Consider the following 115,343-nt stretch of genomic DNA (forward strand, 5'->3'; position numbering starts at 1 on the left):
TTCCAATATAACAAAACGGACATTGATAATCCGACCAAATTTCCACCTTCATGTTAAGACCCTCCTTGAATTAAATGCAATTACTTTAAGCACATTATATAGGGCAGAATATCCTTCTGCAAGGATATTAGCCTAGGTACGCACTTTCGGAAAAATCAATTTTGTCCATGAACTGTTCTAGCGTGTACCCTTTCAAGAGCTTCAGGGTTTCCTGTTCTGCCTCATTCATGATTTCTTCCAAAGCATGATCAAGCTGTTTCCCGACTTCCCCGCATTCACTCGTATCCAGGAAATCAAGACATTCCGGTCGCACTGCCAGATATACATCTGCCAAGGTCAGGATATCGGCGGGTACATGAAGACTATATCCACCTTCACGCCCTTCCTTGGTCTCGACGATTCCAGCTACCGCAAGTTGGGACATCACCCTCCGTAAAAACGTAGCATGTGAATGGACCTTTGATGCAATCACGGAACTCGTCAGCAGCTTCCCACTTTGCGCCAGCCAAACCAGAGAGTGAATAGCAATGGCAAACCGAGCGGGACCGATTTGATTATTTTTAGTACTTGATGACATCACTATTTCCTCCTATATCTTCTATGAACTACTGTGAGACTAGTATACTATGTTCCTATCTCCCGAACAAATGGCCTTTCTCTTCGATTTTCGCTCAAATAGTATGGTAAAATTATCAGAATAATGAATCTATACTAATAGGAGAGAGTAAATGAGGGATAAGTCTGGGTATCTGTTCATCATCATGGGTGCCATGCTGTGGGGAACGACGGGTACCGCCCAATCATTCGCCCCGGATGGCGCCCATCCCTTTGTAATTGGTGCGGTCCGCCTCGCTTTCGGAGGAATTGTTCTCGTACTTATCGCTTTCTTGCAAAGGAAAGTAACGGTCCATAATTGGCCAGTAAAGAAAACACTCTTGGCCACGCTAGGCATGGCTTGTTATCAACCGCTTTTTTTCATGGGTGTCAGCCTCACCGGAATCGCCATTGGTACCATCATTACACTGAGCAGCGCTCCGATCATTGCCGGTTTCCTTGAATGGGTGATTGAAAAAAAACAGCCTTCCATGATTTGGTGGCTGGCGACAGGTTTATCGATTGCGGGATGCTTACTTCTGTTTGCCAATGAAGGGCAAGGACCAATTGACCCAATCGGTATCCTACTTGCACTTGGTGCCGGGGCGTCCTTTAGCGTGTATACACTCGTAAGCAAGAAAATTCTGGACAAGCAGCCTCCAGAAGCAACGGCTGCGGTCATCTTTACTTTAAGCGCCTTGCTATTGTCGCCTATGCTATTCATCTTTGATAGTAGCTGGATCATCTCCACTAATGGATTGGCCGTCAGCCTTCACCTTGGCCTTTTTGCGACAGCTTTGGCTTACTTGCTTTTTAACAAAGGCCTTCTATCCGTCCCATCATCAACTGCCGTATCGCTGTCACTGGCGGAACCACTGGTAGCGGCACTTCTTGGTGTCTTTCTTGTCGGCGAGAGCCTGAGCTTGCTTAACTGGTTTGGTGTTGGGCTGCTTTTATGTGGAATTGTTTCACTGACCTTTTCACCGAAGGCACCTGCTCCAATCGAGAAGACCTTCCTATCATAAATAGAAAGAGCACCGCTTTCGGCGCTGTTTCTATTTATTTTTCACTATATAATACAAAAACCAGACAGCATGGTTTTGCTCATCTGCGGCAGCACGGCGAAATGCCTTTCTTATCGACCGGTCTGCTGCACCATCTGCCGTTCCCAAATAAAAATCCACGGTTTTCTGTTCATCCACAAGGGCAAACTCCAAGCCTGATTTATATGAATCCGGGCATGTTTCCGTCACTTTCGGTGTTGGCTGGTATCCTGTCAGATTGATGTAGATTTGTGAAAACACCTGAAAATGTTTCATCTCATCTTCCCTGATCTCAAGGATTTGCTTCCGCTCTGTTTCGTTAGGAGCCATCCTAGCTAGTTTCTCGTAACACAAGATGGCGCTATACTCCCCATTAATCGCCTGTTCTAACTTGTGTATCAAGTCCTGCTGACGATTCTCTTCCTGATCATTCGCTATATAATCATACATCTAAAAAGACCTCCCCATTCCATATACCCTTATCTTATGACAAGTGACGGAACACGTGCCTAGTATATTGACGACCAATCTCGCATTTGTACGGCTGGTAAAAAGGATTCTTCTATAAAATTAGCTTTTCCATCCCTTTTTCACCGATTACCCGGACTATCATTAGCTGTGCAAATGTTAAACGCATTTATATATGAATAAAAAAGGCAGAAACGTTGACTCACCAACGTCTCTGCCTCATGACAACTTCCCACTCTAATCAACCAGCACCATCTGGTTTTTCGGAAAGACCAGAACGATTTCTTGACCTACATGATATGGTTCTGTCATCTCCCCATTCACGATAAAATCCCCGAATGGTGTCCCCACACTATATTGATAACTTCTTCCTAGATATGTACGAACCTTAATTCTTCCCGGTAAACAATTATGTTGCAGATTTCCCGAAGGACTTTTTGCTTGCATCATTAAAGCATCCGGCCTGATTGTACTTGTTTTCCCAGTCAAGTTAGACATATGCGCATCCTTTTGGAGAACAAATACGTACCCTGATTTAATCAGTACGATATGGTCTCCGTCATCATGTCGCTCATCGAAGGAAATGAAATTCTTATACCCGATAAAGTCTGCGACAAATTTGGTTCGAGGATAATTGTAAATCGCCGCCGGACTATTAAACTGCTCGATGGCACCTTGATTCATGATCGCCACCTGATCGGATATCGCTAAACATTCTTCCTGATCATGAGATACGTACACAGTGGTAATCCCTAACTTTTGTTGAATCCGCCGTATTTCCGTCCTCATGTTCACCCGTAAGTTTGCATCGAGGTTACTCAATGGTTCGTCAAATAAAAGGATATCCGGTTCGATGACGATGGCCCTTGCAATCGCAATACGTTGCTTTTGTCCACCGGAAAGCTCATGCGGATACCTCATTTCAAACCCTGACATATTTACGATTTCCAGCACATCCATGACACGTTTTTCTATCTCCATCTTGGAACATTTCCTAAGCCTCAGTCCGAATGCAATATTATGAAAGATCGTCATATGCGGAAATAAGACATAGTTCTGAAACACAAAGCCAACATTCCGCTTCGTAACAGGGACTTTCGTATAATCTTTCTCGTTATATAGAATCTTCCCTTCACTAGCTTGTACAAGCCCCGCAATTAAACGCAATGTCGTTGTCTTCCCACATCCACTTGGACCCAGTAGGGAAACCAGCTGTCCTTCTTCAACTTCAAGTGTGAGATCTTTTAAAACCCTTTGTTTGTTATATGCTACCGCTATCTCTTGCAAAGCAAGTAAAGCCATCAGCTCTTCTCCTTTTTATCGTTACCCGAAATTAACCTATCATCCCGAACGTAACAGCCATCCGACTATGTAGTAGTATGGACTTTTTTAATGAAACGTATGTAAAAAAAACCCATTTTACACTAACCACTTATTCGATTAGTGATTGTGACCAATAATAAAAAGAAATTTCAGACAATTCATCTAAAGAATTTCCAATGGATCCATGATAATCTAATAGTATGTTATATAAACTTACATGAAAAGTTACTTAACAAAACATATATTGATAAAAATCGTCCATGAAAGGAATGAATAGATCATGAGCATAGAAACATTAACCAAACAAGTTAGAACTGATTTGTCCTACCTTTCGATTGGTAGCAACGATCGAGTGGATCCATCCAAGCAACCGGCAGGACATATCTATGATGCAATCATTGTCGGGGGCGGACAAAGTGGGTTAGGTACGGCTTTTGGACTTTTCCGTGAGAAAATATCCAACATCCTTGTCATCGATGAAAATGGCGAAGGGTTGGAAGGGCCATGGAGAACCTATGCGCGCATGGTGACATTGCGGACACCCAAGCATTTGACGACCATCGATCTTGGCATCCCTTCCTTGACTTTCCGCGCATGGTGGGAAGCGCAATTCGGTCAAGAAAGCTGGGAAGCGATGGATAAGATACCCCGACAGGAATGGATGAATTATCTTCAGTGGTATCGGGAAGTCCTCAACCTGCCTGTCATCAATAAGGTGAAATTAAAGCTGGTCGAGCCTACCGAAGAAGGAATCCACAAATTGCATATCGAAGGCCAAGGAGCCCACACGCCCCTACTGCTTGCTCGTAAGGTCATTTTAGCCACCGGAATTCAAGGTGGGGGCGAATGGCATATTCCACCCATGATAACAGAGAACTTGCCTCGCCACCTCTATGCACATACCTCGGAACCGATTGACTTTTCCACCCTCAAAGGGAAAAGGGTCGCTATTTTGGGCGGCGGAGCCTCTGCTTTTGATAATGCCCATTTTGCCCTCTCTGAAGGCGTCGCAAAAGCCCATGTCTTCATCAGGCGCAAAGAGATTCCCCGCATCAATCCGATCCGGCATATGGAGGCTTCCGGCATAATCGAGCGTTTCCATACCCTACCCGATACTGATAAGTATGCCGTGATGAGCCATTTCTTTAAGCATAATCAACCACCGACCACCGATATGTTTCAACGTGCCTCCTCATGGCCCGGATTCGACATGCACCTGGGCTCCCCATGGCTTCAAGTAAAGAACGTAAATGATCAAGCTGTCGTGACAACACCTAAGGGGACATTCACTTTTGATTTCTTGATCATCAGTACCGGCCTTGTCACAGATCCTTCTTTACGGCCTGAATTACGGCTTGTGGAAAAGCACATTGTCCGCTGGAGCGACCGCTATCACGCCCCGGAAAATCTGGCTAATCCTACGATTGATGCACATCCTTACTTAAGCCCCGGCTTTGCTTTCCAAAGCCGTGATGATAAAGGAAAAGGGCGACTGCACGGAATTTTCGCCTTTAACTATTCCGCCTTGATCAGTTGCGGCATTTCAGCTTCAGCACTTTCGGGATTGAAGTTCAGCATACCAAAACTCGTAGCGGCGGTAGCTGAACAGCTCTTCACCGACAATCGAACAGACATCCTCACAACATTCTTTGACTATGACCAAGTAGAATTCACCGAAGAATGGCCAAGAAAAGAACAAAGGACGGACTCCACACCCCAATCGTTCATACACTCGATACCCAGTTGACGATTTGGATAGCCCACCTAATATTCTCAAATAAATGGCTTGCTGGCACATCTAAGGCAGCAAGCCTTTTATCATCCTGGAGAAAAAGCCAAAGGCATTTCATCCATTATTCATTTCTTTCAACACTAGATTCCCACCCTGTTGTACAATGAAGGTAACGCTTACATTCCATTTACTTTCCTTACATCATCTGAACACAGGAGGTTCTCATGGGTTTTCTAGAGATTAGTCTATTATTTGAAACAAGGAATCAATTAATCGAGGAAATTTCAGGATTGAACAGTCCCATGATGGATTACAAGGCTTCACCTGAAAGCTGGAGTATCGCCCAAATTTGTCATCATCTATTCCTTTCTGAAACTGTTTTTACCCAGGCCATTGTCCGTGGTTTAAAAGACAGGGACTATAAACAGATCATCCAAAAAGACATCTACTTAACTTCGGATCTGACAAAAAAATTCAAAGCCCCTAAGATGGTGGTACCTTCTCAAGAGCGTTTGGAATTACCAAAGTTACTGGATCGGCTGTTTGAATCAAGGAATCATTTATTGAATGTAATTTTTGAACAGGAAGATCGGAGCATTTTTCGGAGAAAAAAAGCAAAGCATCCACTATTCGGCCATCTTTCTTTAGATCAATGGATCGAATTATTATCCTTACATGAGCAACGGCATATTGAACAAATAAAAAGCATGAAACTCCAATTCGGGTAACCCCGATAGTATCCTAAAAACATCCAGGCCATCAAATAAAAAAACCGCCCCTCATCATCCGGTGCGGTTTTCCTTATTAGTTCACTCTTATTCTTTCTCCAACAAACTCTATGGCATTCATGAATTCGGAGACAAAACCTTCCCGGTCGACACCGTGCAGCACATGGACATTTGGCGTTTTGCCACTGCGCCTTGCATAATCCACGACGGTTGTCCCTGCCGTTAAACGACCTTCCAATTCAACTTGCACATAATAGTCCTGTCCCATGAAAAGCTCTGGCTTTATTACATACATCATGGCACAAAGGTCGTGAAAACGTAACACTTCTGCAAAATGGTCTTCGTTAAATGGCGTTTGTTCCGCAACATTCAGGTAGAATGTTAGCATTTGGTACACTTTTTCCGAAAAGTCCGTCCCCATATCCAAAATGAGATGGGCTTCTTCCAACGTTACATAGGCTTTATGCGTTACATCCAATCCGCTCATTACGATAGGGACACCTGAACGGAGAACAATTTCGGCAGCATGCGGGTCGACATACGCATTGAACTCAGCGGTCGGTGACATATTGCCGCCAACTGCCGCACCTCCCATCCAGGAAACACACTTGATTTTCTGTTTTACTTCAGGATGTGCCAACAAAAGGGCTGCCACATTCGTCAACGGGCCTGTAGCAACGATTGTCACTTTTTCCTCACTCGCCATAATGGTCTTTAGCATCGCGAATATGGCTGGACGCTCACTGACCGGCAATGTCGGCTCCGGAAACACAACATTCGCAAAACCACTTTCACCATGAACATCCTCAGCTACTTCTAGCTCACGGAATATCGGGTGCTCCAGTCCCCTGGCTATTTCCACGTCCGCACCAATGTAGCTGAGGAAGGTCCGTGCATTGTAATTCGTTTTATCCTGAGAAATATTCCCTGAACAGGTTGTGACTAAACGTACGTCTATCGCCTCACGTGCAAAGGCAAGTGTCAGCATCATGGCATCATCAATTCCAGGATCTGTATCGATGATGACGGGCATTTTACTCATATAAGAAACCACCTTTTTAATAGTTCACATACTTCTCCCATCAAGGGGCTCATCACCTTTGTGATGCTGCTTTATCTTTTGGGCAACCTTAGAAAAAAGACGTATGTGAACCTGTGTTAGACCTTTTTTACAAATTGGGATTTTAACTTCATCGCACCAAAACCATCTATTTTGCAATCGATGTCATGATCGCCTTCCACCAATCGGATACTTTTCACTTTTGTCCCCATTTTCAAGACGGATGAACTTCCCTTGACTTTAAGGTCCTTGATGACCGTTACGGAGTCACCATCGTTCAAGACATTGCCGTTGGCATCTTTAATGGTCTTGATCTCTTCCGTTTCTGATTCTATGGACCACTCATGTGCACACACCGGGCAAACATAGAGGCTTCCATCTTCATATGTATATTCTGAATGACAGGTTGGACAATTAGGTAAATCGGACATTATTTTCATTCCTCCATTCAACATTGCTCATTCTAATATAACAGCATCTTCCAGGCAATAGGCATTGGAGAAGGGAACCATGCACATATGGTTCCCTTCTTTGGCATTTTGGCCTTATTTAAATTCACCTTTAAGTAAATACACCACATCGAAATCCTTTAACTCATCCATATTGCTTTTTGGATCTTCATAAAAATCACTGGATAGGGAAGTTGCACCTTCCTCATCAAGTGTATAACAAATACTCGCTAGCACCATTTCATCCTTTATGGGAAGGGTTTCTGATATTTTTTCCGTTGTAATCGAAGCCTTTTCAAGATCCCTCTGCTCTGTCACTAAACTGCTAAAACTCGAATGATCACTTTCATCATCACCCTCCGTTTTTATTCCAGTCATGAAGGTAAACTGGTTCTCATTGTCCGGATTTTGGGTTCTGGCGAACATCAATGAACCATTTCCGTAAACCGGAGCAGTAGCATCATTGATCTTTTTACCAACCAATTTACCAGATTCATATTTTTCAATCCAAAAAGAAACTTCTTGATATGTATCATCGATATTGAAATCGAATAAGAATGCGTCACTCGTGGTCAGGGAAAGAATATCCTCTTCCCTATCCGTCAAATCCGCCACCGAGATGGTATTTGTTTGATTACCGGTACATGCCCCCAAAACGATGGCCAGCATGGTCAATAGTGCCGTGTATAAAATCTTCTTCATGCGTTTCCCTACTCCTTTATCAACTAAAATTCACAAAATCTTACACATTATATCATTGACTGAATAATTATGCATTATCTTTCAGAATAGGTACTTTTCCATATGGAACAGGGAGCTGGTTCGTCATCCCTTCCGTAAAAAAAGCAGCACAGTGTCAACTGTACTGCTTTATACCATAGGCTCGATGATGATTGATCAGATGAATAGTTTAATGGTAAGAATCACTCCGATCGTTATAAAGATCGGTCCCCAAAATTGCATCGGAATGAAGAATAGACTATGGCGGGTTCCCATTTTATAGGCCGTTCCTGTTTCTTGATCGACAAGAACCTTTTCAGAACCCCCATTTAGTTTTCTACCCAGAAACCAGACAATGATCCCGGCCACAAACAAACCGATTATTAATGAAGTATCTTCGGGCAGCGACCGGTCAACCGTCATCTCCAAGATCCAACCGAATAAGAACACCAATGGCACCATAATGACAAAAACTAAAAAACCTAGTCCTCTCCATATAATCATGCCTGAGCCTCCCTTTCACCTCCAAGTCGTTTATTATATTCACCTCCCAATCAATTTATGGATGGGTTTAACCCTTTATCTTAGATAGGAGTTCCCCAGCAGAACAAATATGTCCCCGCTTTATGGGCATAAAAAAACTCCCTATAAGAAAACAAACGATACATAAGTCGTTTATTAGTACGGGAGATATTCTATAACTATGCTAAATCTCACACTTTTCTCAATTTCATTGAATATCAGTCCCTAGGAGAATCAAGGGCTTGATAGGCCTTCTGGTACTTTCCGCCATCAGCAACCTCTGCATGATATAAAGCCTTAAGGGCAAAATTCTTCTCTAGATTGTGTTCTTTCATCAACACTTTCAATTGCGTTTGTAGTTCCGAGTGTTCTTTCATTAACTGTTTCATTTGCGTCTTGAAGTACTTCATTATTATCGTTACTTCCTTTCAGGTGCTAAAAACTCACCCATCAAGTATACCATTTACGCATTTTTTCACCAGCAACCCTAAAGTTTTCTCAAAAGGGAAAAGTAGTTTCATACTATTGATAACATCACAAAGTTCAATCGTAGTGGCTTTTCTAAAAGAAAATCCAGTAAATGCTATGTTATAATGGATAATAAAAATCACATGAATTCGCATACGATCAAAAGGGGCTGTGTTACATATGAATAATGAACTTATTATGCCAGTTGAAATTTCCATCAAAGAAAAAAAGAAACTCTCACAAGGGAAAGTGATGCAAGTCGTCGTATTCTCACGATGTACGATGATTGAAGTAGAATCATCATTAAATGAAAATTATTATCTCATTTACTATAAGAATAATCTTGTATATGGTGAAAAGGTAGAAAAGATAGAGAAACATTCATTTATCGATAAAATACGGAAAATGGGTATCGTCTTACACTCAGACCATCCGTTCCTCTCCGCAATAATCCCCAGCCAAACCGCCACTATTCCAAATAAGAATAAGCTTTTCTCCCAACTTCAAAATCAATATTCCCTCCAGGAAGTAGCCTACATCGCTACGACGCTCGACTCATTTTTCACAAAGAAACAACTGAGCAATGTCATATACAAAATCTTTTACCACTATAGAAGAAACGGCAACTTCATGCAGGCCTTTCAAATCATTAAGATCTTGGCAAACTTCGCTCCCGACCTGAATTCTGCGAGAGAGATTAAAAACTCATTGGAGTTCCATTCCTATATGGAATTTTACACATCCTCGTCACTATCTACCATCCAGGAGAAAGATTCGCTTTTTGTTGAATGGCATTGCTTCAAATATCGCTTACAACCTGATGAAGGAAAAATGCTAGAAGGTTTATTGAGGAAACAGGACTCTTTCTTGACCCTTCTCTTACTCTGGATGGAGAAAGTCGAAAAGTATTCGAAGGTGACTTCCATTGAAGCGTATACCACGATGGCCTTGCAATTCGTATCCATGGAAAAGTGGATCGTAACCTTAGACTATTTACACATCAACCCATTTCAGGTGCTACCACAAACCAAATCCATGATTGAAGAGATGCTTCAGGAGGAACACTATGAAACAGCCGCTCTCTATTTAATGAATTTCCTTAATGCCCTACCGGATACCTATGAGGAGATCTTGCATACATTATGGGAACATTTAGATCCGACGTTTATTGCCACCCATATAGATACCTTCATGGTTATGATTCAACAGCTCGTCCTAGAAGATGGCGAGAAGCAATCCGAACAAAGGTTACTACAACTTATTGGTAAATTGCTTGAGACCTATGATCTTAAAGAGGTACATGAAAAGCTGCTGCCCATCCAAAAATCAGCTCCCCATTCTCCGGTGTTCCGGAAAATAAACAAAATGATGACCTTGCTGGATGATCCCGATCAAATGATGGAACTCGGACAATATTATGCAGAGTTTAAGCAATACGATGAAGCCATCGAATGTTTCTCATGGGAGATGGAATTGTACCCGGATGACCCCGCTCCCGTATCGCAGCTGTCCAAAATGTATCAAAACAAAGGGATGGTTAAAGAGGCCTTTGCTTACCATCAAATATTAGATCAAATGAAATAACGTGCAACGAAATATAAAAAGGATTAGAACTCACCCTTCTAATCCTTTTTTATACGGTTTAAGAATTTATTTAAGAAATAAAGCTCATTTCATATGGCTCGCTTAATTGATCCGAAATATGGAATACTATCCATGTGAGGCTTTGAAGATTTAAAAAACGTACACATAATTCGACAAAAAATGCACTATATCGACAAATCTATTTGACATTTAATCCGTTAATGTTTAGAATCTTTATGATATTCAAAAAAAGAATTGAGTGTTTAAAATGAAAACGAACTTATTTCGAAAAAAATCCGTGAATCAACTTTTACAAAATCATGGAAAAGTACAATTACAAAAGACACTAGGAGCGTTTGATTTAATCCTACTCGGTGTCGGTGCCATTGTGGGTACAGGAATTTTCATCCTTCCAGGTACCGTTGCAGCCCAGCATGCAGGACCTGGGATTGTGTTCTCTTTTATCATTGCCGCCTTTGTTTGTGCATTTGCCGCAATGTGCTACTCTGAATTTTCTTCATCCGTTCCAGTTACAGGGAGTGCTTACACATACTCCTACATTGTCTTTGGGGAGATCATTGCTTGGCTAGTCGGCTGGTCCCTATTACTTGAATACGGCTTAGCTGTTGCTGCCGTTGCTACAGGCTGGTCATCCTATTTTAGCTCGCTACTTGCCGGGTTTAATATTTTGCTTCCTCACGAAATATCCGGTTCATTTGATCCAGATAACGGCACATACATTAACCTGCCAGCTATATTGATCATTTTCCTTATTGCCGCCTTGTTGACATTAGGCATTAAAGAATCGACAAAATTCAATACGATTATGGTATGTGTAAAAGTGGCCGTTATTTTACTATTTATTATAGTCGGCGCATTCTACGTTGAACCGACAAACTGGAAGCCATTCACCCCATTTGGTACAAGCGGGGTTCTAAGTGCCGCGGCCTTAGTATTTTTCGCCTATCTTGGCTTCGATGCAGTATCATCTGCAGCCGAAGAAGTTAAAAATCCACAGCGTAACATGCCAATCGGTATTATTGGTTCGCTCTTTATCTGTACCTTATTGTATGTTGCTGTATCCCTTGTATTGACGGGTATGGTTTCTTACACACAGTTAAATGTAAGTGACCCTGTAAGCTTTGCCATGAAAGTGGTTAACCAAGATTGGGTGGCCGGTATTATCTCCATAGGTGCCGTCGTTGGGATGATGACCGTAATCCTTGTTATGCTTTACGGTGGTACTCGCCTAGTATTCGCATTCGGTCGTGACGGCTTACTACCAAAATTATTATGCGAAGTTCATCCGAAACGTAAAACACCAGTAAAAAACACATGGATTTTTGCGACTCTCATTGCCTTATGCGCAGGCTTCGTCCCATTGGATAAGTTAACAGAGCTTGTAAACATGGGTACTCTTTTAGCCTTCACTGTTGTATCAATCGGCGTCATTTACTTACGCAAAAACAAAGACATTCCGAATGATGGATTTAAGGTACCTTTCTTCCCAGCCATTCCAGTCATTTCATTTATTTTATGCATATTCCTGATGACCCAACTATCCGCACACACCTGGATTGCGTGCCTTATTTGGATGATCATCGGTATAATCATTTACTTTACTTACGGTAAAAAGCACAGTATTTTGAACAAATAACAAATATGGCTGTTGCAGTGTGGACGTTCACATCTGCAGCAGCCATTTATTTTTGGAATCATACATGACCAATCAACTACGCACTTTCGCACACGGCAATTGATGGAATTGCTACCAATTTGCGAAGAGCGCCTACAAGCGCAAAAAAACTAGACACCCTGTGTGCCTAGCTTTTCCATCATTTATTGAAAGTAATGTTCTCTGTACCTTGTCCCAGATTAATGGTCGTTTCCCTTGGCTTTGTTTCGGCTATCACGTTCCCGTTTCTGAAGGAATAGCGTACCATGGCCTGTTTACGGACTGCTTCGTATTCATTTTCTGCCGCTAAAACAATGAAGTTGGCAGGTTTTCCCGCCTCGATTCCATAGTGGTCCTCGATTTGCAAGGTTTTTGCACTATTGGCGGTAATTAAATCGATGGAATTGACGATTTGCTCGTAACCCATTAGTTGAGAAGCATGAATGCCCATATGCAGCACTTGCAGCATGTTTCCCGTTCCTAGTGGATACCATGGGTCGAATATGTCATCGTGACCAAAGCATACGTTTAGTCCTGCCTCCTGTAATTCTTTGACACGTGTTAAGCCTCTTCGTTTCGGATATGTATCGAATCTTCCTTGAAGATGAATATTCACCAATGGATTGGATACGAAGTTAATGGACGAAAGCTTCAATAAGCGAAACAACTTATAGGTATAGGCATCATTATACGAACCCATTGCCGTCGTATGGCTGGCTGTCGTTCGTGTACCTAGTCCCCTCTCGTAAGCTTCTTTAGCGACGACTTCGACAAAACGTGATTGCTCGTCATCGATTTCATCACAATGTATATCCACGAGGCGATCGTATTTTTCCGCTAAATCAAACGCAATCTTCATCGATTCCACGCCATATTCGCGAGTGAACTCAAAGTGGGGGATGCCCCCTACAACATCGGCCCCCATTTTTAGCGCTTCTTCCAGTAATCCCGTTCCATTCGGATAAGAGAGAATTCCTTCCTGTGGAAAAGCCACTAACTGCAAATCAACGAAATCCGACATTTCTTCTTTTACTTCGAGCATGGCTTTTAGTGCCGTAAGTTCCGGATCGGTCACATCGATATGTGTACGGACATGCTGGATTCCTTGAGCGATTTGCCATTTTAAAGCCGTTTTCGCCCTGGTTTTCACATCTTCATTCGTCAAAGACTCTTTTCGTTGGGACCACCGCTGGATTCCTTCAAATAACGTCCCACTTTGGTTCCACTCTGGCTCTCCTGCCGTCAACGTCGTGTCAAGGTGGATATGCGGTTCAATAAAGGGAGGGAGAACAAGTGACCCCTCCACATCATAAATCGGCTGATTCAACTCGTTCTCAACGTTCTCATTAAGGCTCTGCGTAACCGATTCTATCATTCCTTCTCTGACGACAATATTCCAAAGACCTTCTTTTCCTCTTAATTTAGCATGTTTAATAAGCATCTGACTGTACACCTCTTCTTAGTATTTTGTTGATAGGTACATATTTCATCAAGGCAACATACAGGATGATGGTCCCGATTAGAGCATTAATTGGCACGATGCCAGGTGCGAACTGGGCCAAAGCGACGCCTCCTGCCCAAGCAATCATCGATAACCAATTGACCTTTTTGAAAGACATCTCTTCGAATTTCCCATATTTTCTACGTTTCACGATAAAGTAGTCTGCTAAAATGATGGCCCCAATGGACGGGACTGCTGCTCCTAGTACATTCAAAAAACCGACGAAATTAGTATACAGCCACATTGCTAGCAATGTGCCGATGATTCCATTAACCACGACAAGTTTCTTCTTGGAAATTTTCGTAACATTGGCAAATCCCAATCCCGAAGCGTATAGCGCATTATCATTCGTTGTCCAAATATTCAGTCCCAATACAATGATTGCCGGCAAAATCAGCTCTTGCAAGAACATGACTTCAGAAATATCCGAAACACCGTACGTCATTGCCCCAATCGCCCCGAATATGAACATAAGTGAATTGCCTAGAAAAAAGGCAATCACCGTTGCGACAACGGCTGACCGGGTCGTCTTGGCAAAGCGGGCAAAGTCTGGCGTCAAGGTACCCCCGCTGATGAATGAACCAATGCAGATGGTTAAGGCAGCGCCCACTCCCATCATTTCAGTAGGCTGATAATCTAATAACCCCTGAAACCCACCGATTGTTTCGGTTGCCTCAAATACCGAGTAGCTACCCAGAATGGCAATGGCCGGCACAGCAACGAACCCTAACAGCACGAGTGCCTTAATACCATAGATGGCAGATATCGTCATCATCACTCCAAAACTTATAATCAATAGATAGATATTAATCCCTGTTGCCTTTTCAACCGGAACCGCGAACATCGCTACCCCCACTCCAAACCAACCTACTTGCGTTAACCCCAGCAATAAGGAGGGCACATAAGAGCCTTTATCACCAAAGGCATACTTTGCAAGCAGATGTGTAGAAAGGCCGGTCTTCGCGGCAATATGGGCCAACGCCCCCGTATACAGGCCCAGCACACAATTGCCCGCCAATACGATGAGAAGGAATTGAACCAATGTTAATCCCGTTCCCAATTCCCCTCCCGACCACATGCTTGCCGAGAAGAAAGTGAACCCCAGCATAATGGATAGAATCTTCCAAAAATTATTACGATTTCCTTGCGGTACAGCTTGCCATGAAAACTCTGCATCTACTTTTCCCATAACGTTTCCTCCATTTTTAAACTGATACCCACAAAGAAAAAAGAGGTCTATTGTCATCAACCGACAATAAACCTCTTCTGCATTATGACGAGTAGTAGTAGCCAGGCAAAAAATGCATGGACGTCTCCCACATCATAAAAATCCGTTGTCCTTGTCAGCCTCACGGGACTGAATTAAAGATACCAATATTTGATTATTAACATTATTCCAAAAAAGAGACGGTAAGTCAATACTAATTTTCTATGCGATTCCTTTACAAACCAAAAAGGACTACATACAGAGACTCAGATGAAATTCAAACATGGGTGTTTTTTTCAGGAATGGATGTCACCTTTTGTAACTAGATCCCACCCTAAATCTCTTTCTCCTCTAGAACCTTAAATGAATTTACTATATACTTTCATTAAATTGATGAAAAGCGTGGTGACCCTTACTTGTTTAAACTATTGTTAATTGAAGATGATACCACATTATTCAATGAGATTAAAGATAGATTGGCACAATGGTCCTATGATGTATATGGAATCAACGATTTCAGTAAGGTGATGCAGGAATTCACTGCCATTAAACCCGACTTGGTCCTCATTGATATCCAATTGCCAAAATTCGACGGGTTCCATTGGTGCAGGATGATTCGCACCCACTCGAACGTACCCATTCTCTTTTTATCTTCACGCGATCACCCGACCGACATCGTGATGTCCATGCAGTTTGGGGCAGATGATTTCATCCAGAAACCCTTTCATTTTGATGTACTGATTGCCAAGATACAAGCGACGCTTCGTCGTGTCTATAATTACAATACAGAAAAGATCGAACTAAAAACCTGGTGCGGCGCCACCTTGGACTATGAGAAGAATACAGTTGTAACCGAGACAGGAACAATCGAGCTGACAAAGAATGAAGTGTTCATCCTAAAAAGGCTGATTGAGCAGAAGAATAAAATAGTGAGCCGCGATGATTTAATCAATAGTTTATGGAATGATAAGCGCTTTATCAGCGATAATACCTTGACGGTCAATGTAAATCGATTGAGGAAAAGGCTCGATGAGGTGGGGTTGGGACAGTATATCGAAACAAAAGTGGGACAAGGTTACATTGCGGTCGAAGAGGATCATGTATGATTAAGAAATTTATATGGGAAAGGTTTAGCTGGATTACTTTCTACATCCTCTTTCACTTATTCATCATATTCGTCGCCTATCTTGATTCGGCCATTCCTTTATCCCCCATTCTCTACATGGTCTTTTTATCATTCATCATGTTCATCATCTTTTTGGTGGTCCGCTACCACAAGGAAACGAAATTCTATCGAAGTTTAGTGGAACGGGAAGATAATTTGGATGTAAGTCAATTAGCGGAACCGGGAAGCCCTTTTGAAGAGATCATCGAACGTAGCATCAGCAATCAAATCGAATATCTGAAACGGACGGCTTCATACGGACAAATGACATTGGAGCAGGAAAAGGACGAACTATTATCTTGGATTCATGAAGTGAAGACGCCTTTGACGGCCCTACGTTTAATGATTGATCGCATACAAGATGAAGAACTCAAATCCCATATGACGTATGAATGGCTCCGCATCCACCTTTTGCTTGATCAACAGTTGCATCAACGGCGGCTACCCTTCATGGAAAATGATCTATATATCGGTAACGCCGATTTGGAAGGGATTATTTTCGACGAGATTAAGACGTTACAATCTTGGTGCATGCAAAAAGGGATTGGATTCGATATCCAATTGGAAAAAGCCGAGTGCTTAAGCGATAGTAAATGGGTCGCATTCATTATTCGGCAACTATTGACCAATAGCATCAAATATAGTGAAGGATCCGATATTTTGATACAGAGCCACGAATCCAATGGACAAACGATCCTTGAAGTGAAGGATGCTGGCCGCGGCATCGACCCAAGGGACCTTCCCCGCATTTTTGATAAAGGATTCACATCAACGACCAATCATCAAGACCACGGGGCGACGGGAATGGGGTTATACTTAACCAAGAAGGTGGCCGATTCCTTATTCATCGAGATAACCGTCCGTTCCACCCCCGGAATTGGGACCACTTTCATCCTGACTTTCCCGCAAAAAAATCAATTCGTTAAATTCCTTAGCATGTGACAAAGATGTCACATGCTTTTGTTCTTTGTTCGGCCAATCGAAGGAAAAGAAAGGGAAAGGCTTTTATAATGAAGATATCGAAATAAAGGGAGTGTATGGGAATGAATATACTAGAAGCGAAAAAGATCCATAAAAGCTACGGCAATAAATTCAATAAACAAGAAGTCTTGAAAGGCTTGGATATCAACATACACGAAGGGGAATTCGTCAGTATAATGGGAGCGTCCGGTTCAGGAAAAACCACGCTTCTGAATGTCCTTTCCTCGATTGATAAGATCAGTAATGGAACCATCATCATCGAAGGAAAAGAAATTTCCGGCATGAAAGAAAAGAAGCTGGCTGAATTTCGTAAGAATCACCTAGGATTCATCTTCCAGGATTATAACTTATTGGACACTCTGACGGTCAAGGAAAATATTCTATTACCATTATCAATCACCAAAACGCCGAAAAAAGAAGCCGAGCAAAAGTTCGAAACACTCGCAAATGAACTTGGCATATATGAAATCAAGGACAAATATCCGAATGAAATTTCCGGCGGCCAAAAACAGCGTACCTCTGCGGCACGGGCCTTCATCCATGAACCAAGCATCATTTTTGCCGATGAGCCGACAGGCGCCCTTGATTCAAAAGCCGCTTCCGATTTATTGAACAAGATGAGCGAATTGAACAAAAAGCGTAATGCCACCATCATCATGGTTACGCATGACTCAGTGGCAGCCAGTTACTGTAGCCGCGTCATCTTCATCAAAGATGGACAGATCTATTCTCAATTGAATAAAGGGGAAGAAACGAGACAATCCTTCTTCAGAGATATCATGAAAACACAAGGTGTACTAGGAGGGGTGCATAATGAGCATTAATCAACTCATCTTTCGCAGTCTGAAAAAGAACCTGAAGAATTATTATCTATACGTTTTCGCTTTGGTCTTCAGTGCCTCCCTTTATTATGCCTTTGTTACCTTGCAATACGATCCGTCAATGGATCAAGTAAGTGGGGGGATTAAAGGGGGAGCTGCCATTCAAGCAGCCTCCGTCCTGTTGATTGCCATCGTTTCCATCTTTCTTTTATATGCGAATAGCATTTTCATTAAACGTCGCAGCAAGGAAATTGGCTTATTTCAATTAATAGGCATGACCAAAAACAGGATTTTCCGCATCCTGAGCGTCGAAAATTTAATCCTGTATTTCTGTTCCGTATTCCTGGGGATATTCGTAGGGTTTGCGGCTTCAAAATTGATCATCATGATATTATTCAAGCTTACGGGAGTCCAGGCGATCGCCGCCCTTCACTTTACCATGCAACCATTCATTCAGACACTTATCGTATTCAGTATCATCTATCTATTCATCATGTTGATGAACTTTGGTTTCATCAAAAGACAGACCATCTTATCACTTTTTAGGGTGACTTCGAACACGGAAGGAAAAGTGAAGAGGGTTTCGATTTTTGAAATGATCCTTGGGATAGCTGGAATCATTCTGATCATTGCTGGCTATTATGTTTCAACGAAGTTATTTGATGGTTCTTTCTCTCAGGCGAATTCCCTTTTAATAGCCATGCTATTCATTCTGGGGTCCGTCATCATCGGAACCTACCTATTTTATAAGGGATCGGTGTCTTTCCTCTTTAATATAGTCCGCAAGAGGAAGAATGGATACCTGAACATCAATGAAGTGCTTTCGCTTTCATCCATCATGTTCCGGATGAAATCCAATTCCGTTTTACTGACCATCATCACGACCGTTTCCGCTCTTGCAATCGGATTATTATCCTTGACCTATATCTCCTATTACTCATCGGAGAAAATGGCCACATCCTATGTACCTACTGACTTTTCCCTGTCCAATGGCGAGGATTCAAACAAGTTAAAAGAGGCATTGGCAGCAAAATCAATCGGATATAACGAAAATAAGATAGAGGTCATTCGGGCAAAGGTCAATATAAAAGATATACTGGATAGCACCATAGAAGAAGCGGGCTTTGACCCGAATATCATGAATCTTGCCATTGTCAGTGATCGGTCGGTGAAGAGGATCGATGTCACACCGAAAGAGACCATCTTCAGCGGGTATAGTCCAACGCTACAGAGTTTAACATCTCTTAAAGATTCCGGGAAAATCGAATTGAAGGGAAAAAACATGAGCATTCCCCAAAACTATTTAGGGCCAGAAGATGACTCCATCCTTCCCTATTATTTAACGAATGGCGGAATGCCAGTAGCCATTGTGGATCAAGCAGTTTTTGACCGTCTGAAAAAGGATTTGGACCCTGAACTCCAACTGGATTCTCCCGTTTATTATGGGATTGACTTAAAGAATAAGGGTGATATCGAAAAGGCGAATGAGATTTTCGATACGATTTCCTTCCAGGATAAAGAATATAGTGGTTCACAATACCAAGAACTGCAAAGTATAAAAATAAACATGGGTCTTACGATGTTCATCGTCGGCTTTTTAGGATTAACGTTCTTGATCACATCAGGGTGCATCCTTTATTTCAAACAGATGGATGAGAGCGAAAATGAAAAAGCGAACTATACCATTTTACGAAAACTTGGGTTCACACAAGGTGATTTGTTAAAAGGGATTCAGGCCAAACAGGTCTTCAACTTTGGGATTCCTCTAGTCGTTGGGTTATTCCATAGCTATTTTGCCGTTAAATCCGGCTGGTTCTTCTTTGGTACGGAAGTCTGGACACCCATGATCATTGTCATGGTCCTCTATACGATACTGTACTCGATCTTCGGTATCCTTTCCGTTTTCCATTACAAAAAGGTGATTAAGGAATCCCTTTAAATACACGCAAAAAGCTCCAGCCCATAAGGGGACTGGAGCTTTCTGCATGTCTTATCGCGTCATCATCTGTTGAACGATTTCCCTATTACGTCTTTTGAATATTTCATTATGTGAAGAAACCATTCCCACCTTGTGCGCATCAGGCTGGATGAACTGTTTTGCTTGATTGACTGCATTTGCGGCATCCTGGAAGGTACCCGCTATTAAGTTCACTTTCCCATCATACTGAAGAATATCCCCTGCGGCATACATCCCTTCTACTGAGGATTCACTGGTTGCATTGCCTGCAATATAATAATGATCGGCCATATCCACCTTCACTTCACTGTTTTCAAGTAGCGAGGCATCACGCTCATACCCATGGTTGATGATCACTTCATCGATTGATAAATGGGAAACCTCCCCTGTTTCATGACTCGTTAGTTCTACACGTTCAATGACTTCATGATTGGTACAAGCGACCAGTTTTGTAATGGACGTATTGAACAGGCATTCTGCAGAACTTTTCATCAATTGGCTTATCTGTGATTCATGACCCGCCAATGCATTTTTTCTATAGACCACATAGACCTTTTTGGCGATAGGCTCCAATTCATTCGCCCAATCGATAGCAGAATTCCCGCCACCTGAAATGATTACCGTTTTATCCTTGAATCGTTCTAAGGGCTTTACCGTGTAATTCAGATTGGACACTTCATAACGCTCTGCCCCATCGATTTCCAGCTTTTGTGGATTCAATATCCCGCCACCGACGGCCACGATGATCGTTTTCGAATAGTGCAGGCCGCCGGAAGACGTAAGCAAGACAAACATCCCCTCTTCATCCCGCTTGATCGACTCCACCTTTTCATTCAATACTACCGTTGGATTAAAGGTTAATCCCTGTTCCACAAGTTGATCAATTAACTTAGCTCCCGTAATAGGTGTCTGTCCCCCAACATCCCAAATCATCTTCTCAGGATATACATGGATCTTCCCACCTAATTGTGGCTGATATTCAATGATCTTTGTCTTCATTTCTCTTAACCCACTATAAAAAGCGGAATAAAGGCCAGCAGGCCCTCCCCCAATTACGGTTACATCATAGACATCGTACTGTTTCACTCATGACCACTCCTCGGAAACCAAATGTAATTGATTCTCATTCTCATAAATTAAATGTACACTCTTTTCTTCTTTTTTACAATTTTTTCTACTGAAGTTCTTTTCTCTTTTTTTATGTGGGTCGCTTACACCTGTTGTACCTGGGGCTTAGATTGTACGTGATAAGGAGATTCATAGGATGCAGAACCGCTTCTTTTTATAATTTTTTGATTTATTTAAAAATAAAAGCTTTGACTTAATGATGAAAATGATGTAAATTACCAATGGGCGAACAATTTCATAAAAAAATATTACAACATTCGTATATAGAGGTGTAAACAATGGAAAATGTGTTTGATTACGAAGATATTCAATTAATTCCCGCTAAATGTATAGTTAATAGTCGTTCGGAATGTGATACTACTGTAAAGTTAGGTAAACATACCTTCAAGTTACCTGTGGTACCTGCGAATATGCAGACCATTATAGATGAGAAAGTCGCTACATCCTTGGCTAAGAATGGGTACTTCTATATCATGCATCGTTTTGAACCAGAAAAGCGCAAAGCTTTTATTCAAGATATGCATGCGTGTGAGTGTATCGCTTCCATCAGTGTCGGAGTCAAAGAAGAAGAATATGGGTTCATACAAGAATTGGCTGAAGAGCGTATTGTACCGGACTACATTACGATAGATATCGCGCATGGCCATTCCAATGCTGTAATCAATATGATCCAACATATCAAACATCACTTACCTGATAGTTTCGTAATTGCAGGTAACGTCGGTACTCCAGAAGCCGTAAGAGAATTGGAAAATGCCGGGGCGGATGCAACAAAAGTTGGAATTGGACCAGGTAAGGTTTGCATCACGAAAATCAAGACAGGATTTGGTACGGGTGGCTGGCAGTTAGCAGCCGTACGTCTATGTGCAAGGGCCGCAAGTAAACCGATTATTGCGGACGGTGGCATTCGTACACATGGGGATATTGCGAAATCTATTAGATTTGGTGCCACTATGGTGATGATTGGTTCATTATTTGCAGGCCATGATGAATCTCCAGGCGAATTGGTTGAGAAAGATGGAAAGATCTATAAAGAGTACTTTGGTTCAGCTTCAGAGTTTCAAAAAGGTGAAAAGAAGAATGTAGAAGGCAAGAAAATGTTCGTCGAGCACAAAGGTGCGTTAAAAGACACATTAAAAGAAATGGAACAAGATCTTCAATCCTCCATTTCTTATGCTGGTGGAACGAAATTAGAAGCGATTCGAACTGTAGATTATGTCATCGTGAAAAATTCAATTTTTAATGGTGATAAAGTTTATTGATCATTCAACCCATACAAAAAACGGTGCAGCGGCTAGGCGTTGCACCGTTTTTTCTTATTCAATTCACAAATAGATACAACTTCTTATCATGATCATCAAACGTTCGCTGGCTCTTTTCCGTAAAATCCAGCCATTTTACTTTTTTACATCGTTCTTCTAGCCGTGCGTTCAACTCTTCTTCAATCTCACACATGAACCGAATGATTTCTTCATAAGGCATATTAAAATGTCGGGCCGCGAGTCGCGGCGGAGAATGCTTCACTAATAATCTCATAAATTGATCGACCGTTTCCGCTTTTGAAGCCAGGTAATCTTCTTCATACACGATAAATTCATATACTTGCCGCTTCATGCCCGTAAGTCTGGACACTTCGTCCCGCAATAGAAACTCCATTAATCTTTCGTTCATATGCTCTACCTCGTATATGGTTATATTTCAATTCTAAAGAATCCTCTTGATTAGGTGTACTTCCTTAACAAACCATCAAGTTCATCTCATACTCTATGATAATGGTACTGTAAATATCATAGTATATGTTGGTGGCTGATGAAAGGTTATCTTCACAAAAGGACACAATCGTTTAGAAGTGGAGTGGATTTTTCCGTTGCCCATGAATATTCCTTGGAATTTTTGACAAAATAAAGGCATGCTTTCATTCTACCCTGAAATTCATTTATTTTTGAATGTAAATGAATATTTTGGTTAAAAAAACTATATAATAGATGTAATATTTAGTTAATTCTAAAATTTGGTATGGAATTTAGATATGTATAGGGGTAAAATAAAGCAAATGGCATCTTGTTTTTTCTTAATGTTTCCGAGGAGTTAAAGGGTGGGTATAGTACGTACATAGTGGCAGCTGAAATGCTGTCCGACATATCGGTTGTTTTCATTTGTTCACAATAACAATGAAAAGAATAGGAGTGATTTTGTTTGAAACCTTCAACAAATCGCATGTTAACCCGTATTAAATCCGTTTATATGTTCATTAGTAACAACGGTACGGTTTCTACTCAAGAGCTTGTAGAAGAATTTGGCATCACTCCTCGAACAGTGCAACGCGATTTAAATGTCCTAGAGTACAATGACCTTGTTCAAAGCCCAAGCCGTGGTGTTTGGACAACAACAAGCAAAAAAGTGAAGATGTCATCTTAAAAAAAGAATAACCACCCGAACAAAATCGATATGTAAAAAGTAATTTGAGGCGGACTACTAGTCCGCCTCATTTTTTGTTATTATTCAGCAGGCTGACCTGCCTTCAGCTGTTCAATTTCTTCTGCCGTTAACTCCCGGTATTCCCCAAGCTCAAGATCCTCGTCCAGTTGCAGGCTTCCCATCGAAAGACGCTTCAGATATACGACTTTCTTTCCGACAGATTCAAACATCCGCTTCACTTGATGGAACTTTCCTTCCATTATCGTCAGCTCGATATCGGAAGTCAGGCCCGATTTTAAAATGTTCAATTCGCCTGGTTTGGTTTCATACCCATCGTCCAGGGTGACACCGTTACGGAATGCTTCAATATCCCGTTCCGTGACTTCACCATCAATGACCGCAAAATATGTTTTCGGCACATGTTTTTTCGGGGATAGCAGCTGGTGTGCAAGCTTGCCGTCATTCGTGATCAGCAATAGCCCTTCTGTATCCTTATCCAATCTGCCCACCGGGAATGGTTCAAAGACCGCGTCCTCCGGCTCAAGGATGTCGATGACCGTCTCTTGGTGTTTGTCTTCCGTTGCCGACAATACGCCCGGAGGCTTATTCATCATTAGGTAAATGAATTCTCTATATTCAACCCGTTCGTCATGAACTGTTACGATTTCAACATCAGGGTTCACCTGTTCCTTCGCGTCCTTCAATATCCGGTCGTTGACCTTCACGGCTCCGGACTTCAGGAGCTTCTTCACTTCTTTCCTGCTTCCGTACCCAATATTGGATAAAATCTTATCAATTCTCATTGTTTCCTCCTAAAGCCTTTTCAGTAAAAAGCCTTGCCCATTTTCAAGACAGGCAAGGCCAATATATTTAAATCAGGGGATAATATAACATTACCCTTTTTCTTACATTTAAAACACAATCTTTTTATAATCCCAACTTCTTCTTCAACCTATCAATCCTCGTACCGAATAGGCGATGGGCAAGTTTGCTCTTCAAGGAGAGCGCCGCGTAGATCAGTGCCCCAAAAATCGCACATACGGCGGAAATCAAGATTGCCTGGAATCGGCCTTCAGAAGTTAACCAAAGGGATAACAAGCTGTGCAGACCCCAAACGGCAAGTCCCATTATCGCGGAAAAAGTCGCCATCAAGACGGTCCTTCTTATCGTAAGGCTGTAACGATAGCCCGTAAAGTAGGAGATGACGTACAAATTCAATAGGACTGCGGCCAGATAGCCCAGTGCCGTCGCATATACGGAACCTTCCGTTTCAAATAATTTGATCATCGGAATGTTCAAGCTCAACTTCACCAAAAATCCGACTAGCAAACTGAGCACCGTGTATTTTTGCTGATTGATACCTTGTAATACAGCAGCAGAAATCGAAAAGAGCGCAAATAGAACCGACACGGGCGCATAAGCCTTAAGCACACTAATCCCAAGCAAATCGTGACTGTAAAAGGCACTATAAATCGGATCAGCAAGCACCGACATCCCAACGACCGCCGGAATGGTTATGAATAATAAGATTTGAAAAGCCTGATCAAGCTGGCGGGTGAACTCGGTTTGATCCTCGCTTACAAAAGCTTTCGTCACCGTTGGCAATAACGCCATCGAAAATCCGGTAGCAAGTGTCATCGGAATCACGACAAGCTTTTGGGCATATACGTTGAGAACCCCTAGTGCCTCCTCGGCCACATGCAGTAAGCCAATCGAAGACATTGCCCTGTTGAAGGTCATCAAGTCCGCGAATTGGAACAGAGGCATCGCGATCCCGACAAAGATGAATGGAATCGATGATAAGAAAATCTCTTTATAAATCTGGATCAAAGAGATGGACATCGTCCCCCGGTCTCTCTCCTTCAAGCTGTCCAAATACGGTTTTTGTTTCTTCCAATACCAAAACAAAACGACTAAACCGCCGAGTGCTCCGACAGTCGCCGCAAATGTTGCGATCTGGATGGCTCTCACCAATTCACCGTCAAGGACATGCAGGACAATATACACACCGGCCAGTAGAAATACGATTCGGACGATTTGTTCGACGACCTGGGAAATCGCCGTTGGCTCCATGGCTTCATGCCCTTGGAAGTACCCGCGGATGATGCTCATGAATGGCACAAGGATCAAAGCGAAGCTGATCGCCCGTATGACAGAGGTGATATCGCTCACGCTGTTCTTATTGACGCCAAGCATGGTAGTGAAAACCGGTGCCATTGTAAAAAGCACCACAAAGGCGAGGAACCCGGTGATCATCATTAACTTCAAGCTCGATTTGAATAGCTTCTCCCCCACTGCATATTCCTCGAGCGCATTATACTTCGATATAAATTTAGAAACGGCAAGCGGCATGCCAGCCGTGGCGAAACTAATGAATATCGTATAGGGAACATATCCATATTGATAGAGTGTGGCCCCTTTATTTCCAACCATATGTTCAAATGGGATGACGTAAAATAAACCAAGAACCTTGGAAATAATCGCTCCCAGGGTTAATATAAAAGCCCCTTTTAAAAACTTAGACGACATTTTATCCCTTCCTGCCTCTTTCAGTTACGTTTCACACGCTCTTTATCTTAACATAATAAAGGATTTTTTCTATAGAAAACTACACTCAAGTTTATCGTTTTCACGGATTTTATACAAACAAATCATTCCTTTTTATTGTAGTTCGCATTCTGACAGGGTCTTGCTATATAATGAAGAGACTGAAAAAAATAAAGGCGTGATCATTTTGAAATATGATGTAATAGTAATTGGCGGTGGCCCTTCCGGATTGATGGCAGCCATTGCGGCTGGCGAAAAAGGTGCCCACGTATTATTAGTGGATAAAGGCGAGAAATTAGGCAGGAAACTAGCGATATCAGGTGGCGGGCGCTGCAACGTGACGAACAGGCTCTCCATCGATGAAATCATTCAGCATATCCCTGGAAACGGGCGATTTTTATATAGTGCGTTTTCTGAATTCAACAATGAAGACATCATACAGTTCTTCGAAAAGTTAGGCGTGGCCCTAAAGGAAGAAGATCATGGCAGGATGTTCCCCGTCAACGATAAAGCACAAAGCGTTGTCGATGCCCTATTGACGCGCCTGGCCGATTTGAAGGTGAAGATCTATAAGAATTCCCCTGTCGCTGAGGTTCTCTATGATAATGGGAAAACGAGCGGCGTTCGCTTGAAAGATGGTCAAATCTTCGAAACGGATGCGGTCGTGATTGCCGTCGGGGGGAAATCAGTCCCGCAAACAGGCTCAACCGGTGACGGCTATGCTTGGGCACGTAAGGCCGGACATACAATCACCGAGCTGTTCCCGACGGAAGTCCCGGTCCTAAGTAATGAAACATTCATTAAAGAAAAGACGCTACAAGGGCTCGCACTTCGAGATGTTTCATTAAGCGTACTGAACCCAAAAGGCAAAACGTTGATTACGCATAAAATGGACATGCTCTTTACGCACTTCGGAGTATCCGGACCAGCCGTTCTTCGGTGCAGCCAATTCGTCGTCAAGGCAATGAAAAAGTGGAACCTCGCTGAAGTGACGATGAAAATCGATGCCCTTCCGGATCGGAACAAAGAAGAAGTCTTCCAAGATATCGCAAAGAAAATCAAGTCCGAACCGAAAAAGGCAATTAAAAACACATTAAAAGGACTTGTACCGGAACGGTATCTCCACTTCTTGCTGGAACGGAGTGGAATCGACCTTCAAGAACAAGGTGCGACAATCTCCAATGAAAAAATCCGCCGCTTCGCCGAACTATGTAAGGATTTCCAATTCGGTGTCCATGGAACCCAGTCGATTGAAAAGGCCTTCGTAACGGGTGGCGGCGTATCCGTCAAAGAAATCCAACCTAAGGAAATGGCCTCCAAACTAATGGACGGGCTGTATTTCTGTGGCGAGATTTTGGACATCCACGGATACACGGGTGGCTATAACATCACTTCTGCATTAGTGACCGGTCGACTTGCCGGCATGAATGCTGCATTATATGCTCGTTCATAGAATGTAAAGAGGCTGATCCCGTTCGTTACGGGATCAGCCTCTTTTGTGTAGCTATGATTTGTCCTTGATAGGAATTCAACCACAAATGGCCATTATTCAACCACAACGCCGATTTATTCGACCACGCCTACCCTTAATTCAACCACGATTTGCGTTTTTTCAACCACGATCCATATTCCATCCCTCGGCTTCCTCAGGGTGATGGCGGTACACCTCAAGGTCGACCTTGCCATGTTCTGTGATGTGGATTCCTTCACTCTCTAGTAAGAAGATTTGTTGGGAAGCCAGCCCTTCCTGTTTTAAGCCAATTTCACCCTTCGCATTGATCACCCGATGCCAAGGAAGGTTATATTTCTTGCTGCTTGAATGAAGAATGCGGACGACTTGCCTTGCACCGCGCGGGTGTCCAGCCAGTTGGCCGATTTGCCCATACGTCATGACTTTCCCCGGGGGAATATGTTGTATGATACCGATTACCTCTTCAGTAAAGCGCTCCAACTATCTCACCTCTGCCTGGTTTAGTTAGCTATGATTGTGCACGTTTCATCCGTCATGAACACGCCATGGTGCTTCATTAACATGGATTTCAGTGTCGGGGTCAGCCTACATTCATCATAGGCACAAACAGAAACCATGCCCTTTTTTGCAATGATTTGATTGACGCCCTTTTCATATTCGCTAATGCTCTCGAACACGACTTCCTCACTTCCCCCCCATTCAACGTGGCCCCAGGTTTGCAGGGAAACATCATTCGCCATGTATCCCTCCACATTCCTTAAAAAATACTCGACCATCGTGTTAGGATGAAAGTCTCCTTCAAAGCAGTAAAAATCAAAATTATTGATATGGTGCACTTTCTTCAGCTGTTCGTCATTTAATTGTCCTTGTAATTTCTTATATACGAAAGGAAAGATCCGATCATTTTCGACGACCATTATATCGTTTCCCTGTTCAACACCGGAAATAATGAATAGGGTTTCGTTATGAATATAAGTCTCCAGTTCATCGAAACAGTAGAACACATGGCCTCCGTTTGATTTCTTTAGTTCTTTCATGAGTTGCTTCATATTGTTATCCAAAATGGATCTCCCCTTTTAATACACCATCACACTGTATTACGTCTAACTTTACCTATTCTCTTCGCAGAAGACAAATCCCTTGAACAGTATGGCCTGTTTTTTACATGTAAAAAAAACCGACACCAAGTCATATGGGTCGGATTTCACCTTTTTTTATAAATGATCATCGCACTAAAACAATAAATCTGTTCATGTTCCTCTTCACCGGTCGTGGCGACATTGTATTTAATATCGACGATTTGACTATCACGGATATCGACGAGAAAGTCATTCATCTCCTCTTCCAAATCCTTTTCATGCTCATAATCAAACAACTTCACTTGAATCATTGGCTTTCCCCTGCCTTTTTAACGTTTGATGGTTATTGAGCAGGGTGCCCATTTTATTCATGGATTATACGTGTTACTTATAAATCCGATAGTAAAGCCACCGCTTCATTGCCGACTTCTTCAGTAGAACTATTTCCTCCCATATCAGGAGTGAGCACCTTTTTATCGACCATCACTTGTTCAATGACACCCAGTACCTTCTTGCCCCAATCTTCATGACCGAAGAAATCAAGCATCTGGCTCGCAGACCAAATGGCGGCAAGCGGATTGGCGATGCCTCGCTGCGCTATATCCGGTGCAGAACCATGGATGGGTTCGAACATGGACGGATACGCTCGTTCAGGATTTAAATTGGCCCCGGCAGCCAGCCCCATCCCTCCAGCAATGGCGGCGCCTAAATCGGTGATGATGTCACCGAACAAATTGGAGGTGACGACGATTTGAAACCTTTCAGGCTGTTTGACAAAGAACATGCTCGCCGCATCAACCAGGTAAGAATGCGTTTCCACTTCCGGATATTCCTGTCCAATTTCCTCGAACACCTCATCCCAAAAAACCATCGAATAATTCAAGGCATTCGCTTTACTGATGCTCGTTAGCGTTCTTCCCGACTTCCGTGCCAATTCATAGGCGTAACGGATAATCCGTTCCGTACCTTTACGGGAAAAGACACCTGTCTGTAACACCACTTCCTCTGGCTTTCCTTTAAATAGCCAATCCCCTGCACCGGCATATTCTCCCTCGCTGTTTTCGCGGATGACCACCATATCGATTTGGTCGTGAGTCACATCCTTCAGTGGACAAGGCGCACCCTTCAGCAACTTAATGGGACGGACATTCACGTATTGATCGAATTGCTTCCTTATTTTCAATAACAGTTCCCGTAAGGAAATATGATCTGGAACACCAGGATAACCGACTGCCCCAAGATAGACGGCCTCGAATTCCTTCAACCGTTCCAGCCCATCATCAGGAAGCATCTTCCCATGCTCCAGGTAATATTCGCACCCCCATGGAAAATAGGTGAATTCAAACGAAAAGTCGCCCGCTAATTCAGCTACTTTATTCAATACTTTTATACCTTCATCAATTACTTCAGGACCAATTCCATCTCCCGAGATGACCGCTACTTTATGTACATGCACTTGACAGATTCCCCTTTGTCTATATATTCTGACTTAAACATCCTTATTTTAACATATCCCCAGAAAAAAGAGCCCTCCGAAAGAAGGGCCCCACTCATTTAGCTCGGAAATATGCACGTCTTTCCGCATACCCCTTACACTGTGCACAAACATGTATCTTTTTTCGATCTTCGTTCAGATAGGTCGTGACGTCTTTCGTCTTCCGTTTGCAAAAGTAACAAGGCTTCTTGAAAAACCCCATCACTTAACGATGACTTCCCCTGTCCAATGCATCATTCCGCCATCCATGTTTGCCACTTTATAGCCTTGCTCCTGAAGGTAATGGCATACATTCTCACTGCGGCGTCCTGAACGACAGATGAAGATATATTCTTTATCCTTATCGAAGTAGTCAAGGTTGGCAGGGATATCATTCATGCGAATGTGCTTCGCTCCTTCGATCATGCCTTCTTGCACTTCTTCGTCTTCACGGACATCGACAAGTTCAATCGCTTCTCCTGCCTCAACCTTTGCTTCAATTTCTTCTGGTGTAAAAATTTTAATTTGTTCCATTATAAGCACCCCAAGTTATCGTTTAATTTGTCTTGTATATTATAACAAAACTTTCAGGAAAACATGACTATTATGGATGGCATATAACAGACCAATCATTCGAAAAAGTATTTCTCTCTACCTCTGGCATACCATTATTATCATAACACTTATTGGCAGCCTCCATGAATTCTCGATGTGTAAAATATGTACGGGCAAAAAGCATCGACATAATCAAGAAAAATATTAAAACACCAGCTAATACCATATACTTTTTTTTATTCAAAACGATACGGACTCCCCCTTCATTGATATAAAGGTTTCAACCTTAATTATACAGGTAATTGGAAAATGTGGAAGTCCGTAACACATGATCTTTATACCGTACTTACTGCTTTATTCCTGTACACCATCCTGGCCAAAAGTGCACCTAACAAGGCTGCTATCATTAGAATGCCAAATAGGATGGAATAACTCGCAACAATCCCTATGAGCGTGGAAGAGGCGATGCTTCCGAAATATCGGAACGTCGAGAAGATGCCTGAAGCCGAACCGGAGACTGACTCATCCACCGCTTCAAGCGAGGCAACCTGCATACTGGTCAGTCCTAACCCTATAGCCAACCCATTTAACACGAGTGTAATGGCCAAGTAGATAAAAGACTGGGAGGAAATCACGAAAAATAATAAGAAATTCGTTACCACCGTTACGGCGAAAGAAAAGAAGATGACTTTTGCCGATACGAATTTTCGGTTTAATTGCCCACCCATCATATTGCTGAGTGCCATGGAAATCGAGAACAGGGATAGCATGATTCCGCTCATGGATGTTGACATGTTCATTTTTGTCGTCATGATCAACGGCATGACAAGCAAGATTGCATACATGATGAAATTGTTTAGCAAGACCGATATGTTGGCATTCGCAAAGATAGGACTCTTAAACAATTGGAAATCGATGATCGGCGACGGAACGGAACGCTCGCGCTTCACGAATAGCACAATGAATAAAAGGCTCACGATTGCAAGAATGATAGACACCCTTGTCGAGTTTGTATGCGTCAACGATATTAATAAGGTTATTGATATGGCCAAATAGATGGAACCGAGTACGTCCAACGGTTTATTGGATGACTTTTTCTCAAGCTTAGGTATGAGGAACATACCGCCAGCAAGGGCACCGACTAAAAAGGGGACATTGACCCAAAAGATCGCTTTCCAACTAAGTACCGCGATTAACAACGATCCTACGAGAGGACCGACAGCTGCGCCCAGACCCATCCCCATCCCGAATAGTCCCATGACGCTAGATAAACGTTCACGTGACACCGTATGTCGAATCAAGGCGACCACATTCGGTATCAGCAATCCTCCACCGATCGCTTGAAGAGATCGAAAGACAACAAGCATGATCATATTTGGAGCCAGTGCGCATCCTATGGAAGCCACAAGAAATAGGGCTGCACCGACTATATAGATCTTGCGGTTTCCATAAATATCACCCAATTTGCCGGCAATCGGCTGAGTGACGGCCATGACAATCAGATAAATCGTAACCACCCAGGTCGTACTATGTATATCCAATCCATAAAATCCCGATATGGAACCGAGCGCAATGGATATCATCGTTGAATTGATGGGCACGAGGAACGCCCCCATCAATGTTAGTGCTATCATCAGGAATTCTTTTTGTTTACTCATACTTTCACCTCTTACATTCTCTATCCAAAAGGGTAATTAGCCAATCATCGTAACGGTTCCTGTATTGCCGTCGACAATGACCCAATCCCCATCATGTAATCGTTCCGTTCCCACTTTCGTTCCTAAAACGGCGGGAATCTGATACTCCCTTGCAATAATTGCGGAATGAGATAGCATGCCCCCTGTATCCGTAACGATCGCTTCTGCATCCTGGAAGAAAGTCGTCCAGACGGGAGTCGTGTTTTTACAGACCAATATATCCCCCTTTTGAAACTTGGATGCTTCCTGCATGCTGGAGATCACTCGGACCGGGCCTTCGCTAATACCTCCGGAAGCCGCGATACCTTTCATCACATTCCCCGTATTCTCCTTATCTTCTTCGAGTGAGCCGAATACCATTTCCACGAAGTTCCGCTCTTTTTCCGACGGTTTCCCAAAATAAGAAGGAGCTTTTATTTTACCTTGAATCTCATATTGTTTCTTTCGTTCCTTCACGACTTCCATCAAGGAGTGAGGTTCATCCAGTGCAGCGAGGATCTCATCTTTATATACAAACCAGATATCTTCCTTATCGTCCAGCACTTGCTGCTGCACTAGAAGCTCACTCACTTTCAATAAATATAACCGGGCCTTCGCGTCAAACATGGCATCGATATAAAAGTGATGATCATCCGTGATAACAGCCGCATCTAAAGCCAATTTATACTGTTCTTCAAATGCTTCCAGATCGTTGGGATCCTTGATTCCGTTGATGATTTTTTGATACATCTGTTTTCTGGCCGTGACAGCCGACTCGAATTCTTTGTCAAAATCATGTTCATTCAGTATTAAGTTCTTGATGATTTGTAACACATGCTCATGGTTCTCAATCCATGTATCTTCTATAAAGTCATGTGACTTGGTGGAACGGTATCCGTACACGCTGACGAAGCTCTCCACACGGTTCAGGAAGTCCTTGCCCCTGCCGACGGTGTTGAGGTTCTGCAACAGGCTTCCTTCTTCCGATTCCATGAACACCTTCATCAAAGAAGGTTCCGCTTTTACTTTCAATGATAACTCCCAAAGCAAATGGTCGGATTCCAGTGACTTATTCATGACGCCAGCCAAAGATTGATAGAGTTCATGTAAAGGTGCATCTCCCGTTGCTTTTAGATAAATGGTCTCCAATTTCCTGTTGATATGATTGCTCGGGAAGACAATCATGAAGTGCCAGAAATACACATCCTTATAAAAGGCCTCTAACTCTACTAATCCCTTTTTCACTTTGTCGACCGTAAATGCTTGAGCCCTTTCCCCATCTAAATACCGATAGATGGGAATCAATTGATCATAGATGATTTCATACATCCGATCCCTCATTCGCGGATACATTTCCTCCATTAGTTTCTCTTGTTCTGCTAACAATTGGTTTGGGTCGGTTTCAAAGAAAGTCTGTTTCCCATAATAGTATCCGTTATGAGCTTTCATATTGGTATACCCCGTAGGTTCCTTCAATGCATCAACGGCCATGGCCATGCCTTCATAAAAAGGCTGGGTGACGATGGAAGTGAACAATGGCGAGATTGGGTTCGGGAAAAACGTATCAAGCAAAAACCAGAATTCATCCTCGTCTTTCCGTTCCAACAGGTAACCTTTCCTGGCTTCTGGCACGGATTCCTTTTTCTTCACTTCAGTCGTAATCGGCCTTGCTTGTAAAAGGTAGACTTGTTGGTCATGAATGCCAAACTCCAAATCTACAGGATGGTTATAATAGTTTTCCACTTTCAAGGTCATTTCTATTAATCTATGAATCAACTTATCTGATAAGCAATAGGCATTCCGTTCAGTCCGGTCCGTCGCCACTTCCATTGTTCCAGAGGAGTCGGAAATGATTTTCATTTCTTTACTGCCCTTGGTTCTTTCCATTTTCGTACCATCTCGACTGACCAAATAGGTATCCGGTGTGACCAAGCCCGATACGACGGCCTCACCCAATCCATAACTGGCATTGATCAAGATACACTCCGGGTTATATGTAACAGGATCTTGACTGAAAATCACCCCTGAAATATCTGAATAGATTTGACCTTGAACGACAATCCCCATTGAAATGCTATCTGACCCTTCAAAAATATTCTCGGTATATTGCTGTACCCTGTTCTCAAAGCAAGATGCCCAGCATGATTTTACTTTACCTAAGAAATCCTCTTCCGTTTTTACATTCAAATAGGTTTCATATTGACCCGCATAGGAGGCCCCTTCCAAATCTTCCGCACCAGAAGAAGAACGAACGGCCACGGCAGGATAACGTTTCCTCAATTCCTGGAAAGCGGTCAATACATCCCTTACTAAATCATCCGGGATGACCGCCTCCATAACCTCCGTTTGGATGGATTCACTCTTTATATCTAATTGATTCTTTTCGAGGAAGTGTGAAAAGGCCTCACTTGTGATGACGAATCCATCAGGTACAGGCATGCCCAATTTCGACATTTTGATTAGATTTAGCGCTTTTCCTCCTACCATTTCATTACACTCGGTTGCATGATTGAATCTAGCTGTAAACATCTACGCTTATCCCCTTTCATCCATAACCCATAAATAACGACACGAACAAAACCAATGAACAGGCAGGAAAACCCATACATTGGCTTCGAATCCATTTTTAACAATAAAGTAAAATGCTTTACATTTCACATGAAAACTTGCCAAATCACAACAATTGGTAAAATGTAATCAAAATAAAAAAAAGGGACTTCCATTGAAAGTCTCTTTATTTTTCCAACCACTTGTGAGCACAGCACTTCTTTTACCACTTCTCAACCAAAGGCGGTAAGGATCAGGGCAATGGCATTGAATGTACCGTGGATGATCATGCCGGGAACGACTGATTTGGTTTTTTCATAAGTCCAAGCAAAGAGGAGGCCGGATATAAAAGTGACCGGCAAGACATTATAGTTTGGGATATGAACGATCATGAAGATGAAGGAACTGAGAAATAATCCAGCCTTCAAGCCGTATTTACTCCTTAGCCACCTATAAAGAAAACCCCGATATAAGATTTCTTCGTAAATAGGTGAAATGATTGCCGCCGACACGAAACCGAGAACGAAATGGATGGGGGTCAAATGAGCCTGAACACTTTCCGTTTTGCTATTTTCATAGCCTATCCCCACTATATCCATCACGATGAGAATCAGGATGCTGACCACAATCAATACAAATGACCAGCCGATGATATTCTTCCAATAGCTTCTCTGAAACTTACGTAACCCCACTTCATTCCATCTTAGGCTTTTCGGTTGTAAAGCAAGTGAATAGACGGCCAGCATAAAGATGATTGACATGATGAAACCGACCAATGTTCCGGAATACAAATCGTCATGAAATAATTCCAATAAGAAATTCGCCAATAAAAACTCGATAAAAAACGGTACCAGGACTAAAACAAGTACAAGGATGGAAACAAGTTCCCTCCAGGACCATGCTTTACTTTCGAAATATGTATGCAAGACCATTCCCCCTCTAAACGTTATCTTCAGTTTATAAGGTTACGTAACGTTACCTGCAAGCACTTATTTTACAAAAATGTCCCAATCTTGGTGCATACAAAAAAAGACCGCAAGCAAATGCTGCGGCCACCGGTCCATACTATTAATGTTTGAATGCTAGTTGATATTGCTTTGGAAGCTCAATCTGTTTATTCAGCGTTTTAGAAGCCTCTAATGTCCAGTAAGGATGACGGAGCATCCCTCTTCCCACTGCCACCAAGTCGGCTTCTTCGTTACCAATGATCGAGTTGGCAAGGATCGGGTCTTCCAATCGGCCTACAGCAATTACTGGGACGTCCAGCGCTTTTTTGATTTCTCTCGCTAATGGCGTTTGATAATTGGCATGCGTGCCCGGTCTTCCATCAGCGCCAATCGGTCCTTCTCCACCGGAGCTGACATGGAACATATCCACTCCCGCTTCTTTAAAGACTTTCGAAAACTCGATGCTCTCTTCAATTCCATATCCTCCATCCACATACTCTTTAGCAGAGATGCGCATGATCAAAGGCATATCGGCAGGCATTTCACTTTTCGCCGCTTTAATGACTTCCACTCCGAACTTGGTCAGGTCTTTCCCGTATTCGTCTTCCCGCTTATTCGTAAGTGGAGAGGTGAATTGGTGAATTAAATAGCCATGTGCACCATGCAACTCAATGACGTCGAATCCAGCTTGTACCGCTCTTCTGACAGATAGACGGAACTTCTCGACCATTCCCTTCACTTCTTCCGTTTCCAAGGCTCTCGGCGTTTTATATGTTTCATCAAAGGCAATCGCCGATGGGGCAACAGGTGTCTCTGCATCTTCGGCTTTGCGTCCTGCATGGGCGATTTGGATGCCGATTTTTGCTCCATATTGATGCACTTCATCGACAATCTTAGTGAAAGCCCCAACTTGATCGTCAGACCATAGACCAAGGTCGCGATTGGAAATCCGGCCATCCGGTTCCACATCGGTCATTTCCACGATGATCAAACCTGTGCCGCCAATCGCTCTGCTTACATAATGATGTTGGTGCCAGCTTGTCGGTACGCCATCTTCAGCCATGACTGAATACTGACACATAGGTGGCATGACGACTCTATTTTTAAGATCGAGATTTTTTATAGAATAAGGGGAAAATAAATCTTTCATAGTATCTAACTCCTTCTCAAAGTATTATAATGCATGCACATGCATTTATATCATGCACAAAAAGTAGTGTCAACTAATTCAAATCGACCGATGCTCAAATCGGCTATTGTCATTGATCCATCCTATTGGTACATTTAATTTAACAAATGGTACATGTAAAATAGGTAAACAGAGGGAGGCAAAAAGATATGTCCCATGAACAATCCCTTATAAATACTTGGTTATCCTTTACACATATACATGCCGAGCTCTCCAATGACCTTGATAGAGCCTTGCAGGAAAAGCACCAAATGCCCTTGAATGAGTTTTACGTTTTATTGTACTTATCTCAGGCACCTGAAAAAAAATTGAGGCTTTTGGAATTGCAGCGGCTTGTCGGGTTAAGCCAAAGTGCCATGTCCAGGCTTTCCGTCAGGATGGAAAACAAAAGTTGCGGGGTAATAAATCGGCTCGGATTTGAAGATGACCGACGTGGCGTATGTGCCCTCATCACGGATAAGGGTGAGCAGCGCCTTCGCGAAATGTTGGAAACGGTTAACGAAACGCTTAACACATCATTATCCAACAGTGACATGGGTACAGCCCTTGCTTTTTTCATGAATGGTCAATCATCGAGTAAGGACGATTGAATGAAAAAAAGAGATAGACTGCAAGCTCGTCTATCTCTGCCTTTCCTTAAAAATCGAAGTTGTCAGGATCTGGTCCGACTCGATGATTCTGATTCATTTCATTCATTCGCGCCATATCTTCTTCCGTTAGTTCAAAATCAAATACCGAGGAGTTCTCCACGATTCGATGCTCTTTTGTCGACTTTGGAATCGTCACGATCCCATTTTGTAAATCCCAACGTAAGATGACCTGGGCCACGGATTTTCCATACTTGGATGCAATCTGTTGAAGGTCCTTATTATCTAATAATTCACCTTGCATTAATGGAGACCAAGCTTCCAATTGAATGCCTTCTTGTCGGCAAAATTCCAGCAATTCCCTTTGAGTTAGACGTGGATGACATTCAACTTGATTGACCATTGGCTTCACTTCTGCTTCATTCAATAAATCCTTCAGATGGTGGATTTGGAAATTACTTACCCCGATCGCTTTTACCTTTCCTTCTTTATAAAGAGTCTCCATTGCTCTCCAAGCTTCTTTATATTTCCCTTCGACTGGCCAATGAATCAAGTAAAGATCAAGATAATCCAAACCTAGCTTCTTTAAGCTAGTCTCGTAAGCAGCGAGTGTCGATTCATAGCCAAGTTCGGAATTCCAAACTTTTGACGTTACAAACAAATCCTCCCTTGCAATGCCCGCTACCTCTAGCCCTTCGCGGATTCCTTGCCCTACTCCCTCTTCATTCGCATAAATGGCTGCAGTATCAATGCTACGATACCCGTGTTTAATGGCTACTTTGACTGCATTCACCAACTCTGGACCTTCCTCCACTTTAAATACGCCTAAACCGAACCAAGGCATTTCGACGCCATTATGTAATGTTGTTGTTGCTTGTAAACTATTGACCATAATCAGAAACCTCCAATTTTTATTATCCACTATAAGAAATGTCTACTGCTTTTGAGGCATCATCCACCTCACCATCCATTATGATATATTTTAGTAGTAAAATACAGTAATGTACTTTAAAGGATAAGGCGTATGGTGATTTTCAGCACCGGGTATGTTGAGCGAGAAACTGAAAATTGACAAAGGAAGGAACCCTTATGTCCCGTGTAGAAAACTATATATAGCGGGGGAACAAGAGGAAATGATTAATAGGAGGAAAACATGAGAGTACTATTTGAGTTAATCCGGATTCTTTTATTATTCGGTATTATCGGCGCATTGTGTTCCGTTCTGTTAGAGAATGTGTATCAGGGTTTCGGAATAGATTATAATCAGTATAGCTACTTCGGTTCTGTGGCCATACTTATATTATTGTTTGTTTTATATAGAAACAAGTTGCAATTCAGTGGGTGGTACAAAGGGAAAAAAGAAAAGCTGCCAAAAAGGGTTACCCAGGTCCTTTTCTTATTCTCCATCGTATTGTTATCTTTACCTCCCCTATTACAGCTTATGAGCTAATCATTTGGGAACGTAATTATATGTGAGTTGGGGTGAACGATGTGCGGAGTGTGATTAATCTATTGATTCTCTTTCTTCTTCTCGGCGGATTTTGGTATGGGTATGGAAAAGACATTCAGGAGTCGGGATTAAAGGCGGGAATCGGATCTTTCACGACGGATGTTCGCTCTCTCTTAACCAAACCTGAAGTATCAAATGCCATTGAAAAACTGAATACCGGAGTCAACCAGTTGATCGGCAAATTGACGGATACAATCGATCAAGCAAGAGATGAGGAACAAACCGAAACGAAAAAGGTGGATAAACCTGACTTGAAGGCCCCTGCTGAATCCTCCTTTTCGGTCCGTAATATCGAGCTTGGCGACACAAAGGAATCCGTCGAAAAGCAGGCAGGTGAGGCCAAACGCCATTCCCTGAACGAATATGGAGTAGAGTGGTTTGCCTATCATGAAAATTATCAAAATTTCTTCATGGTGGCCTACGACAGCAAGAATAGAGTCGTCGGTCTCTATACAAACCAGGATTTGATTTCATCCAAGCAAGGAATCAAACGAAATACACCCAAGGAAACCGTGACGGAAAAATTGGGTAAACCAATAACAAAACTGCTTAAAGGAAATGTATATTACCAGATTCAAAGCAATGGTGAATATGATACGTTCAAAATGGATAACAGCTTCGTCACGATTTTTTATGATAAACATGAGGATAATACAGTCACATCGATCCAAATCATCAGCGCAGGTCTTGAACAGCAAAAAAGCACCTATTTTGCCCCCTCCAGCCCAGAGCTTAAAAAGGGCTTTGAATATCAATTATTCGACTTGACCAATGCCTCAAGGGTCAATCATGATCTTTCCGTCCTGTCATGGGATAAGCAGGTGAAAGTGACGGCCCAAGATCACAGTAAAGACATGGCCGTCAACCAATACTTTAACCATACTAATCTTGATGGGGAATCCCCCTTCGATCGGATGGAAAGTGACAAAATCTCTTTCCGCATGGCCGGAGAGAACCTTGCCGCTGGTCAGAACAGCAGTATCTTCGCCCACGAAGGCTTAATGAATTCCATCGGTCACAGGGAAAATAAATTACAAAAAGACTTTTCTTCACTGGGAGTGGGCGTCGCCTTTGAAGAAGATGAAAAGCCGTATTACACAGAAAACTATTTAAAAAGATAAGCCACTTTACATGCCGTAATCAGGAAAAGCCTGATCGGCTTTTTTATTTTCTTTAATATTCTGTTAATTTAGCATTTTAACTTGACTCCTACTTTATCACTGTAAGATAATACATAAGAGTAATAACATGGAAAAAAGACAGGATAACAGCCGCATCACTACATAGGAAAATGAGTAATGACACTCACGAATAAAGGCCCCATTTACGAAAAGCCTAATGAATATAAGGGAGCCCTGACAAAAAACATCCGGAAAGTCACATAGAAGAAATTGAAAAGTACGGAACAGCACTAAAACCCAAGAAGTCATTTTACTCTCTAACTTGCGCTGCTCTGGGTGAAAATAAAAAATACAAGAGGTAGATTGGGAGGGTGATCATGGAATCCGGGAACAGATTGAAACAGGAGCAACTCGATAAAATATGGCTGGCACTTATAATGGAAGCCAAAAAAAGTGGCCTAACGATAGAACAGGTCAAAAAATTCATCGAGAAGAACTCAAGTGACGAGCCTGCCCAAAAAATACGTTAAAAAAGCGGACTTCCAGGAGTCCACTTTTTTTTCATTTTTACATCTAAATCATTCAAACGCTCATACTAATTCTTAGATAACAAAAACCAAGGACGTGAGCTTAGATGGATTTTTTCTACAGCCAAGACACACTTACTACAATTCAGTGGATTTTGAGAGCCATCATATCATTCCTTTTTTTACTCTTTGCAGTTAAATTGATGGGGCGCCGGGCCATTTCTCAGTTAAGGTTGATTGACTTTTTAATGGCACTGATCATTGGAAATATTCTTGCCCACCCATTATCTGATGAACAGTTAGGCTTAAAGGGACCGATGATCACGTCAGTCGTACTAGTTATTTTATATATAATCAGTGTATTTGTGAGTCTTCATTGGGGCAGACTCCGAAATTTTTTTGAAAGTCCTCCTTTGCCTCTTATAGAAAACGGACAAGTCATCCACAAAAACTTAGTCAAAGCGCGAATTTCTATCGATATCATTTTATCCGAATTAAGAAAGGCAAAAATTGAAGAGATTCAAAAAGTTGCTTTAGCATTTTGGGAACCGGATGGGACTATTTCGTTCTTCTTACTTCCCCAATACCAATCAGTGACCCCTGGTGATATAAAGTTGACCACAAAGCCATTTTCTTTTCCTATAACCATTATTAAGGAGGGAAAGATTGATTTTCACGAATTAAACCGAGTGGGTAAGGATGAAGGATGGCTGAAAAGGAAAGTAACCATGTACAATGCGGACATAACCGATATCTTATTGGCAACTATCGATACTAACGGGAACGTGAAAGTGTTCTTATACAGCTGAATTTCATCAGACAGAAGATTTACATTTAGAAAAAGGCCGCCCAATTTAACTGGCAGCCTTCCCACTTTACCAAATCAAGTTATTTAAAAACCGATGAACATCTTCATAAACTTGCTCCCGCTCTTTCCCCAATGTGATGATATGCCCTGATTGCTCATACCATATCAATTGCCTATGTTGCGTATCGACATCATTGAAGATCATGGGTGCACTTTCCGTATAGTCGGAATCGTCCAACCGGCCCTGTTGAACAAGAGTCGGTGCCGTAATCAAATCCAAATTTTCACTAGTATCTTCTATGATATGCAAAACATCTTTCAACGAGTGCATAGGCTCTTTTTCTAACCGTTTTATTTCTGCATCGATTTGGTCTGGGTCTTTGCCTTCGAATTTTTTGTAGGCCCTGGCATAACTGATCATACGATTATGTAATCGACTCACGTCTCTCCCTTGCATCGGGGCACACATGGAAACGACACCTTTCACAGGAAATTCCGTTCCCACTTTTAAAGAAAAGACCCCACCGAGGGAAATCCCGACAACGGCGATATCCTCGTACCCTTCTTCTTTAAGGAAATGGTACCCATCCACTACGTTTTTCCACCATTCCTTTGGACCTGTATGGATAAGTTCCTCAGCTGGCAATCCATGACCTTTATATAGAGGTGCGTGGCAGGTATAGTCGCGGTCATTGAGATAACGACCCAACTTCTTCATATCTGCTGTGCTTCCAGTAAATCCGTGAAGTAAGAGAACTGCTCTATCTCCACCTTTGTATGTGAATGACTCAGGTGCAATGACTTTCATACTATCTGCTCCTTTTCCTCATGTTATATATATTGAAATTTCTGATAAAATCATTAACTATTTAAAATAATCACCATTACCCCGATTATAGTACCTATGCCTTACTTAGGACAAGTGATGCGGTCCGAAGGACATTTTACTATGACTGGTTTTATTAAGCAATCTAAATTTTCCTTTTTTTAGTTTAGCAATGATGTACCTTATATTTCGAGGTACATCATGTTAATAAAAAGGTACGTAATCATACCGTACCTTTTCCCTTCTTATTATCGATAACCTTGTTTGACTACGCAGGACAGGAATCTAATTTCCTATAAGAAAAACCCGTTTAACAACGGGTTTTGTTTACTCGCATTCTCTCGATTCTAGCTTATCAAGGTTATGCTTTCTGTAGTTGGCACAAGAAAGCTTCAAGCATTCTCCCTGGACTTGCGGACCATATTTCTCGCGAAAAGCCTCCAAGCAATAGCACTTATCTTCTTCTTTAGTATCATCCACCAAGCGCATTCCCTCCATTATTGATCCGCTTTTCAAGCCTTACATGGATTTTCCCCAATAGAATGGCCCCCATTGACTGAATGACCGTTTTGACAATAATCTGACCAACAATCGCGGCAGGTACAGAGGACCACGGCAAGATGTTCGCCCCCAGTGGACTAAGCCCAATCACCACAAATATTGCGGAATCGAAAAATCCTCCAACTACCCCTGAGTAAAATACCCTCCAACTTAATGGTAGCTTCAATCGAGTATATATTTCCGTATCTGCCGTTTCCGCCACCACGAATGAAAGGGCGGAAGCAAATACGATTAATAATGTGTCGCCTAACAAGAATGATACACTGGCTGATAAAATTAATGCCAGGATAATGCACAGATAAGTCCTTGCCCTGCCAAATTTATTTTGAACTAAGTCACGGAAGATGAAGGTCCCTCCGATCAACAATGTCCCCATCGGGATGATGAACATACCAAATTGCAATGGCATAAAAGCGGCTGTGACCACATTCGCGGTCACAATGGACAATAAATACAATAGAACCCTTAACATTTCTTACAATCTCCTTTTATAGGAAAAAACAGCACCCTAAGAAAGAGTGCTGTTCTCCTTAGTTTTTTTGAGAGGGTAGCTAGAACCTCTTCCGCCTCAAGCGGATTATCTTTTTTCCTTTTTCATCTTATCTTGGATACGGGAGTAAATCAAGGATAAAAGTACCCCCTCGCGTATCTAAAGGTAAAGAACATATAATAGAAGAGAAACGGCATTTAATAGAAAGTATGACCTCCCCATCCTTTTCCTTACACGCCCCGTTTATTTCCCCAGATATACGTGTGCAGCTGGGGGAGCACCTTCACATCATTCAGTTCGTCATCGGCAATCACCCGATTAATTAACTGTTCATATTTTCCCAACAGTTCACTGACCAGCTGCCGATCGTCCGTCGTCACGCTGTCATCATTGCCTACCTGCAGGTAATAAGGAATGCCTGGATAGCGGGCATGTACATTCTTCGCATATTGATAATCAGCTTCATCAAATACGACAATCTTCAAAGAAATTTGATTTTCATCCCTTCTATTGGAAAGCTTAGATAGGATATCATCGAGCACTCCAAAATCGGTCTTCATCCTTGAACTTGGCGGTTTTGGTGAAATCGTCAGTTCATCAATATCGAGAAACCAATCCTGCCACCGGCTACCTTGCGTCTCCACGCCAATTCTGATGTTCTTTTCTTTTAAAAGGGTGATTAACTCAGCCATATTCTTCAGGAGGCCGGGATTTCCCCCGGATATCGTCACGAAAGAGAAACCCTTGCCTCCCTTGAGTTTTAGCTCCTCCCATATTTCATCAGCTGTCATGTGGGCGATATCTTCCTTTCCGGTCCCATCCCAGGTGAAGGCGGAATCACACCAAGCACATGAATAGTCGCACCCAGCTGTCCGGACGAACATCGTCTTTTGCCCGATGACCATGCCTTCCCCTTGAATGGTCGGGCCGAAGATTTCCATGACGGGCAGCTTACTCACAGTCCATCCACTCCCGTCTTGCTTCAGCATAACTCGTCGGCGTTTCATAAAGACGGACAAATTCAACCCTAGCCCCTTTATAGTCCTTGTTTTGCAGGGCATCAGCCATCTTTTCATAAATCCAGACGACGATATTTTCAGCTGTTGTATTCATAAGCGGCAGCGTTTCATTCAAATAGCGGTGGTCAAGATGAATGTCGATTTCATTTTTCCAGATTTCTTTGATGTCGCCAAAGTCGATCATCAACCCACGGGAATCATTATAGCCGCTTATGCCAAAAATGACTTTATACGTATGGCCATGCAGATTCTTGCATTTCCCTTCATAATCATGAAGATGATGGGCTGCATCAAACGTGAATTCCTTGCTCACGAGCACCCGTCTTTGATGATAGTTCAATTGATTACGATGAATGTCCTGTTCTATTTTTTGAAGCTTATCGACAATCTTGAACCCATACATTATAGGTTCACCTGCCGTCTAATCACATAGTCATCCAGACCCTTTTTTCGAAGCTTGCATGCCGGACACTCCCCACAGCCATCGGCTATGATTCCGTTATAACAAGTCAGCGTCTTTTCACGAACGAAATCAAAGGCACCCAGTTGATCCGCCATTTCCCATGTTTCTTCCTTATTCAGCCACATAAGCGGCGTATCTATAACAAAAGACTGATTCATCGAGAGATTCAAAGTGACATTCAACGATTTAATGAACACATCCCGGCAGTCTGGATATCCGCTAAAGTCCGTTTCACAAACACCGGTTACAATATGCTTCGCCCCAATTTGGCTTGCAAGCACTCCTGCGAATGACAAGAACAGTAAATTCCTTCCCGGTACGAATGTAGACGGTAACTCCCCTTCTTCCCCATCCGCCACAGCAATGTCACTTCTCGTCAACGCATTCGGGGCCAACTGGTTCAACAACGACATATCCAAAACATGATGAGGGATGTCCAGTTCCTTTGCAATACTCCGCGCACAATCAATTTCCAAGCTATGACGCTGATTATAATCAAACGTCACTGCCTCCACTTCCGAAAAATGCTTCATTGCCCAGAATAAACACGTCGTACTGTCTTGTCCCCCACTAAACACCACTACTGCCTTTTCTTTCTTCAACATTATGATAAAACTCCTTTTTACGGAAAAAAACAGCACCCTAAGAATAGAGTGCTGCTTTTCCTTAGTTTTTTTGAGAGGGTAGCTAGAACCTCTTCCGCCTAAAGCGGCTTATAATCTTTTCTCTATAATCATAACGCAATATGCGTGATCATATCAATATATTCCATAAAAACTAAGAGATTCCCTGTCTTTTCAGCCCAATTTCCCCATTCCTCTTTAAATATTGGTCCCCATTTCCGATAAACAAAAGGTAAAGTAATCTACCGAAAAAGGGGCCGTACACTTGAAAAAGATTAAAACAAAGGTATTGTTAGCATTTATGCTAGTCATATCTTTATGCATCATATTAGGAGCCTATAGTATTTACAGCAGCAATAAGTCTCTTAAACATTCTAGAGATATCATCGACCATGAATTGCCTCTTCTTATTAAAGATGAACAATTACTCTATAACCTTTCGCAAAGAATGGCATTTGTTAGAGGGTATATCCTATTTGGAGATGAACAATATAAAGAGGATTTCCTAGCTTATACCGAAGAAAGCAAACACCTACAAGAAGAGCTATTAGCCTTATCCGACTCTGAGAGAACGAAAGAAATCATTGAAACAAGCATTGATTGGAGAACCATGATTGAAGAACGCGTCTTTACCCAGTATGAGCAAGGAGATGAAAAACAGGCGAAAGAAATATTGCTGAATGAAGTAGCGCCCATAAGCACGGAAATAATGGATGGCTTCAAAGAGCTCGCTTCCGAGCGCGAAAAACTGATCGTCGCTTCCGGAGAGACCGTCATCAGCAGTGGAAAATCCGTTAAAACGACGAGTATCATTTTATCCATCATTACAGTCATAGCAGGGATTGGCCTTGCCCTTGTGACAGCGAACCTCATTACCAAACCGATCCTAAGGATCCGAGACAGGATGAAGCTAGTGGAAAAAGGTGAACTGAACCATGAACCACTTAAGCAGACATCAAACGATGAACTCGGGGAATTGACGTTTTCTACAAACGAGATGCAGAGAAACCTTCGCAATATCATCGAAAACATGCTGAATGTATCCGAATCCGTTACAAGCAAAAGCGAAGAGCTAACCCAATCGGCAAATGAAGTGCAACAAGGAAGCAGTCAAATTGCAACCACTATGTACGAGCTGTCAGAAGGCTCTGAGTCACAAGCCAACCAAGCAACGGAAATCGTCCGTATGGTGGAAGAATTCTCAGGAAAGATCCAAAAGGCACACAGTGAAGGAGAAGAAATTTCCCAAACCTCCACCGAGATCCTGTCCTTAACAAAAGAAGGAACAACCATGATGCACAAATCCGTGCAGCAAATGCAAACGATTGATAGGATTGTGAAACAGGCAGTCGATGAGGTAAAAGGCCTTGATTCACAATCCCAGGAAATTTCAAAGCTCGTTCAGGTCATACAGGACATTTCCAATCAAACCAACTTACTCGCTTTAAACGCAGCCATCGAGGCGGCACGCGCCGGCGAACATGGAAAAGGATTTGCCGTCGTCGCCGAAGAAGTTCGGAAACTCGCGGAACAAGTTACAGATTCTGTGGGTGACATTACTGGAATTATTACAGCCATTCAAACAGGTTCAAAAACCGTCGTTCACTCCTTGGAAGATGGATATACACAAGTAGATGAAGGCACCCAACAAATTACCATTACCGGCCAAACCTTTGAAACCATCAATCATTCAGTGGGAGCCATGAGCACAAAATTACAACACATAACCAATGACTTACACTATATCTCTACCAATAGCATAAAAATCAACCAGGCTGTCGAAGACATTGCAGCCGTTTCCGAAGAGTCAGCAGCAGGCATTGAACAAGTGTCCGCCTCCGCACAGCAATCCAGCTCTTCAATGGATGAAATCACCAATCATGCCAGTGAACTTGCATCATCGGCTGAACAGTTAACAGATCAGGTTAAAAGATTTCAATTATGATGAAAGCCGCTTCCCACGCCTACCTTGTGGGAAGCTTTTCCTTGCATTTAGCTATTCCAATGAAGTTAATAACAAATATATCCTCTCCATTAAAATTGTTTCAATATAGTGAATACGGGGAATAAACTAATAACAACACAAAACAAACTATAATAAAAAATTCACCATGAATCTTATACAGAGAGAAATAATTCAACTAACACTATTATTTTCTGAATATTCAATGTATAATTAATATTACTCTAGTAATATTTACATCAGTAAATAGTAGAATAACTACTTCCTCTCTAGAAGTGTCAGCACACTTTTAAAAAGCATTTGAACCAACTCTTAATCACTCTCATTTGAAACCAAATCAACAGGAGACTCTCTAAACAAACGAGATGGTCTCACATCAATATCGTATTCCAAACCAGAAAACTAAGTATATACAACTACTATCCTAATTTATTATTTCCTATTTTTTAATAAAAGGTTAATTTTCACCTAAAGTGTGTTACTATTAACCTAATACTTTCTAACCAAACAAGGAGGAATTCATATGAAACGATTTTTCAAATTCATAGCAAAGTTAAACGAAGGGAAAGCCCAAGAAGAATTCTTTCGCAACGAATACGAAAATTACTTGAAGATGAATTCTGCCGATAAAGGAAACAGAAGATTAGCCCCTATGCTTTATGTTATAGATGGCGGTAAAAAGGACTCACATCCTGAGCTTTTAAATAGAATAAAATCTAGCTAAAGATAGCATCATCTTAAAATTGATTCGAGACTATCAATTTACAAAAAATACTCTCATCTATAAATAACATTTCATTTGATCCCTTATTATAAATGAATGTAAAAATACTCCAAAAACTCAGAATTTATTCTGGGTTTTTTTTAGTTCTACTATTAACACTATATTAATAGAAGAAACTAGTCTTTTTTTTAAAAACCCTTGTTTCCAAAAACTTTTAAGAGAAGGATTTTGACAATTTATTGATGTCACCTCATAGCCCCTCGGGTATTTCATATTAAAAAAACCCAAAAAATATGGGGGGTGATTTTACTCATCTTTATCCAATCCCAAAAAAGTAGCACTAAATGAGTCATTAGAATCAAAATACAGGAATAAAGAAAAAACAAACTAGTAGATTAGAAAATAAACGCATAAATAGGTATAAACAATTATAAAACAGGAAGGATCGTCTACATTAAACTCCTACAGTAGATACTAGGAATTGGGTTTTTATCCTTATAAAAAGAATTCATTATCCTATAAACATTATTTTTTATTCTCCATCTCATAATAGAATCATCATGAAATGGGGAATCCATAGAGTATTTGTCCTTACATGAATATTATAGCCATTAGTTACCATTACCCTCATTTATAGATTAATTTGGAAATTATTAAAATAAGCTATCTTGCTATAGAAAAACGACCCTTGCTTAATAAGTTTAAAATCATGTAGTGTGTATTCAGTAAATCAAATACATAAATAAAGAGAGGTTAAAAAATGGCACCGATATTTATATGTGCATTATTTTTGCTTGGCTATGGCATAGTCGAACAAAAACGCCATCAAAAGCGTCTCGACTCCATCCCCGTACGTGTCAACGTAAATGGGATCCGAGGGAAATCCACTGTAACGCGTCTTATTACAGGTGTGATCAAGGAAGCGGAGTACAAGACAATAGGAAAAACAACCGGAACTTCCGCAAGAATGATTTATTGGTTTACGGACAAAGAAAAACCGATCATACGTCGTCCAGAAGGACCGAATATCGGGGAACAACGTCGCGTAGTTAAAGAAGTAGCTGACTTAGGAACTGAAGCATTAGTTTGTGAGTGCATGGCCGTGCAGCCTGACTATCAACTAATCTTCCAAAATAAAATGATTCAGGCAAATATTGGGGTTATCGTAAATGTGCTTGAAGATCACATGGATGTCATGGGACCAACATTGGATCAAGTTGCAGAAGCATTCACTGCAACCATACCCTATAATGGTCATTTAATAACCATCGAAGGTGAACATTTAGAGTATTACAAAGAAATCGCCAAACAACGCAATACAAAGGTTATCGTAGCCGATAATTCAAGGATTTCAGAAGAATTCCTACGTGAATTCGATTATATGGTATTTCCTGATAATGCCTCCCTTGCCTTGGCTGTTGCAGAAGCATTGGGCATCGATGAGAAAACGGCATTCCGTGGCATGTTGAATGCCCATCCGGATCCAGGTGCCATGCGTATCACTAAATTTGGAGATGCAAAGCAACCGACTTTCTTCGTTAATGGATTTGCCGCCAATGATGCGTCATCGACATTGAACATTTGGGATAGGGTAAGCACCTTCGGATACAGTACGGAAGCACCTATCGTAATCATGAACTGCCGTCCTGACCGTGTCGACCGTACAGAGCAATTTGCAAGGGATGTATTGCCTTACATAAAATCCGAAATCGTCATTGCCATCGGTGAAACCACTTCACCAATAACAAAAGCATTTGAGCAAGGAAAGTTAGATACAGTAGAATATTGGGATTTAGAAGAATGGTCAACGGAAGAAATCGTTGCCAAACTGCGTCCGGTCATGAAAAACCGAATCGTTTATGGTGTCGGTAACATTCACGGAGCAGCAGAACCATTAATTGACGCATTCATGCAAACTAAAACGAAGCAAAAAGCGAGTTAAGTAGGAGGAACCTTAATGTTTGGATCGGATTTATACGTAGCCCTAGTACTAGGGGTAACACTGAGCCTTATTTTTTCAGAAAAAACGGGTGTTGTGCCCGCCGGACTTATTGTGCCAGGTTATTTGGCATTAGTTTTTGATCAATGGCAAATCATGCTGGTTATTATCATTATAAGTATCTTGACTTATTTCATTGTCGCTCACGGACTTTCAAGATGGGTAATTTTATACGGTAGAAGAAAGTTTGCCGCAATGATGATAACGGGGATTTGTTTGAAACTCATATTGGATTTCGTCTACCCCGTCATGCCTTTTGAAATTTTTGAATTCCGTGGTATTGGTATAATCGTCCCAGGCTTGATCGCTAATGCCATTCAAAGACAAGGAATGCCACTAACGCTTGGCAGCACGCTTTTATTATCCGGAGTAACTTTCGGTCTAATGAACGTGTATTACCTATTCTGAGGTGGATAAAATGAAACGTACTTTAAACGCAAAAGAAAAAACACTTATCTTTACAAAGCGGACGAAGAAAAAGAATCTTAAATATACAGCTATCGTTTTACCGATATTGATCATCGTCTTAGTCGTAACATCTTGGTTGGGACGCACGAAAGACGTGGAGGTTGTTGCATCAAAACCAAACGATATTCTTACGATGTCTATGGTCGGGGATGTAATGATGGGCCGTTATGTTGAAAAAGTAACAGACCAACAGGGATTTGACTCCCTTTACCGTTATGTGAAGCCTTATTTTACTGCTTCTGATTATGTTAGTGGAAATTATGAACATCCTGCATTAAAAACTGATGTTTCTAATTACAAAGTAGCCGACACTGAATATCCACTACACTCCTACAAAAGTGGGGTCCAAGCGGTTAAAGACGCCGGATTCACTGTTATGACACTAGCTAATAACCACTCATTGGACTATCAAGAAGAGGGCTTACTAGACACAATTGATGAATTTGAAAGTGTCGGAATGGATTTTGTCGGTGTAGGGGCGAATAGGAAAGAAGCTAAATCAAACGTCGTCTACGAGGATATCAATGGAATTCGCGTGGCTACACTAGGGTTTACCGATGAAATGCTCGATAATGGAGTGGTCACAAATAATAAACCGGGTATCCTTAACTCCAATCCCGACTTATTATTCGAAATGATAGGAAATGCCAAGGACGCAAAAAAAGGAAACGCAGACTTAGTAGTCGTAAATATGCACTGGGGATTAGAATACGCCACTTCCACTACAGGACGTCAAACGGAATTGGCTAAGGCCATCATCGATGCAGGGGCTGACATTATAATAGGTCATCACCCCCACGTACTTCAATCTTTCGATGTATATAAAAATGGGCTAATCTTCTACAGCTTAGGAAACTTTGTATTTGACCAAGGTTGGACACGTACAAAAGATTCTGCGATGGTTCAGTATCATCTAGCAGAAGATGGACAAGCCACAATTGATGTACTTCCATTGCAAATCAAGGAGGCTACACCAAGACCTGCTACATCTTCAGGTGATAAAGCAAGGGTGTACCGTCAGTTAACCAAGGAAACAAGTGAAAATGTACAATGGTCTGAAAAAGATGATAAGATAGAGATTAAATTGGACCATAAACGTGTAATCAACCATAAGAAAGAACGGGAAGAAACTGCTATAAAAGAAGCAAAAAAAGCAAAAGAAGATCATGCAACCGAAGAAACAATTGAACAGTAAACACTACCATACAACTAGATATTACGTGAATAAGAGTCTTACTAACTAGTACTATACTTAGAAGACACACATCTTAGAAGCTCACACCGAAAAGAGGCGATCAATCAGTGGTTAATCCTTTTACACGGAAAGTACTCCTTTCCCTCTGTTTGCTCATTTTTATAGCAGGATGTTCCAAAACTGACCCTCTTTCTGACACGAATGATACCAATTATCCTAGTAAATCATTAAGCAATAAATCTTATGGAGTCAGTTCTTCCAACCCAATGGCCATAGAAGTAGGAATGCAGATTCTAGATAATGACGGAACCGCTGCCGATGCAGCGATTGCCGTTTCTTATGTCTTAGGTGTAACGGAATTTTATGGATCCGGCATTGGTGGCGGAGGCGGCATGCTGATTGTACCTGAATCAGGAGAACCTAACTTTATAGATTATCGTGAAACATCTCCAAAAGACGCAAATTTACACCATCATACGGGGACCCCAGGCTTAGTCGCGGGAATGAAAGCTGTCCACGATAAGTATGGAAGTATACCCATGGAAGATCTTCTTCAGCCAGCCATTAAGCTCGCTGAAGAAGGATTTATAGTTGATGAGATGTTGACATCCCGTTTATCTGCAGCCCAGGCAAGAGTTTCTTCTAAAGAAACTCTATTGTTCTATCCTGGAGGAGAACCCATTAAACCTGGGGAAAAGCTCGTACAGAAAGAGCTTGCTGAAACATTGAAATTGATTCAAAAAAAAGGGACAGATGGTTTTTATAAAGGCAAGATTGCACGAGATATCAAAAGCAGAACGGACATTGAGTTAAAGGATTTAAAGAGTTATGAAGTAAAGGAACGTGAGCCGGTCCAGGGGACATTTGCGGGGTATGATGTGTTAACGGCTCCACCTCCCTTTTCCGGGACTACTGTCCTGGAAATGTTGAAGCTTGCTGAAGAAACCAACCTAGACGATGCTTCAAGTAAATCCGATTATATGGAATTATTAGGTGCGATTACAAACGCTTCCTACCAGGATCGCATTAAATATATTGGTGATGGCATCAGTGCCAACAAAGCCGAACAATTACTATCTCCCCTTCATCTGAAAAACTTGAAGGACGAGATTTTAGGAAATGACTGGACAAACATCGAGACCAAGGATTCTGAAGAACACGAGAGTACCACGCACTTTGTAATTATGGATAAATACGGAACTACTGTTTCTGCAACAAATACACTCAGTAACTTTTTCGGTACGGGTGCCTATACGAATGGATTTTTTCTTAATGATCAATTAAAAAGCTTCCGTTCCGGCTTGAATTCTCTAAAGGCTAACAAACGTTCAAGATCCTTCACAGCACCTACTGTTCTTAAAAAACAAGGGGAAGAGACTATTGGAATCGGTTCTCCTGGCGGAAATAGAATTCCTCAAGTACTTACACAGGTTCTATTCGCATATTCACGGGATGAAGATACGTTCCAGAATATTGTAGACCGCTATCGGTTCGTCTTTGATGGAAATACTATCTATACGGAATCAAGACTATCCAAAGAGACCATTTCTGCATTAGAAAAGAAACGATTTAACGTCATTCAAAAATCTTACCCCCTATTTTATGGAGGAGTACAAGTCCTTGTTAGAAACGAGAAGGACTACCGATTATCAGGAGCAGGAGACCCTCGAAGGAAGGGTAACTGGCAAGCACAGCAGTAACATTTCCTGCTTCTCGTAAATAAAAAACTTTTATGGATTTATAAGGGGACGTAAAAATGAATATATTAAAAAAAGTAATGGGCTGGATTATTCCTGTCATTCTAATAGCAGTCCTGCTTATCACGATGAATACATTCAAACGGTCTGAAACACTGACTCCGGATGAACAGGAGAAAATAGAACAATATACAAATTTTCAAGAGTGATTTTTCAACAAGGCCAAGCCTACTAGGTTTGGTCTTGTTTTTTTAGCTAACGTTCCGGTTATACACTTGATACGGATAGATCCATTAGCTACACTTGGTTCCTATCAAGTTTAAACGTATCCTCCCCCCTTCTCTCCTACGATTATGTAATCCATGATCACGGACACCGCCATAGTTATTAAGTGATAGTCACACCGCTCCTTTTCTATTTCATCCTCAACAGTATAGAATATAAGAATGCCAATAGATTTGGGGGGAATAATCATGCAGGAAAATGGCTACTCAAGTTTTGCAGAATTAAAGCAATATGAAAAAGAGAACTCTGATTATTGCATTACCGTTTTACACCGTAATCCGGAAATAGCCGTTATGGCCATCCATGGAGGCAATATAGAACCGGGAACAAGTGAAATTGCATTTGCTCTTGGAGAAAGACTGAATGCAAGCACGTATCTATTTGAGGGTCTGAAACTAAGGGATAACGGTAAACTTCATATTACCTCCACAGCTTTTGATGAACCAACCGCTATGATAGTAGCAAATGATGCAAAAACAATTCTATCTATCCATGGTTATTCTGATTTGCATGAAGAGTTGGTCTATCTCGGCGGCAAGAATGATACGTTCAAAAAGTTGATTGAAATAGCCCTCAGAAACGCTGGATTTCAAACAGCTGATGCTCCAATGCATCTTCTAGGAATGAGTAGTTCCAACATTGTAAACCGGTGCCAAACATATGAAGGAGTTCAATTGGAGTTATCGACAAAACTCCGAAAACGTTTTTTCAGAGATGATGACTTCACCAGAAAAAACAGGCATAATCATACTCAGCTTTTGTATCAATTCGTCAGTGCCATAGAAAAAGCCACGATTGACTATAAGCAAAAGTAAAAACGTATTCACCAAAGGAATCCCGGTGATTCACTAAGCTCCAAACTAAATTGCTATGCCTATATAGGCTTCTCTTTCATCCATCTCCTTACAAATAGAAAAATCCCCTCCAAACTAGACAGAATAGTAAGCTCCTTGCTGTCTGGTATGGGGGAGATCATATAATTTATATGATTCATAGGGCAATTTGATGCTTCATTCTTTAAAGTACAGGACGCATTCTCCAATTATTTTATTAAATCATGCTAGAAGTCTTATTAAAAAATATCGGCCGATGAATTGACTTGTCCATAGCCTTCAAACCTTGGGGAAAAATAAGTTGAACTCAGTTCTGAAATATGAACTCCCGCTTTCTGAGTCGTATGGATAAAACGACCTTCCCCTAAGTAAATTCCTACGTGAGTAATTCCCGGTCTATCACTTGTGTCACTAAAAAACACCAGATCCCCTGCTTTAGGCTCTGTTATTGGAGTTAGCAAAGAATAATAATTTGCAGCTGAACCTCGTTTTACAGATAGACCTTGTTCCTTCATGACCCAATAAACAAAACCACTGCAATCCATTCCAGCTATCGGATTATCCGAGCTGAACACATAAGGGAATCCACGTAAAGTATAAGCATATCTTATCACGTCATATGCTTTATCATAGGATTTATCTTGCCCATCATAAAATGGAAATAAAAGATCGCTATATACCTGGAGATATTGCCCCTCCATTACCTCAGTGGTCGGTAAAGCATTACGTTTTTTGATGGTGTTCATGGAAATGCTGTAAATCTCAGAAATGCTTTTTAGCGTTTCTCCCGGTTGTACAATATGTTCCCCTTTAGGTGTAAATGTTTTATACACAACTTGGTATTTCGCAAAATATTTTTCGGTACTCATCCTTACTTGAACCGTTTCTGCACCATAACCGGAATGGACAAATTGGTCTTTTCCCAGATAGACTCCTACAGTCGCGACTTTTGATGTATCTTTTTCAAGGAAAAAGATGATATCCCCCGCTTTAGGAGTAGCCGTTTCCATTCCAAGTCTAAAAAATCCTTCTGTTGTCAAACGGTCAGTGGAAACTTTCTGTTCGGAAAGCGTCCAATAAATAAGACCACTCGCATCAAATCCTTTTGAAGGTGTTTCTTCTCCTGGCGTTTTTTTAAATCCAACATATGATTTTGCATAGTTGGCAATCCGCTTCCCTCTCTCCACCCACTGATATTTTGAGGGAGTGTAAGCAGTTTGTACGATTTTAAGCCTTTGCCCTGCATAAACCTTACTATCCGGTAAACCATTGGTTTTCATTACTTGGTCAGCCGTTATATCATAAATCGAAGCTATTGATTCTACTGATTCTCCAGAGGACACTGTATGGATACGATCTGCTGCTTCTACTTTTAAACTAGAGGAAACTGTTAAACCAACCATGACAAGTAATAAAAGCATCGTATTGATTAATAATTTATTGCTCATTTTTTAACCCTTCCTTTATGACCGGAAACATACCCTACACTATCACTTAAAGTTCAAAGTATAAAACCGGACTTTTATTTTACCCTCACTTCGTTACTTAAATATAAGCACTTATACTCACTATCTTCCATAATATCGGTAATGTATATGTAACCTTTAGCCTAAAAATGACAAATGTTAATATATTTCCTAGCATATTTAATAAAAATGAAACATAAAAAACAGTTCATTATACTCATATACCTTCTATATCAGTAGTTTAGGTACAAACACCCAATACTTAAGAACCTCATGTTATCCAAAGTTTTTTTGGTATAAAAGTTTCCAAACACAAAAAAACTCCTTAAAATCCTATTTGATTCCCGGTCTATTTTCCTATAAAAACTAGACTACGTTACTTCCCAAGCGCTGGTAGGCTATGCCTGTTTAAACGAGAAAAAGAGAAGCCACTAAAAATGGGCTTCTCCTTTTCATGACACGTGCACCGTTTGAATTTGCGAGAGATTTACATATATACGTTCTCCTTTGGCCGTAGCCAATTCAACCAAGCTATCTTCCGCGTTCTTGAGTACCCCCATTTTCATAGGGTCCTCCCCTCCATCAAAAACAACGAGCTTTCCTTCGATCGTTTTCAGCTGTTCTCCCAAGGATCGATGGAACGGTAATGAGGTTGGATTTATCGGGAATTGTTCATGAGTGAGCGAGTATGGCGTTTCCCCTTGCGTATAGGGGGTTAGCCATTTAAGATGATGGAGGGAAATATACATGAGCTTATATAACGGAGAGTAGAAAGTAAAGTAATCGTTGAAAACATGGATGATAGAACCATGTAGAGATATTTTCCCTGTTACATAGATTTCGGAAAAGATGCCTTTCGCATACATCAACGCTTTACGATAGGACATGTCCGTTTTTTCTTCGGCTATATAAAAACCCATAGGGGATGATAGGTCGGAGTTCACCTGGCTTTCTGTACTCAGGTTGATGCGACGGACATGCACCATTGGAAAGTAGAAAAACCGCTGCTCAGTAAATAACACGAGCATATCTGAACTAAGGTCTGTAAGAATGCCTGTAAACCGATTATGACCAATGAGCTGAAGTTCAATTTGTTTACCAAGTAACGGTGAAGCATCACCCATTTGTCTCTCCTCCTGGGGGTATCATTAATAAAAAATCAAATGAACCCAAAAAAATAGTAAAAGCAATGCCACCACAGTAGCCAATGGGATGACTCGTATGGTGACGTTCACATACTCTTTCCACGTGATTTTCACTTTATTTTGTTTCAAGATATGCATCCAGATCAAAGAGGCAAGCGTACCGATGGGCAATAGCAAGGAGCCCATATCACTTCCGATTATATTGGCTAGGTAAATGGTTTTTAACGTGATGGGGTCTAGCCCCATTTCCGTCAAGGTAATGGTCCCGATCATGAGGGCTGGATGATTATTGAAGATGTTCGATAAGATCGAAACAAGCCCTCCCATCACCAAACTCGCACTCAGTAATCCTTTGTTGACAATCGGTTCACAGATTTGAACAAGGAAGGCCGTAAGCCCAGCATTCTGAAGACCGAAGATGATGATATACATAGAGAACGCAAAGATAAGAATATGCCATGGTGTCTTCTTCAAGATATCCACGGGACTCGTCCGTAGATGATACCATCTCCAAATCAGCAATGATAATGACCCCATTACTGCGACCCACTCTATAGGAATCGATAGATAAGAAGCCACGAATAATAAACAGCGGACAATGGAGACATAAATCAGTATCTTGACCATGAATTTTGTACGTTGTCTTTTTGTTTCCACCGTCGCATTCCCTTTTAACGGATGAAAATTCTTCGTGAAAAATCGTTCCTCGATGTCATGGGCTTGGGAGGGCAGTTTTTTAGGCAAATCCTTCTTTACGACCATGAACATCAACCATGACATGAATAACAGCCCCAATGTTGCAGGTACAAACATCATGGCTGTATGCATATAAAGTGTCATATCGACAATTTTCAAGGCAATCAAGTTGACGATGTTACTAACTCCAATAGGTGCGCTGGATGCAGTGGCTATCAAGGCCCCACTCAGGAGATAGGAGATGGTTTCATGTTTCTTCATTCGAAGGTTTTTTAAAAGTAAGATGAGAATGGGTGTCGTGATCATGATGCTCCCATCATTATTGAACAAAAGCGTCATTAAAAAGCATACTAACTGAATGTACCAATACAAACGATATCCGGAGCCTTTTGCAAGGGTTACAAGTCTCGCAGCCGCCCAATGAAAGAATCCGAAACTCTCCAATATGACTGCCATGACAAGCGTTGCCATGATGGTGATGGAGGCACCCCCGATTTTACCGATGATATCCATTACATCCCCACGCGATACTATGCCCGTAAGCAATATGATCGCCGCGCCAAATGAAGCTGGCCAAGCTTCGTTTAGCCCTCGTGGTCTCCATAGTATGACAACCATTGTCATGACGAAGACAAAAATGGTCACCCCGATTTCAAAATGCATGATGTTCTCCCCTTTTGGGCCTTGTGCCATGGGACCCTACTTGTCCGATTCTTATATATATATTCGCCATTAGGTATAAGGAGCGGGATAAGTGACCACGTCCACTAAATTGTGCCTTTGCCATTTTAGTGAACATGTCTCCTATGGAAAAGGGCCTAACGAACAGCTACCATGGCTCATGCCCACCATTTGTCGAATTTCCTTGTTTAAAAAGGAGAATCTGTTATAATTTTCAGAAAAAAACAAGAAAGGCTGATTGACATGGAATTCACCATCCGCAGCATGCAAGTCGGCGACATCCCACAAGTCCAGCATGTCGCGAAGACAAGTTGGCATAGTACGTACGAAGGGATTATCCCCCTTACAATCCAAGAACGTTTTTTAGATGTGGCCTATAGTGACGAGATGATGAAAAAGCGGGTGGAACACTCTTTTGTTTACGTGGTCGAAGTGGCTGAAAGAATTGTGGGATTTGCCGACTTTTCTCCTGTAAAGAAAGGTGGGGAAGTCGAACTCGTGGCGATTTACTTACTTCCGGAGCATCAAGGAAAAAGCATGGGTACAGCTTTATTGCAAACAGGGATCGATCACTCCAAAGGGTGGAAAGAGCTTTTCATAAACGTTGAAGAAGAAAATGAATCGGGGACTGCCTTTTACCGTGCAAAAGGATTTGACGTTGTTTCTCAATTTGATGATGACTTCGATGGACATATCCTCAAAACAGTAAGAATGGTTCTGAAAGAGGGCGAATCTAGAAGAAATTTGTGAATTATTGTCATCCAAGAGAAAATATTATTACTTCCGCCACGAACATGATAGAGTGGATGTATGGTTGCTCTTAACTTATGAGCAGTGTCTAAATATCGGGAGTGAACAACATGATGACCATCACTAAAAAGGCCCAGGAAGTCATTAAAGAGATGCAACGGAATATGGAAGAGGAAACATATTTACGGTATGGGGTAACCAGTTCCTGCTGTAACCAGATGAATTATTCCTTGAACCTAGCACTATATAAAACCGAACTAGAAAAGGTATATGTCGTAGATGGTATAAAGATTTTAATGAATCCTTCTGATGCCCGTTACACGGATCATACAGAAATTGATTTTCATGACAATGGTTTTGTGATCAATCATCCAAATCCGTTAGTCTCACCACTACAGTAATGAACAAAAAGGGAAACCAGATGGATGGTTTCCCTTTTTTGCTTATTGCTTTATATGAAATCCTCTCAATGTATGCTCTAGGGCATCAATTAAGTCCGTGACATGCTCTGTATATTTTGCCAGTTCATTGGATGAAGCGGATTGTTCCTCCATGGATGAGGCAATTTCTTCGGAAGAGGCAGATGTTTGCTGTGAGACCGCTGTTATTTCCTCAATCATTTTCACGACCGTTTCTTTTTGTTGATTAATCGATGAAATGGACTGGGTTTCTTCAACAACCGAATGGGATATTTTACGAACTGAATCCTCAAGTTCCTTCATGGCCTTGCTTACCGTCATGACTGCACTTTTTTGGTTCGCACTAATTTGATTCGTTTCATTGGTCGTCTTCAGTAGCATTTCCGTGTCTGAAAGAATGCTAAGGATGATGTCCTGGATGTTTTTGGATGCTTCTTTCGATTCCTCGGCCAAGCTACGAACCTCATTCGCCACGACCGCAAATCCTTTTCCGGATTCGCCCGCTCTTGCAGCTTCTATGGATGCATTCAAGGATAATAAGTTGGTTTGCTCTGAAATCTGGGAAATCGTACTCGTCACTTTCGAAATGGTTTTTGATTTTTCCACAAGCCTCAAGCTCATGCTTGTCACGGCTGAAAAGGCTGTCTCCAATTTTTGATAAGACGTTTCCAAATCGTTGACTTGTTCCTTCCCTGATTCGATTTTTTCCGAAGCCGTCTCCAAAACGTTTTGTGTCCTATCCGATAACTTGGAAAGTCCATCGATTTCATCACTGAGCAACTGGATGGTATGGGCTCCTTCTTCTACCGATTCGGATTGACTGGCTGCCCCTGCCGCAATTTCTTCCACGGCACGCGAAACCTCGGTAATGGATGCACTATTTTCCATCGCAATCTGGCTCAATCCTGCAGTGGCTTCCGTTACAGCATTCGCATTCCCTTTCACATCGTTAATCAATTCTCTTAATTTACTTAACATGATGTTATAACTCCTGGATAAGTCGCCCATCTCATCATTCGAGTCATGATGAAATTCAGTTACTAAATCTCCGCTCGCTGTCTTCTTCATGACATGTCGAAGATCCGATATCAGCTTTTTCAACTTTCCTGATAAATAAAGGGCACATCCGATACCTATCAATATACCAAAGATCAATGAGATGAATACAGTACGATTAATATCCTGCAACTTAGCTTGCAACACTTCATCGGATGTCAAGGCCACCACCTTCCAGTTCACGTCAGGAACCGAATTCGCTTCACCTGTATACTGTTGGTCTTTCCAATCTAGAGTCTGAGCTGTTCGCTTCGATCCACCATACATATCAGAAACCCACTTGAACTCGGAATTGAATTGACTAGCATCCGTTACGATGTCCCCCACTCCTTCGACCTTCCCGCTTTGAGCTGGATTCATATTCTTGCCGTCCAGTCCTTTCATGAACGAACTTACGATGATGCCTTGCGAATCTAGGATCACAAGGTTACCGTCAGAATGCCTCTCGATATCCGTACGCATCTTCCCGATGGTCGATAAGTCAATATCATAGCCTAACGCCCCTACCATTTTTCCGTTTTCCAAAACGGGCGTGACCACTGAAGTCATGATACTGCCATTCACGATATCTTGGTACACATCCATCCATTTTGTTTTCGGGTTTTCCGATAGCTGCGTATACGTTACGGTTTCTCGAGCATCTCCCTTAAATTCCATTTTAGGAGATGCGTATAATGATCCGTCCGTACCGTCCATATAATAAGCCGATAGCAAGTGTTCATTGTTCAGTTGAAAAGATTCAATGGTTCTCTGAATCTCTTTCAGTGAATCCCCATCCTTTAGATGGATCGATACCAATTGTGATAATTGATCGATTGAATCTTCATAGACTTCCAAATCTGCGCTAATCTGTGACACAGCATTTTGGGCTGCGCTTTGATTTATGGCAACACTATCTTCCTTGAACACTTCAGAAACTTGGAAGGCCATTATTGAAACAGAAACACCAATCGCCAGAAAAATGGATAGACAAATAAAAATCATCCACTTTACCCGAACCGAGATTCTTCTGTGCTTTTTTTCCCTTTTAACAGATGATGAATTCCCCATTATGATTTCCCCTTTTTGATTACGTGTTGGCTCGATTATCCATGAAGATTTCTTCGGTTAATATGTAAATGGCCATGTAGGAACATGCTTGAATAATCCATGCACCTATTTTTTCCACATAACAATACTATATACCTATAATGATATTGTCAACGACAAATATACCTCATATACATAGTTATATAGTCTTGATTCCAAAGAAAGACGGAATTAAAATGAAAATCATTCTATCATCTTTTACTTGCTAAAAAGATAGAGAGAAAATTGAATTCAAAAATGTGAAACCTTCCCTTCCATTACCCGTATATACAGAAAAAGGTAATTCTGGTGAGGACGTGATTCTTTGAAGAAGAACATTCTATTTAATCGGGGAGAATTACTACTTCCCAGCCTGGTTGCAGGAATTGGCTTCTGGAAGTTTATGAAGGCTAGATATGAGGCAAACCCTGATCATATTGTTCATTTCATTAAAAACTATGCTGAGAGCAAAGATATTTCTTTATTCATCCATCATAATGATGAGAAGATTGCCGAGGTGAATTCAACCGTGCAGCTTCCATTAGCAAGCACCGTTAAAATCATCATGGCCATTGAATACGCTCAACAGGCTGCGGAAGGATTAATGGATCCTGATCAAAAAGTGCAAATAGCGGACCTCGAGAAATTTTACATACCCAAAACAGATGGCGGTGCACATGAAGCCTGGCTTTCACAGGTAGGAACGAGCGGGAACGTTCCTTTATGCGAGGTCGTGAATGGAATGATTGCCTACAGTTCCAATGCGAATACCGATTATTTAATGAACCTGCTGGGGTTGGATAGCATCAATTCCGTTCCAAAAAGCTTGGGAATCCTGAACCACGAACCCCTGTATCCGATTAGCGCTTCCCTTTTCATACCCAGCACACTCATGAAAGAAAAGAATTTCACTAGAAAAGAGACACTGCATGCGATGGAAAAGATGGAAACGGCAGAGTATCGAAGTTGGGCGCTTGCCATTAATGAGCGATGGCAAAGCACACCGCCTACCGAACAAGAAAAGAAAGAAGCAATGAAACTACTGTCTCTTGATTTTCAAAAACTCTGGTCTGATCGGTTGTCGCGGTCCACTACAAAAGACTATGTATCGATCATGAAGATATTAAACAACAAGATGGATCTTGAGCAAAAAGTTCATAAACACCTTGATCCCATTATGGAGCAATTGATGAAGAATCCCAGTAATCGCAAATGGCTTTTGCATGCTGGTCAAAAGGGAGGATCTACCGCTTTCGTTCTTACGGTGGCCATGTACGCAACAGATAGAGACGGAAATAGGACAGAGCTCGCACTTTTTTCGAATAATCTATCCTCCATGAACCAAGCAAAACTCACCCGAAGTTTAAATGATTTCCAACTTCAAATCCTAACCAATCCAAAATTCCGAGACTTCATAAAAGAAAACTTAGTTTTTTCATAGAGCACTTTTTTGGATAATTGAATTCATCCGACTACTAATAAAATGAACAATAGGCATTCATACATGATATTATTGGATTATTCAGAATATATTTGGAGGTTTCATGCATGATCATTAGAAAAGCCACAATGGCGGAGCTTGATTCACTTAGCGAGTTATTTGATTTATACAGGGTTTTCTATGAGCAACCCTCTAATCTTGAAGGGGCCCAGGACTTTTTAAGAGACAGACTAGAGAACGAGGAATCGGTCGTCTTCATCGCGAGGGACGATGACGATTCATTGGGTTTTGTTCAATTATACCCTTCCTTTTCATCGATAAGCATGAAACGGTCATGGATCTTGAACGATTTATTCGTTAAGGAAAGTGCCCGCAAAAGAGGAGTTGGTGAGAAGTTGTTACAAGCCGCCGTCGATTTTGCAAAAGAATCGGGAGCAAATGGGGTATCCCTTGAGACCGGTAAGGAGAATGTTACTGCGCAAAGGCTTTATGAGAGATTTGGATTCGTAAAGGAATCGAACTTTTTTTATCATTATTCCATCTAACATTTCGAATGACCTACTAAAAGGGGCCAATTTCAGGCCCCTTTTAGTATGCAGATAATTTTCATTTGTACAGCGCATACTAAGATCATTATCTATAGGGAGTGATACGATTGGATCAAGAACAAACGATTAAGATACTAAATAAATTCTTACAGGGAACATACATGGGCATTCACGCCTATAAACGCTTTATAGAAAAACTGCAACATTCCTCTTTAAAAGACTCGTTCATTTCGATTCAGAAAGACCAAAAAAATCATGCGACCCTCATTTCAGAGAGAATTCAGCATCTCGGTGGTACACCTGTAACGAGTGAGGGGATCATTGGAAAGATCGAGGCAGGCATTGTAAATGTAGTGGAAAATTACAATTCAGAGGAAGAGATTATTAAACATGCCATTAAAGGGGAAAACCTATATGGAATAAGAATGAGTGAGGACCTAGTAAGGGATAAATTAGATGAAGAAAGTCTAAATCTAGTCCATAGAATTCTTGATAAAGACCGGGAACATGTGGATTACCTAAAGTCTCTTCTACATTCTTAGAAAGTGAGTTTCCAATGCCCGTACATTTTATTTTCTTAGTGTTCGTTATAAATGGATCTAGCCACCTGTTAAATATTTCTTTGTGACATAGTGTGAAAAAAGCCACCTCCATATGGAAGTGGCCGACCCATTACTCAACTGAAGTCCCAGACTCAGCTATAAAGTCTTTATCTACTAAAGGTTTTCCATCTTTATCAACCATAACCGTTAACCCAGAAGTAGGACCGCCATAATGAAACATATATAGGACTCCTGTTTCATTATCACGAATTATTTTAGTAACAGCCATTTTTCCTTCTGTATAAATGTCCTCAAAACGTTTCTTTGCCACTATAACACGCTCCTTTTTTCGGATTGTTGAAGCAGCTATCTCCATCTTACTTCCAGGAAGTACTTTTCTTCCTTCATCCCTAATTATATTAGTTCCGCAAGTTCCTGATTCCAAAAAAGGAGTAGTCGTTCATGGTGGATAAGTGGCCCAACTGGCGTAGCATGGTCGAAATATTGCCTCTGTGATACGTGCCGTGGTTATCTTTGTCTTTGCTATGGTATACCGAGCGATAGTGTATAATGAAATATATTCCATTAACTGAAGGGGGTCAATCGTGTTATCCAGTAAAAATATATATGTAAGACAACTTATACTATCAGATGCTGAAAATTTACTACAATTGCTAGTGGAAAATAGGCCGTTCTTTGAACCATTTTCGACAGACCAACCAGCTAACTACTATTCTTTAGAAAAACAAAAGGAAATCATAACTTCGGGACATAAGTCAAAAGGAAATAGTAGTTACGAGTTTGGAATATTCCTGAATACTAATCATAGGTTAATAGGAACGATCAGCCTGTTTCATATTATTCGCGGGCCCCTTCAAAGTGCCACCATGGGTTATTACTTAGACCAAAAAAACAATGGGAATGGTTACACTACAGAAGCTGCCAAAATGGTGGTGGATTATGCTTTTGAAACGATTGGTTTACATAGGATTGAGGCTGGGGTTATGCCACATAACATAGGTTCCATACGCGTTTTGGAAAAGGTCGGTTTTCACAAAGAAGGAATCGCAAAACAAAGTGTAAAAATACAGGGGCGCTGGGAAGATCACCAGATATTAGCCATAATCAATCCAAATGATTAATCCGAAAGTCGGGCAAACTATCAATGTGAATTCTTCTTATGGGTAACATCATTTTTTATGTTCGAGTAAGAATGATAGGAGATTAATAGAAGAAAAAAAGCGCAACGGGTAATTTCTTCCCGTTGCACTTTTTTTACTTGAAAACTATTATTTTGCTGTTTCAAGGCTAGCTTGAATTTCTTTAATTAGAAGTTCAGCGCCTTCTTGGCTAAGGATTAACTTACCACCAGCAAGTTTCATATTGTCATCAGATGTTTCACCCGTTACTTGACAAGTCATGTTCGGTTTATATTTTTGAAGAATGATACGCTCTTGTTCTACATAGATTTCCAAAGCGTCCTTCTCTTTAATTCCTAATGTACGGCGTAATTCGATTGGAATTACCACCCGGCCTAATTCGTCAACTTTACGTACAATACCTGTAGATTTCATTTGTCATTACCTCACTATTTATTATGCATTATTATATTCGTCAAAATTCGACATTCTTTTCTCTTATTAAAGATACCACCCCTTCCCAATTTCGTCAATTACCGTATCTTAATATATTATCTACCTTCTATTAGAAGATTCGAAAAATACGAAATAAATACTGATATAATGGCACTTTTACAGATTTTAAGAGGCTATTTTTTATCTTTTCTTATATATTAATATATTTTTATTGAAATTCCCTGAAAATATACCAACAATTACATATTGTCGTATTTTGTCGAAAATAAGTAGATTCATGATTTTAGTGAAAACGTTGTTGATTTTATTTGGTAACTGGTAGACAATTTAACAAAGAGTTGTATTTCAATATTCCGATAATTCATCCGAACTGGATATAAATTTTTATGGACCCCTTTGAATCATGCATCCGAAATTATGTGGTTGGTGGCAAAAAAACAGATAGAGGTGAGTCGATTGCGACCGATTTTAATAGGGGTTTGTTCCGCTCTCTTCTTTGCGTTTACCTTCGTTCTCAATCAGTCGATGGAATTGGCTGGTGGCAGTTGGATTTGGAGCGCTTCCTTAAGATATATCTTTATGGTTCCTTTTCTGCTATGTATCGTTCTGAGCAGGAAAAACCTTCGCCCTCTTCTCCTTGTGATGAAAGAACAACCCGGAACTTGGCTACTTTGGAGTTTCGTTGGGTTCGGGTTATTTTATGCACCATTATGCTATGCTTCGGCATACTCACCTGGCTGGTTAATCGCCGGGACCTGGCAAGTCACGATCATATCCGGTGCTTTACTCGCCCCGCTATTTTTTGAAATGGTTGAAACAAAGGATGGGCTTCTAAGGCAAAAAGGCAAAATCTCCTTGAAAGGGCTTAGCATGTCCTTGATCATCCTGTTTGGAATTATATTGATGCAGGTGGAGCACACCAAGCATATTACATTCAGCAATCTCTTGTTGGGTGTCGTTCCGGTCCTTCTTGCTTCCTTTGCTTACCCACTTGGAAATCGTAAAATGATGGACGTTTCTCGAGGACGTTTGGATGCCTACCAACGGGTGTTGGGCATGACATTGGCAAGCCTCCCGTTTTGGTTTTTACTTTCGTTGTATGGTTTTTTCACCGTTGGGGCGCCAACGATGATGCAGAGTTTCCAATCACTTTTGGTTGCCCTCTTTTCAGGTGTGATTGCAACGGTCCTGTTTTTCAAGGCCACCGATATGGTGCGCGGGAACATGCAGAAACTAGCTTCCGTTGAAGCGACACAATCAATGGAGGTCCTATTAGCCTTAGCTGGTGAACTGGTATTTTTATCGCTCCCGATTCCTTCCGCCCTTTCCTGGTTAGGAATCTTCATCGTGATTCTTGGAATGATCCTGCATAGCTACGTTTCACACACGAGAGAAAAGAGAGTGGATCCTTCTTCCGAGAGCGCTTGATCACTATAAAAACGCAGTGATTGTATTCACCGCGTTTTTTTTGTTACCGCTTTTCGTATCAATGCTCTCCTTTGACAGCCTTTCTCTCCATATCATAAATATACCCAAGCTTCCGATGGTTGATCATATCTTTAGGCGTCGTGTCCCATGGAAACATGGGATCATGTAAATTGTGGCCGAATGGTCCCCCTTTTCTTGGCAAATATCTTTCCTGCCGGTTAAGGATTTTCCACATTACCCATATCCGGTCTACATTTGCATGATGCAAAAAGAAAACAGGATCATTCGGTGAGGTAGGGACAGAGCCCATATGGCCCCCAACCCAACCATGGACACGATTATGAAGTTGAGGTCCATCTATGAACCCTTCAAGTTGATTGCGAAAACTCGGGGTGCTCGTCGTATTCCAAGGAGGCGAGTCATAGGGAGTGACCTTCAGCACTTCCTTCACATCTGCTTTCGTCGGTAAGGTCGCTACCGGTTCACTTGCAGCAAAGTTTCGCCTTAATCCCCCTGCAGGATTCCCCTGTTCGTCGATGACTTCCCACTGTCCCGCTGCAAAAGGTCCCTCTGTGACAAGAAAGTCATTTCTCCTGTTTCCATTCCCCCCCATAAAATCATCGTCCCAAACTGGGGATGAAGACGGATCTTCCAGTTCCGAATCAGCCGCCCAATCCCAATATGGAATGGTCACACTTGGGTCAATCTTTTGGAGATCACGTTCAAAGCGCCAAAGGAAATCGCGATGCCATGGCAAGAATGCTGGCCCCATATGTGCGGCACTTCTATGGTCTCTATGATTTCCATGTAAATTCTCCGCGACACTCCTTGCGCTTGGATTAGCATGATTGTGTGCAGGGCTTTCAGTGGTTGGATCTCCTCCCGGCGGAGTTTGAAACGCCCCTCCTGCCAAATGCCAGGCGACATATCGATCATAGATCCCTTTTTCCTTTAAGGCTAAAACGGCAGTGATGTATTTCTTTTTTTCCTTATCCGTAAGGTGTAGAACATTTTTCCTCACTTTATACTCAAGTGTCATGGGTATACCCCTTTTCTAGATGGTCATCTATACTAGTTCCTTTGATATTCTAAGTAATGGATGTTAGAAAGGTTCAGGGCGAATGCGGATAGTTGGTAAAAATGGGCATTTTTTCGTTGACCTTATATCGTATAATACGATATATTCGTTTCAGGCGATTTAAAAAGGAGGGGTAATCATGATACAGAAAATCAATGACTACTTCACGGATATCTATTTTCATTTACATCCGCAACAACAAGAAGCTATTTCCCATCAAAGCGTACGAGTCTTGCAAACGATTCAAAAAAAGAAAGATGTTATGATCCGGGATATTGCCGAACAATTATCGATTTCCCACAATACGGCTTCTGAGCATGTCAAAAAATTGGTACAAAACGGATGGGTGCTTAAGGAGCGGCCGGAAGATGATCAGCGTAAGGTGTATTTACATTTAACGGATGGCGGTGCAACCATTTTAAAAAAGAACACGGAATTGGATGAAGAAAAACTACAACAGGCGCTTAGCAAGTTATCCGTTTCTGAAAGGGAACAAATAAGAGAAGCATTCCGGTTATTAAGTGAGGTATCTACTTAATGTATTTGTTCATTAAAATAGCCAGTTCCGCGGTCATCATTGGACTTGTAACGGAAATGGCCCGACGATTCCCTTTATATGGCGGGATTGTGGCTGCTCTGCCATTAATCAGTATCCTCAGTATAATTTGGCTAACGGTTCAGGGAGAGCCCACTCAGAATATCCATACATTCACACTGGGCGTTCTGGCAGGTTTTCCCGCTACAGTGGCCATGCTAGTTGTGATTTATACGGCATTAAAGCAATCCATTCATGTAGGGCTGGCCATCCCCCTCGGGCTCGTGGCTTGGGGGATATTTTTAACAGGGCAAAAATATATAATGGCTAGGTTTATTTCCTGATTGATTTCCTACTGGCCTCATTTTTTGGTATGATAAATGTGTTAAATAACATAATGAAGGTGATTTACTTTGTCTGAAGAAACTCCAAAAGAAAAAAAGGTATATGACACCACAATCATTTATGATTATGCAGAGTTTCCTGACATAGTCAGTGGTCGTTGTGATAATTGCGGCAATGCTCAGTTCAAAAGTTCCGTTAAGGATTATGTATATATTCGTACATGCAGAGAATGCGGCATGAAGAAATCGATTTGACCCTATTTAACGATAGGGTTTTTGTCTGTTCACTTTTTCTTTTTCTTCTTGAACGTATCGCTTACATATTTTCCCTTCTTATCATCATAATCGGAAAAAGTGACGGCATATTTAAGGGCTGATTTTTACTCAATAGAATAGGCGTCCAGATAAAAAGGGCAGCCAGAAGTTTCCCCTTCTTGGCTGCCGCTTTTTTTATATCTTCAATATTTCCCTGATGTCTTCCTCAGTTAGGGCAGATGACGATTGATGTTCAGGGTCGATGATTTCCTCGATCAGATGCCTTTTTTTCTCCTGCAGTTCATTCATTTTTTCTTCAATCGTGCCACGGGCCACAAGCTTGATGACCTGGACCACATTCTTCTGGCCCATGCGGTGTGCTCGGTCCGCCGCTTGTTCCTCGACGGCTGGGTTCCACCATAGATCATATAAAATCACGGTATCGGCACCCGTCAGATTGAGTCCCGTGCCGCCTGCTTTCAAGGAAATGAGGAAGACATCACGGTCACCCGCGTTGAACCGATTGCAAATTTCAACCCGTTCTTTTGATGGGGTCTGTCCATCCAGGTAGAAAAAGGGTTGCCCCTGTATGGCCAAATCCTTGCCGATGATCTGAAGCATTTTCGTGAATTGAGAGAAAATCAGGACCCTTCTACCGGAAAGCCTTGATTCCTCCATAATCTTCATCAGCTGTTCGAATTTTGACGAACTCCCCTTATAGCCATCCACAAATAGAGAAGGGTGACAACAAATTTGCCGTAACCGGGTCAAACCGGCCAGAATCCTAATCCGGTTTTTCCGAAGCGTGTTTTTGTCCAAATGCTTCAACGTATCCTCACGCAGTTTCGCTAAGTAGGCCGCATACAGTCTCTTTTGGTCTGGAAGCAATTCCACCGATTCCAACGTCTCGATTTTTTCCGGGAGCTCCTCCAGCACATCTTCCTTCAACCGGCGTAACAAAAACGGCCGGATTCTGCGAGCAATCTGTTTTCGGGAAAGATGACTATATTCCTTCAAGCCCATGAAGAGCTCTGGAAAGACGACGTGAAAAATCGACCATAGTTCCTCCAAAGAGTTTTCGACTGGAGTACCAGTGAGAGCGAAACGGTGGTCCGCCTTGATTTTCTTCACGGAGCGTGCCGTTTGTGTCACAGGGTTCTTGAAAGCCTGGGCTTCATCGAAAAACACCGTGTGGAACTCCTGCTTTTCATACCAGAGAATATCTTTGCGCAATAACGGATAAGACGTGATTAGGGCATCCACCTCGCCCAGTTCCTTCTGCATCTTGGATCGCTCCTTTTGGCTGCCATCCATGACAACAGCTTGTATCTCCGGGGCGAATTTCATGAATTCACTCAGCCAGTTATACGTCAAAGAAGAGGGGCAAACGATGAGGACCGGAAGCTTCCTTTGTCGAATGGCGAATAATTCAGAAAGGATGAACGCGATGCTTTGCACCGTTTTACCAAGTCCCATATCATCTGCCAAAACCCCTCCAAATCCGTATTCTGCAAGACTCTTCATCCACTTATAGCCGTTTCTTTGATAGTCCCGCAGTATCGGCTGCAAACGCTCCGGCAACTCGAACTCCAGATTGCTTGGGTTGCGGATGTTCTCCAAGAACTGACGGAACGACTCCTCCATCGTGAATGTGCCATCATCTGCGGAGTCAAGAAGCTGAAGTCCCTTCACGATTGGTACATTCAAGCCGCTTTCCAGATCTTCATGTTGAACCGGAAGGGCATTCAAGAACCGGTTAATTTCTTCGAATTCCCTTGTTTCCAATGAAAGTAACGAACCATTCCGAAGACGGTAATACTTCCGTTTTTCTTCGAGTGCTTCTAGGATCTCCCGTATCTGCTTGTCAGGGATCCCGTCCATTTCAAACTTGAATTCGAGCCAGTTGGTCCGTTCTTTTTTAATTTTTATTCGCACCTGCGGAGGTGGATTCCCTCTGGCAATCCGACTTCTTACGGCAGTCGTCGCATAAAGTTGGACGAGCTTTTGCAGTTTTGGCACACTGTGGTACAAAAACTCGTATTCCAGTTCTTCATTATGTAAGAAGTAGCCGCCCTCATTCTTGGCAAACTGACTTTCTTCCATCAACGTTAGAATCACCTTTTCCTTCTCCACATCCCTTATGAGCATGGAGACCGCTTTGTTTTCCCGGCTTTCCAAGGGATTCATCACAATATTGCCATAGTGGAATTCGAGCCCGGCAAGCAATTTGTTATTTACACGATCCAAGTATAACTTGGCAATCAGGGGTGTTTTCACAAACTGCTCGGTAATCGAATCCGAAATATGGACAATTCCTATTTTTTTTAACCCCGGAACCACTTTTTCAAGGAATACATCCAATTGATCCCAAGCAATCGGAATTCGATTCGTCCCGGAAGTCTCCAGCATCGATTTCAATTCGATAAGGCGTTGGCAGTCTTCTTTTTTCAAAGAAAACAGCTTGCCATCAGCCAAAACAACATCATAGGCATTCATCACGATTACCGAATCCAACCCCTTGATATTCAGCTGGTAGCCCTTGCTTTCAGTTTTGGTAAAATCAAACTGGAGCGGCAGTAAGTCTTCCGATACTTGCAGTCCGTCCACGATTGTCCCGTCATGCCGAAGTTTCACCAAAGGTGCTTGGATAAGGAGTGGAAACAGACTTTTCCAAGAAGAGGGCGGAAGAAGCAATAAGGAATGAATCTGTGTGTAGCCTGATTGACCGGAAGCATCCAGATAGACCTTTTCATCAGAAATGACCGTGATCAGCGACTGAATGACGGCATCATTTTCTTTTTGAAAGCAGTGCAGGCTTGGGTCATATTGAAAGGATAGGGAGACGGTGGAACGCCTCCTTTCTTTTATCCTCATCAGGAAATCCCTGATATTTGGTACATCGATCGATCCAATCTTCATTTCAATTCCGAACATATACTGCCCTTTAGATACCATCACAGGTTTACATATAAATTCCGTATCAAGCACTTCCCTATTTTCAAAGTGAAGTTGATGTCCGCTTGAACGCACCGGCTGATGATTGAAAAGGCTCAGCAATCCATCCGTCAGCTCCTGGCTCGACTCGGACTGAATAGTCGGGACGGTCCCTTGGCGCTGATGATGGTATACCGCAAGTAAAACGGCCGCGATATGCTGACAATCCTTGGAAAAGGAGGCGAGTGTAGGGCAACTGCACTTCGTATGGAAGCCCCCGGTTTTATCCACATCAATGGTGACGTGAAAATCCTCCACTCCTGCAACCGTCGCTTCGCAGCCACTAGGGCCATATGAGTCGAATAATACTTTATTAGCACGATAAAAAGCGTCCCCTCTTTTGAAGGAGACCGTACCGCACATATCTTTTATGATGTTCACATTCAATTTGGTATTCAATGCCTTGCTCCTTCCTGAGGTCCTCTACACTTTTGTGCATGTCCGAATATATTCATATTCTTCAATCGTACCATAGTTCTCTTTTTCTGAGCGAACGATCTTACCTGTCTGCGTCAGTTTTAAAAAGACTTCCCATTGTCTATCACTGCAAGTCAAACAATTCACTATCTTAGAAAACCTTTATCCACCTTACTATGCATTTATTCCCATGAAGGAATTTTCCTTACCCATTATTTATACCCTCAAAACAGGTAATGATTGGTTATTCTCGATATCCTATAGATTATAAAAGGAATCCAGGATAAGATAAAGGCTAACTGACAACATGACTTTAGGAGGAAACATTCAACAATGGCAGGATTAACATCATGTAAGGCATGTAATAAAGAAATCGCAAAAGGCGTGAAAAAGTGTCCTAATTGCGGGAAAGACCAACGCAATTGGTTCAGAAGACATAAGTTTTTAACTTTTATCGGAGCTATTATTGTTATCATTATCATTGCAAACTCGGTAGGAGGGGACGAATCTCCTTCAACTAGTTCCAGTTCAACTAAAGAAGCTACTAACAAAGAAAACATGTACAAGGTTGGAGACGTAATCAAACAAAACAAACTGGAAATCACAGTACTTAAACAAGAAGAGTTTGATACAATCGGCGATCCCGAGTTTCTTGGTAAGAAGGCATCTGAAGGTGGAACACTCATCGCCATTCAATATAAAATGAAAAATATCTCGGATGAACCTGTTGGTATGTTCAGTTATCCTTCGATAAAATTAGTGGATGAAAAAGGAACAAAGTTTGATTCAGATATCGAGGCCAGCACCGCATATGCTGTAGAAGCTAAAGTCGATGATTCTAAGGTATTATCCGACTTAAATCCAGATATTAGTGTAACGGATACTGAGGTTTATGAAATATCTAAAGAGAAGTTCTCAAAAGGCAAATGGTATATCCAAATCGGAGATGCAAAGGTCCAAATCAAATAATCCATAAAAGAAAAATCACCTTATCTTGAGATTTCAAGGTAAGGTGATTTTTTTCTTTTCATTGGTGGAATTCCTTTTCTAAAGAATGGATCGTATCCTTCTAGAGGGCCTAATTGATCACTAAATGGATTTCATTTCCCGATGGATCAGTAATGACATACCCTTCATCATTTTGTATGGCCTCTACTCCTATTTGTTTCAGCTGTCCGATCACTTTATTTCGCGCCTCTTCGTCTGCATAAACAAGAGTAAACCAGTTCAGCCCTACACTGTTTTTCTTAGGAGTAGGTACACCCACACCGTTCCATACATTTAACCCGATATGATGGTGATAATCCCCGGTTGATGTAAAGAGTGCCCCTTCGTAACGGGTCACGACCTTGAATCCAAGTCCCGATGTATAAAGTTTCTCCGTGTCTTTTAGATTGGCTACATGCAGATGAATATGCCCCATCAATGTTCCGGCGGGCAAACCACTCCATGCGGCATCACTTTCTGCCAGAATACTATTACCGTCTAACGGGTCTGTCACCATTTTAACTTCCCCATTCGCCCATTCCCATTCGGACGATGGACGGTCATAATACACTTCAATCCCATTTCCATCCGGATCCGTAATGTATAGTGCTTCGCTCACAGCATGATCCGCCGCCCCGAAACGATATTGGGTGGTAAGCAAATGCCGTAAAAAGACCGCTAAGTCCGCACGTGTCGGCAGCAAAAGGGCAAAATGATACAACCCTGATGTCCGTCCTTCTTTTGGAATAACATCTTCCGGCTGCTCCAGTGTTAATAGAGGCGTTTTTCCGTCCGTCGTTAACACGGCTTTACGATTCGTCTTTTCCAATACTCGAAAACCGATTATTTCTTCATAAAATGCAATGGCATCCGCCAAATTCAGGACATTGATACTCACTTCCCCAACAAACGTTACTGGTTTTCTATGAAATTTACTCAACCGTTACACCCCCTTCTTTATTTTTAAAAAGTCTATAGCCAAGTGAGAAACGAGTGCGATTTGCAGAGGCGAGGCAAAGGGACATAGCCAACAACGCCAAATCAAACTCGTAACCAAAAAACTCATCAGGTAATTTTGCTGTGAAGATGGCTCCAACCATGATGAACGCAAATAAAATGGAAATAATTCGTGTGCCCATGCCTAGTATCACCGCAAGGCCACCAACTAATTCTATACTTGCGACCATATAAGCCATGAACCCTGGTATTCCGAGACCTTCGAAATAGCCTACCGTATTATCGATTCCACCTTGAAACTTTGAATATCCGTGAATGAAAAAAATCAGTCCTAAAATAATGCGTAAAAAAATCAAACCCAATTCGTTCCTAGTCAACTTCCATTCCCCCTATCTAGTTACTTTATGTAAGTAATTATATTTTAGTAACTTATAATTGTCAAGGAGGTTTCTAGATTGATATGAAAGCACAAAGGTGATTCCAGTATATTTATTCAGACTTTCCCTTAGAATACGGCCGGTTACTGCTTATATGTATAAAATACCGTTGAATTAATAATGAAGGAATCTGCAACGGTCCTGCCTGCTTCTTCACATGAAACCGTCTGGAATTTCGTTGCATCAACTGGTTCATATAGCAATTGATGAATCCCATCAACAGAGCGGATAGCCACAAGTGCTTCCGGATTCGTTTCAAAAACCCTTCTTACTATCTCCTCTTTATTCGGTACGAGGCTGGCAATCCAAACGAGATCCAATCCCTTATAATCATGCAGCGCTCCATCTTTCAAAATGTAGTCGGACGTTCCATCCCTATCCAGGTCTTGAATGAAACGTCGCCCATGTTCATGGGCCTGGAAATCCAGGTCGAGGCACGTCATTTCAGCCCCCATTTCCTGTTTGAGCAACAAGGGGCTTAAAGGTAAAGGGCCTGTCCCTACAAATGCAAAGGAATTCACATCCCTCTTTATCCTTTTCAATTCTTCCATTTCCGTCTTGATTAGTTCTACATAGTTATCCCAATAGATGAAAGAACCAAAGTCATGTATCGATTGCACTTTATCCCTAAATGTTTGGGCATAGTACTCTTCCATCAAGCACTCCGCCAAAGACAGCTTTTGCAGCATGTCTTTTCGTATCTGCTTGATTCCCTCATCACCTAGAATTTCGTCAGCTTCCGATTGCTTCATCGGTTTAGATAAAGTGGAAACCAACTCGGATAAAACGCGGTTGATGGTCTCGTTACGGGGAGATAAATCTTCTTCCTCTACCAAAATTCGATAACTATCCTTATACATATGGATGATTTTTTCTTGTTTGTTAGCCCATTCTATTGTCTTCAAATTCAACACTCCTCTTAGGAAATAATTTTCGACTTAACTGTGGAATATAGAGAACCAAGAATACTGAACGTCCTAAACTAAATAGGATGAACGCCAGCCACACTCCATGGTTTTGAAATTCAGGAATCAACAAATATAAAGCCAGTAAAAAGACAAGTAAGGAGTACACCATGGAATTTCGGACCGGTCCTGCTTGAGTTGCCCCTGTAAAAACGCCATAAAACACGATGCCCACGCTTGCTGAAAGTGGAAATAAGAGCAACCATGGGCTGTAAATGGTAGCTAGGTCCACAACACTCGGTGTGCTCGTGAAAAAGGATATAATCCAACCATTCCCTACGAAATAACTGCCTGCAATTAGGAGGGAAGATAGAATTCCCCACTGCCATGACAATCTAATGGTCCGTTTAAATAAAGACCGATCATTCGAGCCAATTGCCTTTCCTGCAAGAATGCTTGAGGCGTTGGCCAATCCATCGAAAAAGTAAGCCATGATGTAATGGATTTGGATGAGAACGGCATTTGCCGCCAATACTTCCGTGCCATATGAAGCTCCTTTTGCCGTAAAGATATTGAACACCATTAAAAGACAGAGCGTCCGGATAAATAAATCGCGGTTCACCGCCATCATTTTTTTAAAGGATAACGGGTCAAACAGGTTTCTCCATGAAGGGATTTGGATACCTGGCAATGCTCTTACGATGAAGAATAGCCCGATGAAACAGGCCGTCACTTCGGATAATAGCGTTGCGATGGCCACTCCCGATACTCCCCATGCAAATACTGTGACGAACAACAGGTCAAGGACAATGTTCATGATGTTCATGAATACTTGCAGCATTAAAGAAACCTTGATTTTGGACATCCCCATCAGCCATCCTAAAATGACGTAATTCATCAAAGTAAATGGCATACCCCATATTCTGATGGTGAAATAATTAGAAGCGTATTGTCGCACGTCAGCTCCCGGGCCGATTAAGGCTAACGAAGCCATTTCAATAGGTCCTTGAAGGAGAATGAAGAATAACCCCACAGCAATCGCGAGTAAAAATGGTCTTGTAAAAGCGAACATCCCTTGCTTTTCATCATTTGCTCCAAGTGCTTGTGCGGCAAATCCTGACGTACTGACACGCAAAAATCCAAATAACCAATACATGGTGTTGAAAATAATCGTGCCTACAGCCACACCGCCCAGGTAAGCAGGATTAGGTAAATGCCCCACGACAGCCGTATCCACTGCTCCCAAAAGTGGTGTTGTGATTGTCGAAAGCGTCAGGGGAAGCGCTATTGCCAAATATGACCGATGGTTCAAAATACCCTCCTCCTCAATTTGTTAGTTCCTCGTTAATCAAAATGATTACGATTTACACCTTAAAAAAATCACTCAAACATGGAGATCAAATCTTGTGTATAGGAGTGACGTGCCCGCGAGAAAAGTTGTTCTTTTTCAAATCTATCCACAATCGTGCCCTCTTTCATCACGAGGAGGGTTTGGCTCATTTCATGTACAGCCGCTAAATCATGGGAAATAAATAAGTAAGCCATTTCTAGTTTTCGCCGCAGTTCATCCAATAATCTTAGTACAGCCCTTTGAGATATGACATCAAGACTCGAAGTCGGTTCATCCAATATGATGAGCGAAGGTTCTATGCTTATGGCACGGGCGATGGTCACCCGCTGCTTCTGTCCTCCACTCAGTTCATGCGGATAGCGTTCCGCAATTCCTTTAGTAAGTTCAACGGCCTCCAACAATTGAGTGACGAATGCCCTTTCACCCGTATACGGAAAATGGTTCATCTTCACCTGGCTTCCGTATTGTAAATAAGGATCAAGTAATGACTCTTTTATTCTCAGCTTTGGATTCAACGATGCCGTAGGGTTTTGTAAAACTGCCTGAATATTTTTTCGATATGGTCTTAGCTGGCGTTCATTTTTGTCATGCAGTGACACCCCATCGAAGACGACGCTTCCTGAATGGAAAGCTTCAATTTGCAAAAGGCAACGGGCAAGTGTACTCTTCCCACATCCACTTTCCCCGACGATCCCTAGGCATTCCTTTCTATCCAATGCAAAAGAGATGTTCTTCAGTACGTCCGTTCCGCCATTGAAGGTTTTGGTTAGGTGCTTCACTTCCAACAGACTCATCTCACCACCTCATACGTGATTGATTCATGCCTCGGTCTAAGAGGTGGAGATGACCGAATCAATTGATCCGTATAAGCATGCTTGGGGTGGCTCAACACTTGGTGCTTATCACCGGTTTCAATGATTTCCCCATCCTTCATGACGGCAATCCTGTCTGCATAGTTCCTTACATGGCGTAAATCATGGGTAATGAACAAGATGGCACACCCGGTTTCTTTTTGCAACAGGGATAATACCTGTAAAACCTTGAAAGAGGATACACTGTCCAAGGCCGTCGTCGATTCATCCGCTATCAAGATATCGGGTTTAAGTAGCAAGGCAAGCGAAATCGAGACCCGTTGGAGCTGCCCTCCACTAAGTTGAAAGGGATATCTATGATAGATTTCTTCGGAAAGCCCCACCGCTTTCAGTGCATGTACCGCTTGTTGCCGCCGAGCTTTTTTAGACAGCGACAGATGCGCCTTTTGATATTCTTCAAAATGTTTTCCGATTCTAAGAAACGGAGTGAATGAACCTTGGTAATCTTGAAAAATATAAGCTAGACTTTTTCCCCGGAGCTTACGCATTTGAGAATGTGATAGTGTCAATAGATTGTCCCCTCTGTAACTGATCACCCCTGTTGCCTGAAGATTAGGAGCCAATAATTGCCCGATGGCCATGGCCGTCAAGCTTTTGCCGCTCCCACTTTGCCCAACAAGTGCGAGCCATTCCCCCTCACGGATATCCAAGGAAATATCCTTAACGATTCTATTTTCCTTAGAACTAACCGAAAGATTTTCCATCTTTACAATGCTCATGACCCCACCTCCTTTTTCACATCAAATCTATCACGCAAATAATCTCCGAGTAGATTGGAAAGTAGGACAACCCCTGCAATCGCAAGCCCCGGATAGATCATCAGCCATTGGTTGTTCTGAAAATAGGGACGGGCATCATTTAGCATCGCCCCCCATTCCGGTGCGGGAGGCTGTGCGCCAAGGCCGATATAGGAAAGTGAGGAAATAAGCAAGATGATTTTCCCCAGATCGAGGCTTGCAAGTACAAGTACATGGCCAATCAAGTGCGGCAACAGGTGTTTTCGCAAAATACGGAGTGAATTCAACCCATTTATTTTCGCTATCGTGACATAATCCTTTTGGCGTTCAGCAATGACTGTACCACGCACTAACCGGGCATAATTCACCCATTTCACGACGACAATCGCAAGGAGCAAGTTCCCGATTCCCGGACCTAATAATCCACTCAGGACAATGGCCACGATCGTATCCGGAAACGAAAGAAAAGCGTCAGCAATCCTCATGAAGACTCGATCCACCAGCCCTCCCTTGAATCCGGCAATCATTCCAAACGGCACACCGACCACCACGATGGCCAAAAGGGCAAGTAACCCATAACCGACCGTCAACTTCGCACCAAGTAACAGACGCGTTAACACGTCACGTCCTAGATGATCCGTCCCGAGCGGATGTTCCAGGCTCGAAGGCCATAGTCTCCCTTCCAAATTGACGAGTGTTGCATCATGCTTCAAGAAATGAAAGACATACATGTAAATTCCAACAGCCAGCAACGAAATCACTATAGTGAATAGAACGGCCGCTTTCTTTTTTCGCTTGATTTGGTGTCCACATACTGCTTCCATCACAATCCGTCCTTTTCCTTTAATCTAAGTTCCGGGTTTACATATCGGTATGACACATCTACAGCGCTATTTACGATAAATACCAGAATGGCCATGATCACCATATATCCTTGGATGACCGGGTAATCACGCGAACGAATGGAATCAACGACCATCTTGCCCATACCAGGATAAGCAAAGATCACTTCAATCACGACGACGCCGCCTATCAAGCTGCCAAGACTTACACCAAAAACCGTGATGACCGGTGGTAGGCTATAGCGAAAAGCATGGGAGAAGAATATTCTTGTTTCTGATATCCCCCTAGACCTGGCTGCTCTAATAAATTCGTGGCTGAGCGAGTCTATTAAACTTGAACGGATCAAACGGACATATGCACTTGATATCGCAAGACCCAACGTAACGGAAGGAAGGACCATGGATTGAATCCCGTCCCTTCCCATCGTGGGGAACAAACCCCATCGCACCGCCAATAAGTCAATTAAAAGCAAGCCCAGCCAAAAACTCGGAATGGCGGCCCCCACCATCGAGAAAGTCCGGCTAAATTGATCGATCCAACTTTCCCGGTACAATGCGGCGAGCGAGCCAAGAGGGAGGGCAACACTAACCATCACAAGCAAGGCTCCAATCGACAACTCCAGCGTCGCGGGCATGCCGCTTATGATCATGGTCATCACAGGCTGTTTCGTGATATACGATTGACCGAAATCCATCCGGATGAAATCCATGAACCAGCGGCCATATTGCACAAGTAAAGGATCATTAAACCCCATTTCTTCACGGAGCTCATCGACTTGGTCGCTTGTTATGGATACATCATCCACTTGAAGAATCGTTAGCACCGGATCCCCTGGTGCTAGACGCACGAAGAGAAAACTGACAAACGTGATGGCGAGAATAAACAAGGTCACTTCTAGAAATCGCCGTCCGAAAATGCGGAACATTTACAACACATCCAGTTCATTCGTCAACATGTAATACTCACTCCGCGACGTGACCCAGTTCTTCACTTTATCGGAGTCATAGGCGACAAGTGTATTGGGATGTAAAATAAAAGAATTATACACCTGTTCATCCACATACATCGCAATGTCCTCTGCTAATTCCGAACGCTTGTCCTGGTCAACCGTTACGTTTAACGTATCGATCAGTGTCGTCAAATGATCGTCAATCACACCACTGAAATTCAAGGCACCTTTTGGATGGTATGTCGCATTCAAGTAATATCCTGCATCTCCGCGCGGTGCGGTTAAATTACTGTACGTCGCTAAATCCCAATCTCGATTCGCAGCCATGTATTCTTCCGGTATATCGATTTGTTTAATCTCCACATCAATTCCTAATCTGCCAGCATCCGACTGAAAAACTTGGGCGATTAACGGTAAATCGGCCCGCGAGCTGTAGGTCAACAACGATAATTTTAGCGGTTTCCCGTTTCTTTTCAGGACTCCACCCACTTTCCTATATCCCGCTTTTTCCAGATACATTCGAGCCGCTTCCATGCCACTTTCCTTCTTGGGGTAATCTGGCGCAAAAGAAAAACTGGAGGGGAATGGCCCTTTTGCCACCTCAGCATGCCCTTGTAATATCGTATCGACGATCGATGGACGGTCGATCACCGCATCGATTGCCTTCCGCACATGGATATCTTGCAAAGCCTTCTTTTCCAAGTTCATCGTTATTTGATGGACACGGAACGTGGGAGTGGAATCCACCTTGATGGTATCCATTGCTTCCAGATCAGCGAGACTTTCCACCTCCGGACGAAAGACGATATCTGCATCACCCGATTTCAGTGCAAGAGAGCGTGCATTGGCATCTTCATTGAAAGAAAACCTGGCTGTCTCCAATTTTGCGGCCCCGTCCCAGTAAGAATCATATCTGACCAAATCGACCCTAGTACCCGGCATGAAATTCGCCACGGCAAACGGCCCTGTCCCAATCGGTTTGTTCCTATAATCACGTTCTTTTACGTCAATGATCGACGTATTCGGATGGACCAACTCAGAGGGGAATTCCGGGAAAGGCATCTCCGTTCTGATGATCAGGAGATTTCCCTTCGCTTCAATTGATTCAATGCGCAAAGCATTCTTAACGGCCAGGCTATCTTTCATCGCCCTCTCCAAAGATGCCTTCACCGCCTTTCCGTCCATCGGCTTCCCATTTTGAAAGGTCACCCCCTCCTTCAGGCTAATTTCCCACACTTGCCCATCCTGACTCTTCCAACTCTTTGCAAGCCACGGCTCAATCGATAAATCCTCGTCATTAAGATGAACCAACGTTTCCGTGATCCCTGCACGAAGCGATACATAACTTGTATCGACATGTGGATCCAATGAATTCGTCGAAAAGTTAAATAAGACATTCACTTCTTTTTCCCCTTCCTTTGCAGACTCAGAAGCACAAGCCGCCAAAAGGAAAACCATGAAAAGGAATAGTGGCAATGCCCGGTATGTATGCAACATATAAACCTCCATTTTTAATTTTTTTATGTATCACCCACCGATTACACGAATATCAATTCTCCACCTGCCTCTCCTCTTTCTTAGTTTATCGATAAATCAAAATGATTACGATTTAAATCATAAACCGTAATCATTACTGTTTGCAAGAGTTTTTTATATCATTCTTCTTTCCCGTTCTAAATAAGGAAAAAAGCACCATGGTTTTACCCCTGGTACTTTTGGAGAGATTGGTAGGATATAAAAGCGACTGAGTTTAATTGTAGGTCACGATGAATATGGAAGCTCCTCAATCCGGTAAGCAGCAAAAAAGGACCAGACACCCCTAGGCATCCAGTCCCGCTCCTAACATCATTAGTCTATACTTGTCGTTAAAGTTTTCCCTTCCGTGCCGTCGCGGAGCTCATGATATAGTAGCCGATAATCAACACTAAAATCGATAACGTATAAAGAAGGGTATGTACCGGATTTTCATGGTAGACAATGATGAGCCGGATCATGGCCGTTATGCCAATATAGAGAAAATATCGTATAGGAAAATGATAATCCTCTTTGAAATATTTCACGATCATCGCGATGAATTCAAAATACAAAAAGAACATCAAAATGCGTTCCAAGAGTTCGAATTCTATCCGTATTTCCGGATCATAAAGCGCCATCTTTATGAAATAGAAGATTTCCTTAGCAAGTAACACGCATAAAGATAAAGCCAATAAGATCAAGGCCGTATTCAAGGCTAGTTGAAGAACTTCCGCTATTTTAATGTCCTTCCATTTGTTTTGTTTACTGTGACCCAATGTGTCTTCCCCCTGAATATCAAAGTTTCTTTGTGTCTCTATACTACCATTTGTTTTTTAAGTGTATGTAAATTTTCATTGAACTGTTGGTTACAGTACACTTTCTTGTATACTAAAAAGAGAAGAAATCTCTAAAAAAAAGGAGGAGGAATATGAAAGAAACCATTAATTGGGCGGTTTTAGCATACGACAAATGGCATCTATACATAGCGAAAACGAAGAAAGGCCTCTGTTATGTCGGTTCACCTGGTCAGTCTTATGAAGATTTGGAAAAGTGGATACAAAAACGGTTTCCTCAGTCGATTCTTTTGGAGAGTGAAGAAGCGTTACATCCTTATCTTACTGAACTATATGAGTATTTCGAGGGAACACGACGGACTTTTTCATTACCTGTGGATGTGAGGGGAACCGCTTTTCAAGTAGCCATTTGGGAAGCATTGAACCAGATTCCATACGGGAAAACCACTTCTTACTCCGAAATTGCGATGATGATTCAAAGACCCACCGCTGTTCGTGCGGTCGGAACGGCCATCGGGGCCAACCCCGTGCTGATCACCGTTCCATGTCATCGGGTCATCGGAAAAAATGGGGCAATCACCGGATACCGGGGCGGATTGGAAATGAAGGAATTCTTACTGCAATTAGAGACGCAAAACGGGGACTGACTACCCCGGAGGACTTATATAAGCTGAGATATTTATCTATCAAAGGAGCGAGTTTATCTTCTTAAAATGGAAAGATATCTTCCCAAAGGGGATTTGTTTCGTCGAAAAACCTCCATATATCGATTTTTCGACAAAAACCATCAAATCCCTGACTTTTTTCTTATTTTAATTCACGTTTAATCGACTGGATCAAGCCTTCGTAATAGGAAGTTTCGTGCGGAACGAATCGATCCCTGCCTACATATTGATCGACGGTAACGCGCTGACCCAGATCATTCATTTCGAATCCCTGAATATGTATCTCTTCTATAGGACCGAACCATAGCTTTTCGAAATCCTCCAGTTTAACCTTCACGATTCCCGACACTTCTTCCTTTTGCAAGGTGAAATCACTCAGCGGATTCGTGCTCTTATATATAAATAGATGGACCAGTTCTTTATCGATGAAATGCTCCATCGTCGCACAGTCTTCCATCACCCCTACTGACACCAACTCATCAAAAGATAACGCGATGCCTAACTCTTCTTTAATTTCTCTTACACCATCTTCCACCGTTTCGTGAGCCAGTAAATGACCCGCAGACGTGATGTCCAACAAATCCGGATAATCCTTTTTCATAGAACAGCGATGTTGGAGATAGAGATAATCCACTTCATCTTCCCGACTGACGAACCAGCAATGGAACACCTCATGCCAATGTCCGAGCCTATGCACTTCTTCCCTCGTTGCTTCACCGATATGGGTTCGGTCTTCATTGAATATTTTCAACATTTCAGTTTCGATGATTCTCACCTTCCCGTTTCTTTCTCCAATTCTTTGGATGGAGGTACCTTTTATATCTCGCTGCCACTTCTTTCCCAACCAAAATGGCTCCTATCCAAAACATGATCTCGGCGATGATGATGGCTCCACCAATGATCATCGCCTTTGTGTTTGTCGAAAAAGGCGTAAATGGCGCCACTATCGGAATAAGCCAAGTGATCAGGGATAGCGCCAGAAGGACCATCCCTATTTTATAATACTTCTTTTTTACAACGACAACTTCCTTCTCCATAAAAATGGCCCCCTATCTTCCATATGTCAAGGCTGACGGAAACTCTTCCTTGTAGATCTTCATCCTATCCGCCTCCTAAGAAGTGATTTTATTACGTATACGATTGAAACGTCATTCCGTTCCATAAAACATGGAAAAAGCCAGAATACGAAAAAGGACTGTCTATTCGACAGTCCCGGTTTATCTTAGGCTTTATACCCCTTCATCGGTAACGACATCAAGGCTTGTCCCGTCGCGGCATCGGTCAGCCTGTCTTCTAAAGTGAAAGATTCGACTGGTTCGATGCGGGCATATTTCTTCACGAATGTGGTGAGGGCAATTTTGGCTTCAAGTCGGGCGAGCGGTGCCCCTAAACAGAAATGCACGCCATTCCCAAACGTTAAATGTTTCTTATTATTAGGTCGGTGGATGTTTACCGTGAAAGGATCTTCAAACATGGCTTCATCCAAGTTCGCCGCACTCATCCAAACGATTACGACGTCACCTTTCTTAAGTTCCACGCCCAATAGATTATTATCTTCTTTGACCGTGCGATCCAATTTGACTAAATTGAACCGGTACCGTAGCATTTCTTCGACCGCTTGTGGTACCAATTCCGGGTTTTGGTGCAGTTCTTCATAAACGGTAGAGTCATCATACAAAAGCGAATAAAACGAGTTGGCCAGCAAGTGGCTGGTCGTTTCCACTCCTGCTCCCAATATCAGCATCGTCGTCCGTACCACTTCATCATCTGTGAACGTTTCTCCATCCACTTCCGCCTTCAATAAATCGGAAATGATATCATCTGCTGGATTCAAGCGCTTTTCCAAAACGATAGGATAGATATATTCATAGTATTCCTTTGCGGCTATTTGCTTCTTTTTATTAACTTCTTCCTCTTTTTCCTTTTCAAAAGGAAGGAATAAGATATCGACCCATTTTTTGAAGAGCAATCGATCTTTAGAAGGCACCCCCAGCAAGTCAGACATAATAATGATAGGAAGGGGGCTTGTCAATGATTGGACAATATCCATTTCAGAGTCCCCTATGTCCTCGATCAGTTCATTCACGATTTCTTGAATGCGAGGCTCCCAGTTTTGTAGGCTCCTGGGTGTGAAGGCAGCCGCTAAAAGCGAACGATGTTTTCGGTGTGAGGGTGGATCCACCCCAATCAAGTTAATCTTGTCAGGGATGGCCCCTTCTTTACTATCCGCACCAACTGAAATCGTGGTCCGTTTACGTACGCTCGAAAAGTGCTTGTAATCGCTGAGTACAAGTTTAACATGGTCATATTTAAAAGCATTCCACGTATCCGTTCCCTCGTGATAGATCACAGAATCATTTTCTAGCATTTTTTTGCACCAATCGTACGGACTGAATTCCTCTGTACGTGTCTTAAACTGCGGGATTTCTTTTACGGCAATAACTTCCGTCATGATATCGACCCCTATCTTTTCAAAGTTTCTACCAGAATCGTCATGTTCCACTATGTAATTTCTAATTTTACCTTTAATAGGCAACTACACCATTATAAGATAAATACCCAAGAGTAACCATGAACCTTCCATCCCACCACTTTTTACCCACCCATTCTATAATTTTATGAAGTTCCTTACATAAAAAAACCGGCAGCAATTATGCTACCGGCTAAAAGATTATTCCACTATTTCATTTTCATCCTGAGAGGCTATCCATTCGTTATAAAAAGCAGCCATCGTTGTCCCAACGTAAGGAACCAACCAGAGGAATCCGATTCCTATCGTGAATAAACAAAGAATTCCCCACCCTATAAAGCTTAAGCACATGAGAAAATATTTCCATTTAAGGCCATTCATCCTTCTTCGGCTCTCCGTAATCGCTTCAAGCGTCGTCAAGTGCGGATGATCTCTTAATAAGAAAAACAGTTGGGAATAAGCCAAAGCTTTGATAATCCCTGGTATGAGAAGCAACAAAGACCAAAGGAACACGAATATTCCCTGCACAATGGATGCAATGATCACTTTTGAAAACATTTTCCCATCCTTATAGATTGAAAATGCTTTCTCGAACGATGTGCTTTCCATTCTTACCAGGTCAAGATAAAACCAGTAAACGCCTATTGAGAACGGTATTAATAAAATGGATAAAAGCGTATTGAATGCGGATACCCCTATAGGTGCCACATCCTGCTCATACCATGCTGCCCATCCACCACTAAAAATCACTTCAATGACGGTTTGCAATACCATGGTAAGCAAGAACATGATTAACGAAAGTGCTACTGCCGTTCCCCAGTTCCCTTTTAATGAAAGCCTTGCTTCTCTTTTTAATTCTGATATTTTCATAGTTGAATGACACTCCTCCTTATTACTTAGTACTGTTACATGAATATGTAAGATGTCCCAATAAAATTCATAAAACATACTGAGGTTACTTTATTTGGGTTATTATTTTATTCTACCATAATAGTTCTTCCATGAGATTTAATCCCCAAGTTTATATATAGGTATATTGTTTCATTTATTCGAAGCCTTCTTTTTGAGCCCCGCTCTTTAAAAGGAATTTTTTTACATGTGATGGTATTATGGAGGAAGCACCAGGCAGGAAGCCCGAAGAACGGGAAACAGCTAGACTACTAAACAACAGAAATGGGGAAGTCGATTGGAACATGGCACGCAGAAAATCTTCTCACCACCAAAACACATCGTCTCAGCAGCAACGATTGTAATCAATGAGCAAGGGGAAATTCTATTAATCAAGGGGCCCCGGCGAGGTTGGGAAATGCCTGGGGGCCAAGTCGAAGAAGGCGAGTCCTTGAAAGAAGCCGCCATAAGAGAAACGAAAGAGGAAACAGGTATGGATATTGAGGTCTTGAAATTTTGTGGGATCTTTCAAAATGTTGAAGAGTCCATCTGTAATACACTGTTTTTAGCTAAGCCAGTTGGAGGAACATTAACAACGTCACCAGAGAGTTTGGAAGTTGGGTATTATCCCATTGAGCAAGCTTTGGAAATGGTGTCTTTCAGGAATTTCAGTCAGAGAATTGAATGCTGTCTGGATGAAAGCACCCATCCATTTTATATAGAATTTTAGTATTCCGTTCACCTATAAAAAGGGGCTTCCAGAGAGGAAGCCCCAGACATAGAGCGGAATACAAAGCCTTCTTATTTCGTTTTCACACAGAGTTTATTCTCTTGTTTTAGAACATCACACTGCAGTTCCTTTTTGAAAGACCCTCTTACCGGCCATATACGTTTCTTCAACCTGCACTTCCCCTATTTCTTCCGGTTTGATGGTCAAAATGTCCCGGTCTAGGACAATAAAGTCGGCATGAAAGCCCGGTGCAAGCTGGCCAACATCCGGGATGCGCGTGACTTCCTGTGCCGCTTTTGTATAAAGCATGATGGCCGTTTCAATGTCTATGCGTTGTTCCTGCCCTGTATCCGTTCCATCATAGGCCTTACGTGTGACGGCTGCCATCATCCCGACAAATGGGTTGACCGGATCTGCCCACGCCGTTGCAGGTGCATCAGATGAGAAGGCCACCATGATACCCGCATCTAACATGGAACGAATTGGATACGTTTGCTTCGTACGCTCCGCCCCAAGGTTAGTAAGGTACGATTCAATTTCAGCGTAGAGAAAGATCGGTTGTGGGACGAATGCGATTCCCATTTCACTTGCCTGTTGAAGGGCCTTCTTAGACGGCATGGCCGCATGCTCAATCCTGATCGAGGGACCATCTTCCATCCAGCCCTTCTTGCCATGAAAGGTATCGATGATTAAATCGATCGCCTGCTCACCCATGGCATGTATGACCAATTGGATACGATTCTCCTCGGCTGCTTGACCGGCAAGTAGCAACTCCTCCTTAGTGGTCATCGGGATGCCATAGTTCTCGCCTTCCCCTAAAAATGGCGGATTGACCCAGGCCGTTTGGCCAGAAACGCTTCCATCGGCGAATAACTTGATTCCTCCAATATGATTGTCCTGGTCTCTATTCGTTTTGTTCTTGGCTAAAATCGGATCGTCCTTAATGGTTTCCCATATGTAATACAGGACTGCACGCTGCTTCATGCCCTTTTCCGTAGCAGCACGATACATGTCTAAATAATCCGCAGGTTTAGGCTTTGCCATCAAATCCGTAATGGCCGTAATTCCGTGCGATAGCAATTTTGGGCTTAATTCCACAAGTCCTTCTATTTCTTCCTCAACAGTTTGTACGGGCATTACTTGTTGGACTAAACCTTTTGCGTTTTCACGTAAAACGCCCGTCGGTTCACCGTACGGATCTCTATCAATCTTTCCACCCACTGGGTCTGGTGTATCTTTGGTGATGCCGGCGAGTTCCAGTGCCTTACTGTTGACCACAACCATGTGAGTGCATGTGCGCGTAATGATAACGGGAACCTTCGTCGTGGCTTGATCTAAATCCCAGCGTGAAGGCGAACGACGCTCTTTTAATTTCCCCTCATCATATCCCCATCCTTCTATCCAACCCCCGGAATCTTGTGATTCGCTTGCCTTACGAACTTCGTCAATTAAATCTTCCAGTGATTCGACAACAGGCGGCATACAGGAAATTTGCTTGGAAGACCCGGCTAGATACAATGGATGCAAGTGTGCATCGATGAGCCCCGGCAACACCCGGCGTCCTTGAAGGTTCATGCGCTCTCCAGTCATCCCTTTGGTTTCTTCTTCCCCAATCCAGTGTATGCGCCCATCACGAATGACCATAGCACTTGCATAAGGTTGTGTTGGATTGGCTGTGAATATTTTTCCGTTCACATAAATGATGTCATGATTCATTCTTTCTCCTCCCCCTATATGAACACATTTCATTTGTACCGCCTTGATTTTGGATTTCCTTTATCCTTGCAGACGAAAAAGAGCATTCCAAAATGGATAAGCCTACGCTTTTTTTTGGAATACCCTTTTTTCATGACTCAGAATCAGTAAGCGACATTAAGCTAAAACTTTTTTAATACGGGCAATAGCCCAATCTAGTTCTTCCTTCGTAATCACAAGTGGCGGAGCAAAGCGGATCACGGTATCATGCGTTTCCTTGCACAGTAAGTTTTCCTCTTTTAATTTTTCACAATAAGGCCTTGCCTCCACTGTTAATTCCACTCCGATAAATAAGCCTTTTCCACGTATATCTTTAATCTTCGGATTATTGATTTCCTTCAAGCTTTCTTTAAAGTATTCGCCTAATTCCAACGAGCGTTCCGCAAGTTTCTCTTCTTCAAGAATCTCTAAGGAAGCGATGGAAACCGCGCAAGCCAATGGATTGCCCCCAAATGTAGAACCATGTGAACCAGGATTGAAGACGCCTAGGATGTCACGGTTGGCCGCCACGCAAGAGATTGGGAAAACCCCACCACCAAGTGCCTTGCCTAAAATGTACATATCAGGAACAACATGATCCCAATCGGAGGCGAATGTTTTACCTGACCGGCCAAGGCCCGACTGAATTTCATCCGAAACGAACAATACACTATTTTCTTTACACAGTTCAAATGCCGCTTTCAGGAAACCGGCTGGTGGAATGATGATGCCCGCTTCCCCTTGGATCGGTTCAATCAGGAATCCAGCCGTTTGCGGTGTGATGGCTGCTTTCAATGCCTCAAGGTCACCATAGGGAACCAACTTGATTCCTGGCAACATCGGCCCGAACCCCCTTCTATATTCATCATCGGAAGATAAAGAAACGGCTGTCATCGTCCGGCCATGGAAGTTGCCGATACAAGCGATGATTTCCGCTTGGTCTTCAGCGATTCCTTTTACATCATAGCCCCAGCGTCTAACAGCCTTGATGGCCGTTTCAACTGCTTCAGCCCCCGTGTTCATCGGAAGGGCCATGTCTTTTTGGGTAAGACGGGCCACCTTTTCGTACCACGGACCCAATTGATCACTATGAAACGCTCGGGACGTTAACGTTACACGATCCGCTTGGTCTTTTAGCGCTTGAATGATTTTTGGGTGCCGATGACCTTGGTTCACGGCTGAATAGGCACTAAGCATATCCATATACTTGTTTCCTTCTGGATCTTCTACCCATACTCCTTCTGCCTTTGATATGACGATGGGAAGTGGATGATAATTATTTGCCCCATATTGTTCAGTTTGTTCAATAACCTTTTCCGTCACAGTTTTCATATAAATTCCCCCTATGATTTAAACGTTTCCGCTATGATTTACGTTGTAGATGAAGATGTAGCATATTTCATTGTTGAAAAATCAGTTCAGGTCCCCCTATCTATCAACTAGCAAGTTCCATGCCAAAAATAAAGGCCTCTATCAAAAACACCCTAACTCAAAGAAAAAATATATTTCAGGAAAGGGGTTTCACCCATTTTTTTCATAAAATCCGCAAAAATATTTGGCACCTTTCCGCCATGCATTCTTGCAGTGCAAATAATAATTGCACCAATATTGGATTTACTTTACAATTAGCTTCAACAAAAGGAAAAACCTGGAGGTGCCTCATGGATTTAAACCAGATTATGAGAATAGAAGGTTTTCAAACGATTCTCCATTCACTTGTGGATGTGATTGATATAGGCATACATATTATAGATAGGAACGGCTTGACGGTCATCTATAACAAAAAGATGGCGGAGATTGAGGGAATGGATTCAAAAGATGTATTAGGAGAGAAGATTCACGACATCTTTAAGTTCAAAGAAGAAACGGAAAGCACACTGGTCAGGGCCCTTCACTCCGGCCATGCAACCGAAAACTCGAAACAGACTTACTTCAATAGCCTGGGGCAGGAAATCTCGACCATCAATAATACCTATCCGATATTCGACACCAGGCAAAATATCATCGGGGCCATCGAAGTAGCCAAGGATATTACCAACCTGGAACGAATCATCAAGGATAATATATTAAATAAGGGCGACACCAAATATACCTTTGACAGCATCCTAGGTGTCAGTGCGAATTTCTTGGAGGTCATCGAAAAGAGCAAGCGTTCGACAAGAACCTCTTCCACCATCCTCATCGTTGGGGAAACTGGAACGGGAAAGGAACTTTTTGCACAAAGCATCCATAATGGAAGCAGTCGCTCCAAACACCCATTCATCAGCCAGAACTGTGCAGCACTTCCCGATAGTTTAATAGAAGGAATCCTTTTCGGAACGAAGAAAGGTGCCTTCACCGGCTCCGTCGAAAGACCGGGATTGTTCGAACAAGCAGAAGGCGGCACGATCCTTCTTGATGAGATCAATTCCCTGAACCCCAATTTGCAGGCAAAATTATTGCGGGCCCTTCAAGAAAGGAAGATTCGTCGCGTAGGTGATACGAAAGATAAGAATATCGACGTCCGCGTCATCGCAACCATCAATGAAGATCCGATTGATGCCATATCAAACGGCCATTTACGTAAAGATCTTTATTACCGTTTAAGCGTTGTGTCTTTATTCATACCCCCGCTACGGGAACGGAAAGAGGATATTCCATTGCTCGCCCAATCGTTTATTGACAAATTCAATGCGCTTTTCGAATTGGACATCGAAGGAATCAGCGAAGAAGCCTACGAACTTTTCTATGATTATGAATGGCATGGCAACGTAAGAGAACTTGAACATATCATCGAAGGGGCCATGAATTTGCTAGAACCTGGCGATAAGCACATAAAAATCTCGCACCTTCCCACTCTCTTCAAAAAGAAAGCGAATAGGGAAGAAGAAGAGATGGAAACCAAAGCGCCTTCCCCTCCCTCTCATCAAGGGACCCTCCCTCTTGATGATTATATGGCGCATACAGAAAAGTTCTATTTAGAAAAGGTGTTAAAAGAACATAACCAGAATATCTCCCAAGCAGCCAAAGCCTTGAATATAAGCCGGCAAAGCCTCCAATACCGCTTGAAAAAGTACCAGGCCAAAAATCCCCTCACTTAGAAAGTGGGGGATCTCCCTTCTTGACACGATAGTAGGAACCTGTCCTTTTATAGCGTCTCCAGCATATGAATGCATAGACCAATAACACCGTTACAAAACATACTAAATAGTACAATAACATCATATTGGAAATGAAAACTTGATAGTAATCTTCCAAGCTCATTTCCTGCAGATAGACTTTGTAGGGATTCTCTTCATTATATGAAATCGGAACCGGTTGATCTTGGTACGTATAATAGGTATCCCTTGTAACTTTTTTCGTCAGGTATACCGTCTGGTTTACATGATTCTCAAAGCGTAGTGCCAAATAATACCCGTCATCTCCATAACGGGATGAATTCCGTTCGAGAGAATGATCAGTCACCATAGCCATAGTCTCGATTCGATTTGCGTCCGAATATTTCTCATATGCGTTCATGACCATTAGTCCCATATTATAGTAACAAAACGATAATCCCAAAATGAGGCCACCGTATAACAAGCCATATAAGAAAATGCCAAGAAAACGATCAGAGTGTTTCCCCCGCTCCATTCGATCAAAAAAGGCCGTGACCCACTTGATTTTACTTAACCAATATAAGATGTATCCAATGATATAGATACTGGCGAAAGCCAAGCCGATATAAAAAGACCAATCCTTGTCTTTAAGATCATCCTTATTATGAAAGGTTTCATCAATCCTGTATCCGCTAACCGAATCCCCTATTTCCAGCTTTTCAAATTCCTCTTTCTCCACAAACGCTCTCTGGCCGACATCCAATTCCCTTACAACCTGTCCCGTGAGACCCGGAGCAATGAGAACATAATAATAGGTCTCTCCATACAAGAGATCCTGTTGAGCCGTTTTTTCATAAACCATCGCATCCATCGGGTCGCTTTCATCCTTATTCTTCAGCTCTATATGTTCTTCGACGTTCTCAACGGTTTTGAATAGCACGAAAACAAATACCCCAAAGGCAAAGATCATCCATCCTATCCGCTTCATATCATAGTTATATCTCATAATGGAACCCCTTTTTCATTCGTTTGCCTATCCTTACGGGTGGAGGGAATGTTTTTTCTTTAGATTTGGAATCAAAATAGGTTTCCCTTCATATTTATCTACAAACAACATGATTACCAACATCTATTCTATTCGACAAGAATCTGTTATCTCCTATTTGGGACTGACTCTTTTCAGATTCTTAAATTTGACCCATGAGCATGATATCCTCTATACTTACTGTAATGTAACTAAATAAATGAATTCTTCTGTTAAGGGGAGTAGCTATACAGTAAAGTCGTCAGTACAGGATGTCCATCCTCGGCTTTATTGGCAACTAATTTACAGTTGTTTGCAAGACCTTGCCGATTTTTTGGTGAGGTCTTTTTCGTATCTAAGACGGTATAACCAAGATAATCGGTTATACCGTCTTTTTTTGTATCATCAATCTTTTGGAGAGGTGTGAAGGAGTTGTCACAATATTATAGGTTGGCTCAAAGTGTGAAAATCGCGAACGATAAAAACCATACATTGATCGAGGCCGATGATTCATTGTCGCTTATCGGTAAAGGGCGAAGCGCATATGTATTTAGAATCCAAGATACCGGCCTAGCCTTGAAAGTATTTTTCCCGGCTCATACCCACACGGCTAAAATAGAAGCGGATATTTACCGGGCCGTTCAGCATATCGAGTACTACCCGACCCTATTCGATGCAGGGGAGCGTTACCTCGTGATTGATTACATCGAGGGTCACACGCTTTTTGAACATTTGACGATGGGCATCCCGGTAACGGAAGAAAAGGTGAAGGAAATCGATCATGCCCTGAACTTGGCCAGAAAGGTAGGCTTGAATCCATCCGATATCCATTTACGGAACATCTTGATAACGTCCGATAAGAAAGTGAAGATTATCGATCTTGCGCGGTTCCGACAGACAAAATCCTGCAAGCAATGGCATGATTTAAAACGCGTATTCCACCTTTTCTATAGGAGGCCCTACTTTCCCAAGAAAATCCCTACCTTTATTCTCAATTCCATTGCGGCCATCTATAAGAAAAGGTTCTTGCCCATTTAATAAACCATACAGGAGGAAAACCATGAAAAAAATACTTATGCTATGTACATCACTTATTTTATTAACCGGCTGCTCGCTTTTAGGGGAAGTCAATTCATCATTAGACTACGCCGATACCGCAACAAGCTATGTCGGTACCGTAAAAGAGTTTGCCAATGAAGTACCCGCCCTCTCTAAGGATGCTGTCACCGACAAGGAGGCAATGAAGACACTTGAGAATGAACTGCAAACGATGAAAACGGAAATCGAAGAATTCAATGAAACCGAACCGCCCCAAATCGCTGATGGCATTCACGATAAAATCGTCAGTTCCAACCAACAGCTTCAAGACGGAATCGATTTATATCTAAAAAATATGGAAGATGGGACATTGAATCCTGCGGTCCTTGAAGATTCGGAAATCATGAAGACGATTGATAATATCACAAGCCTGACCAACCAAATTGAAAAATTAGGGAACTAGATACCTGAATACTCCTTTTAACCGAGGAGTATTTTTTTACATTCGGGATGATTGCCCCTTTGAAGTGCTGACCTCCTAAAAAAGAATTTCACCTCCAGCCCCCTCCATTTCTACCCTTCAAAAAAAAATATCTTTAAATCATACTATTTATCGCTGGTAAAATAGTAATAAATGATGTATCATACTCTAGTATTTATTATTCAGAGTAGATTAATAGGAATTGGGGAGGATTTAAAATGATTGGTTATGTTTTTCTGAATATCGCCATAATGATTGTCCTGTTGGGCCTTCTATTTTATATGAACAAAAAACATATTTCCTTTACAAAAAGAGTGTTTACGGCACTAGGGTTAGGGATCATATTCGGTCTGCTTTTGCAGTACTTCTATGAACCTGGTTCGGTTGCGATCGTGAAATCGACCGATTGGTTTAGCATCGTAGGTTCGGGTTACGTGAAATTCCTACAAATGATCGTTATGCCGCTTGTATTCATTTCGATTTTGTCGGCATTCACGAGATTGAAGCTTACAAGCAATATCGGTAAAATCAGTGTCTTGATCATCGGGATCTTGCTTGGAACGACTGCCATTGCAGCAGCCATCGGTATTACATCGGCCACAGTCTTCGATTTGGAAGCTGTTCAAATTGAACAAGGGGATGCAGAAACGAGCCGTGGTGCTGAAATAACGGAAAAAACGGGTACCATCGAAGATAAAATGTCGATGCCACAACAAATCATCGAGTTAATTCCAGCCAATCCGTTTCTTGATTTAACGGGTGCTCGCTCGACTTCTACGATTTCAGTGGTCATCTTTGCTGCATTTCTTGGAATTGCCTATCTAGGGGTTAAAAGAAAACAGCCTGAACACGCAGAGTTCTTCTCTAAAATCGTCGATGCCCTGCATAGCATCATTATGCGTGTGGTGACTTTAATTTTACGCTTGACTCCTTATGGAATCTTGGCGATCATGACAACTACGGTCGCAACGAGTGACCTCGATGCCATCCTTAAATTAGGAAAATTCGTGGGAGCTTCTTATGTAGCCCTTATCGTGATGTTCTTGATTCATCTGCTATTGCTGATGATTGCAGGATTGAATCCAATCACTTATTTAAGAAAAGCATTCCCTGTCTTGTCATTCGCTTTCACAGCTAGATCGAGTGCAGGTGCACTACCTATGAACATTCAAACGCAAAAGCAACTAGGCGTCTCGGAAGGGATTGCCAACTTTGCCGGATCATTCGGGTTATCAATCGGACAAAATGGATGTGCTGGTATTTATCCAGCCATGCTTGCCGTCATGATTGCACCGACAGTGGGAATTGATCCGCTTTCTCCATCCTTTATCGCCACTTTGATCCTTATTGTGGCCATCAGTTCCTTTGGAGTGGCAGGTGTCGGCGGCGGTGCAACATTCGCAGCCATCCTAGTCCTTTCCGCAATGGACTTACCGGTAGCCTTGGCAGGACTATTAATTTCGGTTGAACCATTAATCGACATGGGTAGAACCGCCTTGAACGTTAGCGGAAGCATGACGTCAGGTGTGCTGACTAGTAAAATCACGCATGACCTGGATAAAGAACAATACAACGAAACATCTGTTAAACTAGACACTGAAATGTAATCACTTCTCCCCCATCTCGTTACTGAGATGGGGGTTTTGTTTTTCATGAAGTTATTCAAAAGAAAATCCACTCTAAAGGGTGGAAAGACTATATAATAAATGTTAGATAATGGATACATATGGAGGGTGAGTATGAAAAATAGTTCCTCATTAATCATCGGGGTGGCCATCATCATGGGTTTTACAATCCTGGGTTTATTTCTGATGGCCTCATCTAAAGAAGATTCAAAGGGTGCAAGTCATGAAGATCGATATGAATTAGTCCCTGTAAATGAAAATAATATGATCATCTTTGATAAGACGTCAGGGGCATATTGGAATAAATTCGTCCCGAGCGATGAAGGCCCTACGACATGGGAAAAAGGCGATTCTCCCATTAAGAAGAGCAATAACTAAAAAACACTACAATATACACGAAGGAAGTACTAAAAACGCTTGGTTGAATAACCAGGCCTTTTTCATCCATTTAAATCCCCACCACTCTTTCTGTCTTTAATTGTATGAAAATGTCGGTAGTTTAAATTTTCTAAAAACTAATCTTACTATATTTTCCATGTTATATTGTTAAAGATAAAAAATCCAATAGAAATGTTAGGTGAGCGAACTGACAATTGAAGTTTTAATTTTGCACTATATTCAAGAAACACGCCAAAAGCCTTTTCATGCTGATGAATTATTAGATTACATTCAAAAAGAATACGTGAGCGGGAATTTATCTATTTTCCAATACAAAGACCTCTGCAAGGAACTATATAGACGCGGCGCAAAGAAACAACTTCATTTAGGATGATTGCCCATCGAAGGCTTGCAACAATCGCAAAAAGGACTGCCCACTATGAAGACAGTCCTTACTATTTTTTTATAGGTCACTATTTTTCATTCTCTTTTTCATTCGAGCTGTTCTAATGTGGTTAACCTGAACGCTCATTCCACCATTGAACATAAACTGGGCAGCAGCATATACCGCACAGGCGACAAGAATCCCTGCCAATGCATCCAGGATGGCATGCTGTTTCGTGAATAATGTGGAGAGGATAATAAGGGTACCCATGACCGTCACACATGCGTATTCCCGCTTGAAGTCTTCTTTTCTGTTATATACGATGATCATCATGATAAACGTCGTCATTACATGGATACTAGGTAGACAGTTGACAGGCTGGTCATGCATATAAATGAAACGGACCAGGTTTGCAAAGATATCGTCCCCGACAACGTCCGGCCGCGGTACAGTCGTTTGCCAGAAAACATAGACGACAAAACAAATCAATTTACCGGATATCAAACTGCTTATCGCCACGAAATATTGCTTTCGGTCAACAAAGCAATAATAAATCAATAATCCATACATAAACGGATACCAAAGTAAGTAAGGAATGATGAATTCCTTGATAAAGGGAATCCCCTCATCTATTTTCATCGTGACATCGACCGCATCACTCGGCAATTGGTTGATGATGGAGTATATAAAACTAGTAAGGATAAACAATAATAAATAACTTAATGGGTAAAGGATTTTCATGTTTTTTTTCATAGCTTACTCCGTTTTTTTATTGAATTTATATTATAGGATTTACCCCATATCTTTTCATATGAATCATGTATTCATCTATCGTATTTAAAAGCTATGATTATGTCAAAATCTTTATTCTTGGAGGACAAAACCCTATAAAAGAAAAATTTATAACGTGACAAGCTAAAAAAAGGTACTTAAAACCCTTTCCCTAACCATGACATGACTATCATTAAAACCCCGATAACTACTACGACAACCGGTCCTACAACAAATAATCCGAATAATAACGATAAAACAGCATCCATAAAAGTACGGCCGGGGCCTGCTTTCTCTTTTCTTTCCGTAATTAATAAGTCTTCAAGAGATGCAACCTTTTGTTTAAGCTCCTGTAACTCTTGAACAACTTTTGCATTTTGGTCCAAAAACCCACTCCCTGCCTCATTTTCTGTCATTAATTATATCATGAGTCCCCATACAAAGTATAAAATGGTAAAAAACACTTACAACATTCAACTATTCATATAGGAATAAATAAATCTATGATTTCAATTAATTATAGGAATGTTACAATAAAAAAGTTGAGTGGACATCAATCTATAGAATATGTGGGGTACTATTACATTTTATGAAAACATTACGACTACTAAGAAGCTTTAACTTTTTATACTTTGGTTTACTTGCCATTTTCATTCCCTTTCTTCCGGTCTATCTGGATGATCAAGGTCTATCGCCAGGTCAAATCGGTTTCATCATCGGTACGGGCGGGTTTGTGACTTTGATCACTCAACCTTTGTGGGGAATGATCAGCGACAAAACAAAGACCATTCGCAAAGTCCTGTTGTTGCTGATTCTCTGCTCAAGCATACTCGGGTATTTCTTGTACGATACGGGAAGCTATCTCCACCTGATTCTATTTGCCATGTTGCTATACTTTTTCCTGATGCCGATTGACCCGCTGACGGAAAGCCTCAATTTCACAATTGCAGAATCGAATGGAATCAGTTATGGCTCCATCCGTACATACGGTGCTTTAGGCTATGCCGTAATCTCATTGATTACCGGCTATGTCATGTCCCATTTTGGTGCTACTAGTCTAGCTTGGCTCTTTTCTGGCATTGCCATTATCGGTTTTGTCATCATCTGGATGATGCCCGATGCACCCGTTTCCGGGAAGCCCGTCACGATGAAAACGCTCAAGCACTTTTTCAGTAATAAAGAAACGCTGCTATTCCTTTTACTGGTCTTTATATGTGCCGTTCCTGCCAGGATGAACGATACGTTCCTTGGTGTGTACATTCGGGAACTTGGTGGAAGTACCACTCTCGTTGGACTCACTTGGTTCTTGGCGGCTGGAAGTGAAATTGTCGTGTTTGCCTTAAGCTTCTGGTGGCTTCGCAAAGGGAAGGAAATCATCATCATCTCATTCGCGGCCGCATTTTTCTTCATTCGGTATTTCGTCTCGGCCTGGTTAACCGACCCGCACCTGTTAGCTTACTTGCAGATCCTGCAACTGTTAACCTTCCCGATTTTCTACTCGGCGGCCATACAGTATTTGTACCGGATCGTCCCAGCCGAATGGCGTGCCACTGGTCAGACGATATTGGCCTTGCTGTTCTTTGGGGTATCGGGAATTCTCGCCTCATATGTAGGGGGCGCCATCTACGGTGCTTTTGGAGGAAAAGTCCTTTATCTTTCGATTTCTTCCATCTCATTCGTCGGAATGGTGTTCGCCTTGATTCTTTACCGGATTTATGGGAAGAAAGAGATTCTGGTGAAAGCAGAATAAGACACAAAAAAAGTCGACTCCTGTTACAGGCATTCGACTTTTTTTGTTTCTTTCATATCAACCAGCATAGCCATTTACAAAGAAGCCCACTGTTTCCCTTTCACTTTCGGTTAGATCACGGTTAAGCTTCGTCGCCAGTTCCCGCTCCATTGCTGCTTGATCCCCCTGATGTTTGCCGACAAGGCTGGCACAATCTTTGAATAACTTGAACTCCTGCTCCATTTCCTGCTTCGTGCAAGGCTGATCATGATGGGAAAGGATATACGTATCGGCATCATAGGATTCAATCTTCTCAACGAGCCTCAAGGCTTCTTCAGCGGTATAATTCCATTTATCCGCATAAAGATTGGCATACAGGCAATCTCCCAGCATTAAGGTCTTTTCCTCTGGGACATACACGATGCAAGAATCAGCGGCGTGGTCTCCACCTACGTGTTCAACGATGCATGTTAAATCACCAAGATCAATCGTTAGTGACTTTTCAAAAACTATATCAGGAAGCTTCATCGAGATATCCCGCTTCGAACCGAACTCCAATTTAATGGCATCGGCACAAAATGGAATCTCGATTCCTTCCTCGACCCGTTGATCTAATGCGTGATCGTCCCAAGAAAGAGACTGCATCTCTTTCACGTTTCGGTACGTTCGTTCCTGGCAAATCACGGGAATGTCCACATGTCCCAATCCGAATACATGATCCCAATGAGAATGAGTAAGAACAAGCATGTCCCCACTCCAATCGATCTTCGCCAATTCAGCTTGAAAAAGTTGCGCATGTGAAACAGAATTCCCCGCATCAATGATGAGCGTTTTCTTCGCTCCTGAAACAGCGACCAAAATTGGCCGGTCGGTTACCTCCACTCGCGTCAGGTAAACGATATGGTTGGATACATGTTCTAAAGTTTGCATGGATTAAGTTCTCCTTTGGAACGTTGGATTATCTTCTTCAATCAGTTTGCTTACAGTATAGCAAACAAATACAGGGTACGATGTAATATTTCATTTACCTATCCTCTTCCAGAATGATCTATGGTACATTAAATGATGAATTATCAGAATAATCAAATGAAGATTGGCGGTTTCTCACATGGAAAACTATTATTTATTTATCATGATGTGCATTCTTCTCATCCTATTGCCCGGTCCTGATACGGCGATTGCGACTAAGAACACCTTTTCGATTGGGAAAACGGGAGGCCTACAAACGATGCTTGGTACGTGTTGTGCCTTGCTCATTCATACATCCGCCGCTGTTTTAGGACTTTCAGCGATCATCGTCAAATCAGCTTTATTATTTTCCATCTTTAAATATGTCGGGGCCGTGTACTTGATTTATCTAGGCATCAAGACATTATGGGGATTGAGGAATAAGGAAGTGGCAGTAACCGATGAAAGGAAGGATGAAGATAAATACGGAAGCAAGTCTTGTTTTAAACAGGGGTTCCTGACCAATTTGCTCAATCCGAAAGTGGCGGTGTTCTTTCTAACATTTCTTCCACAGTTCGTGAACCCTGGACAGGATACATTCCTGCCCTTTCTATTGATGGGTGCCACCTACACCGGACTGACTGCGCTCTGGTTCATCTTCTATATCTACTTGCTTAACCAGATCAGTGCTTTCATGAAAAGACCGCGGACTCAAAAGGTTTTTGAAGGCATCACAGGCACAGTGCTAATCGGCTTTGGAATGAAACTGGCGTTGGAAAAGGCCTAGCATTAACCTTAGGTCTTGGTCATTATATATAATTTTTTTTACTTCAAAGAGAAGGAGACCATTACTGATGACGACCAACTATGTACTTGCTAGTTTATATTGCCATATTGATACCTTTGTATCTTTTATTCAAAAATGTATACAACAAAAATAAAGATTTACTAAATAAATAAAAGGGGCTGTCTAATAAGTCCTTATTCCAGTGAATTTTGCAAAAATAAAGAGGCACGTTTCTGTCTTTTACTATTTATTCAATTTCGGTGTAATTACCCCTTTTGGGCCAGCCCCTTTTACTTTGGTTTATTCCACATGACGGGCCCTTCCCGAACTCACCCCGAATATCATGACTAATGCAGAGATAAGGATAAGTGCAAAAAGCGGAATGGTCCAATCTTGAGCCATATCGAACAAGTATCCAATGAATATCGGTCCTACGGCTGCAAGTAGATAGCCTGTTGATTGGGCCATTCCCGATAACTCGGCAGCTCGCCTCGCATTCCGTGCGCGAATGCCTATATAACTTAGCGCCAACGGGAAATTCCCTCCCAATGCGATACCGATTAACGTGATACTGATGATCAGGATAGGAAAAGAGGATCCAAACCATAACCCTGCATATCCGACAACCGAGCATAACCCCAGCGCGAAAGCTACCCACACCTGGGAGTTAAGTCGTGCGGCGAGAACAGGGATGAAGAAGCTTGAAGGCAACCCGATGATTTGGGTAAATGATAGCAACCATCCAGCCGTCCCCCTGCTTATCCCATGACTAATCAAGATTTCAGGTAACCATGTAATCGTGACATAAAATAAAAACGATTGAAATCCCATGAATAACGCGATTTGCCAAGCAAGTGGTGAGCGCCAGATCTTCGTAGCGCTTAAGCTCACACTTTTAATGGGATTACCTTTTCCTTGATCTAATCTGATGAGGTACACCCAGATCAATATGGCCAAGACGGCCGGGATTCCCCAGACAATCAGAGCCCCTTGCCAACCAAGGTTCAAACCACTGGCTAATGGTACGCTGAGTCCTGATGCCAGAGAAGCAACCAACCCCATGGACGTAGAATAGATACTGGTCATCAAACCGAATTTCTGCGGGAATTTATCTTTTATCACGACAGGCAAAAGAACATTTCCGATGGAGATTCCCATACCAATGAAAACGGTACCAAAAAAGAGAAAGAATGACATCGAAACCGACCGAATGCAAACCCCGATCAGCAGAACGCACAACCCCACCAACAATGTCTTCTCGTTTGTTAAGCGATTGGCGATTTTGGGAACGATAGGCGACATGATGGCAAACGTAATTAATGGAACGCTCATCAAAAGCCCTGCACTCCAATGGGCAAGTCCAAGATCAGACTGAATCACCCCGACTAACGGTCCCACTGAAGTGATGGCTGGGCGTAAATTGAAGGCAACAAGAACGATCCCCATGGTGAAAAAAAATAAGAATAATGACTTTTTTTGTTTTTGAATAACGGTTTTTTGTATCTCCATTCAAGAATCCTCCTACCAATCCACAAACTTTCTAGATGATATCACAATAGAATATCACAATATTCGCAGAATAAGTTGGAGTAATTTCCCTTTTGTAAAAAAATGCTCATGGTTATATTCGATTCCGAAACCAGTTACGCCAATCCTCTCCATAATATGGACACCTTCGAGAGTGCATTTAATAGAATAGCCCGATAAGACTTGTCCTTTTTCTCATCTTTAGGCGTGTCTATCTTCTTTTTCTTATCCGCCACTAACGTGCTTTTATCGATTTTGTCATGAATAGCCTCTGTCAACTGTACCGCGAATTCCTCGCTATCTATGATCACCATCGAGTCCGTGCTTAAAACCGATGATCGTGAATCAAGGTTGAAGGAACCAACTGCACTTAGCCGTTGATCAAAGACCACCGATTTAGCATGTAAGGAATGCTTATCGGCATATTCATAAAGTCTTACCCCAGTCTTTATAATGTCGTCTCTCAAATCCAAGTATCCTGAGAAGGCCATAACATTGGGAGTGGATTTCACGGAATTGGTGAGTAGGGTCCAGTTGGCAGTCGAATTCATATTTTCTGGTACATATCCCTTCATTTCTTTTGTAGGGACAACATATGGACTCTGAATCAGGACGGACCTCTTCGCTTCCGTCGAGATATCAATAAGCGTTTGCCAGACAACGGGTTGTTTTTTGAAGCGCTCGATCGGATTGTGCAGAAAGCTCACCCGTTTTGTTGGGGTGGTGATGGCCATCCAGTTCATCGAGGGTGAAACAAAATGTTCATTTTCTTTAATGGCGATTTTGTATTGATGGGTTAGCTTATCTTTTTCCTCTTTTCCTTTAGTACTCTGCCTTTTTGAAAGGTCCGAAAAGGGGTCACTCGTGTATGGGTGGTTCCATAATTCATTCATATACTTGTTCATCTGAACGATCACGTTTTCTCCAGTTTGTGTGGCATGAAAGATAATGACATCACGGTCATGGACATAATTCTTAGGTGGTTTTTTCGCTAAATACTTATCGGCTATATTTCGCCCTCCAATAATGCCCAACCGCTCGTCGACCATCATGATTTTGTCGTGAAGCCGGTTGTTCCATGTCCAAGGCTTAAACATTTTGAACGATTCATAATACCTTAATTCAATATTTTCATGTGATGCCAAGGCGAAACGGGCATCACTCATTTTAAATCGCAGACCATGGCTAATCCCATCCAATAGGACCCGAACCCTAACGCCCCGGTCCGCCGCATCAATAAGGGCACCGAGAATCAGCTCAGTCGACTTACCTTTTGCTATCGAATAATAGGCGATATCAATCGTATCAGTGGCTTCCTGAATCATTTGCATCCGTGCACGTCCCGATTCATACCCATTTTCCAGGAGCAACACTCGATCTGAAGAATCTCCCTTCCCCATAAAACCACTTATATCGTTAGGGGGTGCCTCCCCTTTTTTATCCAAAGGAAAATAGAACAGAACAACCGACGTAGCCACTGCATAAAGGACGTATAATAGACATACAAACAGTGCTCCTTTCACGATCTTTTTTGTCATGAAATCCCTCCCCCTAACTTTCCTAATACTATTTGTATTAAGGACTAACTCTATACTTGGATCGAAAAGAGGAATGACTAATAAAGTTCATGAAATAGTCAAATGATATCTTCATTAATATTCGTTTCATAAAGGAGTGATAGTTTGAGGAAGATAATTGGCTTCATTACGATATTGCTCTTTCTTGTAACCATGGATCCCGCACGTCATACCTTGGCTGGTGAACGGCCGGATGGTAAGAGAAAGACAGTGGACATACAAGTTCTAACCTTCAACATCCATCATGCTGTTGGAATCGATGGGGTTCTGGATATAGGCCGGGTCGCGAAGACAATCGAAGGAGAACATGCCGAAATCATTGGGTTACAGGAAGTGGACAATCATTGGTCAGAGCGGAGCCTTTTCGAAGATCAAGCAAAATGGTTGGCCAAACGTTTGAATATGCATTATGCATACATGGCCAACTTGGAACGTGATCCTTTGAATCACGGGGAACACCGACGACAATATGGAACGGCCATATTAAGTAAGTATCCAATCCTTCATGCACAAAACCATTTCTTTAAGAAGATTAGAAATACAGAGCAGCGTGGGTTATTAGAAGCTACAATCAAAGTGAAGGGCAACCATCTTACTGTTTATAATGCACACTTGGCCTTAGCTCCGGAACAAAGACAAAAACAAGTGGATGAGGTCATCGCTATCTCCCTTGAAGCCAAAGGGCCCAAGCTCATAGTGGGCGACTTAAATGCAACTCCAGAAAGCAAGGAAATACAGAAGCTTTCCTCTTCTTTTCATGATGCGTTTGCCAATCTGAATGATGCGTATACATACTATTCCGCGGATGGCACTCCGAAAAGAATTGATTATATTTTCGCATCAAAAAACGTTAAAATATCAAATCCAAAAATCATATCCACCCTAGCTTCTGACCATCTCCCATTGACGGCTAAGATTACATTAAAAAGATAAAGTACCTTCCGCACGAAGATTGAATAAATGAATGAAAGCCAGAAATGTTGGTCTTACAACTTTTGTGCTTTTTCACATGGGGAAAAATGATACACCATTTCCCTTGTCACCAACTTGTCAGGATTTGAATAACCCGAATCACTTTATATTATGATTTCAAAAGGTATACTAATAGGTAATAATGAACGGAAAGGAGTGTTCGTTTTGCGGGAAGGTCTTCCTTTTGGACGGTTGTTCACCAAGCAGAAAGTGAAAAACGTGAAGGTCATGTCCTACAATATCCATCATGCTGTAGGTTTGGATGGGATTTTGGATATGGAACGGATTGCCAGTATAATAGAAGACGAGGGCGCCGATATCATCGGACTCCAAGAAGTGGACAATCATTGGTCAGAACGAAGTGGCTTTGAAGATCAAGCCGATTGGTTGGCTAAGCGTCTCGACATGCATTATATCTATATGGCCAATATCGATCGTCCCCCATTTAAATCAAGAAAAAATCGCCGACAATATGGGGCAGCCATATTAAGCACATATCCAATCATTCAAGCGCAAAATTACCTTCTTACGAAAATTGGCGAATCGGAGCAACGAGGACTATTGGAAATTGCCCTCGATATAAAAGGCCATAAACTCAACATCTATAATACACACTTAGCTTTAACTGCTAACGAGCGTCACATTCAATTGAACGAAATCATCCAAATTTCAAATAGAAAAAAAGGTCACAAGGTCATCATGGGTGACTTGAATACAACACCACAAAGCACGGAATTGAAAACTCTTGCCTCTCATTTTCATGATGCATTCGCCGAACAAAACGATGCTTATACTTATGATGCTGAGGGCATCCCCAAAAGGATTGATTATATTTTCACTTCAAAGGAGATAAAAACATCTCAAGCGAAAGTGATTTATACTCCAGGATCTGACCATTACCCCATTATCGCCACCCTGGCTTTGGATAAGAACACCCACACTCGCCGTTCCAACTAAGGATGGCGAGTTTCATGTATTACTTACACCCCGCCCCTTTTTTGTTCATCACTTATATTCCCCAGGAAACTTTGTATCCCACAAAAACCCCTGCCAAATGGATTATTTTTCAAAAAATAAATGTGTCTAACTTGTGAACAAGATGGATATCGTTTAATATATATATAAAGAGGGAGGAATTTCCATGATTAAGCAACCTTCAAAAGTAAGCGTTTTCAATTATGGTTTTGCATTAGGTATATCGGAAGTGTTTTTTTTAACCAGCTTCTATCTCAGCATTCTTGATGTTTCCTACTTTGCCCTAGCCTTACCGTTCTCGGCTGTATTTCTTTTAGTGTCCTTATACTTCTTTATCCGCACTGATAAAGTCGCAAAGACCTTATACAAACAGCGCGTAGAAAGAGAAGCTGTCTATTCATTTTATCATAAGTCTTTCGGAATCTTCTTAATCATATTCGCTGCATTGCTTTGCATAGCACTTGCTTATTTACCTTTTATACAACAAGGAGGACACTTCTACATTCTTTATTGCGTCCCAATGGCCGTCTTATGTTTGGTTCCTTGCATCACATCGTATAAAGGAATGAAATTGTCCAAAATTAACATTGAAAAAACGCCACCTCATGTAGATATGAATTAATCTCGAATCGAATAAAAAAGCAAGAGGATGGGTCATGTTCTTCTACAATCTAGAAGCATGCCCATCCTCTTTTATTTGAAAAGTCAGGTTTCGAAACACAACCCATTCTTACCGTTTAGCTTTCAAAACACCTTGCTTACCCTTTTGTGATTACGAATGGTAAGCCCAAAACGTATATCCACACTTCATGCTTTTTCCGTTTTACTTACATATTCAAAGAAGCCAAGCCTATTGCCCCAAGGATCACTAAACGTTCCCCACTTTACTGGAACCTCCGCTCTTGAATGAATCTCAAAAAATTCCACTCCAAGTTCTTGCATGACTCTTTCCCGTTCTTTTTCCAGACTAACCACACCTATACGTAACGGACCACATCCTTCTGATGGTGTTCCTTCCGATACTTGTAGCCAACTCCCTGGAATGAGTTCCCACTCCATAAAACCTTCATGAGGCATAAAGTCAGGTTTGCGTTTTATGAAGGACTCATACCACTGGCGTCCTTCTTCTATATCGGTAACCCGAATTTGTATGGTCATTTCATAAATCATTGATTCCCTCCTTGAGTATTTATTATCCAATTGGTATTTACGATCAGATAACACCTCTAACAGGATAAAGAAGGACCTTTAGAAACCCTATAATTTCACTTTCACACATTTAGTCCAATAAGCCTTTCCCTCCCTCTGTTTGTAATGTACCGATCCTCTCCATTCCAGCCATGATTGGTTTTGCTCGTTTTATTAATGTTTGAGTCGCTTCAAGACCGAGGGATGCTTGATGGGCACCTTCATCGTTCCACACTTCATACACATAAACAGAGTTAGGCTCTTCTTCGGAAATATTGACGAGATAGATTTCACAGTCGTCCAGGCTCTTTAGGGATTCTGCTGCTTCTAACAAAATATTTACCATTGCGTCACGTTCGCCATCTTTCACAATGAACTTTCCAATCAATCCATATTTACTCATGTACTCCTCCTTTAATAGCTCCTTTTTGGATACCTGTTAGATATTTCTACATCAATTTGCAATTATCCTATTTTTACCATAAAAAAATAAAAAAACATGATCATTAGCCTCTCCCCCAAAAGGAGATGACCATGATCACGTTTTTATTATCTTATGATGTTTGTTTTTCCCTTTTAGCTAGCTTATCTTCTGCAGGCCAAGCACGCTTAATGAAGAATGTTAAGATTAGCGCCAATCCAGCGATGAAGGTTGATACAAGGAAAGAGAAGTTAATGCCATCTAACATCGCTTGCATACCAACTTGCGCTTGCATTTGAGCCATCATATCAGCTGTAGGCTGACTTGTTAATTTGCTCATGGCAGCAGTCATTAGGTCTTCGCCAGACGAAGTGGCTCGGTTAGACATGACCGTAACGAGCAATGCTGTTCCGATTGCACCTGAAACTTGATTAAGTGTATTATTCATCGCAGTACCATGTGGATTCATACGGGCCGGCAATGAGTTTAAACCATTTGTCATGATAGGCATCATTGCCATGGACAACCCGAACATCCGTACAGAATACAGAACCATAATATTTCCATACGATGTTTCCATAGTCAACTCGCTAAAGTAATAAGTGGTAACAACGGTGATAAGCAAACCAACAGCAGCAAGAACGCGTGCTCCGAACTTATCAAATAGCTTACCGGTAATTGGTGACATGAGTGCCATGATGATGGCTCCTGGAAGCATCAACAGTCCCGAATCGAACGGTGAAATGCCACGAAGCGTTTGAATATACATCGGCATCAAGATCATGGCCGAGAACATTGCCATATTCAGGACAATGGAAATGGCCGCTGATAAGGCGAACATTGGATGGGTAAAAATCCTGAATTCAAGCATCGGCGTTTCCATTTTAAGCTGGCGTACAATGAATAGAACCAGTGTAACGGCACCGACGGCTAATGTTCCGTATACCCAAGGACTATCCCAGCCCTTGCTACCCGCTGAGCTGAAGCCGTACAGCAATCCGCCGAAACCTAAACTAGATAGAATGACAGACAGAATATCTATTCGAATATCTACTTTTTCTTTCTTGTCTTTCAGTTTAAAGAAGCCAAGAATAAGAACTAGTAACGCAAGTGGAGTAATAAAGTGGAAAAGCATCCTCCAGTCATAATGTTCCACGATCCATCCGGATAGCGTTGGTCCGATAGCAGGGGCAGCCATCATGACTAAACCGAATAACCCCATTGCCGATCCACGCTTTTCAACAGGGAATGACGTTAAAAGAACGTTCATTAATAATGGCATCATGATCGCTGAACCAGCCGCCTGAACCATCCGTGCACCTAATAACAATGGGAATACATGTGCTACACCTGCAACAATCGTCCCGATTGAAAATAGCAACATCGCTGTCAAGAACAGCTTCCGCACAGAATATTTTCTAATTAAGAAGGCTGTTGTAGGAATCATGATACCATTCACCAGCATATATCCCGTTGCCAACCATTGGACGGTTGCCGTCTCGATTTCAAGATCTTTTGATATGGATGGTAGTGCAATATTCAAAAGAGTTGAATTAAGTATGGATATGAATGCCCCGATCATCAAGATGGCTAAAATGCCATAAGGGGCCTTTTTTTCTATCGTTTGAGTAGTACTCACTTTTTATCTATTCCTCCATTCAAACTGTTGGTTCATTTTCTTATACGGTAAGTCTAACTTTCTGCATAAAATATATAATATACTCCTCGCCCATATTTTGCAATATAAATTTCTTACGTGAATATTGGGTTTGTGCTGGTATGGAAAATAGTATACGATTACATTTATACAGGCATTATAATTGACTAAGGGTGATCATATGAATGAACGCAAGCAGAATGTCATCGATACAGCTCATAAATTGTTTATTGAAAAAGGCTATCAAGCGACATCCATCCAAGATATTTTAGATGGCAGTGGCATTTCCAAAGGTACATTTTATAATTATTTCCCCTCCAAGGGAGAATTATTTATGGCCATTTTCAGTTCCTTCTATAAAAAGATCCGCTATGACCGGGAAGAACTATTGATTGGTCAGGATTTGGCGGATATTGAAATATTCATTAAACAGCTAGAAATACAAATGACGGTGAATATACAAAGTAAATTACTCGTCTTAATTGAAGAAGTACGTGTATCAAACGACGAAGAATTGAAAGAATTCATCAAGCGCATCCAATTATTAAGCATACGTTGGATGTATGGTCGTTTTATCGATATCTTTGGGGAAAGTAAAAAACCTTATTTATTGGATACCGCCATTCTCTTTAACGGAATGATGGCCCATATGAGTTATTTCAGCTTCCATGCCAAAGATACCGCTACACCAGAAATTAAAGTCATCCGCTATTGCATGAACCGGATCGTCGATCTAGTTGACGGAGTAGCTAAAAGCAAAGAACAAATACTTAATCCGGAATTAATCAATACATGGCTTCCAACCTCTAAAAATAATTTACATCAATGTCATAATGAGTTAATGAAATCCACCTTGGCCCTAAAAAAGGCAACACACAGATCGCTCCCTTGTCGAGAAGATCAATCAAAAGCAAATGAACTAATCGACTTCATTCAAGAAGAGCTGATGCAAACCAGTAAGCCACGGGTATTTTTAATAGAAAGCCTACTCCATGTTATAAAGACCCAATATGCCTCCAAGTCCAAACAAGAAATGGAACTATTCGAAGAAAACGTCAACACCTGCCTGCGCTTATTGGAAAAAGAAATCTAAGGAGACATCAAGAAGGAATTGCACACACCTCTCATTTCTTAGGTGTTTTCTTATGGAAGAATGTAGAACATCTTCCTCCCTTCTAGTACCCCATTTGTTGGGCACTTCTACCTTCATTCAAATAATTGGAACCATTTTCCTTTTGAAACGTAGAGTTACCTAAGATGAATAAGGGGTGGGGCGATTGCTAAAGGTATTCATGATTATTGGTGTGGTAGGAATAAGCCTTTCAGGAATATTTATAGGGGCCTGGACAACCGGGCCTGAACAAAGAGCGAATTTCCAATCGGAAACGAGTGAACATCGGCAGTTCAGATTAAACATGTCATTGTATACCGGGATTATAGGCTTACTGTCATTAGGCATTGCCGGGTTGATATGGTACTTCTAGCAGAAAACCAAAAAAAAAGAGGGTCGCCATTGGTGACCTTCTTTTTGGGCTCATTCAGCCCACTTCTCGTCATCGGAGATCTGTTCTTTTTTCTTCAAATCAAAGGATTCATACTCATCATGAAAACAAAAATAAGAAGGCAATTCAATCGCTTCTCCATTCGCTTTTTCCCAACACTCCGCAAACCACTTTGTGATGGCTTGTTTCTCTAATGTATCCAGTTCTTCATCGTTCTCCTCGTAAAAACTCCAAAAATTATCTATCTCGTTACCTAAGACGATAGAAAATGGTACATCTTCTACAATTCCCACACTACCTGAAAAAATGCTGGAATCCTTCCCCTCATAAAAGACTTCATTCGCTCCTCTATCCATGGAAAACATCGTAATGGATAAATAAAAGTCATTCCGATCAGCCACGAAATCCAAGAGCTCCACTTCAGAGTAAAAGTTGTATGTTTGTACCTTTTTAAGCTTTTCGATCAAATCATCCGAATTCGCCTCAAGATTACCTTCTACGGACTTTATATAGTCGGCAACCGTATAACTTGAATGAACTTCCTTCCCCGTTTCTTCTATAATATTGTCGGCACGATCGGCATGGCCTGCACGATCTACTTCCCCTGACTTAGTATCGTTGTCCAGGTTACAACCACCCAACAAAACAGCACCCACTAATACGATCATGAATTTCTTCAAAACTTCCCCTCGCCTCTTTGTTTTTGCCGCCCATCTATCAAGCAGGAATTTCCATTATAACAAAAGTTTACTATTCCACCATAAGAATATTAAAAAAGAAACGGAATCTTGAAAACCCTAACATGCTGCTTTAAGAATACGGACTAATGCAACTTGTTCCATTACCATTCAATAACAATTTAACGCAGGAATAATTGACTACTCTCACACTTTTTTAGGTAATATAGACCCATTTATTAAGTTATTTTCCACGTGTTACCATATAGATACCGTGACTATTATCACCATACCTATAAGCATAAGGGGCTGAAAATATTGTCCTACCTAACCGATTTGCAATCCGAATTAACCTTGAAGAAACAACAGGTCGAAAAGTTAAAAACCTGCAAGCATGAATTAGACAGTCTACAAGGAGAATTCCTTCAGAACGAAAGAGTAGTAACGAAACCAGCGCTCTCTTCCCAAACATGGCATGGAACCTTAGCCACTGATTTTACTGAAGTTCGTGAAGACCTAGAATTAGCCTATAAAGATCTATCTCAATCTCAGTTGAATGCAGCGATAACGGCCATCGAAAACAAAATAATGAGCCTTCAATCAGAAATCACTTCATTAGAAGCCAGGATTACAGCTGAAATCGAACGATTGGCTAGAGAAGAAGAAAAACAAAGACAAGAAAAGCTACGAAAGGATTGAATGGTTTGAGTCAAGAAATAAAAGTGAATGGTGAAGATGTAAAAGCAGCCCTCTCGAAAATGGACCGTACAATGGAATCCTTCAAAACGAAATTACTAGACGATTTCGCAACCGGAAATGAATTAGACGTTGTAAAAAAAATCAAGGAACTAAACCATCAATTAGAAAAGATTGGCCAAACCTATATAGAAATCTTAAAAGCTAATAACCAATCCGTACGAACGGCCATACAAGAGGTAGAACAGGTTGACCAACAGCTTTCAACTTCTATAAACGCACATTAGAATATGGAGGATACAATGAGGACACTTCATTCTCAATCTTTACATAATGGAATAGATGGATTACTAAGCAAAGTAAAAGTACAAAGGAAACAGGCTAATGAACTGGAGAAGGTTATTCTTGAATTTTCCAATCTCGATGATTCCTTAAAAGGAAAAGGTGGTTCAGCGATACGCGCCTTTTATCAAGATTGGCATATCCCTTTCCTTTCATTCTATGACTCTTCTCTTAAAAACTATGAAGCAGTCCTGACGGCTCTTAAAGAGGCTTCTACTGAATTGGAGTCTGATTCAAGCGGTTTGATCCGCCAAAGCTTTCTTGAAGGCGAACTCACGACAGGCTTAAAAAATGCACAAAATGTAACCATTGATTTAGTGGATGAAACCAACACCACCCTGGATCAGATACGTGATATCGTTGCCATCGAAAAGCTCAATGACCAGACATTTCTCACCCACTATCAAAGAGCTAATTCTAGAATAAAGGAAACGGTTGATAATTTGGGTGCGTTTGATACAAGCCAAACAAAAGAACTAGCATCCGTAGAGGATGACATACAGTTGATGAACAACTATCTCGCTGAAATTCAAGGTATATTCAGTAGCGGAAACTTCAGCATCGAAAACTATGATGTGAATCAAATAAAGGATAAGCCTGCATTTTCAGAGATAGAGAATCAAGTAGCTTCAGAAGCTAAGATGACATTTGGACAAATGCTTACCTCTCCTTTTGCCTATATTAACGAGAAATTTAGTTTTGGTGATAATGTCTTAGCAGGATATCAAGTGTTTTCTGCCACTTCCACTATGTTCCTGTCCAATAAATTAAGTATTCATTACTTTGGTAGTAAACCGACACTATGGCAAAAACTAAAAGGAAATTATGAGTTTTCTGTAAAGACAGATCCATCTTGGACATCGAAAGGAAAACATAGTTCGAAGGTTTCTAAATGGCTATTGGACTTTTCCAGATCCACACCTACTAATCCAGTGATGCAGAAACTACAGAAATTCGCTGCTTCTTACACAAGTCCTTCCCATATGTTAAAACATCTGGCCGGTTTCCCAAAAAACTTCGAGCGATCAACTGGCAAAGAATTAGTTAAGGGAACGATTGATAGGATGGAAAAAAACGGTACAACAGGTCTACTAAGTAAAGTGGTTGGTGCAAAAGGTTTAACTTCTGCGGCACAAAGGATACCTATTGCTGGAAATGCAATCGCATTTGCTTCTAACCTAGGTGAGTTCACGGATCCTGAAAATTCAAATAAGTCAACTGCTGAAAAGTTTGGAAGATTTGCTTTTGGGTTTACATCAGATTTAGCAGCAATAGCTGGAGGAGCGAAAATAGGAGCTACAATTGGTAGTATCGGCGGACCTGTGGGAGTTGTTGTAGGCGGGGCAGTAGGCGGATTGGTTGGCGGTTTAGTAAGCTCTACTTTTGGTGACCAAATCAAAAAAGTTGGAGAAAATATTGGAGGATCTATTGAAGAAAAATCTAGTGAATTGGCCCATAAAACAGTAGAAAAAGTAGAAGGGGTTGGCAAGAGTATAAAAAATTCAGTTTCTAGTTGGTTTAATTAAGTATTAAATATATCTACTAG

The 115,343-nt window shown here is 41.8% G+C and carries 119 protein-coding genes and 2 riboswitches (1 of these 121 only partly in view); of the genes, 54 read left to right on the forward strand and 65 right to left on the reverse strand.

The annotated features are described in order from the left end of the window. On the reverse strand, positions 1-52 hold the 5' end (the start) of the coding sequence (locus AC503W_RS15155; protein ID WP_402874783.1) for a DsbA family oxidoreductase. 653 nt of this gene lie to the left of the window's left edge; 52 of the gene's 705 nt are visible here — the first part of the coding sequence; it begins with the start codon at positions 50-52; its stop codon lies beyond the left edge, outside the window. A gap of 75 nt (positions 53-127) precedes the next feature. Next, entirely contained in the window at positions 128-577 is a 450-nt protein-coding gene (locus AC503W_RS15160) for an RrF2 family transcriptional regulator (RefSeq protein ID WP_403122198.1), read from the reverse strand. A gap of 151 nt (positions 578-728) precedes the next feature. On the opposite strand from AC503W_RS15160, the gene AC503W_RS15165 reads away from it, so the two are divergent. Next, positions 729-1,619 (forward strand): DMT family transporter, encoded by an 891-nt coding sequence (locus tag AC503W_RS15165; RefSeq protein ID WP_494914722.1) that lies wholly within the window; start codon positions 729-731, stop codon positions 1,617-1,619. Between the two features lie 30 nt (positions 1,620-1,649). Here the strand turns inward: AC503W_RS15165 and AC503W_RS15170 are convergent, their stop codons facing one another. Then, a complete protein-coding gene (locus AC503W_RS15170; protein WP_494914724.1) occupies positions 1,650-2,087 on the reverse strand; it encodes a ferritin-like domain-containing protein in 438 nt (145 codons plus the stop codon). 255 nt (positions 2,088-2,342) lie between these two features. Continuing rightward, positions 2,343-3,407: an ABC transporter ATP-binding protein gene (locus tag AC503W_RS15175; protein WP_427650698.1), complete on the reverse strand. Its 1,065-nt coding sequence runs from the start codon at positions 3,405-3,407 to the stop codon at positions 2,343-2,345. 301 nt (positions 3,408-3,708) lie between these two features. Here AC503W_RS15175 and AC503W_RS15180 point away from each other — a divergent pair, with 301 nt between their 5' ends. Both AC503W_RS15180 and AC503W_RS15185 read left to right on the forward strand, forming a co-directional pair. Then, a complete protein-coding gene (locus AC503W_RS15180; protein ID WP_494914726.1) occupies positions 3,709-5,175 on the forward strand; it encodes an NAD(P)-binding domain-containing protein in 1,467 nt (488 codons plus the stop codon). A gap of 209 nt (positions 5,176-5,384) precedes the next feature. Continuing rightward, entirely contained in the window at positions 5,385-5,888 is a 504-nt protein-coding gene (locus AC503W_RS15185) for a DinB family protein (protein ID WP_494914728.1), read from the forward strand. Between the two features lie 76 nt (positions 5,889-5,964). Here AC503W_RS15185 and AC503W_RS15190 read toward each other — a convergent pair whose 3' ends face one another. From AC503W_RS15190 to AC503W_RS15210, 5 genes are all read right to left on the reverse strand, one after another. After that, a complete protein-coding gene (locus AC503W_RS15190; protein ID WP_494914729.1) occupies positions 5,965-6,930 on the reverse strand; it encodes a nucleoside hydrolase in 966 nt (321 codons plus the stop codon). A 116-nt stretch (positions 6,931-7,046) separates the two neighbouring features. Next, complete coding sequence (locus AC503W_RS15195) at positions 7,047-7,379, reverse strand: zinc ribbon domain-containing protein YjdM (RefSeq protein ID WP_402874746.1); 333 nt, start codon at positions 7,377-7,379, stop codon at positions 7,047-7,049. Between the two features lie 114 nt (positions 7,380-7,493). Continuing rightward, entirely contained in the window at positions 7,494-8,099 is a 606-nt protein-coding gene (locus tag AC503W_RS15200; protein WP_427590671.1) for a YgaN family protein, read from the reverse strand. 195 nt (positions 8,100-8,294) lie between these two features. Continuing rightward, positions 8,295-8,621 (reverse strand): hypothetical protein, encoded by a 327-nt coding sequence (locus AC503W_RS15205; protein ID WP_402874741.1) that lies wholly within the window; start codon positions 8,619-8,621, stop codon positions 8,295-8,297. 236 nt (positions 8,622-8,857) lie between these two features. Next, the gene (locus AC503W_RS15210) at positions 8,858-9,049 is read right to left on the reverse strand and encodes a hypothetical protein (RefSeq protein ID WP_402874739.1); all 192 of its coding nucleotides are present in this window, start codon (positions 9,047-9,049) and stop codon (positions 8,858-8,860) included. A gap of 238 nt (positions 9,050-9,287) precedes the next feature. On the opposite strand from AC503W_RS15210, the gene AC503W_RS15215 reads away from it, so the two are divergent. Further along, entirely contained in the window at positions 9,288-10,691 is a 1,404-nt protein-coding gene (locus AC503W_RS15215) for a tetratricopeptide repeat protein (protein WP_427590673.1), read from the forward strand. 268 nt (positions 10,692-10,959) lie between these two features. Continuing rightward, a complete protein-coding gene (gene bcaP, locus AC503W_RS15220) occupies positions 10,960-12,348 on the forward strand; it encodes a branched-chain amino acid transporter BcaP (RefSeq protein ID WP_494914730.1) in 1,389 nt (462 codons plus the stop codon). 178 nt (positions 12,349-12,526) lie between these two features. Here bcaP and AC503W_RS15225 read toward each other — a convergent pair whose 3' ends face one another. After that, the gene (locus AC503W_RS15225; protein WP_402874730.1) at positions 12,527-13,807 is read right to left on the reverse strand and encodes a cytosine deaminase; all 1,281 of its coding nucleotides are present in this window, start codon (positions 13,805-13,807) and stop codon (positions 12,527-12,529) included. After that, complete coding sequence (gene codB / locus AC503W_RS15230; protein WP_403122213.1) at positions 13,797-15,056, reverse strand: cytosine permease; 1,260 nt, start codon at positions 15,054-15,056, stop codon at positions 13,797-13,799. The genes AC503W_RS15225 and codB overlap by 11 nt, the downstream gene beginning before the upstream one ends. Before the next feature lie 434 nt (positions 15,057-15,490). Between codB and AC503W_RS15235 the strand changes: the two genes are divergently transcribed. The 4 genes from AC503W_RS15235 (at position 15,491) to AC503W_RS15250 (ending at position 19,980) form a co-directional block, all read left to right on the forward strand. Then, positions 15,491-16,180 (forward strand): response regulator transcription factor, encoded by a 690-nt coding sequence (locus AC503W_RS15235; protein WP_402874724.1) that lies wholly within the window; start codon positions 15,491-15,493, stop codon positions 16,178-16,180. Further along, positions 16,177-17,181 (forward strand): sensor histidine kinase, encoded by a 1,005-nt coding sequence (locus AC503W_RS15240; protein WP_494914731.1) that lies wholly within the window; start codon positions 16,177-16,179, stop codon positions 17,179-17,181. The genes AC503W_RS15235 and AC503W_RS15240 overlap by 4 nt, the downstream gene beginning before the upstream one ends. A 101-nt stretch (positions 17,182-17,282) precedes the next feature. Continuing rightward, complete coding sequence (locus tag AC503W_RS15245) at positions 17,283-18,044, forward strand: ABC transporter ATP-binding protein (RefSeq protein WP_402874719.1); 762 nt, start codon at positions 17,283-17,285, stop codon at positions 18,042-18,044. Then, entirely contained in the window at positions 18,034-19,980 is a 1,947-nt protein-coding gene (locus AC503W_RS15250) for an FtsX-like permease family protein (RefSeq protein WP_494914732.1), read from the forward strand. The genes AC503W_RS15245 and AC503W_RS15250 overlap by 11 nt, the downstream gene beginning before the upstream one ends. 51 nt (positions 19,981-20,031) lie before the next feature. Here the strand turns inward: AC503W_RS15250 and AC503W_RS15255 are convergent, their stop codons facing one another. Further along, the gene (locus AC503W_RS15255; RefSeq protein WP_494914733.1) at positions 20,032-21,084 is read right to left on the reverse strand and encodes an NAD(P)/FAD-dependent oxidoreductase; all 1,053 of its coding nucleotides are present in this window, start codon (positions 21,082-21,084) and stop codon (positions 20,032-20,034) included. Positions 21,085-21,404: 320 nt separating this feature from the next. On the opposite strand from AC503W_RS15255, the gene guaC reads away from it, so the two are divergent. Continuing rightward, positions 21,405-22,388: a GMP reductase gene (gene guaC / locus AC503W_RS15260; RefSeq protein WP_402957833.1), complete on the forward strand. Its 984-nt coding sequence runs from the start codon at positions 21,405-21,407 to the stop codon at positions 22,386-22,388. Between the two features lie 58 nt (positions 22,389-22,446). On the opposite strand, the gene AC503W_RS15265 is transcribed toward guaC, so the two are convergent. Further along, positions 22,447-22,797, reverse strand: a complete 351-nt coding sequence (locus AC503W_RS15265; protein ID WP_494914735.1) for a hypothetical protein — start codon at positions 22,795-22,797, stop codon at positions 22,447-22,449. Between the two features lie 525 nt (positions 22,798-23,322). Here AC503W_RS15265 and AC503W_RS15270 point away from each other — a divergent pair. Continuing rightward, a complete protein-coding gene (locus tag AC503W_RS15270) occupies positions 23,323-23,544 on the forward strand; it encodes a DeoR family transcriptional regulator (protein WP_402874705.1) in 222 nt (73 codons plus the stop codon). Positions 23,545-23,624: 80 nt separating this feature from the next. Here the strand turns inward: AC503W_RS15270 and AC503W_RS15275 are convergent, their stop codons facing one another. Next, complete coding sequence (locus tag AC503W_RS15275; RefSeq protein WP_494914736.1) at positions 23,625-24,347, reverse strand: pseudouridine synthase; 723 nt, start codon at positions 24,345-24,347, stop codon at positions 23,625-23,627. Positions 24,348-24,471: 124 nt separating this feature from the next. After that, complete coding sequence (locus AC503W_RS15280; RefSeq protein WP_402957837.1) at positions 24,472-26,073, reverse strand: putative polysaccharide biosynthesis protein; 1,602 nt, start codon at positions 26,071-26,073, stop codon at positions 24,472-24,474. Positions 26,074-26,278: 205 nt separating this feature from the next. Here AC503W_RS15280 and AC503W_RS15285 point away from each other — a divergent pair, with 205 nt between their 5' ends. Continuing rightward, entirely contained in the window at positions 26,279-27,544 is a 1,266-nt protein-coding gene (locus AC503W_RS15285; protein WP_427590675.1) for a BaiN/RdsA family NAD(P)/FAD-dependent oxidoreductase, read from the forward strand. Positions 27,545-27,703: 159 nt separating this feature from the next. Here AC503W_RS15285 and AC503W_RS15290 read toward each other — a convergent pair whose 3' ends face one another. From AC503W_RS15290 to AC503W_RS15330, 9 genes are all read right to left on the reverse strand, one after another. Beyond that, positions 27,704-28,042 carry an MGMT family protein gene (locus AC503W_RS15290; protein ID WP_403122226.1) on the reverse strand — a complete coding sequence of 113 codons (339 nt, stop codon included), beginning with the start codon at positions 28,040-28,042 and terminating at the stop codon, positions 27,704-27,706. 20 nt (positions 28,043-28,062) lie between these two features. After that, entirely contained in the window at positions 28,063-28,623 is a 561-nt protein-coding gene (locus AC503W_RS15295) for an MEDS domain-containing protein (RefSeq protein WP_403122228.1), read from the reverse strand. A gap of 143 nt (positions 28,624-28,766) precedes the next feature. Beyond that, positions 28,767-28,952, reverse strand: coding sequence for a sporulation protein Cse60 (locus tag AC503W_RS15300; RefSeq protein WP_402874688.1), 186 nt, complete (start codon positions 28,950-28,952; stop codon positions 28,767-28,769). 77 nt (positions 28,953-29,029) lie between these two features. Then, the gene (locus AC503W_RS15305; RefSeq protein WP_402874685.1) at positions 29,030-30,097 is read right to left on the reverse strand and encodes a tartrate dehydrogenase; all 1,068 of its coding nucleotides are present in this window, start codon (positions 30,095-30,097) and stop codon (positions 29,030-29,032) included. A gap of 240 nt (positions 30,098-30,337) precedes the next feature. Next, a complete protein-coding gene (locus AC503W_RS15310) occupies positions 30,338-30,649 on the reverse strand; it encodes a rhodanese-like domain-containing protein (RefSeq protein ID WP_402874682.1) in 312 nt (103 codons plus the stop codon). A gap of 356 nt (positions 30,650-31,005) precedes the next feature. Continuing rightward, positions 31,006-32,328, reverse strand: coding sequence for an MFS transporter (locus tag AC503W_RS15315; RefSeq protein WP_427590676.1), 1,323 nt, complete (start codon positions 32,326-32,328; stop codon positions 31,006-31,008). 36 nt (positions 32,329-32,364) lie between these two features. Then, positions 32,365-34,875, reverse strand: coding sequence for a PEP/pyruvate-binding domain-containing protein (locus AC503W_RS15320; RefSeq protein WP_494914739.1), 2,511 nt, complete (start codon positions 34,873-34,875; stop codon positions 32,365-32,367). Between the two features lie 251 nt (positions 34,876-35,126). Continuing rightward, positions 35,127-35,825, reverse strand: a complete 699-nt coding sequence (locus tag AC503W_RS15325; protein WP_402986718.1) for a CPBP family intramembrane glutamic endopeptidase — start codon at positions 35,823-35,825, stop codon at positions 35,127-35,129. Positions 35,826-35,961: 136 nt separating this feature from the next. Next, positions 35,962-36,990 (reverse strand): NADH:flavin oxidoreductase/NADH oxidase, encoded by a 1,029-nt coding sequence (locus AC503W_RS15330; protein WP_402986720.1) that lies wholly within the window; start codon positions 36,988-36,990, stop codon positions 35,962-35,964. A gap of 188 nt (positions 36,991-37,178) precedes the next feature. Between AC503W_RS15330 and AC503W_RS15335 the strand changes: the two genes are divergently transcribed. Continuing rightward, a complete protein-coding gene (locus AC503W_RS15335; RefSeq protein ID WP_494914742.1) occupies positions 37,179-37,619 on the forward strand; it encodes a MarR family winged helix-turn-helix transcriptional regulator in 441 nt (146 codons plus the stop codon). 46 nt (positions 37,620-37,665) lie between these two features. Here the strand turns inward: AC503W_RS15335 and AC503W_RS15340 are convergent, their stop codons facing one another. Continuing rightward, positions 37,666-38,508: an aldo/keto reductase gene (locus AC503W_RS15340; protein WP_427590680.1), complete on the reverse strand. Its 843-nt coding sequence runs from the start codon at positions 38,506-38,508 to the stop codon at positions 37,666-37,668. Between the two features lie 261 nt (positions 38,509-38,769). Here AC503W_RS15340 and AC503W_RS15345 point away from each other — a divergent pair, with 261 nt between their 5' ends. The 4 genes from AC503W_RS15345 (at position 38,770) to AC503W_RS15360 (ending at position 41,583) form a co-directional block, all read left to right on the forward strand. Then, entirely contained in the window at positions 38,770-39,066 is a 297-nt protein-coding gene (locus AC503W_RS15345; protein WP_494914744.1) for a hypothetical protein, read from the forward strand. Between the two features lie 41 nt (positions 39,067-39,107). Then, positions 39,108-40,247, forward strand: a complete 1,140-nt coding sequence (locus AC503W_RS15350) for a CAP domain-containing protein (protein WP_494914746.1) — start codon at positions 39,108-39,110, stop codon at positions 40,245-40,247. A gap of 377 nt (positions 40,248-40,624) precedes the next feature. Continuing rightward, complete coding sequence (locus tag AC503W_RS15355; protein WP_407407404.1) at positions 40,625-40,777, forward strand: anti-repressor SinI family protein; 153 nt, start codon at positions 40,625-40,627, stop codon at positions 40,775-40,777. 104 nt (positions 40,778-40,881) lie between these two features. Beyond that, complete coding sequence (locus AC503W_RS15360) at positions 40,882-41,583, forward strand: DUF421 domain-containing protein (RefSeq protein ID WP_402986727.1); 702 nt, start codon at positions 40,882-40,884, stop codon at positions 41,581-41,583. 66 nt (positions 41,584-41,649) lie between these two features. On the opposite strand, the gene AC503W_RS15365 is transcribed toward AC503W_RS15360, so the two are convergent. From AC503W_RS15365 to queC, 5 genes are all read right to left on the reverse strand, one after another. Beyond that, positions 41,650-42,390: an alpha/beta hydrolase gene (locus AC503W_RS15365; RefSeq protein ID WP_494914749.1), complete on the reverse strand. Its 741-nt coding sequence runs from the start codon at positions 42,388-42,390 to the stop codon at positions 41,650-41,652. Between the two features lie 490 nt (positions 42,391-42,880). Next, positions 42,881-43,441: a VUT family protein gene (locus tag AC503W_RS15370; RefSeq protein WP_494914750.1), complete on the reverse strand. Its 561-nt coding sequence runs from the start codon at positions 43,439-43,441 to the stop codon at positions 42,881-42,883. 52 nt (positions 43,442-43,493) lie between these two features. Further along, a riboswitch (PreQ1 riboswitch) is annotated at positions 43,494-43,536 on the reverse strand. Positions 43,537-43,689: 153 nt separating this feature from the next. Further along, positions 43,690-44,418 (reverse strand): 7-carboxy-7-deazaguanine synthase QueE, encoded by a 729-nt coding sequence (gene queE, locus AC503W_RS15375; protein WP_494914751.1) that lies wholly within the window; start codon positions 44,416-44,418, stop codon positions 43,690-43,692. After that, a complete protein-coding gene (gene queD, locus AC503W_RS15380; protein WP_494914752.1) occupies positions 44,411-44,881 on the reverse strand; it encodes a 6-carboxytetrahydropterin synthase QueD in 471 nt (156 codons plus the stop codon). The genes queE and queD overlap by 8 nt, the downstream gene beginning before the upstream one ends. Further along, the gene (queC, locus tag AC503W_RS15385) at positions 44,881-45,543 is read right to left on the reverse strand and encodes a 7-cyano-7-deazaguanine synthase QueC (protein WP_494917363.1); all 663 of its coding nucleotides are present in this window, start codon (positions 45,541-45,543) and stop codon (positions 44,881-44,883) included. Before queC ends, queD begins: the two co-directional genes overlap by 1 nt. Before the next feature lie 58 nt (positions 45,544-45,601). Then, a riboswitch (PreQ1 riboswitch) is annotated at positions 45,602-45,644 on the reverse strand. A 185-nt stretch (positions 45,645-45,829) separates the two neighbouring features. Between queC and AC503W_RS15390 the strand changes: the two genes are divergently transcribed. The 8 genes from AC503W_RS15390 to AC503W_RS15425 all read left to right on the forward strand — a co-directional run bounded on the left by AC503W_RS15390 (position 45,830) and on the right by AC503W_RS15425 (position 54,710). Further along, positions 45,830-47,509, forward strand: coding sequence for a methyl-accepting chemotaxis protein (locus tag AC503W_RS15390; protein WP_494914754.1), 1,680 nt, complete (start codon positions 45,830-45,832; stop codon positions 47,507-47,509). Between the two features lie 541 nt (positions 47,510-48,050). Beyond that, positions 48,051-48,251, forward strand: a complete 201-nt coding sequence (locus AC503W_RS15395; RefSeq protein ID WP_427688279.1) for a hypothetical protein — start codon at positions 48,051-48,053, stop codon at positions 48,249-48,251. Between the two features lie 760 nt (positions 48,252-49,011). Further along, complete coding sequence (gene pgsB / locus AC503W_RS15400) at positions 49,012-50,193, forward strand: poly-gamma-glutamate synthase PgsB (RefSeq protein ID WP_494914756.1); 1,182 nt, start codon at positions 49,012-49,014, stop codon at positions 50,191-50,193. 15 nt (positions 50,194-50,208) lie between these two features. Next, positions 50,209-50,658 (forward strand): poly-gamma-glutamate biosynthesis protein PgsC, encoded by a 450-nt coding sequence (gene pgsC / locus AC503W_RS15405; protein ID WP_494914758.1) that lies wholly within the window; start codon positions 50,209-50,211, stop codon positions 50,656-50,658. A 10-nt stretch (positions 50,659-50,668) separates the two neighbouring features. After that, a complete protein-coding gene (locus tag AC503W_RS15410) occupies positions 50,669-51,913 on the forward strand; it encodes a CapA family protein (RefSeq protein ID WP_494914760.1) in 1,245 nt (414 codons plus the stop codon). A 107-nt stretch (positions 51,914-52,020) separates the two neighbouring features. After that, positions 52,021-53,613: a gamma-glutamyltransferase family protein gene (locus AC503W_RS15415; RefSeq protein WP_494914762.1), complete on the forward strand. Its 1,593-nt coding sequence runs from the start codon at positions 52,021-52,023 to the stop codon at positions 53,611-53,613. Positions 53,614-53,669: 56 nt separating this feature from the next. Further along, positions 53,670-53,819: a CapE family protein gene (locus AC503W_RS15420; protein WP_494914764.1), complete on the forward strand. Its 150-nt coding sequence runs from the start codon at positions 53,670-53,672 to the stop codon at positions 53,817-53,819. Positions 53,820-54,083: 264 nt separating this feature from the next. Further along, positions 54,084-54,710 (forward strand): poly-gamma-glutamate hydrolase family protein, encoded by a 627-nt coding sequence (locus AC503W_RS15425; protein WP_494914766.1) that lies wholly within the window; start codon positions 54,084-54,086, stop codon positions 54,708-54,710. Between the two features lie 257 nt (positions 54,711-54,967). Here AC503W_RS15425 and AC503W_RS15430 read toward each other — a convergent pair whose 3' ends face one another. The 3 genes from AC503W_RS15430 to AC503W_RS15440 form a co-directional block, all read right to left on the reverse strand. Further along, positions 54,968-56,176 carry a C40 family peptidase gene (locus tag AC503W_RS15430; protein ID WP_494914768.1) on the reverse strand — a complete coding sequence of 403 codons (1,209 nt, stop codon included), beginning with the start codon at positions 56,174-56,176 and terminating at the stop codon, positions 54,968-54,970. A gap of 470 nt (positions 56,177-56,646) precedes the next feature. Continuing rightward, on the reverse strand, positions 56,647-57,318 hold the full coding sequence (locus AC503W_RS15435) for a DUF2642 domain-containing protein (RefSeq protein WP_494914772.1): 672 nt from the start codon (positions 57,316-57,318) through the stop codon (positions 56,647-56,649). A 24-nt stretch (positions 57,319-57,342) separates the two neighbouring features. Beyond that, entirely contained in the window at positions 57,343-58,698 is a 1,356-nt protein-coding gene (locus tag AC503W_RS15440) for an arsenic transporter (RefSeq protein ID WP_494914775.1), read from the reverse strand. A gap of 261 nt (positions 58,699-58,959) precedes the next feature. Between AC503W_RS15440 and AC503W_RS15445 the strand changes: the two genes are divergently transcribed. Then, positions 58,960-59,466, forward strand: coding sequence for a GNAT family N-acetyltransferase (locus AC503W_RS15445; RefSeq protein WP_494914779.1), 507 nt, complete (start codon positions 58,960-58,962; stop codon positions 59,464-59,466). A gap of 110 nt (positions 59,467-59,576) precedes the next feature. Further along, positions 59,577-59,867 carry a HesB/IscA family protein gene (locus AC503W_RS15450; protein ID WP_494914781.1) on the forward strand — a complete coding sequence of 97 codons (291 nt, stop codon included), beginning with the start codon at positions 59,577-59,579 and terminating at the stop codon, positions 59,865-59,867. 42 nt (positions 59,868-59,909) lie between these two features. On the opposite strand, the gene AC503W_RS15455 is transcribed toward AC503W_RS15450, so the two are convergent. Further along, a complete protein-coding gene (locus tag AC503W_RS15455; protein WP_494914783.1) occupies positions 59,910-61,991 on the reverse strand; it encodes a methyl-accepting chemotaxis protein in 2,082 nt (693 codons plus the stop codon). A gap of 343 nt (positions 61,992-62,334) precedes the next feature. Here AC503W_RS15455 and AC503W_RS15460 point away from each other — a divergent pair, with 343 nt between their 5' ends. From AC503W_RS15460 to AC503W_RS15470, 3 genes are all read left to right on the forward strand, one after another. Continuing rightward, positions 62,335-63,450: a serine hydrolase gene (locus AC503W_RS15460; protein WP_494914785.1), complete on the forward strand. Its 1,116-nt coding sequence runs from the start codon at positions 62,335-62,337 to the stop codon at positions 63,448-63,450. A 107-nt stretch (positions 63,451-63,557) separates the two neighbouring features. Further along, a complete protein-coding gene (locus AC503W_RS15465) occupies positions 63,558-63,995 on the forward strand; it encodes a GNAT family N-acetyltransferase (protein WP_494914787.1) in 438 nt (145 codons plus the stop codon). A gap of 110 nt (positions 63,996-64,105) precedes the next feature. Next, positions 64,106-64,540, forward strand: coding sequence for a DUF2383 domain-containing protein (locus tag AC503W_RS15470; protein ID WP_494914789.1), 435 nt, complete (start codon positions 64,106-64,108; stop codon positions 64,538-64,540). Positions 64,541-64,670: 130 nt separating this feature from the next. Here the strand turns inward: AC503W_RS15470 and AC503W_RS15475 are convergent, their stop codons facing one another. Further along, a complete protein-coding gene (locus AC503W_RS15475; protein WP_402986757.1) occupies positions 64,671-64,871 on the reverse strand; it encodes a DUF6440 family protein in 201 nt (66 codons plus the stop codon). A gap of 88 nt (positions 64,872-64,959) precedes the next feature. Then, positions 64,960-65,034, reverse strand: a complete 75-nt coding sequence (locus AC503W_RS15480) for a hypothetical protein (protein ID WP_402958067.1) — start codon at positions 65,032-65,034, stop codon at positions 64,960-64,962. Between the two features lie 111 nt (positions 65,035-65,145). Here AC503W_RS15480 and AC503W_RS15485 point away from each other — a divergent pair, with 111 nt between their 5' ends. Further along, on the forward strand, positions 65,146-65,682 hold the full coding sequence (locus tag AC503W_RS15485; protein ID WP_402873854.1) for a GNAT family N-acetyltransferase: 537 nt from the start codon (positions 65,146-65,148) through the stop codon (positions 65,680-65,682). A 147-nt stretch (positions 65,683-65,829) separates the two neighbouring features. Here AC503W_RS15485 and abrB read toward each other — a convergent pair whose 3' ends face one another. Next, positions 65,830-66,114, reverse strand: coding sequence for a transition state genes transcriptional regulator AbrB (gene abrB / locus AC503W_RS15490; RefSeq protein WP_402873851.1), 285 nt, complete (start codon positions 66,112-66,114; stop codon positions 65,830-65,832). A gap of 477 nt (positions 66,115-66,591) precedes the next feature. Between abrB and AC503W_RS15495 the strand changes: the two genes are divergently transcribed. Further along, positions 66,592-67,563 carry a DMT family transporter gene (locus AC503W_RS15495; protein WP_494914791.1) on the forward strand — a complete coding sequence of 324 codons (972 nt, stop codon included), beginning with the start codon at positions 66,592-66,594 and terminating at the stop codon, positions 67,561-67,563. 58 nt (positions 67,564-67,621) lie between these two features. On the opposite strand, the gene AC503W_RS15500 is transcribed toward AC503W_RS15495, so the two are convergent. After that, the gene (locus AC503W_RS15500) at positions 67,622-68,602 is read right to left on the reverse strand and encodes a tyrosinase family protein (protein ID WP_402957898.1); all 981 of its coding nucleotides are present in this window, start codon (positions 68,600-68,602) and stop codon (positions 67,622-67,624) included. 178 nt (positions 68,603-68,780) lie between these two features. Between AC503W_RS15500 and AC503W_RS15505 the strand changes: the two genes are divergently transcribed. From AC503W_RS15505 to AC503W_RS15515, 3 genes are all read left to right on the forward strand, one after another. Then, positions 68,781-69,179, forward strand: coding sequence for a MarR family winged helix-turn-helix transcriptional regulator (locus tag AC503W_RS15505; protein ID WP_402873846.1), 399 nt, complete (start codon positions 68,781-68,783; stop codon positions 69,177-69,179). Further along, entirely contained in the window at positions 69,179-69,520 is a 342-nt protein-coding gene (locus AC503W_RS15510) for a DUF3147 family protein (protein WP_402957901.1), read from the forward strand. The genes AC503W_RS15505 and AC503W_RS15510 overlap by 1 nt, the downstream gene beginning before the upstream one ends. 69 nt (positions 69,521-69,589) lie before the next feature. Next, positions 69,590-69,775, forward strand: a complete 186-nt coding sequence (locus tag AC503W_RS15515) for a DUF8096 family protein (RefSeq protein ID WP_402873837.1) — start codon at positions 69,590-69,592, stop codon at positions 69,773-69,775. Positions 69,776-69,970: 195 nt separating this feature from the next. Here the strand turns inward: AC503W_RS15515 and AC503W_RS15520 are convergent, their stop codons facing one another. Beyond that, positions 69,971-73,168 carry a DEAD/DEAH box helicase gene (locus tag AC503W_RS15520; protein ID WP_494914794.1) on the reverse strand — a complete coding sequence of 1,066 codons (3,198 nt, stop codon included), beginning with the start codon at positions 73,166-73,168 and terminating at the stop codon, positions 69,971-69,973. A gap of 351 nt (positions 73,169-73,519) precedes the next feature. Between AC503W_RS15520 and AC503W_RS15525 the strand changes: the two genes are divergently transcribed. Next, positions 73,520-74,155: a DUF4352 domain-containing protein gene (locus AC503W_RS15525; protein ID WP_494914795.1), complete on the forward strand. Its 636-nt coding sequence runs from the start codon at positions 73,520-73,522 to the stop codon at positions 74,153-74,155. A 109-nt stretch (positions 74,156-74,264) separates the two neighbouring features. Here the strand turns inward: AC503W_RS15525 and AC503W_RS15530 are convergent, their stop codons facing one another. The 10 genes from AC503W_RS15530 to psiE all read right to left on the reverse strand — a co-directional run bounded on the left by AC503W_RS15530 (position 74,265) and on the right by psiE (position 83,515). Next, complete coding sequence (locus tag AC503W_RS15530; RefSeq protein ID WP_494914797.1) at positions 74,265-75,113, reverse strand: VOC family protein; 849 nt, start codon at positions 75,111-75,113, stop codon at positions 74,265-74,267. Beyond that, entirely contained in the window at positions 75,106-75,507 is a 402-nt protein-coding gene (locus AC503W_RS15535; protein WP_494914798.1) for a DoxX family protein, read from the reverse strand. Before AC503W_RS15535 ends, AC503W_RS15530 begins: the two co-directional genes overlap by 8 nt. Before the next feature lie 143 nt (positions 75,508-75,650). Continuing rightward, a complete protein-coding gene (locus tag AC503W_RS15540; protein WP_494914800.1) occupies positions 75,651-76,472 on the reverse strand; it encodes a nicotianamine synthase family protein in 822 nt (273 codons plus the stop codon). Continuing rightward, positions 76,450-77,784 carry an MATE family efflux transporter gene (locus tag AC503W_RS15545; RefSeq protein ID WP_494914802.1) on the reverse strand — a complete coding sequence of 445 codons (1,335 nt, stop codon included), beginning with the start codon at positions 77,782-77,784 and terminating at the stop codon, positions 76,450-76,452. Before AC503W_RS15545 ends, AC503W_RS15540 begins: the two co-directional genes overlap by 23 nt. Positions 77,785-77,852: 68 nt before the next feature. Further along, positions 77,853-78,617: an ABC transporter ATP-binding protein gene (locus AC503W_RS15550; RefSeq protein WP_494914804.1), complete on the reverse strand. Its 765-nt coding sequence runs from the start codon at positions 78,615-78,617 to the stop codon at positions 77,853-77,855. Next, complete coding sequence (locus AC503W_RS15555; protein ID WP_494914806.1) at positions 78,614-79,414, reverse strand: ABC transporter ATP-binding protein; 801 nt, start codon at positions 79,412-79,414, stop codon at positions 78,614-78,616. The genes AC503W_RS15550 and AC503W_RS15555 overlap by 4 nt, the downstream gene beginning before the upstream one ends. Then, positions 79,411-80,256: a nickel transporter permease gene (gene nikC / locus AC503W_RS15560; RefSeq protein ID WP_494914807.1), complete on the reverse strand. Its 846-nt coding sequence runs from the start codon at positions 80,254-80,256 to the stop codon at positions 79,411-79,413. Before nikC ends, AC503W_RS15555 begins: the two co-directional genes overlap by 4 nt. Further along, the gene (gene nikB / locus AC503W_RS15565) at positions 80,256-81,200 is read right to left on the reverse strand and encodes a nickel ABC transporter permease (protein WP_494914809.1); all 945 of its coding nucleotides are present in this window, start codon (positions 81,198-81,200) and stop codon (positions 80,256-80,258) included. Before nikB ends, nikC begins: the two co-directional genes overlap by 1 nt. Beyond that, positions 81,201-82,721 (reverse strand): nickel ABC transporter substrate-binding protein, encoded by a 1,521-nt coding sequence (gene nikA / locus AC503W_RS15570; protein WP_494914811.1) that lies wholly within the window; start codon positions 82,719-82,721, stop codon positions 81,201-81,203. Positions 82,722-83,089: 368 nt separating this feature from the next. Further along, entirely contained in the window at positions 83,090-83,515 is a 426-nt protein-coding gene (gene psiE, locus AC503W_RS15575; RefSeq protein WP_402957911.1) for a phosphate-starvation-inducible protein PsiE, read from the reverse strand. A 152-nt stretch (positions 83,516-83,667) separates the two neighbouring features. Between psiE and AC503W_RS15580 the strand changes: the two genes are divergently transcribed. Then, the gene (locus tag AC503W_RS15580) at positions 83,668-84,180 is read left to right on the forward strand and encodes a methylated-DNA--[protein]-cysteine S-methyltransferase (protein WP_427650731.1); all 513 of its coding nucleotides are present in this window, start codon (positions 83,668-83,670) and stop codon (positions 84,178-84,180) included. A gap of 160 nt (positions 84,181-84,340) precedes the next feature. Here AC503W_RS15580 and AC503W_RS15585 read toward each other — a convergent pair whose 3' ends face one another. The 4 genes from AC503W_RS15585 to AC503W_RS15600 form a co-directional block, all read right to left on the reverse strand. Next, positions 84,341-84,973, reverse strand: coding sequence for an NUDIX hydrolase (locus AC503W_RS15585; RefSeq protein WP_494914814.1), 633 nt, complete (start codon positions 84,971-84,973; stop codon positions 84,341-84,343). Continuing rightward, complete coding sequence (locus AC503W_RS15590; RefSeq protein WP_494914816.1) at positions 84,954-85,235, reverse strand: transporter suffix domain-containing protein; 282 nt, start codon at positions 85,233-85,235, stop codon at positions 84,954-84,956. The genes AC503W_RS15585 and AC503W_RS15590 overlap by 20 nt, the downstream gene beginning before the upstream one ends. A 185-nt stretch (positions 85,236-85,420) precedes the next feature. Further along, positions 85,421-86,653, reverse strand: coding sequence for a cytochrome P450 (locus tag AC503W_RS15595; RefSeq protein WP_494917365.1), 1,233 nt, complete (start codon positions 86,651-86,653; stop codon positions 85,421-85,423). A gap of 216 nt (positions 86,654-86,869) precedes the next feature. Beyond that, positions 86,870-87,538 carry a DUF975 family protein gene (locus tag AC503W_RS15600; protein ID WP_494914818.1) on the reverse strand — a complete coding sequence of 223 codons (669 nt, stop codon included), beginning with the start codon at positions 87,536-87,538 and terminating at the stop codon, positions 86,870-86,872. A 316-nt stretch (positions 87,539-87,854) separates the two neighbouring features. On the opposite strand from AC503W_RS15600, the gene AC503W_RS15605 reads away from it, so the two are divergent. Further along, positions 87,855-88,286 carry an NUDIX hydrolase gene (locus tag AC503W_RS15605; protein WP_427650736.1) on the forward strand — a complete coding sequence of 144 codons (432 nt, stop codon included), beginning with the start codon at positions 87,855-87,857 and terminating at the stop codon, positions 88,284-88,286. Positions 88,287-88,400: 114 nt separating this feature from the next. Here the strand turns inward: AC503W_RS15605 and AC503W_RS15610 are convergent, their stop codons facing one another. Both AC503W_RS15610 and AC503W_RS15615 read right to left on the reverse strand, forming a co-directional pair. Next, the gene (locus tag AC503W_RS15610) at positions 88,401-90,002 is read right to left on the reverse strand and encodes an amidohydrolase (RefSeq protein ID WP_494914820.1); all 1,602 of its coding nucleotides are present in this window, start codon (positions 90,000-90,002) and stop codon (positions 88,401-88,403) included. Positions 90,003-90,158: 156 nt separating this feature from the next. Continuing rightward, positions 90,159-91,352 carry an ornithine--oxo-acid transaminase gene (locus tag AC503W_RS15615; RefSeq protein WP_402957927.1) on the reverse strand — a complete coding sequence of 398 codons (1,194 nt, stop codon included), beginning with the start codon at positions 91,350-91,352 and terminating at the stop codon, positions 90,159-90,161. Positions 91,353-91,681: 329 nt separating this feature from the next. Between AC503W_RS15615 and AC503W_RS15620 the strand changes: the two genes are divergently transcribed. Continuing rightward, complete coding sequence (locus tag AC503W_RS15620; protein WP_402986778.1) at positions 91,682-93,100, forward strand: sigma-54 interaction domain-containing protein; 1,419 nt, start codon at positions 91,682-91,684, stop codon at positions 93,098-93,100. Here AC503W_RS15620 and AC503W_RS15625 read toward each other — a convergent pair. Continuing rightward, positions 93,093-94,103, reverse strand: coding sequence for a hypothetical protein (locus AC503W_RS15625; protein ID WP_402957931.1), 1,011 nt, complete (start codon positions 94,101-94,103; stop codon positions 93,093-93,095). The two genes, AC503W_RS15620 and AC503W_RS15625, sit on opposite strands and share 8 nt — an antisense overlap. Positions 94,104-94,544: 441 nt before the next feature. Here AC503W_RS15625 and AC503W_RS15630 point away from each other — a divergent pair, with 441 nt between their 5' ends. From AC503W_RS15630 to yppF, 5 genes are all read left to right on the forward strand, one after another. Next, entirely contained in the window at positions 94,545-95,159 is a 615-nt protein-coding gene (locus AC503W_RS15630) for a protein kinase domain-containing protein (RefSeq protein ID WP_494914823.1), read from the forward strand. Between the two features lie 22 nt (positions 95,160-95,181). Beyond that, positions 95,182-95,622 (forward strand): DUF6376 family protein, encoded by a 441-nt coding sequence (locus tag AC503W_RS15635; protein WP_402873793.1) that lies wholly within the window; start codon positions 95,182-95,184, stop codon positions 95,620-95,622. A gap of 236 nt (positions 95,623-95,858) precedes the next feature. Continuing rightward, on the forward strand, positions 95,859-97,247 hold the full coding sequence (locus tag AC503W_RS15640; protein WP_402957935.1) for an L-cystine transporter: 1,389 nt from the start codon (positions 95,859-95,861) through the stop codon (positions 97,245-97,247). Positions 97,248-97,379: 132 nt separating this feature from the next. Further along, positions 97,380-97,643 (forward strand): hypothetical protein, encoded by a 264-nt coding sequence (locus tag AC503W_RS15645; RefSeq protein ID WP_402873788.1) that lies wholly within the window; start codon positions 97,380-97,382, stop codon positions 97,641-97,643. Positions 97,644-97,842: 199 nt separating this feature from the next. Continuing rightward, positions 97,843-98,037, forward strand: coding sequence for a YppF family protein (gene yppF, locus AC503W_RS15650; RefSeq protein ID WP_402873786.1), 195 nt, complete (start codon positions 97,843-97,845; stop codon positions 98,035-98,037). 69 nt (positions 98,038-98,106) lie between these two features. On the opposite strand, the gene AC503W_RS15655 is transcribed toward yppF, so the two are convergent. Beyond that, entirely contained in the window at positions 98,107-98,781 is a 675-nt protein-coding gene (locus AC503W_RS15655) for a phosphatase PAP2 family protein (RefSeq protein ID WP_494914826.1), read from the reverse strand. A 176-nt stretch (positions 98,782-98,957) separates the two neighbouring features. Continuing rightward, a complete protein-coding gene (locus tag AC503W_RS15660) occupies positions 98,958-99,185 on the reverse strand; it encodes a hypothetical protein (protein ID WP_403080297.1) in 228 nt (75 codons plus the stop codon). A gap of 203 nt (positions 99,186-99,388) precedes the next feature. Here AC503W_RS15660 and AC503W_RS15665 point away from each other — a divergent pair, with 203 nt between their 5' ends. After that, positions 99,389-100,549: an MFS transporter gene (locus AC503W_RS15665; protein ID WP_402957939.1), complete on the forward strand. Its 1,161-nt coding sequence runs from the start codon at positions 99,389-99,391 to the stop codon at positions 100,547-100,549. Positions 100,550-100,606: 57 nt separating this feature from the next. On the opposite strand, the gene AC503W_RS15670 is transcribed toward AC503W_RS15665, so the two are convergent. Next, positions 100,607-101,458 carry an MBL fold metallo-hydrolase gene (locus AC503W_RS15670; RefSeq protein ID WP_427590706.1) on the reverse strand — a complete coding sequence of 284 codons (852 nt, stop codon included), beginning with the start codon at positions 101,456-101,458 and terminating at the stop codon, positions 100,607-100,609. A gap of 178 nt (positions 101,459-101,636) precedes the next feature. On the opposite strand from AC503W_RS15670, the gene AC503W_RS15675 reads away from it, so the two are divergent. Then, a complete protein-coding gene (locus tag AC503W_RS15675; RefSeq protein ID WP_494914828.1) occupies positions 101,637-102,263 on the forward strand; it encodes a LysE family translocator in 627 nt (208 codons plus the stop codon). A 300-nt stretch (positions 102,264-102,563) separates the two neighbouring features. Here the strand turns inward: AC503W_RS15675 and AC503W_RS15680 are convergent, their stop codons facing one another. Beyond that, on the reverse strand, positions 102,564-103,772 hold the full coding sequence (locus tag AC503W_RS15680; protein WP_494914829.1) for a CynX/NimT family MFS transporter: 1,209 nt from the start codon (positions 103,770-103,772) through the stop codon (positions 102,564-102,566). 134 nt (positions 103,773-103,906) lie between these two features. Next, on the reverse strand, positions 103,907-105,328 hold the full coding sequence (locus AC503W_RS15685; protein ID WP_494914830.1) for a phospholipase D-like domain-containing protein: 1,422 nt from the start codon (positions 105,326-105,328) through the stop codon (positions 103,907-103,909). A 144-nt stretch (positions 105,329-105,472) separates the two neighbouring features. On the opposite strand from AC503W_RS15685, the gene AC503W_RS15690 reads away from it, so the two are divergent. The 3 genes from AC503W_RS15690 to AC503W_RS15700 all read left to right on the forward strand — a co-directional run bounded on the left by AC503W_RS15690 (position 105,473) and on the right by AC503W_RS15700 (position 107,936). Then, positions 105,473-106,300 carry an endonuclease/exonuclease/phosphatase family protein gene (locus AC503W_RS15690; protein WP_494914832.1) on the forward strand — a complete coding sequence of 276 codons (828 nt, stop codon included), beginning with the start codon at positions 105,473-105,475 and terminating at the stop codon, positions 106,298-106,300. A gap of 204 nt (positions 106,301-106,504) precedes the next feature. Then, on the forward strand, positions 106,505-107,296 hold the full coding sequence (locus tag AC503W_RS15695) for an endonuclease/exonuclease/phosphatase family protein (RefSeq protein WP_494914833.1): 792 nt from the start codon (positions 106,505-106,507) through the stop codon (positions 107,294-107,296). A 184-nt stretch (positions 107,297-107,480) separates the two neighbouring features. Beyond that, the gene (locus AC503W_RS15700; protein WP_402873753.1) at positions 107,481-107,936 is read left to right on the forward strand and encodes a hypothetical protein; all 456 of its coding nucleotides are present in this window, start codon (positions 107,481-107,483) and stop codon (positions 107,934-107,936) included. A 185-nt stretch (positions 107,937-108,121) separates the two neighbouring features. Here AC503W_RS15700 and AC503W_RS15705 read toward each other — a convergent pair whose 3' ends face one another. From AC503W_RS15705 to AC503W_RS15715, 3 genes are all read right to left on the reverse strand, one after another. After that, complete coding sequence (locus AC503W_RS15705) at positions 108,122-108,484, reverse strand: VOC family protein (RefSeq protein WP_402873749.1); 363 nt, start codon at positions 108,482-108,484, stop codon at positions 108,122-108,124. Positions 108,485-108,593: 109 nt separating this feature from the next. Continuing rightward, positions 108,594-108,905: a putative quinol monooxygenase gene (locus AC503W_RS15710; protein WP_402873747.1), complete on the reverse strand. Its 312-nt coding sequence runs from the start codon at positions 108,903-108,905 to the stop codon at positions 108,594-108,596. A 151-nt stretch (positions 108,906-109,056) separates the two neighbouring features. Beyond that, positions 109,057-110,505: a DHA2 family efflux MFS transporter permease subunit gene (locus AC503W_RS15715; protein ID WP_403122621.1), complete on the reverse strand. Its 1,449-nt coding sequence runs from the start codon at positions 110,503-110,505 to the stop codon at positions 109,057-109,059. Positions 110,506-110,761: 256 nt separating this feature from the next. On the opposite strand from AC503W_RS15715, the gene AC503W_RS15720 reads away from it, so the two are divergent. Further along, entirely contained in the window at positions 110,762-111,673 is a 912-nt protein-coding gene (locus AC503W_RS15720; protein WP_494914836.1) for a TetR/AcrR family transcriptional regulator, read from the forward strand. Between the two features lie 184 nt (positions 111,674-111,857). Then, positions 111,858-112,064, forward strand: a complete 207-nt coding sequence (locus AC503W_RS15725) for a DUF5316 family protein (RefSeq protein ID WP_494914837.1) — start codon at positions 111,858-111,860, stop codon at positions 112,062-112,064. Between the two features lie 50 nt (positions 112,065-112,114). Here AC503W_RS15725 and AC503W_RS15730 read toward each other — a convergent pair whose 3' ends face one another. Continuing rightward, entirely contained in the window at positions 112,115-112,762 is a 648-nt protein-coding gene (locus tag AC503W_RS15730; protein ID WP_494914841.1) for a hypothetical protein, read from the reverse strand. A 315-nt stretch (positions 112,763-113,077) separates the two neighbouring features. Between AC503W_RS15730 and AC503W_RS15735 the strand changes: the two genes are divergently transcribed. Genes AC503W_RS15735 through AC503W_RS15745 form a run of 3 tightly spaced genes read left to right on the forward strand, consistent with a single transcriptional unit; the run spans position 113,078 to position 115,323 of the window. Next, positions 113,078-113,458 carry a YwqH-like family protein gene (locus AC503W_RS15735; RefSeq protein WP_494914845.1) on the forward strand — a complete coding sequence of 127 codons (381 nt, stop codon included), beginning with the start codon at positions 113,078-113,080 and terminating at the stop codon, positions 113,456-113,458. Positions 113,459-113,463: 5 nt separating this feature from the next. Next, positions 113,464-113,742: a DUF5344 family protein gene (locus tag AC503W_RS15740; RefSeq protein ID WP_494914847.1), complete on the forward strand. Its 279-nt coding sequence runs from the start codon at positions 113,464-113,466 to the stop codon at positions 113,740-113,742. Between the two features lie 15 nt (positions 113,743-113,757). Then, a complete protein-coding gene (locus AC503W_RS15745) occupies positions 113,758-115,323 on the forward strand; it encodes a ribonuclease YeeF family protein (RefSeq protein WP_494914849.1) in 1,566 nt (521 codons plus the stop codon). Positions 115,324-115,343: the final 20 nt, after the last annotated feature.

This window comes from Peribacillus suis, assembly GCF_059384845.1.

Bases quoted from the DNA above. Each gene is read 5' to 3' on its own strand.
- AC503W_RS15190 (WP_494914729.1), bottom strand. From the start codon at position 6,930: ATGAGTAAAATGCCCGTCATCATCGATACAGATCCTGGAATTGATGAT.
- AC503W_RS15710 (WP_402873747.1), bottom strand. From the start codon at position 108,905: ATGAGTAAATATGGATTGATTGGAAAGTTCATTGTGAAAGATGGCGAA.
- AC503W_RS15225 (WP_402874730.1), bottom strand. From the start codon at position 13,807: ATGCTTATTAAACATGCTAAATTAAGAGGAAAAGAAGGTCTTTGGAAT.
- AC503W_RS15245 (WP_402874719.1), top strand. From the start codon at position 17,283: ATGAATATACTAGAAGCGAAAAAGATCCATAAAAGCTACGGCAATAAA.
- AC503W_RS15640 (WP_402957935.1), top strand. From the start codon at position 95,859: ATGATTGGTTATGTTTTTCTGAATATCGCCATAATGATTGTCCTGTTG.
- AC503W_RS15525 (WP_494914795.1), top strand. From the start codon at position 73,520: ATGGCAGGATTAACATCATGTAAGGCATGTAATAAAGAAATCGCAAAA.
- AC503W_RS15590 (WP_494914816.1), bottom strand. From the start codon at position 85,235: ATGGAGAAGGAAGTTGTCGTTGTAAAAAAGAAGTATTATAAAATAGGG.
- AC503W_RS15510 (WP_402957901.1), top strand. From the start codon at position 69,179: ATGTATTTGTTCATTAAAATAGCCAGTTCCGCGGTCATCATTGGACTT.
- AC503W_RS15240 (WP_494914731.1), top strand. From the start codon at position 16,177: ATGATTAAGAAATTTATATGGGAAAGGTTTAGCTGGATTACTTTCTAC.
- AC503W_RS15420 (WP_494914764.1), top strand. From the start codon at position 53,670: ATGAATATATTAAAAAAAGTAATGGGCTGGATTATTCCTGTCATTCTA.
- nikC (WP_494914807.1), bottom strand. From the start codon at position 80,256: ATGGAAGCAGTATGTGGACACCAAATCAAGCGAAAAAAGAAAGCGGCC.
- AC503W_RS15275 (WP_494914736.1), bottom strand. From the start codon at position 24,347: ATGAGAATTGATAAGATTTTATCCAATATTGGGTACGGAAGCAGGAAA.
- AC503W_RS15600 (WP_494914818.1), bottom strand. From the start codon at position 87,538: ATGAAAATATCAGAATTAAAAAGAGAAGCAAGGCTTTCATTAAAAGGG.
- AC503W_RS15410 (WP_494914760.1), top strand. From the start codon at position 50,669: ATGAAACGTACTTTAAACGCAAAAGAAAAAACACTTATCTTTACAAAG.
- AC503W_RS15625 (WP_402957931.1), bottom strand. From the start codon at position 94,103: ATGAGATATAACTATGATATGAAGCGGATAGGATGGATGATCTTTGCC.
- AC503W_RS15430 (WP_494914768.1), bottom strand. From the start codon at position 56,176: ATGAGCAATAAATTATTAATCAATACGATGCTTTTATTACTTGTCATG.
- queD (WP_494914752.1), bottom strand. From the start codon at position 44,881: ATGTATGGGTTCAAGATTGTCGATAAGCTTCAAAAAATAGAACAGGAC.
- AC503W_RS15320 (WP_494914739.1), bottom strand. From the start codon at position 34,875: ATGTTTACAGCTAGATTCAATCATGCAACCGAGTGTAATGAAATGGTA.
- AC503W_RS15550 (WP_494914804.1), bottom strand. From the start codon at position 78,617: ATGAGTCTGTTGGAAGTGAAGCACCTAACCAAAACCTTCAATGGCGGA.
- AC503W_RS15370 (WP_494914750.1), bottom strand. From the start codon at position 43,441: ATGTTAAGGGTTCTATTGTATTTATTGTCCATTGTGACCGCGAATGTG.
- nikA (WP_494914811.1), bottom strand. From the start codon at position 82,721: ATGTTGCATACATACCGGGCATTGCCACTATTCCTTTTCATGGTTTTC.
- AC503W_RS15185 (WP_494914728.1), top strand. From the start codon at position 5,385: ATGGGTTTTCTAGAGATTAGTCTATTATTTGAAACAAGGAATCAATTA.
- AC503W_RS15160 (WP_403122198.1), bottom strand. From the start codon at position 577: ATGTCATCAAGTACTAAAAATAATCAAATCGGTCCCGCTCGGTTTGCC.
- AC503W_RS15720 (WP_494914836.1), top strand. From the start codon at position 110,762: ATGAATGAACGCAAGCAGAATGTCATCGATACAGCTCATAAATTGTTT.
- AC503W_RS15330 (WP_402986720.1), bottom strand. From the start codon at position 36,990: ATGAAAGATTTATTTTCCCCTTATTCTATAAAAAATCTCGATCTTAAA.
- AC503W_RS15455 (WP_494914783.1), bottom strand. From the start codon at position 61,991: ATGGGGAATTCATCATCTGTTAAAAGGGAAAAAAAGCACAGAAGAATC.
- AC503W_RS15675 (WP_494914828.1), top strand. From the start codon at position 101,637: ATGGAAAACTATTATTTATTTATCATGATGTGCATTCTTCTCATCCTA.
- pgsC (WP_494914758.1), top strand. From the start codon at position 50,209: ATGTTTGGATCGGATTTATACGTAGCCCTAGTACTAGGGGTAACACTG.
- AC503W_RS15435 (WP_494914772.1), bottom strand. From the start codon at position 57,318: ATGGGTGATGCTTCACCGTTACTTGGTAAACAAATTGAACTTCAGCTC.
- AC503W_RS15365 (WP_494914749.1), bottom strand. From the start codon at position 42,390: ATGAAAGTCATTGCACCTGAGTCATTCACATACAAAGGTGGAGATAGA.
- AC503W_RS15645 (WP_402873788.1), top strand. From the start codon at position 97,380: ATGAAAAATAGTTCCTCATTAATCATCGGGGTGGCCATCATCATGGGT.
- AC503W_RS15210 (WP_402874739.1), bottom strand. From the start codon at position 9,049: ATGAAGTACTTCAAGACGCAAATGAAACAGTTAATGAAAGAACACTCG.
- AC503W_RS15250 (WP_494914732.1), top strand. From the start codon at position 18,034: ATGAGCATTAATCAACTCATCTTTCGCAGTCTGAAAAAGAACCTGAAG.
- AC503W_RS15345 (WP_494914744.1), top strand. From the start codon at position 38,770: ATGAGAGTACTATTTGAGTTAATCCGGATTCTTTTATTATTCGGTATT.
- AC503W_RS15280 (WP_402957837.1), bottom strand. From the start codon at position 26,073: ATGTCGTCTAAGTTTTTAAAAGGGGCTTTTATATTAACCCTGGGAGCG.
- AC503W_RS15745 (WP_494914849.1), top strand. From the start codon at position 113,758: ATGAGGACACTTCATTCTCAATCTTTACATAATGGAATAGATGGATTA.
- pgsB (WP_494914756.1), top strand. From the start codon at position 49,012: ATGGCACCGATATTTATATGTGCATTATTTTTGCTTGGCTATGGCATA.
- AC503W_RS15265 (WP_494914735.1), bottom strand. From the start codon at position 22,797: ATGAACGAAAGATTAATGGAGTTTCTATTGCGGGACGAAGTGTCCAGA.
- AC503W_RS15705 (WP_402873749.1), bottom strand. From the start codon at position 108,484: ATGATTTATGAAATGACCATACAAATTCGGGTTACCGATATAGAAGAA.
- AC503W_RS15200 (WP_427590671.1), bottom strand. From the start codon at position 8,099: ATGAAGAAGATTTTATACACGGCACTATTGACCATGCTGGCCATCGTT.
- AC503W_RS15355 (WP_407407404.1), top strand. From the start codon at position 40,625: ATGGAATCCGGGAACAGATTGAAACAGGAGCAACTCGATAAAATATGG.
- AC503W_RS15500 (WP_402957898.1), bottom strand. From the start codon at position 68,602: ATGACACTTGAGTATAAAGTGAGGAAAAATGTTCTACACCTTACGGAT.
- bcaP (WP_494914730.1), top strand. From the start codon at position 10,960: ATGAAAACGAACTTATTTCGAAAAAAATCCGTGAATCAACTTTTACAA.
- AC503W_RS15580 (WP_427650731.1), top strand. From the start codon at position 83,668: ATGAAAGAAACCATTAATTGGGCGGTTTTAGCATACGACAAATGGCAT.
- AC503W_RS15315 (WP_427590676.1), bottom strand. From the start codon at position 32,328: ATGAGTAAACAAAAAGAATTCCTGATGATAGCACTAACATTGATGGGG.
- AC503W_RS15615 (WP_402957927.1), bottom strand. From the start codon at position 91,352: ATGAAAACTGTGACGGAAAAGGTTATTGAACAAACTGAACAATATGGG.
- AC503W_RS15175 (WP_427650698.1), bottom strand. From the start codon at position 3,407: ATGGCTTTACTTGCTTTGCAAGAGATAGCGGTAGCATATAACAAACAA.
- AC503W_RS15335 (WP_494914742.1), top strand. From the start codon at position 37,179: ATGTCCCATGAACAATCCCTTATAAATACTTGGTTATCCTTTACACAT.
- AC503W_RS15340 (WP_427590680.1), bottom strand. From the start codon at position 38,508: ATGGTCAATAGTTTACAAGCAACAACAACATTACATAATGGCGTCGAA.
- AC503W_RS15440 (WP_494914775.1), bottom strand. From the start codon at position 58,698: ATGCATTTTGAAATCGGGGTGACCATTTTTGTCTTCGTCATGACAATG.
- AC503W_RS15555 (WP_494914806.1), bottom strand. From the start codon at position 79,414: ATGAGCATTGTAAAGATGGAAAATCTTTCGGTTAGTTCTAAGGAAAAT.
- AC503W_RS15450 (WP_494914781.1), top strand. From the start codon at position 59,577: ATGATGACCATCACTAAAAAGGCCCAGGAAGTCATTAAAGAGATGCAA.
- AC503W_RS15670 (WP_427590706.1), bottom strand. From the start codon at position 101,458: ATGCAAACTTTAGAACATGTATCCAACCATATCGTTTACCTGACGCGA.
- AC503W_RS15360 (WP_402986727.1), top strand. From the start codon at position 40,882: ATGGATTTTTTCTACAGCCAAGACACACTTACTACAATTCAGTGGATT.
- guaC (WP_402957833.1), top strand. From the start codon at position 21,405: ATGGAAAATGTGTTTGATTACGAAGATATTCAATTAATTCCCGCTAAA.
- AC503W_RS15195 (WP_402874746.1), bottom strand. From the start codon at position 7,379: ATGTCCGATTTACCTAATTGTCCAACCTGTCATTCAGAATATACATAT.
- AC503W_RS15685 (WP_494914830.1), bottom strand. From the start codon at position 105,328: ATGACAAAAAAGATCGTGAAAGGAGCACTGTTTGTATGTCTATTATAC.
- AC503W_RS15715 (WP_403122621.1), bottom strand. From the start codon at position 110,505: ATGATCGGGGCATTCATATCCATACTTAATTCAACTCTTTTGAATATT.
- AC503W_RS15700 (WP_402873753.1), top strand. From the start codon at position 107,481: ATGATTAAGCAACCTTCAAAAGTAAGCGTTTTCAATTATGGTTTTGCA.
- AC503W_RS15425 (WP_494914766.1), top strand. From the start codon at position 54,084: ATGCAGGAAAATGGCTACTCAAGTTTTGCAGAATTAAAGCAATATGAA.
- AC503W_RS15310 (WP_402874682.1), bottom strand. From the start codon at position 30,649: ATGGAACAAATTAAAATTTTTACACCAGAAGAAATTGAAGCAAAGGTT.
- nikB (WP_494914809.1), bottom strand. From the start codon at position 81,200: ATGTTCCGCATTTTCGGACGGCGATTTCTAGAAGTGACCTTGTTTATT.
- AC503W_RS15325 (WP_402986718.1), bottom strand. From the start codon at position 35,825: ATGGTCTTGCATACATATTTCGAAAGTAAAGCATGGTCCTGGAGGGAA.
- AC503W_RS15170 (WP_494914724.1), bottom strand. From the start codon at position 2,087: ATGTATGATTATATAGCGAATGATCAGGAAGAGAATCGTCAGCAGGAC.
- AC503W_RS15395 (WP_427688279.1), top strand. From the start codon at position 48,051: ATGAAACGATTTTTCAAATTCATAGCAAAGTTAAACGAAGGGAAAGCC.
- AC503W_RS15215 (WP_427590673.1), top strand. From the start codon at position 9,288: ATGAATAATGAACTTATTATGCCAGTTGAAATTTCCATCAAAGAAAAA.
- codB (WP_403122213.1), bottom strand. From the start codon at position 15,056: ATGGGAAAAGTAGATGCAGAGTTTTCATGGCAAGCTGTACCGCAAGGA.
- AC503W_RS15610 (WP_494914820.1), bottom strand. From the start codon at position 90,002: ATGAATCATGACATCATTTATGTGAACGGAAAAATATTCACAGCCAAT.
- AC503W_RS15300 (WP_402874688.1), bottom strand. From the start codon at position 28,952: ATGATTCAAGTGAAGTTGTTTGATTATGAGCATGAAAAGGATTTGGAA.
- AC503W_RS15205 (WP_402874741.1), bottom strand. From the start codon at position 8,621: ATGATTATATGGAGAGGACTAGGTTTTTTAGTTTTTGTCATTATGGTG.
- AC503W_RS15165 (WP_494914722.1), top strand. From the start codon at position 729: ATGAGGGATAAGTCTGGGTATCTGTTCATCATCATGGGTGCCATGCTG.
- AC503W_RS15180 (WP_494914726.1), top strand. From the start codon at position 3,709: ATGAGCATAGAAACATTAACCAAACAAGTTAGAACTGATTTGTCCTAC.
- abrB (WP_402873851.1), bottom strand. From the start codon at position 66,114: ATGAAATCTACAGGTATTGTACGTAAAGTTGACGAATTAGGCCGGGTG.
- AC503W_RS15665 (WP_402957939.1), top strand. From the start codon at position 99,389: ATGAAAACATTACGACTACTAAGAAGCTTTAACTTTTTATACTTTGGT.
- AC503W_RS15680 (WP_494914829.1), bottom strand. From the start codon at position 103,772: ATGGAGATACAAAAAACCGTTATTCAAAAACAAAAAAAGTCATTATTC.
- AC503W_RS15655 (WP_494914826.1), bottom strand. From the start codon at position 98,781: ATGAAAAAAAACATGAAAATCCTTTACCCATTAAGTTATTTATTATTG.
- AC503W_RS15465 (WP_494914787.1), top strand. From the start codon at position 63,558: ATGATCATTAGAAAAGCCACAATGGCGGAGCTTGATTCACTTAGCGAG.
- AC503W_RS15620 (WP_402986778.1), top strand. From the start codon at position 91,682: ATGGATTTAAACCAGATTATGAGAATAGAAGGTTTTCAAACGATTCTC.
- AC503W_RS15505 (WP_402873846.1), top strand. From the start codon at position 68,781: ATGATACAGAAAATCAATGACTACTTCACGGATATCTATTTTCATTTA.
- AC503W_RS15445 (WP_494914779.1), top strand. From the start codon at position 58,960: ATGGAATTCACCATCCGCAGCATGCAAGTCGGCGACATCCCACAAGTC.
- AC503W_RS15635 (WP_402873793.1), top strand. From the start codon at position 95,182: ATGAAAAAAATACTTATGCTATGTACATCACTTATTTTATTAACCGGC.